Genomic DNA, 115,343 nt, shown 5'->3' on the forward strand with positions numbered 1-115,343 from the left:
GTAATATTTGGCAGAATGGTGATCGGCCAAACCCCTGCTGACCTGAATTTCATGCGCTCTTTTGCTGCCAATGATCTTCGTGTAAAAAAATTCTATTTAAGCACAGATGGCTACCGCTTCATAACAAGAGGTGCTACCGTATTCGTTCCACCCTCTGTTACGCCGGTTTTCTATTATGTGAATACCGGTACATCCGTTCAGGAGATGAAGCTGATCATTGCAGAAGCTGCTGCCCGTGCCGGAGAACTACCTACAGCCCTGCAGGCATTGGACGATATCCGCAAAAACAGGTTTCCCGCAGCCAGCTATGTGAAATACACATCCACTGACCCGGTTGCAACATTGAGCGAAGTTTTACTGGAAAGGATACATGAGCTGCCATTCAATGGCCTCCGCTGGCTGGATATGCGCCGGCTGGACAAGGAGAACAGGATGGGCACTGTAACAAGGCTAAACGCAGCAGGCAACGTGATCGCTACCCTCGAACCACACAGCCCACGTTACACCTTACAGATACCACTGCAGGTTACAGCTTACCATCCGGACATGCCACAGAATCCTTAACTAAAATCTTTTAAAATTATGCGTAACACATATATCGCTATATTTTGTTTACTGCTGGCAGCATGCAGCAAAGATGATAACAACACACCGGCTCCATTACGGGATGGCAGCATCTCGTTCAACCTGGATGCTGGTAAGGATACGATACAGATGCCACTTTCCATCCTGTCAGACTCTACTATTGTGCTCAGCATGAAAGCCGTATTATCCGGCAGTACTTCTGAAACAGACCACTGGGTGAACTTCTCAGTAGATACAACAAAGATCGCCGCGTTTCGCGCAGCTTATGGCAATGCACTGTTGTTGCCGGTATCATCATGGTTGTTTTATAAACCCATGACGAAAATTGCCGCGGGTGCTTCACTTTCGGATTCCGCACAACTCAACATCGGGCAACAGAAAACGCTAACGGAGTATTCTACTTATGTTTTACCCGTGGTGATCCAGTCTGTAGATGGCAACACCGAAGGCGCAGCTGTAAGGAGAACGATCTATTTTGTATTCAAGACCGGCAAGCCGCTGGTGATCAACAGAACAGGTTTTACGATCGCCGGCTCTTCTTCCACACAAGGCACATTTGTACCTGCTAACCTGATCGATAATAATGATCTCACTACTTACTGGGCCAGCAATATCACGTTGACAATGCCACAGTGGGTATCCATCAATTTCAACAGAAGCGTCACCTTCACGGGAGTGAATTATTTCGTGCCTACCTTGTTGAAATATCCTACACTGGGTGGCTATGCTACTTCTATCAAAATTGAAACAAGCGTGGATGGTACCACCTGGACAGACAGAGGAACTTATGCCGGCAATGTGAATGCAGCAACCAGCATGGGTACACTCGCAACCGGAGAAATAACCGCCCGTTACCTGCGCTTTACTTCACTTGCATGCGTGAAATACTCTAATGCATATGATGCCGTATTTATCGGTGGTATTTCACTGGTGCCATAACATTATCATTAAAAAACAAACACAGAAATGAAACATACAATTTTACTGGCAGCTGCCTGCTGCCTTCCGTTAAGCCTGCTGGCGCAAAAAGGATTTACAGTAAAAGGGAAAGTGGGTACACTGGATGCACCTGCCACAGCATACCTGAGCTATCGCAATGATGGCAAGGAAGTGGCTGATTCGGTTATATTGCGTAAAGGTGTTTTCACCTTTACCGGCACACTCAGCTCTCCTGCAATGGCATCGCTCACGGTGAAACATGATACCATTTCAAGGCCAAGGAACGTTCAGCCGGATGCCCTGTATTTTTATATAGAGAATTCCAGCATTACCGTAACAGCGAAAGATTCTGTGAAGCGCGCAGAAGTAAAAGGTTCTGCCAGCAATGATGATGACAGGGTACTTAAAGCCGTGCAGAAACCTTACCAAACCAGTGCGAGTGAAGTGACGGCCAGGTACTACGCGCTTACAAAGGAACAAAAGAAAGACAGCGTGTACCTGAAGCCTCTCCAGGTAATCATGCGTTCAACACAGGCTGGTTACGACAGTGTAAACCGCGCATTTATTGCTGCCCATCCAAACTCTTTTATTTCCCTGCTCACGTACCAGCAACTGGAACTGGGCTATAATTTCAATCCGGATACTGCTGCGGCAAAATTCGCAAAGTTCCCTGCCAGCCTGCGGGAATCTGCAGCCGGAAAGAAAATGCAGGAGATCATTGCCACTGGTAGAAAAACGCAGACCGGTGTAATGGCCATGGATTTTGCACAACAAGATTCCACGGGTAAGGCTGTGAAGTTATCCGATTTCCGCGGGCAATATGTACTGCTGGATTTCTGGGCTTCCTGGTGCGCTCCCTGCCGTGCAGAGAATCCAAATATGCTGGCAGCTTATAACAAATACAAAAGCAAAAACTTCACTATCCTGGGTGTTTCTCTTGATGAAGAGAATGGCAGAAGGGCATGGCTTGGTGCAGTGAAGAAGGACGGAATGCCCTGGACGCAGGTATCAGACCTGAAAGGATTTAAAAGTGATGCGGCTGTGATGTATGGTGTTTCCGCTATTCCCTCCAATTTCCTGGTAGATCCCAGTGGTAAAATTATCGCGAGGAATCTTCGTGGGGAAGAACTGGATAAAAAGTTGGGCGAGTTATTTAAGTAATGTAACGTCCCATTTTTCCTAACTAAAAGGGGCTGTATATTTTTTATACAGCCCCTTTCTAATTATTTCACCAAGGCGGCAATGGCCTTATGTACCTTCTCAAACGGAAACTGCTTTATAACCGCTTCCATTTGTGCTTTGATCTCCTCCGTGCACAAATTCCCAATACTCCCTTCATGCGTATGCTGAATGTCCGTATCCGGCTTAAAAGTCCCATTCTCAATATCATGCCCTACTTTCTTATAAGCTTCCCGGAAAGGTGTTCCTTCCAGTACTAACCTGTTCACTACTTCCACGCTGAAGAGATATTGATACTTCTCATCTTTCAGGATATCTTCCTTGATGCGGATATTCTCCAGCATCAGGCGGCTCATCTGTAAACAGTTGCGCAAAGTGGTAAATGCCGGGAAGAGGTTTTCTTTCAGCAGCTGCAGATCACGATGATAACCGGAAGGTAAGTTCACGATCATCATGGCGATCTCATTCGGCAGGGCTTGCAACTTGTTGGTATGCGAGCGGATCAGTTCCCATACATCCGGATTCTTTTTATGCGGCATGATGGAAGAACCTGTTGTCAGTTCATCCGGGAAACTGATGAAGCCGAAGTTCTGGTTCATGAACAAACAAGCATCCATCGCCATTTTAGAGAGCGTTGCAGCAATACCGGACAACGCAAAGGCTACCAGCTTTTCCGTTTTACCACGGCCCATCTGTGCATACACTACATTATAATTGAGGGATTCAAAACCCAGCAATTCCGTGGTCATCGTACGGTTCAGGGGAAAGGAAGAACCATAACCCGCAGCAGAACCCAGTGGGTTTTTATTCACGACAGTATATGCTCCATGCAACATGGTGAGATCATCTACCAGGCTTTCCGCATAAGCGCCGAACCACAATCCAAAAGAAGAAGGCATGGCAATCTGCAAATGTGTATAACCCGGTAAGAGATGTGTTTTATATTTTTCGCTTTGCTGTTGTAAGAGATCGAATAAAAGTTTGGTTTCTGTAACGATGGATTCCAGTTCGCTGCGTAAGAACAATTTCAGATCCACCAGCACCTGGTCGTTACGGGAACGGCCGCTGTGGATCTTTTTACCGGATTCACCCAGTCTGCGGGTGAGTAACAATTCTACCTGGGAATGAATATCTTCTACCCCATCTTCCAGTTTAAAATTCCCATCCAGTATCTCACGGTAGATGTTCTTCAATTCCTTTTGCAATACGCTGAGGTCTTCTTTTTCGAGCAGGCCAATAGATTCCAGCATGGCAATATGTGCCAGTGAACCCTGCACATCAAATGGCGCAAGGTATGCATCCATTTCCCTATCCTTGCCAACAGTGAATTGCTCCACTGATGCCAACGCCGCTTTATCTTTTTGCCATAGTTTCATACTGCAATAATTTAAAAATCATACTTACCAAAAACACGTTCTTTGATCTCCGGCCATTCTTCTTTCAGTATGCTGAATAATACAGAGTTCCGTAACCAGCCTGTCCAGGTGATCATATGGTGACGAAGGATACCTTCTTCCTTACAACCAATAGCCAGCATGGCATTCCGTGATTTTGAATTACGTTCATCCGTTTTCAGCTCCACCCGGTTAAGCTTCATCACTTCAAATGCGTAACGAAGCATTTCAAACTTCATCGCCCTGTTAAGGCCGGAACGCTGATAAGAAGGATGTATCCAGGTATACCCTATTTCCGCACGTTTATGTTGCATCATCAGTCCACAGAAACGGGTGCTGCCGGCTACTTTGCCTGTTGCTTTATCTATGACCACAAAAGGGATACTCGTCCCCTGCACCGCCTCTTTTAAAGCGATATCCATATAATTTGCCAATTCCTCCCGGTTACTCACCCGCGTAAGCCCCACTTCCCAAAGAGAAGGTTCCAGCGCCACTTCCAGCAAAGCATCCAGATCGGAAACCCGCAAAGGCCGCAGCAATACACGTTTATTTTCCAGTACGAGTGAGTATTCCATAATTTGCTAATTTACGCCATTCACGATGGATAGCAATTTAATGTAAGTATCAATACCCTGACGGATCTCGTCAAGATAGATGAACTCATCTGCTGTATGCGAACGGGCAGAATCACCAGGCCCTACCTTTACGGAAGTAGCCGGTATCAATGCCTGATCTGATGTAGTGGGAGAACCGTACAGCTGTTTGCCTAAAGACAATCCCGCTTTCACCAAAGCATGATCCCCTGGAATGAAGGAAGGCCGCATCCGCATAGAGCGGGGCGTTACATCGCATTTCACGTTCTGTTTGATCACATCCAGCATTTCCTCTAATGTATATTGATCAGTAGCACGGATGTCCACTACAAAGGAACATTCCGCAGGTACCACGTTATGTGCTTTATTGGAAGTCTGGATAACCGTCACGCTCATTTTCACAGGGCCCAGTGCTTCTGAGACTTTGGGAAAACGATAAGTGCGGAACCAGTTGATATCATCCATCGCATTGTACAAAGCATTCTCTCCTTCATCCCTAGCTGCGTGCCCTGCTTTCCCATGCGCTACACAATCCAGTACCATCAATCCTTTTTCAGCTACCGCCAGATCTGTTTTAGTAGGTTCACCTACAATAGCCAGATCTATCTTCGGTAATACGTTCAGGATGCTTTCAATACCGTTCACGCCGCTGATCTCTTCTTCCGCAGTGATGGCCACAAGAATGTTGTAAGGCAATCCTTCCTTTTCATAAAAATGCATGAAAGCAGACAACAGGCTCACCAAACATCCACCTGCATCATTACTGCCAAGACCATACAGTTTACCATCTTCCTCAATGGGAGCAAATGGATCGCGGGTATATTGCGGATTGGGTTTAACCGTGTCGTGATGAGAATTCAATAGGATACTGGGTTTGGACGGATCAAAATGTTTATTCACCGCCCAGATGTTGTTGAGGTGCTCGTTGTAAGCCACCCCTTTGTCTGTCATAAACTGGCCCAGGATTTTCGCAGTGCCCTGCTCTTCTTTACTAAAAGAAGGCGTGGCGATCAGTTGTTTTAAAAGCTGTACTGCATCTTCATAGTGCTTTTCGATACACATATAGTTAGCAAATTAAAGTACCCGCTACAGCATCGGTTGTATTTTTGCGCACATCATCAGCATGGCCGATCAGTACTTCCTTTACGCCACTTTCAATAGCGTTAAAAGCATTTTGCAGTTTCGGCAAGATACCGTCTGTTAATACGCCGGCTGCCAGTAGCGTTTGATAGATATCACGGTTGATAAGGTTGATCACGGAATCATCATCTGCCGCATCACGCAACACACCCTTCTTCTCGAAACAATAGATCAGGCGTACTTCGTAACTGCCTGATAAAGCGATAGCCAGTGAAGAGGCAATGGTATCTGCATTTGTATTTAGTATTTGTCCTTTCCCGTCATGCGTAAGCGGAGAGAATACAGGAGTAAGACCTGCATCCAGTAACAGCTTCACAGCCGAAACATTTAACTCACCCGCAACAACATCCCCCACAAACCCATAATCGATCTCTTTCACAGGACGTTTGGAAGCAGGAATGATATTCGCATCAGCACCTGTTAGTCCAATCGCATTACAACCTTTCGATTGCAACTTAGCAACGATCTGTTTATTCACCAGCCCGCCATACACCATGGTTACCACATCGATCGTTTCCGCATCTGTGATCCGTCGCCCATCCACATAGTTGGCCTTAATGCCCAACTTATCGCCGATACGTGTAGCAATCTTTCCGCCGCCATGGATCAATATCTTCTTGCCTTTTATCTGCGCAAAATCCGCGAGGAATTGCTCCAGCAAAACAGGATTATCAATCACATTACCGCCTACTTTGATTACATATACCATCGTTACTACGTTGTTTTTTATATTTGACTCCCTCCGCAAGCGGAGGGAGTCTGCTTTGTTTTTTTTTTAAATAGCCTATCTCTTTGCTTTTAAAATCTCACTTAACACCGCCTGCGCAGCCCAGGTACGGTTCCCCGCTTCCTGGATCACTATAGAATTAGGACCATCCAGCACCTCATCAGCAATCACCACATTCCTTCTCACCGGCAAACAATGCATCACAGCAGCGTTGTTCGTATTCTTCAATGTTTCATTCGTCACCATCCAGCTTTGATCCGTACAAGTGATCTTACCATAATCTTTGTAAGACGACCAGTTCTTCACATAGATGAAATCCGCTCCTTCCAATGCTTCTTTCTGATTATGAATGATCGGTGCATTACCACTGAACTTAGGATCCAGCTCATATCCTTCCGGATGTGTGATCGCAAAATCCACTTCTCCCCATGCATTCATCCATTGCGCAAAAGAGTTCGGCACCGCCTGTGGCAACGCTCTTACGTGAGGCGCCCAGGTCATCACCACTTTAGGTTTACGCGGTTGATTCCAGCGTTCCTTTATAGTGATCACATCTGTCAAACTCTGTAAAGGATGCAGCGTGGCACTTTCCAAACTCACGATAGGTTTGCCTGCATACTTAATGAACTGATTAATATATTTTTCCGTGTAATCTTCTTCTTTATCCTTCAACCCCGGAAATGTACGGATGGCCATGATATCAAAATACTGCCCCATCACTGCCGCCGCTTCTTTCACATGTTCAGTAGTACTACCGTTCATGATCACACCATCATTCATCTCCAGCGCCCAGCCTTCTTTATCGATATTAAATACCACCACTTCCATGCCCAGGTTCCGGGCAGCTACCTGCGTACTCAAACGTGTTCGCAAGCTGGGGTTCAGGAAGATCATTCCCAGGGTTTTGTTTTCACCCAGTCCTTTATCTTTAAAAGGATTTTTCTTGTAGTCCAGTGCTATATCCGCGATTTGCGGGACACCCGGGACATCTTCCACGGAAATAAATTGCTTCATTGTTTTGGCGACATTAGTTGTTTGCTAATTCTTTTTTAAATGCACTTAAGAAATGATCTGCCTGTTCCTTATTCAAGGCCAGTGAAGGCAATAACCTGATCACATTAGGTTTTGCTTCCCCGGTGAATATTTTATGTGAAAACAACAATTCCTTTTTAACGTGCGCCAGTTCATCCGGCAGGTCTATACCTATCATCAGCCCCATGCCTCTTACCTCTTTCACCTGTGGTATCTTCTTCAGTTCAGTGATCAGGTAATCACCAATAGCAGCAGCATTCGCGATCAGCCCTTCCTGCTCTATCACTTCCAGTACAGCCAGTGCAGCTGCACAAGCCAGGTGGTTACCACCGAAAGTAGTACCCAGCATACCATATACCGGTTTAAACTTTGGTGCGATGATGATACCACCGATAGGGAAACCATTCCCCATCCCTTTCGCCATCGTATAAATATCTGCATTCACACCCGCATGATCATGAGAGAAGAACTTACCGCTCCTGCCATAACCACACTGCACGCTATCTGCAATGTACACTGCATTATATTGATCACACAGGCTCCTGATCTTTTGCAGGAAAGCAGCAGACGCTACATTGATCCCGCCAACACCCTGGATACCTTCAATGATCACAGAAGAAATTTCATTCTCCTGGAAAGCCTTTTCCAATGCTGCCTGATCTTCCCAGGGCAAAAAGATCACATTATCCGTTTCATTCACCGGCGCTACGATCTTCGGATTATCCGTTGCCGCCACCGCCAGGGAAGTTCTGCCGTGAAATGCTTTCTTAAATGCAATGATCTTTTTCCTGCCGTTATAAAAAGACGCCAGCTTCAGCGCATTTTCATTGGCTTCCGCACCGGAATTCACGAGGAACAACTGGTAATCTTCCTTACCGGAGATCTTACCCAGCTTTGCCGCCAGTTCCTGTTGCAAAGGAATATGAATGGAATTGGAATAGAATCCAACTTTACTTAACTGTTCTGTTAACCGCTTAACGTAATGAGGATGGGTATGCCCAATAGAGATCACGGCGTGACCACCATAAAGGTCAAGATACTCCTGGCCTTTGTCGTCCCACACATTGGAACCTTGTGCTTTAGTAATAGTGATATCGTTAACCGGATATACGTCGAATAATTTCATACAAAGAGAAATGATAGAATGATAAAAAGAGGATTAGAACACGATGGATTTGAGCTTCAACCCGGCTGTTTCTTCCAGCCCCAGTATCAGGTTCATATTCTGTACTGCTTGTCCTGATGCACCTTTTATCAGATTGTCCTCAATAGAATGGATCACCAGTTTACCTTCCACCTTTTCCAGCTGGATGAGGCATTTGTTGGTATTCACCACCTGTTTGAGATCAATTTGTTTCCGGCTCACATGTGTGAAAGGATGGCCTTCGTAATACTTTTCATATAAAACGTAAGCCTCTTCCAATGTCAATGTGCAATCCAGGTAAGAAGTGATCCAGATACCCCGTGGAAAATCTCCACGAACAGGTATAAAGTTGAGCGCTCCTGTATAGGCAGGCTGGAGAGCCTGCAAGGTTCGTCGTATCTCCTTCAGATGCTGGTGCGTGAGCACTTTGTAAGTAGAAATATTATTCGCTCTCCAGGTAAAGTGAGAGGTAGATTGTAAACTTTGACCAGCCCCGGTAGAACCCGTAATGCCGGTAGTATGTACTTCATTCAGCAAACCCGCTTTCGCCAATGGCAGAAGACCTAATTGAATGCCTGTAGCAAAACAACCCGGGTTAGCAATGTTCGATGCCTTTTTTATTTCGTCCCTCTGCCACTCCGGCAAACCATATACAAATGTTCTGCCCTTCACGGTTTCACCCAAACGAAAATCCTGGCTGAGATCGATGATGCGAACAGCTGCAGGAATTTCTGTACTCTCGAGGAACTTCATTGATTCACCATGACCCAGGCAAAGGAAAATTACATCCACATCTCCCAGGATCTCTCCTGTAAACTGCAGATCCGTTTCACCCAACAGATCACCATGAACAGCATATAAAGGATTGCCTACATTACTGCGACTGTGCACAAATGCCAGTTCCACATCAGGGTGATTTAATAACAACCGGATCGTTTCTCCGCCTGTATAACCTGCCCCGCCAATAATGCCTGCCCTTTTCTTATTTGAAGTTCCCATTGTCTATTTATTTTCTTCGTTCACCTGGTTCCAGATCATCGTTTGATTGCCGAAGATCTTGCTGAACCCGCGTACATCATCTCCGCTCCAACCCTGGTTCATCTCTCCATATTTACCAAACTTGCTGCTCATCAGATCAAAAGCTGAAGAGATACCCGTTACCTGGAAGCGATATGGCATCAGCGTTACAAACACCTTACCGGTTACATGCTGCTGGCTGTTTTCCAGGAATGCTTCGATATCGCGCATTACAGGATCAAGGATCTGACCTTCATGCATCCAGTTACCATAGAACTGTGCCAGTTGATCTTTCCAGCTCAGCTGCCATTTTGTGAGCACATGTTTTTCTAAAGCATGGTGTGCTTTCAGGATCACCATCGGTGCTGCCGCTTCAAATCCAACCCGGCCTTTAATACCAATGATGGTATCGCCCACATGGATATCTCTGCCGATAGCGAAAGCACCAGCAATACTTTGCAGATACTGGATCGCCTCAGAAGGATGAGAGAATTTTTTATCGTTCACACCCAGCAGTTCTCCTTTCTCAAAAGAAAGTTCCACCTGCTCAGGGTCTTGTTTCGTTAATTGTGTAGGCCATGCGTGCTCTGGTAACATGCCATTGGACGTCAATGTTTCCTTACCACCTACGGAAGTACCCCAGATCCCTTTGTTGATAGAGTACATCGCCTTTTCAAAATTCACCTGTACTCCTTTGGCCTGGAGATAAGAGATCTCTTCTTCCCTGCTCAGTTTCAGATCACGGATCGGTGTGATGATCTCCACACCGGGGATCATGATATGAAAGATCATATCAAACCGTACCTGGTCGTTACCCGCACCGGTACTGCCATGTGCCACAGCATCCGCTCCTACTTCTTTCACATATTCTGCAATGGCCAGGGCCTGGCTCATCCGTTCAGCACTTACGCTCAGCGGATAAGTATTGTTCTTTAACACGTTTCCGAATATGAGGTACCGGATCACTTTATCATAATAAGAGCGAACCGCATCTACTGCCTTGTGACTTTTCACACCCAGACTGTAGGCACGTTTCTCGATCTCCTGCAATTCTTCTGCAGTAAAACCGCCCGTATTCACGATCACGGAATGCACTTCATACCCCTTCTCTTCAGAAAGATATTTCACACAATAAGAGGTATCAAGCCCACCGCTAAAACCCAGTACAACTTTTTTCATATTCGTTATTCGTAATTAATTCAGTTATTGATCACAACCATCCAAAGAAGAACCTTTTCTTGGAAGTACCGGCAGCGCCGCTTCCACCAGTTTTCCTGACAGCCTTTAACAGTACATATTTTTTGAACCGAAGCCATCTTTCAAACAGCGAAAAGTTCTCCTTAAATCTACGTTTCTTCCGTTGTTCGTGAATGTTACCATTTAGTGTAACAACGAGCTTGTTCTTCTCTGCATCTGCTTTCTGCTGTGCTTCTTTTTCCTTTTCCACGGGATCATACAGCATAGCCGTACAAAGACAGTTCGTACGTTTTTTGCTCGTGAGCACATCAAAGTTCACACAGCTCTGGCAGCCTTTCCAGAACTCTTCATCGTCCGTCAGTTCAGAGTAAGTAACCGGCTCGTAACCCAGATCCGAATTGATCTTCATCACAGCAAGCCCTGTAGTAAGACCAAAGATCTTGGCATCAGGATATTTCTTGCGGGAGAGTTCGAAGATCTTTTCCTTGATGGACTTGGCAACGCCATGACCACGGAAAGCAGGATTTACAATAAGTCCCGAGTTGGCCACAAACTTCTCATGACCCCAGGCTTCTATATAGCAAAATCCAACCCAGGCACCAGCTGTGGTGAGAGCTATTACTGCTTTACCTTCATCCATTTTCAACTGCACATATTCAGGAGAGCGTTTGGCAATACCCGTTCCACGGGCTTTTGCGGAAGCTTCCATTTCGTCAGTAATGGTTTTAGCATAATGCTTATCGTCGGCAGTGGCTGCCCTAACGATTATATCCGTTTTTTCCAACTTGTTAAAATTGAAAATTGTGATTCAATAAATTTGAGAAATTCCGTTTCCGGAAACTACCTATGATGGGGAATCATGGTTGCGATAGCGGGTCTGGGACGGCGCTATCAAATACGAGGTCGTCGGGAGAGATATCTAAGGACAGGAAACCCAATAGCATACACACCTTCTTCGAAAGAAGGATGATAAGCGGAGATGTTGGTATGGGTTGTGATATATTCCAACTTCAGTTCGTAGTTAAATTGTTATAAAATTTCAGACTTTAATCATTAAAGTATCTGCAAAGTTATAACATATTTATTTATGCGAATCGATTTTTTTTAATCTTAACGTAAAAGGGAGGACCCCGGCCGAGCCAGCGTTTCCTCCCTTCTATCAGAAGTGATTGTTATTCAGTTAAAATATGGCCCGGAGCTGTAGCTGCGTGGCTTTTGTTAAATTTTAAAACACCCCAACCTCAGCCACTACCACTCTGGTCTCCTTCTCATCAGCCGGCGCAACCGCCACCAGCTTAAAATACCTCGCTGAAGCCGATTGAGCCAACTTCACCCGCTGCTTCACCGGACTATTCAGGATATTAGCAAAACTCCCCTTAGCCACAGGACTCCCCCAACTCTTACCATCCTGGCTCAAATAAAACTCATAAGTATAAACAATCCCACCTCTTTCCCGAGGCGTATAACTAAACCCACTCACCTTAGTAGCAGACCCCATATCCACCACAACTTCCTGAGGATACCCGGTACCAGCAAAGAAGGTCCCAACATCCCCATCAATAGCTTTTGCAGCAGCAGCAGAAGTCCAGGAAGTCGGCGCCAGATCAAAAGTAGTACTCACAGTAGCACCAGATTTCTTCCCTCCATCAATAAAGGCCTTCGCCTTCACAACACCACTTTGCGGAAAAGAAAACGCCTTCGTAAATTTAGCAGAAGAAGCAGTAGGCTCACTACCATTCAAAGTATAGTAGAAAACAGGATCCGTAGAAGCACTGCTGATCGTCACCATCCCAGCTTTATCCCTCTTAATCACAGGATCCGCCAATAATTCCGGCGCCCTGAACAACTTCACCTCACTAATAACCGGACTCGCCTTAGCATCTAAAATACTGATACGAACATTTTTAGTAGTTGTATTCGGCAAACGCAGGATACGCTTATATCCAATGGTGGTCTCATTCGCAATCTCCCGATACTCCTTACCATCCAGCACACTCACGGAGAAAGCCTTCACCCTTTGCCCCAGCGGAATAAACTCCTGTATCTCCAGCCGGTTAAAAGTGATCGCCTTCTCAAAACTCAGGTTAATAGTGCCTTCCAGCTTACCTTCAGCAGTTGCCCAATAAGTATTGTAATTGTTATCCGTCAGGTAAGCCGCACTGGTCATAGGACTCAGCGGACGGGTATTCGTAGCAGCAGTACGAGCCTTCACAGCAAGATTCGTTTTAAAAGACTCATCCAGCACCTTCTTCAACTCCATCAAACGCAAAGAGTCATTTTTATGGATCAACCCACGGCGGTCCACAGGTACATTCAGCAACAAGTTAGAATTCCTGCCAACAGAGCCGTAATAGATATCCAGCAACCAGGGCAATGTTTTCACTTTATCATCCGTAGAAGGACTATAAAACCATCCCGGCCTGATAGAAACATCCGCTTCTCCCGGAACCCAGTCCGTTCCATCTTCCTGTCCTTTATTTAATTTAGCTTGTATGCCACTCATACCCGGCGCAAATTCTTTCCGGTTGATGGTACTCCACATAGTAGTACCGGAAAAACCATCCTCATTACCGATCCAGCGGCAACCAGGACCCGCATCACTAAAGAAGATCACGTTAGGATGAATGTTCGTAACAGTACCTTCAAAGAGCGGCCAGTCGTATACTTGTTTTTTGCCATTAGGCCCTTCACCATTGGCTCCATCAAACCATTGTTCAAAAACATCCCCGTATTTGGTATGCGCTTCTTTCAGTTGATTCGCGAAGATCTGGTTGTATTCAGGTGTACCATAAGCAGGGTGGTTACGATCCCAGGGAGAAAGATAAACCCCGAAGAGCAGTCCGTACTCCTTACAAGCAGCAGACAATTCAGCCAGCACATCCCCTTTCCCGTTTTTCCAGGCACTTTCTCTCACCGTATGTTTGCTGTATGCACTGGGCCAGAGGCAAAAACCATCATGGTGTTTAGCCGTGATAATGATCCCTTTCATACCGGCACTTTTAGCCGTACGGGCCCATTGACGGGCATCCAGTTCTGTAGGATTAAATACTTTCGGATCCTCATCCCCATGCCCCCACTCTTTATCCGTAAAGGTGTTCGGCCCAAAGTGAATGAACATATAGTATTCCAGTTTCTGCCATTTAACCTGGGCAGCGGACGGCAAAGCGCCATAGGGCTTGATCTCAGGCTGTGCCCATACTTTCGTGAAACTGCATAACAGCAGGAATAAAGCTACTTTTCTCATTTTACTGTATATGTGACGTGTGTTCATAAAAATAGGATACAGCCGTTTATTTATCAGCACTTTGGTAATATCGCGACAGAGAATGTTAAAATAATACCCATCTATCACGAAAATGTCAAAATTCATAAAAAGCCATTGCAGATAACGTTGTTAAAGCCCTACATTTAAAGACTCAATATTGTTATAGTATGAATAAGCACTTGCATCGTAGAAAGTTCATCAGGAACAGCGTAGCAGCAGGTGTAGGACTTTCTTTCATGAATGTGCCTGCCATGCTCTTTGCTGCTGAAAAAAAAGAAAAAGTAAAGGTTGGCCTTATCGGCGTCGGCGCACGCGGTATCGACCATCTCGATCTCTGTCTCCGCAGAAATGATGTAGACGTAGTAGCCATCGCGGATCCGGACGTTAATTACGCCATCCCCAAATGCCGCGATCTGATCCAGAAACATTACGGCGCCAAAAGAAAAGTAGCAGAGTACACCAACGGCCCCGAAGATTACAAGAACCTCCTGAAGCGTGACGACATCGACGCCGTGATCATTGCCTCTCCCTGGGAATGGCACAGCATCCAGGCCATCGCAGCCATGAAAGCAGGTAAAACGCCAGCCGTAGAAGTCTGCGGAGCAGCAGATGTCCAGGAATGCTGGGAGCTGGTGAACACTTCAGAAGCTACAGGTATTCCATTATTCGGCATGGAAAATGTGAATTACCGCAGGGATGTACTGGCCGTATTGAACATGGTCCGCCAGGGATTGTTTGGAGAATTGCTGCACCTGCAAGGTGGTTATCAGCATGATCTCCGTGCCGTGAAATTCAATGATGGCAAACAGTTGTACGGTGGTGGCGTGGAGTTTGGCGAAAAAGGCCTCTCAGAAGCCCACTGGCGCACTAACCATTCCGTTCACCGCAATGGCGATCTCTATCCTACACATGGTTTAGGCCCTGTAAGCAATATGATCAATGTAAACCGCGGTAACCGTTTACTGTCGCTCACTTCGGTAGCTACTAAGTCCCGCGGGTTGCATAAATATATTATAGAACACCCGCAGGGTGGCCCAAATCACCCGAACGCCAAAGTAGAATTCAAACTCGGCGATGTGGTGAGCACCCTGATCAAAACCAATAATGGCGAGAGCATTTTGCTTTCTCATGATACCAACCTCCCCCGCCCTTATTCCCTGAACTTCCGGGTACAAGGAACCAACGGCCTCTGGATGGATGATTTTGATTCCATTCATATTGAAGGGAAAAGCAAAGCCCACACCTGGGAAAAAGCCGGCGAACCAGAGGATGCCAACAGCTATATGGGCAAATACGATCACCCCCTCTGGAAAAAGTACGCCAACGATGCATCCGGAGCAGGCCATGGTGGCATGGATTGGTTCGTGATCAATTCCTTCATTGAATCCATCAAACGCGGCACCCCTTACCAGATGGATGTCTACGACCTGGCCACCTGGTACGCCATCACGCCTCTGAGTGAGCAATCCATCCAGGAAGGCGGCACCGTTCAATTTATTCCGGACTTCACCAGAGGCCGCTGGATCAACCGCAAACCCAATTTCGCGCTGGACGGAGAATACTAGTCCTCAAATAATAAGAAAAAAGGCCGTTCCGGAGTGATCCGGGACGGCTTTTTTTATGGCATTCCAATGTCTACTCCTTTCCCTTACTGGTACTATGTTTTGTTATATATGTCTTACCTAAGAGTTACCTCTGTCATACCTCAGTCTTACCTAAGAGCTACCTTCTAATAGGGGTAACTCTAAGGTAGTTATTAGGTAGTTCAATACTATCTTTTAGGTACCTTAAAGAAAACAAAATCCAGTCGTTAAGCACTTACTTGAATGGCACCTGGTAGTAAAATAAAAAAGCCGTCTCTTTCTTCAGAGACGGCTTCTTATGTATCAATACACAATTACTGCTTATGCTTCAATCCTCGTTCCATCCTCAATTGAGGTCACATACACCTCAGGGATTTTACCATACTCTTCCTGGTAACGCGTCTGAACAAAAGAAATAAATTCATCCACTTTATCCATCCTCACCAGGTTAATCGTACAACCCCCAAAACCACCACCCATCATCCGCGCGCCCGCAACTTCTTCCCGCTCCTTCGCCAATCCCGCTAAAAAATCCAACTCCGGACAGCTCACTTCATACAGTTTACTCAACCCTTCATGAGAAGCATACATCAAAGCCCCTGCTTCTTTCAATTCATTTTTTTGAAGATGCGCACAAGCCTGCACCACCCGCTCATTCTCCTGCGTTACATACAGGCAGCGGTCATATACTTTGGGAGATAATTTATCTTTATACTGTTCCACCTGCGCCGGTGTTACATTACGCAGGCTATTGATATCCGGGAAAAATTCCTGCAGGATCTTCACACCTTCCTCACATTGCGCGCGACGAACATTGTATTCTGAAGAAGCCAGGGAATGATGCACCATAGAATTCACCAGCACGATCTTATAATCCCGCGAAAACTCAAACGGAAAATACTGGAACTCCAAACTGCGACAATCCAATAACATCACCCGGTCCTTTTTACCATGCAGGTTCGCAAACTGATCCATGATCCCACATTTCACCCCAGGGAAATTATGCTCCGCCAGCTGACCCACCCGCGCCATTTCCATGCGGCCAATACCTAAACCCAGTAAATGATCAAGACCAACTACCAGGCCTCCTTCTACAGCAGCAGAACTACTCATGCCTGCCCCAATAGGAATATTCCCCGTGATCACACAGTCAAACCCCTTCACTTCATGCCCCAGCTGCTGGATCTGGTAAACAACCCCCAGGAGGTAATTGATCCAACCCTCAGTAGGTTTGATATCATGTATGGAAAAGGATACCTTTTCGTGATTGAAAAGAGCATAAGCATTACAGGTATCCGTGCCGTTCAGGGCAATGGCATACACGATCTTTTTATCAATAGCAGCGGGTAAAACGAAACCTTCATTATAGTCCGTGTGTTCACCGATCAGGTTGATCCTGCCGGGAGAGCTAACTATCAATGGTTCTTTCCCAAATAAGCGGTGGAATTCTTCTTTAACTTGCGCAATCATCTTTAAGCGTATGTTTTACACCTAAAAATAGGAAAAAGCCGGATTTTTTCCGAATTAATAAAAAAAGGTGCCCTTTTGAGGGGCACCTTTCCAAAAAGTTGTATGATGATTAAGCTGGTAATCCTTTCTTATGGCCGGAAGCAGCGAAATACAGAATGTACAGATAACAAGGGATCATAATAACATAAGCAATCTGGCGATCGCCCCCAATTGAATCCACAATAGCACCATATACCAGTGGAAGAATAGCACCACCCGCAATACCCATGATCATCAATGCAGATCCTATCTTGGTGAACTTACCTAATTTGTTAATGGCTAAAGGCCAGATGCCAGGCCACATCAGGGAATGTGCAAAGCTGAGCAGGATAATGAAGGCAATAGAGATGTTGCCTTTTGTAACCAATGCCCCTACAGTGAAGATCATACCCAATATAGCGCAAGTCATCAGGGCATGTTTTTGCTTGATATATTTAGGTACTGCCACCACACCTATCAGGTAACCTACCGTGAAAGCCACCAGGCACCAGATACTTAGCTTACCTGCAATATCTTTAGCAAGACCGGTATATTCACCATATAAAGCCAGTGTATCAATAGCTAATACTTCCACACCCACATACAGGAAAATACAAAGCACACCCAACATCAGGTAAGGTACCTGCAAAACAGAGTTCCTGTTATCCACTTCTGATGCTCCGGCTGTTACTTCTTCTTCCTGATTGATCTCAGGCAAATGTGCTTTACGCACCAGGAAAGCCAGTAATAACAATACTACTGTCATGATAGCATATGGCGTGATTAGCCTGGAGGCCAGCAGATCCAATTCTGCTTCTTTAGCCGCACCCGTTAGTGAATTGATCTTTTCTGATATGTGAAGCGTATCACTAAACAACAATTGCACCAGCACCAGGATACCGATCATACCAGCAATCTTATTACAGATGCCCATAATACTGATCCTTTTAGCGGCACTCTCAATTGGACCAAGGATAGTTACATATGGATTTGAAGCAGTTTGCAGTAAAGCAAGACCAGTTCCCTGTACAAACAATCCAAACAGAAATATAGGATAAGAACGCATTTGTGCAGCAGGAATAAAGATTGCAGACCCAATTGCAATCGTTAGCAATCCCAGGGACATCCCTTTAGGAAACCCTATCTTCTTGAGTATCATCGAAGAAGGGATAGCCATTACGAAGTACGAAATGTAAAATGCAAATGCTACCAGGTAAGCTGCCGTGTCAGTCAGTTCACAGGCTTGCTTCAGAAAAGGGATCAGTACAGAATTTAACCAGGTTACAAAGCCGAAAATAAAGAATAGCGTTGCAATGATAGCCATTGCCTGCGCGTAGCCTCCACGGGGAGCTGCTACTGTAGCGGTTTTATCAGTCATGAGCTGCAAAGGTTGATTTGTTCAGAAAGTCACGAACTTAATCAACAATTCTCATATTTTTTAAATATTTTAGCTAAAACGTTTGAGCAGTGAAAAAAATTGGGACATTTATTCCAATTTTTAACCTTTTGTCAAAAAATTAATTATACATTTAGAACCAAATTTTTACCAAAATTTAACAGGAATATGTCTCAGCAAACTAAGCAAGGCACCCATCCCACGTTTTTTGTACTCATTCTTGTATTCTTCTTCTGGGGATTTGTTGCAGCGTCTAACAGTATCTTAATTCCTTTCTGTAAAAAGCATTTCGACCTTACACAGATCCAATCCCAGCTGGTTGACTTTGCATTCTATGGTGCATATTTTGTTGGCTCCCTCATCCTCTATTTATTGTCTGCCTTCAAAGGTGTAGACATTCTGAACAGGATCGGTTTCAAAAAAGGTATCATCTATGGTCTCATCCTCTCTGGTGTTGGTGCAGCTATTACTATCGCTGCAGTGAATGTGGGTTTAGGAATGGAAAATAAAACCAGTGCGTTTTATCTTTTCCTCGGGGCATACTTTATTATTGCCTTAGGGTTTTCTTTACAGCAAACCGCCGCCAATCCTTTTGCTATTTTGCTCGGAGATCCCGCCAAAGGCTCTCACAGGTTGAATTTTGCAGGTGGTGTAAACTCCTTTGGAACCACCATCGGACCATTGGTGATCAGCATGCTGTTATTTGGCAGAGCTACGGATGCCGCTGCCAGCAGCGGTGATACGGACATCAGTAAGATCAACGTTCTTTATATTGTACTGGTATGTTTATTCCTCGCAGCTGCCGGAATATTTGCCATCACCAAAATGCCCAAAGGTACAGAGGACGATCATTTTGAAAACTCTTCAAAAGCAACCCGCTCCCTGATAGGTATTGCTGCCATGTTCATATTGATCACTGTAGGTATCTCTCAGCAAAAACCATTGCCTTACTTCATTGCAGGGATCATTGGTATCCTGGGTATCCTCTTCTTCTCTCAGATAGCTGCCCGTAAATCTTCCGGAGAAGGTTGGGGCGCCATGAAATACCCGCAGCTGATCATGGGTATGATTGCCATATTTGTATATGTAGGCGTAGAAGTAAGTGTAGGTAGTAATATGGGAGAATTGTTAAAGAGACCAGGTTTCCTTACACTGGAAGGTTTGAAAGAATCTGAAATAGATCCTTACATCGCACTCTTCTGGGGAGGTCTCATGGTGGGCAGATGGACAGGCGCCATCAGCGTTTTCAACATCTCTAAAAGTACCCGTCAGATCTTATCCGTGATAGTACCTTTTGTGGCATACGCCGTCATCCTCGGTGTGAATCACTTTAAAGGCAACGATATTTCCAAACTGTATCCCTTTGCTATCTGCATCGTGATCCAGATCCTGGGCTTCTTCTATGGTCAGGATAAACCTGCAAAAACCCTGATGACCTTTGGTATCATGGGAACCGCAGCGATGATCATCGGTTTGTTCACTGAAGGCCAGGTAGCCACTTTCGCCTTCATCAGCGGTGGTCTTTTCTGTTCTGTAATGTGGCCTTGTATCTTCTCCCTGTCTATTGCAGGTCTTGGAAAATACACTGGTCAGGCTTCTTCCTTCCTCATCATGATGATCCTTGGAGGTGCTTTAATTCCACCAGTTCAGGGTGGCTTCGCAGATATTAAGGAAATAGGCATTCATATGTCTTATATTGTGCCAGTTATCTGTTTTGCTTATTTAGCATTTTTTGCAATACGCGTAAAATCAATCTTAAAATCCCAAGGAATAGACTATGAGTCAGCAATTAGCGGTGGGCATTGATATTGGAGGTACTAATACAAAATTTGGAATTGTAGACCGTCGTGGTAATATATTATACCAGGACAGGATGTCGACCAAAGCTCACGAAGAAGTAACGATGTTCCTGGAAGAACTTCATCAGCGTTTATCAAAGCTGATCGACCAGGTAGGTGGAATATCGAACATCAAAGGAATAGGTGTAGGTGCGCCAAATGGCAACTTCTATACCGGGAACATTGAATACGCACCAAATCTGCGCTGGAAAGGTATTGTACCACTGGCACAGATGCTGCAGGACCTGTTTGGTATCCCGGCCGTATTAACCAATGATGCCAATGCAGCAGCTCTTGGTGAAATGACTTACGGCTCCGCACGTGGCATGAAAGATTTCATTACCATCACACTGGGAACAGGTGTAGGCAGTGGAATCGTCGCTAACGGTCAACTGATCTATGGTCACGACGGATTTGCAGGTGAACTTGGTCACGTGATTGTGATCCCTGGTGGTCGCTACCATCCTGGAACCGGTGCCCGTGGCTCACTGGAAGCTTATGCTTCTGCTACCGGCGTAACCAACACCGCCCTTGAATTACTGGAAGCCCGTCCGGATGAACCCAGTATGCTGCGTAATCATACCAGGGAAGAAATAGATTCTAAAATGATCTATGAAGCCGCTATCAAAGGAGATAAGCTAGCCATGGAAATTTATGAATACACCGGTAAAGTATTGGGAGAAGCACTGGCAAACTTTGTGATGTTCTCCAGCCCTGAAGCCATCGTATTATTTGGTGGCCTCACACAAGCTGGTGATCTCATCATGCGCCCAGTTAGGGAACATATGGAGCTGAACCTTTTACCCATCTTCCAGAATAAAGTTAAACTCGTTTTCTCTGAGCTGAAAGAAAGTGATGCCGCCATTTTAGGCGCCAGCGCAATGGCATGGGAAATGAAAGAATAGTTAATCTATCTGCAGATAGAAAAAGTCAATTACGAAGTACGAATGTAAAAATTGGTATCTTGTAATTGACTTTTTCTTTAAAACGTGAACAATGAACAGTAGACGCAATTTTCTTAGGACCGCAGCACTAGGTGCCGCCGTATTATCCCTGGACGGCCCATCTGCCATCGCACAATCCAAAAAAACATCCGGTAAAGTAAAGAAACCCATCGTATTATCCACCTGGGACTTTGGCATTGCAGCCAATAAAGCAGCCTGGGAAATACTGAAAAAAGGAGGCCGTGCTTTAGATGCAGTAGAAGCTGGTGTACATGTACCAGAATCTGATCCCGATAATCATACTGTAGGTTACAGCGGTTACCCGGATCGTGATGGCCGTGTTACGTTGGATGCCTGCATCATGGATGAATTCGGGAATTGCGGATCCGTAGCTGCACTGGAACATATCGTACATCCCATTTCCGTTGCACGTAAAGTAATGGAGAAAACACCACACGTGATGCTGGTAGGTGATGGTGCTTTACAGTTTGCACTGGAGAATGGTTTTAAGAAAGAAAACCTGCTCACACCAGAGTCAGAAAAAGCATGGAAAGAATGGCTGAAGAAAGCGGAATACAAACCCGTGATCAACATCGAAAATAAATCTTACGACAGCAAAGGCACTACCGCCTTTTCTCCTTTACAATTACCCGGAAACGTATATAATCATGACACCATCGGCATGATAGCCATGGATGCACAGGGAAATATTTCCGGCGCCTGCACCACCAGCGGCATGGCATTTAAACTGCATGGCCGTGTAGGGGACTCTCCTATTATTGGCGCAGGTTTATATGTTGATAATGAAATTGGCGGCGCCACCGCAACAGGTGTGGGAGAAGAAGTGATCCGTGTGGTAGGAAGTTTCCTCGTAGTGGAATTAATGCGCCAGGGCTATTCTCCCGAAGCTGCCTGCAAAGAAGCTGTGATGCGCATTGTAAAAAAGAAACCCGAAAAAGCAAAAGAGATCCAGATCGGTTTCCTGGCCATGAATAAAAAAGGCGAACATGGTGCCTATTGTTTACAACAAGGTTTCAGTTATGCCGTTACCACTGGCGACGCACCAGAGCAACAACAACTGATCAAAGGGAAACATTACTTCTGATAATGGAAAAGATCACACTGGAAATATGTGCTGCTTCCGTTGCTTCCTGCATCGCTGCGCAGGAAGGCGGAGCAGATAGAATAGAGTTATGTGATAACCTGCTGGAAGGTGGCACCACACCCAGTTATGCCACTATTGCACTCGCAAGGGAAAAAGTGAACATCGCATTATATCCCATCATCCGTCCAAGAGGTGGAGACTTTTTATATGATGAACTCGAATTTGAGATCATGAAAAAAGACATCCAGCTCTGTAAACAACTTGGCTGTGATGGAGTAGTGGTTGGCCTCCTCACTGCAGAAGGTAAAATAGACCTCCCCCGCACAAAAGAACTCGTAGACCTTGCATGGCCATTGGGCGTTACCTTTCACCGCGCTTTTGATATGACGGACGATCCCTTCCAGGCACTGGAAGATGTGATCGAAACAGGTTGTGAACGCATCCTCACTTCCGGGCAAAGGAACACTGCTGCAGAAGGAGCTTCTCTCATTGCAGAACTGGTAAATAAAGCCGAAGGGCGCATTGCCATCATGGCCGGATCTGGTGTAAGGGCCAATAATGTGGCAGATCTTGTAAACACGGCCCACGCAAAAGAATACCATACCACCGCAAAAGAATACATAGACAGCCACATGATATACCGCAATCCCAATGTGAGTATGGGTGGCATCCCCGGTGTTCCTGAATACGGCATTGCCGTCAGCCAGGCCGAACAGGTAAAGCTGATCCGCAACAATGCAGAAAAAGCATTAAATCCCGGTTAATTATTTAGGGATATTAAACTTTGTATAGTATTTATTTACTACTTTTATCCACACTGGATAAAAGGAAGGTTTCTTCCTGCTCTTTATATTAAATAATTTTTAAATTGGACAAGACATGAGAAAAGCAGGCATCATTGCCTTACTATTGTTATGCAATTTAACAGTGCGGGCACAAGTAAAAGGTGTTAAACATGTCATCCTCATTGGGATGGACGGATTGGGCGCTTATGCGATCCAAAAAGCAGACAATCCGAATATGAAACAATTGATGGCAGAGGGCTCCTGGACGTTGAAAGCACGCAGCGTATTACCCTCTTCCAGCGCAGTGAACTGGGCTTCCATGCTAATGGGCGCCGGATCTGAATTACATGGATTCACGGAATGGGGCAGCAAAACCCCCGAAGTAGAACCAAGAGAAGTAGATCAGTATGGTCTTTTCCCTTCGATCTTTACATTATTACGCCAGCAAAAACCTACAGCGGAAATTGGCGTTATATATAGTTGGGGAGGTATTGGTTACCTGTTCCCTAAAAAAGCAGTGAACAAAGATCAGGGCTGCCCTAACGATACGGCTACCACTGAAGCATCTATAATCTATATCAAAGAGAAGAAACCAGATTTCCTTTTCATACACTTTGATCAGCCGGATGGAGTAGGTCATAATATCGGGCACAATATTCCCGAATATTATGAACAAGTGCGCAAGAATGATGTTCTTTTAGGCGAAATCCTGCAGGCAATAAAAGATGCCGGCATGTGGGAAAACAGCGTGATCTTACTCAGTTCTGATCACGGAGGTATTAATAAAGGACATGGCGGCAAAACCATGGCAGAAATGGAAATTCCCTGGATCATCCGTGGAAAAGGTATCAAAAAAGGGCATGAAGTGAAAGAAAGTGTAGTGACGTATGATACCGCCGCAACCATAGCATGGATCTTTGGCCTGAAAATGCCACAGATCTGGACAGGCAAGCCGGTTAAAGAAGCGCTCGAAAAGTAATTGGATTTCCGGATTAGCAGCGTAGTGGCATTAAACTTGTAACTTTTTATAAAGACTATAATACATATAATCCGGAAATTTCAATTTGATACGTATGCATCGACCTATCTTTATTTTAATGCTAACCCTCATCGCTCAGGCACCTGTATTTGCGCAGGTTCAGGGGCAGGTGATCAAAGTGCTCAGTTACAATATTCATCACGCGGAGAATATGAAAGGCGAAGTGGATATCCAGGGCATCGCCAACATTATCCTCGCCACCAATCCCGATCTTGTTGCCTTACAGGAAGTAGACAGTTCTACTAACCGTGTTAAAAAAGCCAACCAGATGAAGGAACTGGCAGAAGCCACCGGCATGTACATCTATTTCGGAAAAGCGATGGATCATGATGGTGGTGGATTCGGCAACGGTGTACTCTCCCGCTTCCCTATCGAAAAAAGCTACAGCATTGCCCTACCCTCCAAAGGGCCTGGCAGTGAACCACGCAATGCTGCAGTGATAACAGTCAAACTACCAGGTGATAGCCTGTTACAATTTGCCAGCATCCACCTGGATCACTTAGAAGACCCAACTGACCGCCTCGCACAATCAGCGCTGCTCACCCAGCATTTCTCTGCACAACAAATACCGCTCATTATAGCCGGAGATTTCAACGCACAACCACCTTCCAAAGAGATCACCTCAGTCAAAAATATCTTCCTCGACGCCACCGAAAAACTAGGCCCCACCTGGCCTTCAGACAAACCAGCCCAAAAGCTGGATTACATTTTCCTGGCTAATAGAACACAATGGCATGTGATCAATGCTTTTGTACTGGAAGAAACAGTAGCCTCAGATCACCGGCCGGTGATTTGTGAGTTGTTGCTGAAATAGTGGATACGATTTTTATTGAAAGAAAGCTCCCTTAACGGGGGGCTTTTTTTATTAGCTGAAATCAAATAAAGCTTGCCACAAGTTTAATCAATAAAAGCCCCGATGGGGCTTTTATTGATTATCAGAAATATCAAACTAAACCTACGCAAGCCCCCTGCAGGGGCTTGCGCAATACCCTAAATAAAAAAAGCTTCCCCCCGAAGGGGTGTTCTTTTTGCCATAAGTTAAATCTACTAAAGCCCTAACACCGGGAGTTTTTATTTACCAGAAATATCAAATTAAATCTGCACAAGCCCCAATAGAAAGGTTTTTCATCTCTTAGAAAATATCAAATTAAACCTATTCATCCCTCAGGCAGAAGCTTGAATAGGCTTCCCCAATAATAAAAAACCTCACCCCCGAAGGGGTGTTCCTTTTGCCCTAAGTTAAATCTACTAAAGCCCTAACACCGGGAGTTTTTATTTACCAGAAATATCAAATTAAATCTGCACAAGCCCCCATGGCAAGGCTTTTTATCTCTCAAAAATATCAAACTAAACCTATTCAAGCCCTCATTACAAGGCTTTTCATCTCTCAGAAACATCAAACTAAACCTATTAAAGCCCCCGGCAGGGGCTTTAATAGATCACCCCAATAATAAAAAAATCTCACCCCGCAGGGGTGTTCCTTTTGCCCCGGTGTTATCTAAACAAAACCACATCGTTTCTTAACATCCAAACCCACCATTCATCAAAAAACCGCCACCCTAAAACGTTTTAGCCCCATTTTGCTTATTTTAGCTTTTCAGCGTCTAACGTAAAAAAACAGTGAATGAAAAATTGGTTGGTTGTACTAGCCTTGGGGCTAGTGTCTGCAACGCAGGCTCAGCAAGTGAATTATGCAGAAAAGGTAAATCCCTTTATTGGTACAGGCGGTCACGGACACACTTATCCCGGTCCAAGTTTGCCTTTCGGAATGGTACAATTAAGTCCTGATACAAGATTGAAAGGATGGGACGGATGCTCTGGTTATCATTATACAGACTCCATCATGTATGGCTTCTCCCACACCCACTTAAGCGGCACCGGTATTGAAGATTATTGTGATATCCTCCTCATGCCCGTAACCGGTAAACCCTCCTGGAACAATGAACAATACGCTTCTCCCTTCTCCCACAAGAACGAAAAAGCTTCCCCGGGTTTCTACAGCGTAAAGCTGGATAAATACGATATCCAGGCTTCCCTGACAGCAACGAAAAGAGTAGGCCTTCACAAATACGAATTCCCTAAGTCGGCAACAGAAGGTCACATATTACTGGACCTCTACCACCGGGATATCGTCATCAATTCCAGCCTTAAAGTAGTGAATGATAGCACCGTTATCGGTATGCGCCGCTCTACCTCCTGGGCAAAAGACCAGGTACTCTTCTTCGCCATGAAATTCTCCAAACCATTTAAGTCCCACAACGTGGCATTGATGGACATAGAGAAAGGAGCACTGCAAACAGCAGAAGGCCGTAACATCAAAGCCTATTTCACTTTCGATAATGTAAAAGATCCCGTGTATGTGAAAGTGGCCATCTCCGGCGTAAGCGAAGAAGGCGCCATGAAAAACCTCAACGCAGAAATGCCCGGCTTCAATTTCAATAAAACCGAAGCTGATGCAAAAGCCGCATGGAACAAGGAATTAAGCAAGATCGAAATAAAAGGCGGCACTGCAGATCAGCAGACAATCTTCTACAGTGCATTATACCATGCCTGTCTGAATCCAAATTTATACATGGATGTAGATGGTCAATATCGTGGTACTGATCAGAAGATCCACCAGGCAGAAGGTTTTGAGAACTATAGCGTATTCTCTCTATGGGACACCCATCGTGCATTACATCCGTTGATGACCATCATCAACCAGCAAAAAACAAACGACTGGATCAATACTTTCCTCGTACAATATAAATACGGCGGCATGCTGCCGGTATGGGAGCTCAGCGGAAATGAAACATTCTGCATGATCGGTTATCACTCCGTTCCCGTGATCGTAGATGCTTATCAGAAAGGCATCCGCGGATACGATGCAAAATATGCACTGGAAGCTATGCGCAGTTATGCCGAAGGAACACAATTCGGCATGCAGCATTACATCCGCCAGGGTTACCTTAGCATGGATACACAACCAGAATCCGTTTCCCGCACACTGGAATACTCTTATGACGACTGGTGTATTGCGCAAATGGGTAAAATGCTGGGCCAGGATGAAGTGTACAATCGCTATATGCGCAGGGCACAATCCTACAAGAACATATTTGATGCATCGACAGGTTTTATGCGTGGAAAAATAGGCGGCCGTTGGATGAGCCCCTTCGATCCTACAGAAGTGAATAACTTCTTTACAGAAGCAAATTCCTGGCAATACAGTTTTGCCGTACCACATGATGTAAGTGGGCTGGTAAAACTGCAAGGCGGCACCGCAAAATTCACAGATAAATTAAATCACTTATTCACTACAGAAGATAAATTATCCGGCCGTCATCAATCTGATATTACCGGCCTGATCGGTCAGTATGCACATGGTAATGAACCAAGCCATCACATTGCCTATCTGTTCAATTACATTGGCCAGCCATGGCGTACACAGGAACTGACACACCAGGTAATGACCACCCTGTATCACAATGCCCCCGATGGTTTGAGCGGAAATGAAGACTGCGGGCAAATGAGTGCCTGGTTTGTAATGAGCGCCATGGGCATTTACCCTGTAACACCCGGCGATGGAAAATATGCACTCGGCACTCCGTTATTTGATGAAGTAAAGATCAACCTGGAAAACGGAAAATCTTTCACCATTAAAGCAAAGAATCGCAGCGCGAAGAACTTCTATGTACAATCCGTAAAACTGGGTAATGCACCATTAGCCGTTTCCAGCATTCCGCATACCGCTATTATGGATGGTGGTGTACTGGAATTTGATATGGGTCCGGTTGCCAATAAAACCTGGGCCACCGGAACAAATGTACCGGTAAGCAGTGTTAAAGATGATATGATCGTGCCGGTGCCTTTTGCATTAGCAGATTCAGACAGGTTTAACAGTTCCATCAAAGTATCCCTGAAAGCAGTGGAGCCTAATACCGCTATTTATTACACACTGGATGGCTCCACGCCTACTAATAAGTCTGCTAAATACACCCAGCCATTTACGATCAGCAAGTCCACTACTTTAAAAGCGATTGCCTTCAAAAATGGCCAGTACAGCCAGTTGATGCAAACACCTTTCTTCCTGATCCCTACAGATAAAACCATCAAAGTAATATCCAAGATCAATCCGCAATTTACAGCTGGTGGTCCGGATGCATTGATAGATGGTATCCGCGGACAGGAAGATTTCCGCCTGGGCTTCTGGCAAAGTCATTATCCCGGAAACCTGGAAGCGATCGTAGATCTGAAAGCACCACGTGACCTGAAAAAACTGGGCCTAAGCGTATTGCAGGACCTTGCCGTATGGATCTGGTATCCTACACAGGTAGAGTTCTTTACTTCAAATGATGGGCAAAAATTCACATCAGTAGGTGTAGTAAAGAACACTTTCTCTGATAAAGAATATGGCAGTTTCACACAAGTACTTAGCCTGCCGTTGCAAACCAAAGTCCGCTACGTGAAAGTAGTAGCCCTTAACCATGGCCTAATTCCTGACTGGCATCCAGGCAAAGGAGAACCTTGTCATATTTTTGCGGATGAAATCATAATAGAATAGTATTTTCCAGCAGCTAATCATATAAGGACATGACCATAAAAAGATTATTACACATGGCTACATGCTGTGTTGCATTAGGCTTTGTTTCCTGTACAGGAACAGGAAACGACTCCACAGCACACAAAGCCGAAGTGAGCATCATCCCTTTACCGGTAAGGCTCACCACACTTCCGGATTCTTTCCTGCTGGACAAGCAGACGGCACTGGTAGCAGTTTCTCCGGAAGACAAACAGACCGCTGCACTCTTCAATGCTTTCTTTAAAGAATTAAGCGGATATGAATTAAAGATAGTGGGGAGCGGTACACCGAACGCTATCGTTTTCCAAACCCAGTTGCAAATCGACGCACCAGGCACACCGGAAGCCTATAGCCTGAAAGTGGGAAAAGATTTTATCAGGATCCATGGGGATGATGCTGCAGGTACCTTCTACGGCATGCAAACCCTCATCCAGTTATTGCCACAGCAAAAAGCCAAGGCCTTCTGGATAACAGGCGTAGATATTTTCGATCAGCCCCGCTTTCCCTATCGCGGGTTACATTTAGATGTGGGCAGGCACTTTTTCCCGGTAGAGTTTGTGAAGAAATACATCGACCTGCTGGCCATGCATAAGATGAACACTTTCCACTGGCATCTTACAGAAGACCAGGGCTGGCGGATAGAGATCAAGAAATATCCTAAGCTGCAGGAAGTAGCTTCCCGCCGCAAAGAAACCATGATGGGCCATTACAATGATCAGAAGTATGATGGCAAACCATACGGTGGTTTCTATACACAGGAGCAGATCAAGGAGGTGGTGAAATATGCTACAGAAAGACATGTAACTGTGATCCCTGAAATTGAATTACCCGGTCACTCACTGGCTGCACTCACTGCTTATCCTCATCTTGGTTGTACCGGTGGCCCTTATGAAGTGGGTACCCGCTGGGGCGTTTATGATGATGTGTATTGCGCCGGTAATGATTCCGTATTTACTTTCCTGCAGGATGTAATGGATGAAGTCATGATCCTCTTCCCCAGTAAATATATCCACATTGGTGGAGACGAAAGTCCGAAAGTACGTTGGGAGAAATGTCCTAAATGCCAGAAGCGCATGAAAGATGAAGGGCTGAAAGACGAACATGCTTTACAAAGTTATTTCATTCAGCGCATGGAAAAATACCTCAATAGCAAAGGCCGCGAGATCATTGGCTGGGATGAGATCCTCGAAGGAGGGCTTGCTCCGAATGCTACCGTGATGAGCTGGCGTGGAATTGAAGGAGGTATTGCTGCTGCCAAACAACATCACAATGTGATCATGACACCCGGCAATTATGTTTACCTCGATCATTATCAATCTCAGGGCAAAAATGAACCGCTGGCTATTGGTGGTTTTACACCGGTAAGTGAAGTATATTCTTACGAACCTATTCCCGATGAACTGACTGCAGACGAAGCAAAATACATCCGTGGTGCACAAGGCAATGTATGGACGGAATACATGAAGAACTCCGAACATGTGGAATACATGGTATACCCACGTGCCATTGCATTAGCAGAAGTATTATGGACGCCGAAAGAAAAGAAGAACTACGACAACTTCCTGGATCGTTTAAAAACACATCTGCCACTGTTGGCGATGAAGGGTGTGAATTATGCGAAACATGTATTTGAAGTACGTGGTGCAGTGGAAAGTGATGGTAAAGGCGGTGTACAGGTAAAACTGGATAGCAAACTGGATGGTGGCAAGATCACTTATACTACAGACAGCAGTGCGCCTACCCCTTCATCTGCTGCTTACACCAATCCCATCGCTGTTCAAAAAACAGGTGTGGTACGCGCAGTAGTTTTCCAGGATGGCAAACAATACGGAAATGAATTCTACCAGGCATTCGTTTTTCATAAAGCCGTAGGTAAAAATGTGACACTGGCTAAGCCTCCACATCAGAACTACAATCCGGGAAGCCCCTTTGCATTGGTGAATGGCATAGAAGGTGTGAAATCTTACAACGATAATCAATGGACCGGTTACAGCGGAGATAACCTGGAAGCGGTAGTAGACCTGGGTGATTCTACAGATATCACACAAGTGGGATTGAATACGCTGAGCTTTAAAGATCAGTGGATCTATCCTCCCAAGCAGGTAACTTTCCTCGTGTCAGCAGATGGTAAGAATTATAAAGAAGTGTATAAAGAAATTACCTTTGATGGCAGCGGCATACTCAAACTGCGTCATGCTTTAACAGATGTGAAAGCACGTTATGTAAAAGTAGTAGCTTTGAATGCGGGTAAGATACCAACAGGTGCACAGGGAGCCGGGAATCCTGCATGGTTGTTTGTGGATGAGATCATCATTAATTAGAAATTACTACCACCAGGTAATTGAATAAAGCAAAGGGCTGATCCAAAAGATCGGCCCTTTGTTATTGATGAGTTTGCCGCGCTGCAAAGGGCGGTTTTTTTCTTTTTTGGGGATGAGTTCCTTTCCTCTTTCTAATATTTGGGGAAGGTGTTCCTTTCCTCTTGCTAATATTGGGGAATGTGTTCCTTTCCTCTTGCTAATATTTGGGGAAGAAGTTCCTTTCCTCTCTCTAATAAATAACCGGTACGGAAGTACCGGTCGTTTATCTATATGCTATTCGTGACTCTTTGTTACACCCCGAGTCATTATTTTGCGTTGACCCATAAGGTCCATTTTGCATCAAATTTGTACCATTCACCTTTAGGCCCTTCCCATTTCCATTCCGGCACTTCGCTGAAATTTTTACCATTATCAGCCGTCCACCACAATTTCCCTTCCCCTATCTTGAGCCATTTGCCATCTTTATCAGCCCACATGCCACCTTCTACCGCTGCCCATTTCTTCCCGTCCGTACTCCACCATAACTGCGCATTCTTATCCAATTTGTACCAATACATTTTACCATCTTTCATACCTGCCCATGTACCCGTTTTTGATTTCGCAAAATCAAAGTAGTTTTCAGTTATGTGACCGGAAGGTGTAACTGCCTGGGTTACGGCAATACTCGTCGTCAACATCAGGAAAACACCTGACGCTACTAGTAACATCTTTTTCATCAGTAATTGGTTTTGATTAGCAGGATTGGTTATTAAGTTGCTGAATATAAGTACGCAAGCGAAAAGAATTTGGATTTAAATTAGTGTAGATTAACATTCGAGGATGCAATCCATTGCAAGAAGTTGCTAATATGTTAATTTTTCCCGTTAGCAGGGGCTTTCAAATAGTAAATCATAAATTTTTGACAACTTTCCCTACATTTTGACTAATTTTCGGGCTCGTTTTTAAAAACGCATTTAAAATACTTGAACAATGACCATTAATCACCAGGAAATTGAACTGATAGACAGTTTTGAGCAGATTTCCGTGGACATCCACCCTACAGCCAAGGACGGATCGAAAGCAGTGGCAAAAGAAATCGCCGCCCTCATCCGTGAGAAACAAGCAGCAAAAGAGCCAGCAGTGCTGGGTTTAGCTACAGGATCAACACCCAAATACCTGTATGCTGAACTGGTACGCCTCCACAAAGAAGAAGGCCTCAGTTTTAAGAACGTGGTAACCTTTAACCTGGATGAGTACTACCCCATTGAGCCGGATGCCTTACAGAGCTACAACCGGTTCATGAAAGAACAATTATTTAATCATATTGATATCCCAGAAGGGAATTACCATATTCCGGATGGCACTGTGCCCAAGGAAAAGATCAAAGCCTACGCAGAAGCTTACGAGCGCAAGATCGAAGAAGCTGGTGGCATAGATATCCAGATCCTGGGTATCGGCAACAACGGCCACATTGGTTTCAATGAACCAGGTGCCAACATCAACTCTCACACCCGCCTCGTTACGCTGGATAATTCCACCCGCCTGGCTAATGCATATGAGTTTTCTAACATGAGCGCGGTTCCCCGCCTGGCCGTAACAATGGGCATCAGCACCATTATGAAAGCCAAAAAGGTGGTCCTGCTGGCATGGGGTTCTCATAAAGCCAAGATCGTTTGCCGCTCTGTGGAAGGCCACAGCACTGACCAGGTGCCGGCTTCTCTCTTACAGCAACATCGCAATTGTGTATTCGTGGTAGACGAACAGGCTGCTGCAGAACTGACCCGTTATAAAGAGCCTTGGCTCACCGGAGATTGTGAATGGACGCCTAAACTGATCCGCAAAGCGGTAACCAGCCTGGCGCTCAAATTGAACAAGCCCATCCTGATGCTCACGGATAAGGACTATAACAATAATGGTCTGAACGACCTTATCGTACAATATGGTTCTGCCTATGAGCTGAATATCGAAGAATTCAACGCTATCCGGGATACCATTACCGGCTGGCCTGGCGGAAAACCAGGTACCCAGCTGCCTAATCATCCTGAACGTTCCGAACCGGAACATAAACGCGCCCTGATCTTCTCTCCCCACCCTGATGATGATATCATCTCCATGGGCGGCACTTTCATTCGCCTGCACGAACAAGGTCATGATGTACACGTAGCTTATCAGACATCCGGTAACATTGCTGTTACAGATGAATTCCTGCTGCGTTTCATCGATTTCGCCGTAGGTTTTGAAGGAATGTTTGACATAGACAGAAGCAAAAGCTCCCAGATCCTGGAAGATGCGAAAGCCTTCATCCAGATCAAAAAGCCCAGCCAGAAAGATACTGCTGAGATCCGTGCCATTAAAGGTCTGATCCGCCGTTGTGAAGCAAAAGCCACTTGCCGTTACGTGGGCATCAAGGAAGAAAATGCACACTTCCAGAACCTGCCTTTCTACGAAACCGGCCTGGTGGAAAAGAAACCCATGGGTGAAGAAGACGTACAACTCACAGTAGACCTGCTGCGTCAGCTGAAACCACAACAGATCTTCTGCGCAGGAGACCTCGCTGACCCACATGGTACCCACAAAGTTTGCCTCGATGTTATCTTCGAAGCCATCAACAGGCTGAAGAATGAAGACTGGATGAAGGATTGCTGGGTTTGGTTATATAAAGGCGCATGGCAGGAATGGGATATCCACGAAATTGAAATGGCAGTACCTATGAGTCCTGACCAGATCATGCAAAAACGCCTGGGTATCTTTATTCACCAGAGCCAGAAAGACGTTGTGCCATTCCAGGGTACGGATGCCCGTGAGTTCTGGCAACGTGCTGAAGAACGCAACGCCAATACTGCAGACCTGTATGACCGTTTGGGATTACAGAAATACGCAGCCATGGAAGCATTCGTTCGCTACCACTTCTAGTTCTAAGATTGTCATTTGCTATAAAAAAAGGGCTCAACATTAGTTGGGCCCTTTTTTATTAACTTTGCGAACTATGAATGTGACCCTTTTAGCCGGTTTGATCATCGGGCTGTTTTCCGGCGGCCTGCTAACCTGGCTCTTCTTCCGGAAACATTACATTCCCCGCCATCAGGCGATGACCCGTCAACAGGTGAATGAAGAATATGTGGTGCGGGATATGTTCGACAATCTTCAATACACGCTTGTGGAAAGGGAGAAAGAGATAGAACGCAAAGCAAAGGACATTATCAGCCTCAGCAGTCAGCTCTCCGCCCTTCAGGTAGAAAAGGATAAGCTCAACGAGAAACTCGCTGATTTTGGGCAGGAACTGCTCAAAATGCAGGAGAACAACCGGGAACAATTCCGGAACATGGCCACAGACATCCTCCGCGAAAAAAGCAAAGACTTCGAGGAAACCAACAAAACCTCCCTCGATCACATCCTTGCCCCACTCAAAACAGATATCGGCCAGTTTAAGAAAACCATAGAAGACACCCGTAAAGAAGATATCCAGGAATTCACTTCGCTCAAAAAAGAGATCGAATCCCTCTCCAAACTAAATGTACAACTCAGTGAAGATGCACAACGCCTCGCCGGCGCATTACGTTCTGATGTGAAAGTACAGGGGAATTGGGGAGAAGATAGATTAAAACTGATCCTGGAATCTGAAGGCCTTCAAAAATATATCGACTTCACCAGTGAAGAAGTATTACGTGATACAGAAGAAGATCGTAACCGCCGCCCTGATATTATCCTCAGGCTGCCGGATGGTAAACATCTGGTGATAGACAGCAAAGTATCATTGAATGCATATGTTGCTTATTTCAATGCCAGTGATCCGGAAGAAAAGAAAGCTTACATGAAACAACTGGTGCGGAACATCAATGAACATATTGATGAATTGTCCGCCAAGAACTATCATGCACTTAGTGGTCTCAATACACCGGATTTCGTTTTCATGTTCATGCATTTTGAATCTGCATTGACCCTGGCATTAAATGAAAACCCGGAGATCTTCAACCGTGCCCTGAAGAAAAAGATCGTGCTGATCACACCTTCTACCCTGGTGGCTACATTTAAGATCGTAAGGCTCCTGTGGCAGAATGAGAACCGCGTGCGGAATGTAGAAGAGATCTTCCGCCAATGCGGCCTGCTGTATGATAAGTTCATTTCGTTCCTGGATGAGATGAACAAGGTGGGCAACAATCTCCGCCAGGCCGGCAACGCTTATGATGATGCGATGAAGCGACTGAAAGATGGTAAACGCAAAGGCGATACGATCATCGGGAAATTTGAAATGATCAAAGACCTCGATGCAAAAACAACAAAACATTTACCGGACAACCTGATAACAGAAATTGACTTACTCTTTCCGGAAGAGAACATTAAAGCAGATTAACACCTATGCCTGAAAAATTCCTGACGGCCCAGTGGAGGAACTTACTCATGGCCAACTTTGAAATAGACGCATCAGTATTACGTAGTTATGTTCCTTATGGCACTGAATTGGATGAATGGAATGGTAAACATTATGTGAGTCTTGTAGGGTTCCTTTTCCAGGATACCCGTGTAATAGGGCTTTCTGTTCCCTTTCATAGAAACTTTGAAGAAGTGAACCTTCGTTTTTATGTGCGGTATAAACATGCAGAAGGCTGGAGAAGAGGCGTGGTATTTGTAAAAGAGTTCGTGCCCAAAAGAATGATCACGATGGTAGCGAACGCTTTGTATGGTGAAAAATATGCTACCCTCCCCATGCGTCATATCTGGGAGGACCAGGATCAGCAACGCATGAAGGTACGCTATGAATGGAAATCCGGAGAGCATTGGAATCATCTGGAAGCCATAGCAGATAAGGCTGCTACAATTGTTGTTCCTGGTACCAAAGAACATTTTATCACAGAACATTACTGGGGATATGCGCAATTGAAAGGACAACAAACTTTTCAATACCAGGTAACACATCCCAGCTGGCGTGTACATCTGGTACATGAATATTCTTTCAATTGTGATACAGAAGCCCTCTATGGCAGCAGGTTTGTAGACACCTTCTGCCAAACACCGGCATCCGTTTTCCTGGCAGAAGGATCAGACATTGAAGTCATGAAAGGAAAAGCATTGATATGATAACGATCAAACCATTTGAGCCTGCATTTACAGAAGCCTTGATCACATTCATACTGGACATCCAGCAGAATGAGTTCGGCCTGCCTATCAAAAGAGAAGATCAATCTGATCTCGCTAATATCCCCGAAGAATTTCAACAGGGCAAGAGCAATTTCTGGATAGCAGTGGATGTGGATCAATTGATCGGCACCATTGCGCTCTCAGACCTCGGCGCTGGCAAAGCAGCCCTGCGAAAAATGTTTGTGCATAAGGATTACAGAGGCGCTACACACGGCCTGGCAATGAAACTACTAAACACTTTGATCACCTGGGCCAAAGAACAACAATTGTCCGATCTCTATCTCGGCACAGCAGATAAACTACATGCCGCACATCGCTTTTATGAAAAGAACGGTTTTGTGCTTGTAACTCGAAATGAAGTACCGGATGGAAAATACATCATGGCCGTTGATACCAAATTTTATCATTTAGCTTTATAAAGATGCGTATCCATTATTTCCAACACGTAACATTTGAAGGCCTTGGTTATATCGCCAACTGGGCAACAGAAAAAGGCCATACCGTTACCGTAACAAAGTGGTATGAATCTCCCGCACTCCCTGCCCTCGAAGACTTCGACATGTTAATAGTAATGGGCGGTTCCATGGGCGTATACGAAGAAGACATCTATCCCTGGTTAAGCATAGAAAAAGAATTTATCCGCAAAGCCATTGCAGCCAATAAACCGGTATTGGGCATTTGCCTTGGCTCACAACTGATAGCCGCTGCACTGGGGGCTCGCGTGTATCCTAACAAACAAAAAGAGATCGGTTGGTTCCCTGTTCAGTTCCATGATGCCATAGCACCTTCGCCCACTACCGTATTACACTGGCATGGGGATACATTTGATCTGCCGGAAAATGCAGTACACCTGGCAGAAACTTCCATCTGTAAAAATCAGGCTTACCGCATCGGGGATCGGGTGATAGGATTACAGTTCCATTTTGAAATGACGCCCGAAGCACTGGATGTAATGATCAGTCATTGTGAAAAGGACTTAATACCAGACACCTATGTGCAAACAGCCGCAGAGATCCAGGCAAACGCACATTACGCACAAAACACAAATATCCTGTTAAGCAAGCTGCTGGACGGGTTGGAAAAATTGGCTTAAATTAGAGGAATGCATAAGTTACTGATCATCGGAGGAGGCCCAATAGGACTGGCTTGCGCGTTAGCTGCAAAAAAAGAAGGAATAGATTACCTCATCATTGAAAAAGGATGCCTGGTGAATTCATTGTACCGGTACCCCATCAATATGACCTTCTTCTCTACCAGCGAAAGACTGGAAATTGGCGGCATCCCGTTTGTATCCAATAATGCAAAACCCACACGGCCGGAATCCCTGGAGTATTACAGAAGGGTAACCTCCTCTCAGGAACTGAACATTAAGTTGTTTGAGAAAGTGGAAAGCATCCAGCCTGCCAATGGCGGTTATGAAGTAATCACTTCCAAACAGACCTATCATGCAGCGAATATCGTTATTGCCACCGGCTTCTATGATATCCCCAATCTGCTGGGCATTCCCGGAGAAGAACTACCGAAAGTAACACACTATTACAAAGACCCGCACTTTTATGCCACACAAAGAGTAGTGGTAGTAGGTGCGAATAATTCTTCTGTAGATGCAGCCCTGGAGACTTATCGCAAAGGTGCGGAAGTTACTATGGTGATCAGGGAAGATGGCATTGGCAAACGGGTGAAGTATTGGGTGAAACCTGATATAGAGAACCGGATCAGTGAAGGCAGTATTAAAGCTTATACCCATTCAACCCTAACCGCCATCCGTGAAACGGAAGTAGATATACAAACACCGGAAGGGCTTATCACCATCCCCAATGATTTTGTGATTGCGGCTACGGGATATCAACCTGATTTCAGTTTCCTGGAAAAAGCGAAGATCCGTTTATCTGAGGATGCCATCAGAGCACCTTTTTATAATCCTGATACCATGGAAACAAACTTAGCCGGTGTATATCTTGCGGGGGTAGTTTGCGGTGGCATGAACACACATGTATGGTTTATTGAGAATTCCCGGGACCATGCGGATAAGATCATCAAACACATCGTTTCTAAATAATATATTAGAAAAATAGTAAAATCCCTATATTACAACGCCACGCAATGAATTAATAAATTGATAATACCCTTCTTAAAACAGGGGTCTAATGCTTCGAGTACATTTGTTCCGTGCTTTTTCAAGCAATTCTTCGGTCTATGCATAACGAGCGTCTTCACGTTGATATTAGCGAATACTGGAAGCTCCTCAGAAACAACAGGAATGAGGGCATTATAGGACTGTATGATGTCTTGTGGGAAGAGTTGTACCTGTACGCCTCTAAAATGGTGAAAGATGAGGCCGCGGCTACGGATATAGTGCAGGAGCTTTTCATTCATCTCTGGGAAAAACGGGAAACCCTGCCGGATGTTCCGCAGGTGAAGGCCTATTTATATACTGCACTTAAAAACAGGATCCTCAATTACTTCGCCGCCAACGAAACCCGCGAACATCATATCAAGGCATGGCATGCCATCAAAGAACCGGACAGGGAAGCAACCCTGGAAAGCGTACTGGAGAAAGAACTTTACAGATCCGCGCTTACAGAGATCAGCCAACTGCCGCAACGCATGAAAGAAGTCTACAGGCTTGCCTTTGAGGAAGCTATGCCGGTAGCTGAAATAGCCCGTAACATGGGTATTTCCGAGCAAACTGTACGCAACCAGGTCAATCTCGCTGCCCGCCGCATACGTCAGTCCATCAAGCTGGGCATCTTCCTTTTTATTTTTTTTAGATGAGTATGGTTATTCTTATGCTGAGCGCTGTCTTATAACAAAGAACCGCTCAACAGATGAAAGAAATGAACACTGAACTGGCCCTTTTGCTGGAGAAATACCGGCAGGGACGCTGTACAGATGAAGAAAAAAAACGCCTGGAGGCCTGGCTGGAACAACTCGAACAGACGGAGGATCCATTACCATTACCTGCACCTGAAACCAGGGAGGCTTTACGCAGCGCATTCGTATCACGTGTTGCACCAGTACCAAAGTACCGTACGCTGATTGTTTCCTATAAACGATATATAGCCGCTGCGGTATGCGTGGCGGTTTGCCTTGGCGCAGCGTTCTTCCTTACCCGTCATAACAATACACCTACCCTGATGGCATCCGTTGCCTGGGATACCTTGTATTCAAAACCCAATGAAGTACGTAGTATCAGGCTGAACGATAACTCTGTCATCGCGCTGAATGCCAATACCAGTATAAGGATTAGCAGAGCCTTTGGCAAAACAGACAGGAAGGTGGAACTGATTGATGGAGAGGCCTGGTTTGATGTGCAGAAAAATGCGCAGTTGCCCTTCATCGTACAATGTCAGAAAGCGGAAACCCGCGTACTGGGTACCCGGTTTGTGATCAGCGCTTATCGTGAACTGCCGGAATTAGCCGTACAGGTGATAGAAGGAAAAGTATCTGTAGCACTTCCCAATAAAAAATATCCGCTTGTTTCGAAGGGGGAGGCTATTCACCTGCATAATGTTACCGGAGAAAGCACAGCAGATAATTTCGATCGTGCCGCCTTTGATCCCATCAATAAAAGAGCCTTCATCCGCAATGGTTCTTTCAGCGAACTGGCTTTGCGCATTAAAAATACGTTCGGATATACACTTATACCTAAAACGCCTGACGTTAGCCAGCGGCGCTTTACCGGCGAATTCCGTTACAACGAAAGCATACAGAACATCCTCCAGAAATTCAGCGAAATACACAATGGTGGTTTCCATATAGAAGGCGAAAAAGTTTTCATGGAATAACACACACCAACCTTACATAGCTCACATCATCAAACAAGTATATGCATACATTTTTATTTTCAAAAAAATGGCCGCTTCGGATCCTCGTGGCCGTTATTTTCCAAATGGGCCTGTTCAGCCACGCCATGGCCCAGGTTGCGCAGAAAAAGATCACGTTATCAGTCGGCGCCATTCCTTTAACGGAAGCAGTGGAAGAGATCAGAAAAGCAAGTGGTTTAAACTTCATGTATGATCCTGCGCTGCTGGCCGGTTATAAAGTGCAGCCACAACAGTTTAAAGATAAACCGGTGCTGGAGATCCTGCAGGAATTACTGCAAAATACAGACCTGCAATATAACAGTGATAACGAAGGAAGCATCCTCATCAAGAAGAATACAAAGCAGCAAACAGCTGTCAGCACTGGCGTTACACTGATGCAGGGAACTGTAACAGATACTACCGGCATGCCGCTTCCCGGTGTTACCATCATGGCAAACGGCAGAAGTAATATCGGCACAGTAACAGATGAGCACGGCAAGTTCTCACTGTCTGTTCCAAACGATGTGAAGTTTGTGAATATGTCACTGATCGGCTTCTACGATATGCAGGTATCAGTAAGGAGCAATGCAGGCAACCGTCCTTTTATGCTGAGGACCAACCGCAGCAGTCTTGATGAAGTAATTGTGGTAGGTTATGGTACTACGCAAAAGAAAGCCAGCATTGTGGGTGCAGTGCAAACGATTAAACCGGAAGACCTCGTAGCTACCTCAGCTAATCTGACCACAGCTTTTGCCGGAAAGGTAGCAGGTATGATCTCTGTGCAGCGTAATGGCACTCCCGGTGCTGATGGCGCCAACTTCTGGATCCGTGGTGTGTCTACTTTCGGTACCAATACCAGTCCACTGATCGTATTGGATGGTGTGGAGATCGTGAGCAACATGTTGAACTCCATCGCCCCGGAATCCATCGAAGCTTTCTCTATCCTGAAAGATGCTACGGCCACTGCTTTATATGGTAGCCGCGGTGCAAATGGTGTACTCATTATCACCACCAAATCCGGTGCTGGCAGTGAAAGGATGAATGTGAACGTACGGGTGCAAACAGGCATCTCTACCCCCACACGCATTCAGCCAATAGCGGATGGCCCCACCTATATGGAGGATTACAATGAAGCCCGCCGCAACAATGGTCAGGCAAATTATTACAGCCAGGAAAAGATTGATGGAACACGGAATGGGCTGAACCCTTATGTATTTCCGTATAACGATTGGTACAATACCCTCTTTAAGGATAAAACCTTCAACCAGAACGCGAACGTAAGTGTAACGGGTGGAGGAAAGAAAGTGAACTATTTTCTCAATGCCGCTTTTTATAATGAGAACGGCATGCTGAAAGATCAGCCCACCGGCGCTTACAACACTAACGTAGGTCTGAAACGTTATACGTTCCAGAGTAACGTGTCTGCCGCTATTACTCCTACCACCCGCATTGGTGTAAAAATGAATACGCAGCTGAACTACCGCAATCTGCCATCTGTAGATGTGAACGATCTGTTTGCTTATACCATGAAGATCAACCAGGTGGATTTCCCTGCTTTATATCCTAACTCGCTGATCCCGGATGGCGATCCCAACAATATCTACTATGGTAATGCACCTGGTTGGGATGGCGGCGTTACCCAGATCAATCCACTGGCTTATGTAAACAGGGGATATGCGGATACTTACCAGTCTTATCTGACTGCGGTATTTAATGTAGACCAGGATCTGAAATTCATCACCGAAGGTTTGAAATTAAAAGCGCTGGCTTCTTTTTACAATATGACATTTGCCAGCCAGACCCGCACCTACACTCCTTTCTATAAAACACTGACTGGTTATACGGTGGATGGTAGTGGAAATTACCTCCTGAACCTGAACGATATCGGCCCGGCCGGCACCACTTACCTGGCCTATACAGCTAACAGAGACGGAGAACGTGAATACGCTGTACAGGGTTCAATCGAATATAACAAGCAGTTCGGCGCAGGTAAAGCACACGATGTAAATGCTTTGCTACTCTATCATCATAAACAGAACGACAACAACGGTATCCTTCTCACGGAATCAGGCATTCTTCCGCACCGTGAACAAGGTTTGGCAGGACGTCTTACCTATGGTTACAAGAGCCGTTACCTGGCTGAAGTGAACTTTGGCTACAACGGTTCTGAGAACTTTATCACAGGTCAGCGTTTTGGTTTCTTTCCTTCTTTCGCTGCCGGATGGAATATCACCAACGAACCGTTCTTTAAAAAAATGGGCAACACCATCACTTTCCTGAAGATCAGGGCTTCCTGGGGTAAAGCTGGTAACGATGCATTGCCGATCCGCTTCCCTTACCTGAGTACTGTTACTACAGGTGCAGCTATCGGGAATTTATACCTGGGACCTGGCCGCACACAGCCTAAAGGTATCAGCCTGAGTGCAATTGGTAATCCGGATGCTACATGGGAAGAAAGTGAAAAAACCAACGTGGGCATCGAAGTAGGTTTGCTCAACAAACTGATGTTCATCGCGGATTTTTTCCGGGATAAGCGTACCGGCATCTTCATGCAGCGCCGTTCTATTCCAAACTCTGCAGGTTATGAGGGAACAACACCTTACGCCAACATCGGCGCCGTTATCAACAGAGGGGTAGATGCATCGCTGGAATACAACACCAAAATAAACAACAAGCTTTCTATTTCTGTCAGAGGTGCATTTACATATGCACATAACGAAGTGACTGCCCGTGACGAACCAGCACTGCTGTATCCATACATGTCTGTGATCGGTCATCCCATCAACACTATTTTCGGTCTGGTATCAGAAGGTTTGTTTGCTGATCAGGCAGACATCGACAGATCACCCCGCCAAACGTTTACGGCTATTGTAAAACCTGGTGATATCAAATACAAGGATATGAATGGTGATAATGTGATCGATGATAATGATGCAACAGCGGTTGGCATGCCTACCACACCAGAGATCGTATATGGTTTTGGTCCATCCATCAAATACCAGCGCTTTGATCTTTCTTTCTATTTCCAGGGAACCAGCAGGGTATCTATCCTGATGTCGTCTCAACATCCATTTACAGACGGCGTGAATTCCGGCTTCAACATTTCCAAATGGATAGCGGACGACCATTGGAGCGAAAGCAATCCTGATGTGAATGCTGCATATCCCCGCCTGTCGCATGTGATTAACCAGAACAATGTGAAGTCATCCAGCTTCTGGGTATACAACGGTTCATTCCTTCGTCTGAAAACGATGGAAGCGGGTTACAGCTATAAAGGTTTCCGGGCATACCTTTCAGCTTCCAATCTGTTTACGTTCAGCAAATTCAAATACTGGGATCCTGAACAGGGCAGTGGTAACGGCTTGTCTTATCCGCTGCAGAAAACCTACAACCTGGGCATACAATATAACTTTTAACGATGTTGATTATGAAACGGAATATATATCTTATAGTGATCCTTATCACTGCTATATCTTTTACGGCCTGCAACAAATTCCTGGATGTAGTGCCGGAGGGTACAGCGAGCCTGGATGATGTCTGGAAATCAGAACAGCAATGCCAGCTATTTGTGAATACGTTGTATTCCCAGATGCCTCCTACGTACTATCATACTTACCTGCCGGACTGGATGGCAGGTGGTGATCTGATAACCGGCCCTAAAGGAACTACCCGCTGGTTCCCTTATAAGAGCCTGCTGTATGGTGAAGAAAATGCCAACAACTCGTATTTTCAACTCATGGGCGCCAAGAGCGACCCCGTAGGAAGTACCAGCCATGCTATTTACCGCACTATCCGTTATTGCTATCTGTTGCTGGACAATGTTGAGAAAGTACCGAACCTCAGCAAACAGAACAGTGATTACTGGAGAGGTGAAGCCCTGTTCCTGATCGCGTTCTATCACCAGTTGCTGTTGCAGAATTATGGTCCCATCGTGTTGGAGAAAGGCAATATTTCGCTGAATGCTCCTGACGCAGAGATGTATCAGGCCCGTACCCCATACGATGAATGTATTGATTTTATTACGGCAAAATATGATGAATCTGCAGCATTGCTGCCAGCCAAAAGGCCTGATGCTGAACTGGGTTATGCTACCGCTACCATGGCAAGATCCTATAAATCCCGTTTGCTGCTGATGGCTGCCAGCCCGCAGTATAACGGTAACGCTGCCGATTATGCCAATTTCAAGAATAAAGATGGTAAGGCGCTGATGAACCTGACGTTCGACAAGAGCAAGTGGGAACGTGCACTCGTTGCTGCACGTGAGGCTATTACAATAGCAGAAGCGAACGGATACAGACTGTACATCAATCCTTCCGGCACACCCATCTCTACATTTGACCAGGGAGAACGCAACTATCACGATGCCTTTTGTGAACCTACGTTCAATACAGATGAGTTCATTCATGCATTCGGCAACTTCGGTAATATCCAAACTATTCAGCAGACCGGTGGCCCGCGTGTAGTGTTGCCTTATAATACCGCCAGCTTCAGGAACTATTACGTTCCTACTTTTGAATTGGTGGAAATGTATTATTCGAAGAATGGTCTTCCGCTGGATGTGGATCCTTTAACCAACAGTGTGAACCTGTATTCGGTAGCACCCGGCGACAGTACGGCACAACTCCATCGCAACAGGGAACCGCGCTTCTATGCGTCCATTGGTTTTGACAGAGGAAAGATGGCCTTTAATAATGACACACTCATACTCCGTTGCCGTAACGGTGAGCTGCAGGGTGATCTGAACAACGATAATTCCGAGTATCAATCCTGCACCGGTTATGTGATGAAGAAATTCATGCACAAAAGCTGCTACTGGAACAATACTACGAAAACAATGACCTACAAGCAGATGGTAATGCCAAACCTGCGACTGGCTGAATTGTATATGAACTATGCGGAAGCAGACTTTGAATTTAACGGATCATTGAGCGGAGAGAGCCTGAATTATCTCAACAAGATCAGGGTACGATCCGGCCTGCCTAACTTTGAAACGTCATGGGCTATTGTAGGAGGTATTCCTACAGGTGATGCATTACGTAAAGTACTACACCAGGAACGTTCCATTGAATTTGCCATGGAAGGCCGCCGCTACCAGGACATTCGCCGCTGGCAAGAAGCGAAGGAAGTGATGAGCAAAAAGCCTAACTCCTGGAACCTCAAAGGCAAAACACAGGCTGATTTTTACAAGGTAACACCTATGGTAGAATCAGGTGTGCGTGTTTTTGAACATCCTAAAACAATATGGTTGGCCATACCGATCAACGAGCTGAATGTTAACTATAACCTGGTGCAGAATCCGGGATATTAAAAAAAAGGGGATGTCTTTAATCAGACATCCCCTTTTTTATTTAAATAATATTCACTTCTCTTTCCAGCACAACCCCGAATTTCTCTTTCACACTTTCAATCACCTTCCAGGATAACTCAACCAACTCCTCTCCTGTTGCCTGGCCATAATTCACCAATACCAGCGCCTGTTTTGCATGTACACCCGCATCTCCATCCCGGTAACCTTTCCAGCCGGATTGTTCTATGAGCCAGCCAGCGGCCAGTTTATACTGATCATGGGGTAAAGGATATGCTACAATAGCAGGGAAGGCTTCTTTCAGTGCTTCGTATTTCTCTTTGCTGATCTCAGGGTTCTTGAAGAAACTCCCGGCATTGCCTATTTCAGCAGGATTCGGGAGTTTGGAAGAACGGATACTGATCACGGCATCACTGATAGCACGAATAGATAATTCTTTCACGCCCATCCGTTCCATTTCCTGTTCTATGGCGCCATAGCTGGTATTGAAATGCGGAGTTTTGCTCAGGCGGTAAGTTACCTGCAGGATTACGAACTGGTCTTTGTATTTACGTTTGAACACACTCTCCCGGTAACCGAATTCGCAGGCTTCTTTATTAAATTTTACGAGTTTTTGATCGCGAGTATGCCAGGCTTCCAGTTCATAAAATACATCCTTAATTTCTACACCATATGCACCAATATTCTGCATAGGACTTGCGCCTACATTCCCGGGGATTAAAGAAAGGTTCTCCAAACCTGCCAGGTTCTTATCTATGCAATACATCACAAACTGATGCCAGTTTTCACCAGCACCTGCCTGAACGTATACAAACTCGTTATCTTCCTTTATCACTTTGATCCCTTTCACCTCATTCTTCAGCACCAATCCATCATAATCCTTTGTGAGCAATATATTACTGCCACCACCCAGGATCATTTTGGGAACGGTTTGCCATTTCGGATCTTCCAGGATGGCCTGTAAGGCTTCGGGAGAATCGAAGGAGGCAAAATAACGGGCCGATGCATCAATGCCGAAGGTATTATATGGCCGGAGTGAAACATTTTCTGAAACGCTCATAGAAATCCTATCTTTAATAACGGAACAAATATAGTTAACTATAAAATGCAAAAAACAGCTATTGTGATCGGAGGATCCGGTCTTATCGGAAATTTGCTGGTGCAGGCCTTACTCCAGGATGAAGCCTATTCTTCCGTGAAAGCCCTTGTACGCAAACCTCTTGCGATCCAACACCCCAAACTGACAAACCTGGTATTACGGTTTGATGATGAAAACGCCCTTAACATAGCCCTCACCGGTGACGTGGTATTCTGCTGTGTGGGTACTACCATCAAAAAGGCCGGCAGCCAGGCTGCATTCCGGGCAGTAGACAAGGAAATCCCCTTGAAATGTGCCGCCATAGCCCACAAGAATGGGGTTCCGCAATTCCTGCTGGTATCCGCTGTTGGCGCAAAGGCATCTTCCTCTAATTTCTACCTGCGTACAAAAGGAGAAACAGAAGCAGGACTGCGCGAAATTGGCTTTAGCTCCCTGTATTTCCTTCGCCCTTCTTTTTTAATAGGCAGCCGTTCTGAAGTACGGATAGGAGAACAGATTGCGGCCATGCTTGCACCAGTTATGCGTTTTCTTTTACCAAAGAAGTATAGCCCTGTGAAAGCAGCAACTGTGGTGCGCACAATGATCTCGCTGGATAAAAGTCCAAAGCCGGGGGTTCATATCATTGAAGGATTTGAGGATTGAGGCTAAACATAGTTCACCCACATCATGAAGGGGTTACACGCAGTCTACATCCGGAATGATCACTACGGAGCGGAACTGTTTTTCTATTTGTAACTGAGAGAAGAACTCTTTTACCCTGTTCTTAATTTGTGTGATCTTCTTGCTGTCCCGCGGTAATTTGATCAGCATTTCCTGCAAATAAAATCCACGTACACGACTCACCATAGGAGCTGCAGGCCCTACCAGCTGATGGCCCAGCATGCCTCTTAACCAGTTCCCTAAGATCAATGCGGCCTGTTCTGTGGTTTGTTGTTTCTTATGTTTGATGGTCACTTTCAATAAACGGGAAAATGGCGGATAGCCAAATTGTTCCCGCTCTGCGATCTCCGTTTCAAACATCGCTTTATAATCATGTGTCATTACATACTGCAATACCGGATGTGTCGTATTGTTGGCCTGGATGATCACTTTACCCAAACCATCTTTTCGGCCGGAACGGCCACTCACCTGCTCCATCAACTGGAAGGCCCTTTCATTCACACGAAAATCAGGGTAACTTAATAAGCTGTCTGCACTGATGATACCTACCAGGTTTACGTTCTCAAAGTCCAATCCTTTTACTACCATCTGTGTACCCACCAGGATATCGATCTCTCTTTGCTCTAACAGCTGGATCATTTTATTGTGACTATCCTTACTGCGGATAGCATCCATATCCATCCTTGCAATACGTGCTTCGGGGAATAATAGTTGTAAGTCCTCCTCAATTTTTTCTGTACCAAAATTCTTTGGCACTAAAGTCTGGCTACCACATGCAGCGCAGGTATACACATAAGGATACCTTGTACCACAGTAATGGCAATGCAGGTTATCCTGGTGTTTATGATACGTGAGTGATACATCACATTGTTTGCAATTGGGTATCCAGCCACAGGTAGTGCATAACAGGAAAGGCGCATAACCTCTTCTGTTCTGGAAGAGGATCACCTGTTTGCCATCCTGTAAAGCTTGTGTGATACTTTGCCGTAATACGGACGTGAAATTACCTACCACTTCTTTCAAAGCAGTTTCCTTTTTGAGATCAACGATCTCTATTACCGGCATGGCAATACCACCAAAACGTTCATTCAATTCTACCAATCCGTACTTGCCTTGTTTGGCATTATGATAAGATTCAATAGCCGGTGTGGCAGAACCTAGTAATACTTTTGCTTTGAACAGACTGGCATAATAAATAGCGGCATCCCTGGCATGGTAACGTGGGGCAGGTTCCTGTTGTTTAAAAGAGGAATCATGTTCTTCATCCAGGATGATAAGTCCAATATCCCTGAAAGGCAATAACAGACTGGATCTTGCACCTAATACAATTCGGATCTCTCCGCTCTTCACTTTATTCCAGATCTCTACTCTTTCATTATTGGAAAAACGTGAATGATAAATGCCTATTTGTCCGCCGAAATGTTTTTTCAAACGACGGATGATCTGTGCGGTGAGGGCGATTTCAGGAAGAAGATATAAAACCTGTTTACCTGCAGCCAGGCAATCTTCCATGAGCTTTACATAGATCTGTGTTTTACCGCTGGAAGTAACACCATGCAGGAGTGTTACCTGTTTCTCTGTAAAACATTCCTTCACTTTAGCCAATGCAATTTCCTGTGCGGGGCTCAGATCAAAATCCAATTGGGCTTCCATCTTCCCCATGGGCACACGATCCACGGTACGTTTATCAACCTGCAGGATCTGTTTATCTACAAGCCCTTTCAGCTGTGCAGCGGAGGCTCCTGACTTTTTCAGTAATTCACTTTGGATCACTTCTCCCTGTGTTTTCAACAGGTGCAGGTAAGCCAGCAATAATTCCAGTTGTTTGGGTGCGCGTGCCAGTTCATCGAATAGCGGCGCCATTTGCTCATCACTTTCGTAATGCGGGTTGAGCAGTATATAGTTTTCTTTCTTTTCTTTATAAACTTCCTTTAACTCTTCATACACCAGGCATACCTGCTTTTCGATCAGTTTCTTGATCACTGCATACACATCTGGTTTATCCAGGATCATTTGCACCTCTCCGATGCGCAACTCCTTGCGGATGTTCAGCGCTTCTGCTACCAGGTATTCATGATCATTGAGCATGGTGAAATCATCTCCAAATGCATCATTGAAAAGCAAAACCGTTTCACTGGAAAGTTTCAGGTGTGCAGGCAATGCGGCATTGAGCACATCTCCTTCATTACACATGTAATACTGTGCTATCCATTCCCAAAAGGCAATCTGTGTGGGATATACCACCGGATCTTTATCCAGCAGGTCCATCAGCGGTTTGGTCTTATAAGCAGAAGGCGCCTGCTCATGAATGGATTTAACGATGCCGGTATATTTCTTTGCTTTACCTAATTGCACGGCAACACGACTCCCTACCTGGATAGAAGTTTCCATCTCAGGGGGCACGGCATACGTGTAATTCCTTGGCAAAGCCAGGGGTAATATGACATCTACATATTTCATATTGTCTGGAGGGACGGGTAACTGCGGTATTTACGTAATTCTTCATCCATCATCTGCCTCACCTGTTTTTTCAGCTGGGGTACATCTTCCATCGTTAAACCTTCTACGGGAACAACGGGTAAGAATACAACACGGCAGGGACCGGGCTTCAGGGACATGAATTTGATCTTGTCCAGCCGCGCACGATTATCAACATATAATACAGGGCGTATAGGCGTTTTCGTTTCAATGGCTATTCTGAAAGCACCGGTGTGAAAAGGCAGCAAAGGCTGATCTGTTTCATTGGTGGTACCTTCCGGAAATATCAGTAAGGACACGCGCTGTTGCAGCATGTACATCATATCTTTCATGCTCTGGGCCCTTCCGCGCGCTGTTTTTCTATCTACCGGAACAACTGATCTGCTGTAGATCAGTCCGAACAGGGGGATCTTTGACAACTCACTTTTACCCAGCGGGCGAAATGCCAGTGGCATCACTTTTACTGCCAGGGCAGCATCCAGGTAAGAGGAATGGTTAGCCAGGTAAATGCAGGGATCGTTTGTTTTGGGGCCTTTCCATTTTTTGGTCACAAAAATGCCCACGGCAGGAAACCATACATGTGCCCAAAAACGGAGAAAATAAAATACGATGTTTCCTCCCCTCACTTTTCCCAGGAAAGACACCAGGACAATGGGCGGCAGGATCAGGAACATGATGCCCAGCCAAACGATAAGGGCATAGAGGCTATAGAGAGCCTGCAAACATTTCAATAGCACACGCATAAAACCGGAAAGATACAGAATAATAGGATCAAGCGAAAGCGTTTTGGAATTCATAATAAATAATACATATATCTGCATGGCTGGAATCCTGATAATGTCGTACCTTTGCCCTCCTTATGACAGCGGTAAAATCAGTAGCATTTCATACACTCGGCTGTAAGCTGAACTTTTCCGAAACCTCTACTATCAGCAGGTTATTGGAAAAGGACGGTTTCGAAAAGAGGGATTTTGACGAAACAGCGGACGTGTACGTGATCAATACCTGCTCTGTAACGGATAACGCAGACAAAGAATGCCGCATGTTAGTGCGACGTATTCAACGCCGCGCTCCTGAGAGTTTTGTAGTGATCACGGGGTGTTATGCGCAGCTAAAACCAAAAGAAATAGCTGAAATTCCAGGTGTAGACCTGGTATTGGGCGCCGCTGAAAAATTCAATATTGTAGAACACATCCGTGAACTCTCTAAAGGAGACAGCGCAAAGATCTGCTCCTGTGATATTGAAGACGTACACACTTTCCATGCTTCTTATTCTTTAAACGACCGTACCCGTACTTTCCTGAAAGTACAGGATGGCTGTGATTACAACTGCTCTTTCTGCACCATTCCCATGGCACGCGGCATCAGCAGAAGTGATAGTGTGGCCAATGTGATTGGGCATGCACAAACCCTTGCTGCTACGGGTGTTAAAGAGATCGTACTCACCGGTGTGAACCTGGGTGATTTTGGAAAAGGATTTGAAGGCGGCAAGAAACGGGAAGAATCATTTTACGAACTGATCCAGGCATTGGATGATGTGGAAGGTATTGAACGGTACCGCATTTCTTCCATCGAACCGAACCTGCTCACCAATGATATTATAGAATTTGTGGCGGGCAGCAAGAAGATCATGCCGCATTTCCATATTCCTCTCCAAAGTGGCAGTAATGATATCCTGGCAGCTATGCGCCGCCGCTACCGCAGGGAATTATATGCTGAAAAAGTGGCCTGTATCAAACAATTCATGCCCAATTGCAGTATTGGCGTGGATGTGATCGTAGGATTTCCGGGCGAAAGTGACGCTCACTTTAAAGAAACCTATGATTTCCTGCATGAGCTGGATGTATCCTACCTGCACGTTTTCACTTATTCCGAAAGGTCCAATACCCATGCCCTGGAGATCAAACCTGTGGTGCCGGTTCATCTGCGGAATGAAAGAAATAAAGCATTGAGGAATCTCAGCCATAAAAAACAGCAGTATTTTACGGAACAGCATATCGGGCAAACCCGGAAGGTATTGTTTGAGCAGCATGGAAAAGATGGGATCATGGAAGGCTTCACGGATAATTATATCAAAGTAAGCACCCCTTTCCGGGACGAATGGAAGAACAAGATCGTGGACTGGGCGCTGAGATAAGAGAATTTTAAAAATATATTTGGCAGAATAAAAATAGTTTTTACCTTTGCAATCCCGTCAAACGAAAAAGCGTTGGGCGATAAAGGAAAAGGGAGTTTAGCTCAGTTGGTTCAGAGCATCTGCCTTACAAGCAGAGGGTCGGCGGTTCGACCCCGTCAACTCCCACTAAAGGTCTTCGTTTTACGAAGGCCTTTTTTTATGTACTATATTCACCCTATGCCCGGGAGAAGGAGTATCGAACCCATATCGAACCCGTGATATAGGATGGATCATTGAGGTATATGTTAAGATAATATCACTCTAGCATATATTTTAATAAATCATACTATCTTTAGCCCGGAAAAACCCACACCTATGAATTATCTGTCACCTCTCCAATTTAGAGTGCTTAAATACAGTGCCGTACCGGGACTGTTGATGTTGTATTACTTTTTTGTCTTAAGAGAACAATTCCCAAGTTCTAACCTGATGGGGCAATGCTTAAAAGCTGGTTTTATCGGCCTGATCATTGGCTGGGAGTTCCTGATCCGGAAAGATTTTAAACGGTTCGGGATCTTCATTATTGGTGCTGCGTTGTGGTACTTTCTTGTAATGCTGGCCTTCAACCGGCTGGAACTAGGGATCAGAGCCAGCTTCTTCAATCACTGGTACCAGATATTCTCGTTCCTTGCTTTCTGGGGCATGCTATTGATCAGAGGGATCCTGCTGAAGGACAAGTCCTTTATAAAAACCGGCTTGCTCGTGATGTTTATCTGGAATTATGGCATCGGTGCCTTGAATGGCCTTTACTTTATTATTGAAATAGTATTGAACGCAGCGACAGATAGTCCTTTTCCCATTTTTAATTACATCGGTAATTTTATCTCCGGCACCCATCAATTCCTGCTCCCCTGCTTTTATTATATCATCCTGTACTTTGTAGAAAATTACCTGAATGATGTGGATTCCTTCCGCCAGAAATTTCATTCAAAGATCCTTGTAATAGGAAAAGGTGAATATGTTTTTTTCTATGGCATACTCTTTATGTTCCTGATTGGAAGTGCTACAAGCATGGGCCAGCTGGTGGAAGCCTGGGAACATATCCGCTATGCGGGTGAGGATCAAATTTCATCCTACCTGGTGTTTATATTCTACCTGCTCTGCCCTATGCTTACCATAATCTTAAGCGGTTACCTGATAAGGAATATCATGGTTGCCCGGTCATTGACGATCAATCTTCATAATGGCTTCCTGTATTACCTGCATTGCCTGCCTTTTTTAAACCTGATCCCTGTATTGATCTACAGTTCTCAGAAAGCCGTTCATACTACCACCACTGAAAATGCTGTAGCATATATAAAAAGAGGTGATTCAAAAATGGCAAACTGGATCATTGTGGTGGGTGTTATTATGTCGCTCTATGGACTTTACCAGGGATACAACATGTATCAGCGCGTTTCTTATTACAAAGAAAGTCCGGTGTTCACTTTACTGGTTGCAACTGTTGCCATTTTTCAGTTCGTCCGGCTGATCAATTTTTTAATGGTGCGGAATTCAAGGAAGGCAGTATACGTATTGTTTACGATCAATCTGCTATCTGTGTGCGTACTGCTTTTCGGTTCGCTGGAATTGATCTCTCTGCGGGTGGGCATTTGTTATATGTCCTTGTACCTGTTGCTGGAGATATTCCATCCTACTTTATTTGGAGGAGATGCGGAAGCTATTCCGGCAGCTGCACATTCTGAAGAATAGGTTCAAAAAAAACGCAGCAAAATTTTTTTAAAATAAAAATCTCTCTATATTTGCACCCTCTTATAGAGAGAAAGGGAGTTTAGCTCAGTTGGTTCAGAGCATCTGCCTTACAAGCAGAGGGTCGGCGGTTCGACCCCGTCAACTCCCACAAAAAAAGGTCTTCGTAAAACGAAGACCTTTTTTTATTATTTCATTTCTACTTCCCAACTGTCTGTTCGGAACGGCGCAAGTGGCAATCCTTCTTTACTAAATACATTCCCCACCGCTGTATTGCGGAAACCGAAACGTACTGCCACAGGAGTCTTTACTTCTTTGCTGGAAACGGTCAGCGTATTATTTTTGATCGAAACGTCTGCCGGATAAAATACCTGGTCTTCTCCTGCAATTACAAATTCTGTTGCTGTCTTTCCTTTTACCTGCACTGCACTATCCAATGTTACGATCGCTTTATTCCCTTTTATGTTCAGACTTTTGAATGCAGGGCTTTTATAAGCAAATCCATTTTTGTGATACGTTTCTGCTAATGCCAGGTTAGCTAAACGCAAACCTACATCCTTCTTATTGGTAGGATGCACATTATTTGTATCTGCAACAAGGTCCGTGATCACTACCATGCCAGTATTGGGATGATGATCGGCAACTTGTGTTTCTGCTTCCCGCAACAAGGCTCCGCTGTTTTTAATTCCATATTTATAGGGCGCTATCTGTACTAAATAGAAAGGGAAATCTTTCTGCCAAAGTGTACGCCAGCTATCTATCATTGTAGCTAATAATTTGGCATAAGTCTTTGCAGTGCCTGTGTTATTCTCCCCCTGGTACCAGATAGTACCGGCAATAGCATAATTGGTAATGGGAGCGATCATACCGTTAAATGCATAACCTGGTATATAAGGACGGCCTCCGGGAATGGAGATCTTTGTTGCGGCTTGTTTTAAAACGGGATCTGCATTGATGATACTATCCGGCGTCCAGATCTCCGCAGCGGTGCCACCCCAGCTGGCATTCACTAAACCGATGGGGATGTTCAGATTGCTGTTTAATCTCTTTCCGAAAAAGTAACCCACAGCACTAAACGATTTCAAGGTACTGCTATCGCAGATAGTCCATTCTCCGGCACAGTTATCCTGTGGGTGAAGAGAAGTCGTTTTAGGGATATGGAAAAAACGGATATTGGGGTTACGGGATACAGGCAGTTCCTCTTTCATGCCCTCTACGCCCATACCATTCATTTCCATATTGCTCTGGCCGGAGCATACCCATACTTCACCAATGAGGATGTTATTCAGCACGATGGTGTTCTTTCCTTTTAATGTGATGGTAAAAGGTCCGCCGGCAGCGGGTGTTTCTACCAAAATTTCCCAACGCGCATTATTAGTGGCTATAACTTCATAGGCTTTGTTATCCCATGAAGTGGTAATAGCAATCTTTTCATTAGGGTCTGCAGCACCCCATAATTTCACTTTGCTTTGCTGCTGTAACACCATGTTGCTGCTGAGAATATTGGGCAGTCGGATATTACCGAAAGAAGAAAGGCTGGCACACAGGAGTGCCACAGTAAGTATTTTACGCATGTATATCATATTTGTTTCCGTAATAGGCTTCTTAACCGCCGGGAACAAATTTAATATTTAAAAAAAAGTTGTGGGAATTAAAAAAAGACACTAGTTTAGTAGAATAGTATAGTACAGAACAGATAGAGAAATACACGTTATTGACATGCAGGATATATATGAACAGATACATGAGTTGGAAGGGATACCTGGAATGTCCAAACATGAACAATTCGTTCAGGGGATCATTAATACGATCAATGCCAAATTACTTTCGAGGGGTGATGCCTTGCCTTCTGTGAACAAGCTGATCAATGAGCTGGGGTTTGCCAGGGAAACAATTGCCAAAGGATATAAAGAGCTGGTGGAAAGAGGTATTGTGACTTCCCAGAACAGGAAAGGATTTTTTGTAAGTACCTACGATACCGGCCAGCAACTGAAAGTAGCGTTATTGCTCTTTGCTTTTGACACCTTCCAGGAAACGTTCTATAAAACCTTCCGTGAAAATATCGGCGAGAACATTCAGCTGGATGTTTTCTTCCATCATAATAATATAGAGGTATTCGAATCCATTGTTTCCAGTATTAAAGGGCGATACGGCATGTATGTCGTAGCGCCTATCCCCCATCCTAAAACGGCAGAAATACTGAAGGTACTTCCCATGGACAAGTTCCTGATGATAGACCGGTACGAGCCCTTAGCCGCTGAATGCTCTTACATTGTACAGGAATTCGGGGAATCGTCTTATAAAGTATTCAGCGCCTTAACGGAAACGATCCGCCGTTTTGATGAAATGATCTTTTATTACCGCCCGGCTACGGATACGCCTATTGAGATCCTGAAAGCTTTTAAACGTTTTGTCAAAGACAATAAGATCAAAGGAGTGATCAAAACAGCATATCAGCCTGGCACCGTAACAAAAGGAAAGGTGTATTATACGATCAACAATACGGAGTTATGGGCCATCCTGAAAGACTGTGTGGAAAAGAACCTCACACCAGGAAAGGATGTTGGGCTCCTTTCTCACAATGATGATATAGTGAAAGAGATCATCTGCAACGGGATCACCACTTATTCCACTGACTTTAAACTAATGGCAGAGAAAGCCGCAGATTTTGTATTAAACCGGGAAAAGATACAGGAAGTAATACCCACTACCCTGATCAGAAGGAAATCATTGTAATTGACATCGCCTGGGCCTAAGTAAAATAAAATAATGAAAAGGAAACTACTGATCATCGTATTGTCTATGTTCTATCCGGCTGTGCAGTTGTTTGCACAGCAACAGATCGCCATTGAAACGGATCGCCTGCAATGGTTGCTGCAGGTAAATGAAAAAGGAAAGCTGTACCAAAGCTACCTGGGAGAAAAGCTGCTAACACCTGCAGAAGTAAAAGCAGGAAGGCATGAAGCATTTGTGGGAGCAGGGATGAATGACCTGTTTGAACCGGCTATCAGGGTCACGCATAAAGATGGTAATCCTTCTTTGGACCTGGTATTTGCCAGTGTGCAAACAAAAAAGGAAGATGCCAATACCAGCACTACCATCATTACTTTAAAAGATCCGCAGTACGCAATTGAAGTAAAGCTGTTTATCACTGCTTACTCCCGGGAGAATATTTTTTCCAGTTACACGGAGATCATACATAATGAGAAAGGAACTGTAACACTGCACAACTACGCTTCTGCGATGTTGCATTTTGATGCACCACATTATTGGCTCACGCAATTCCATGGAGACTGGGCCGAAGAAATGAAAATGCAGGAAACTGAATTAACCAGCGGGATCAAGATACTGGACAGCAAACTGGGTTCACGGGCGCATATGTACCAACCGCCCTTTTTCTTCCTTTCCTTAAACCAGCCGGCAGGAGAAAACAATGGAGAAGTACTGGCAGGCACACTGGCCTGGTCTGGTAATTTCCGTTTTGCATTTGAAGTGGATGAGCAGAATTCTCTCCGGATGATAGCAGGTATGAATAATTATGCTGCAGATTATCCGCTGGCGGCCGGCAAACCTTTTGTTACACCGGCATTTATATTTACCTATTCCAACACCGGAAAAGGTACTGCCAGTCGTAGTTTTCACAGCTGGGCAGGTAAATACGGAGTAATGGACGCAGATAGTTCCAGGATGGTATTGCTCAATAACTGGGAATCCACCGGTTTTGATTTTAATGAACAAAAACTAACGGCGCTTTTTGCAGATACCCGCAAACTGGGTGCGGACCTCTTCCTGCTGGACGATGGCTGGTTTGCCAATAAATATCCACGCAACAGTGATCATGCAGGGCTGGGTGACTGGGAAGAAAATAAAGCCAAACTGCCACATGGTATTGGCCACCTGGTAAAAGAAGCCACTGCCAACCAGGTAAAGTTTGGCATATGGCTGGAACCTGAAATGGTAAACCCTAAAAGCAAACTGTATGAAGATCATCCGGATTGGGTATTGAAATTACCCAACCGTGAAGAAAATTATTTCCGTAATCAGCTTGTGTTGGATCTAGTAAATCCGGCGGTGCAGGATTTTGTATATGATATAGTAGATAAACTGCTGACTAAAAATCCGGGCATCGCTTATATCAAATGGGATTGCAATCGCATGATGACGAATGCATGGTCTCCTTATCTGAAAGATCAACAATCCTCTTTATCGATAGCTTACACACAAAGCCTGTATAAAATACTGCAGAAGTTGCGGGTGAAATATCCGCATCTTCCCATGATGCTTTGCTCAGGTGGCGGTGGGCGTGTGGATTATGGTGCGCTGCGTTATTTTACGGAATTCTGGCCCAGCGATAATACGGATGGCCTGGAACGGGTATTTATGCAGTGGGGGTATTCTTACTTCTTCCCCTCCTTCACCATTTCCAGCCATGTTACCTCATGGGGTAAACAATCCCTGAAGTTCAGAACGGATGTTGCTATGATGGGACGGCTAGGGTATGATATAGATGTCAACAAGTTCACAGAGGAAGAATGGCATTTTAGCCAGGAAGCCATCAAAAATTATAACAGGCTAAAGAATGTGATCTCGCACGGGGAAATGTATCGGCTGATATCTCCTTATGAAGAACAAAGGGCTGTGCTCATGTATGTGAACAATAGCAAAACAAAGGCAGTATTGTTCGCGTACAATCTTCATACACATTATGGTGAACAGTTCCAGAAAGTGCGTTTAAGCGGGCTTGATCCGCAAAAGAGATATAAGGTGAAAGAGATCAACCTGGAAAAAGAGGCACAGGCAACTGAGTATTCCGGGGACTATTTAATGAAGGTTGGTTTATCTGTTTCTTCGAACAAAGAATTATCCAGTAAGGTATTAGAGATCCAAAGCTTATAAAATGAAGTGGTTTACTGTTATCGCTGCCATGTGCCTCTCATTCACTGTACAGGCACAGCATAAAACGATCCCTTTCGGGAAGAACGGCCGTATTGTATATAACCTGCAAAACGGTACTTATTCCGTATGGATGGAAGGGAAAGAAGTGATTAAGGATGCTTTTGCTTTTTATGATGAGGAACAACGGCCTGATACGGGACAGGCTGTTCGCAGCTTTGCTGTTTCTCCTGTTAAGAATGGCAAGCAGTATGTGATTAGTAGCGGTACCCAAAGGCAGCATGTATTTTATGTATATAATGGAACCGATGGTTTTTATACTGCGCTTATCCTTAAAGGGAAAGGTGCACGCTCCCGTTATATGAGTCCCTTAACAGGTAAAAGGAGTGGTTTCACCAGTGCAGTGGTTGTTCCTTTTGATAATGATGCATGGGTCAAATACAAAGTAGCGGATCTGCAGCAGCCTTCTTTTACCAGCTCTGAAGTAACGGCTTTGTATGACAGTGTTCGTAATAACGGACTGATCATCGGATCTGTGGAACATAACAACTGGAAAACAGGGATCAGCGTATCCGGGAATAATATCTCTGCTATTGCCGGATGGACAGATAGCACAGGTACACGCGACAGGATAAAACATGGCATTGTTACCCAGGGAGATTCTCTCTGTATCTCTCCCAAAATACTGGTGCTGGCAACCACAGACTGGCGTACAGGCATGGAACAGTATGGCAGTGCCAACCGTTTGGCAGAACCCCACTACATACATCAATGGACGGCGGCTAAACCTTTCGGATGGAATAGCTGGGGAAGCATACAAGCAAAACTATCACTTGCCAAAGCCAAAAAGGTGGTTGATTTCTTTGCTGATTCCTGCAAAACATTCCGCAGCAAAGATGGGCAGCTTTATATAGACCTGGATTCTTACTGGGATAATATGACGCAGGCTGAACTGGCTGCATTTGTAACCTATTGCAAAGAGAAGGGATTGAAAGCTGGCATCTACTGGGCGCCCTTTGTAGACTGGGGAAAACATGCTACCAGAAAAGTAGAGGGCAGTAACTACACTTACCAGGAAACATGGACAAAAGCAAAAGGGGAATACCACGATTTCGATGGCGCCCGTGCGATGGATCCAACACATCCTGCCACAAAGGAAAGAATAACCTACCGCATCAAACAGTTTAAAGACGCGGGGTTTGAAATGATCAAAATAGATTTTATCGGGCATGCTGCCATTGAAGCTGATACATTCTTTGATCCTGCTGTGCATACAGGCCTGCAGGCCTTCCGGAAAGGGATGGAGTTCCTCGTGGATCAGCTGGATGGAAAAATGCTGGTGTATGCTGCTATTTCACCTAATCTGGCTACGGGCAGATATGTACACATGCGCCGCATAGCTTGTGATGCTTACAAAAGTATCCAGGAAACGGCTTATACCCTCAATGGTACCAGCCTGGGCTGGTGGCAGAATAAAGTATATGATTTTGCAGATGCTGATCATGTTGTATTTGCAGATGAAACCCCCGGTGCTAACAGAGCAAGACTTACCTCTGCAATTGTTACGGGTACGCTCATTACAGGGGATGATTATTCTGTACATAGCAGCGCTTCTTCAGCTGCACAACAATTACTGCAAAATCCTGATCTGCTGAAAGTAGCACAACAGGAAGGCATCTTTCGTCCGATCGATCATCATACAGGAGAAACGCCTTCTAATATGTTTATGACCACAGGAGGTAAGTACACCTACCTCGCTGTTGTGAATTACAGCAATCAACCGGCAACATTTGTAGTGGATCTTCCATATAAAAGCAAGGAATTGTTCTCCGGCAAAACAGTCAGTCAGAAAGGGAAGATGAGTATTACTGTCAACCCCGCAGATGCAGTGATCTACAGATTATCGAAATAAATTAACAAGGGCAATTCTTTTCGGATTGCCCTTGTTAAATAAAGAAACAGGCATATAATTTGATCATTATCAACATAACTAAAGACCGATTTTCATAACATAAAGCTCATCAGACCAAGTCCACCTCAAGTACACGGTAAGTCCGGACTAAGTCCACACCATCTCCACGGATCTCCCCACTACCTTCCCACTACCCCCCGATCATCCCCCCGACTACCCTCCCATGCATCCCGATACATTAGGCCTTACTCCTTATTTCAATTTACCGATCTTCTGTACTATGATCTTTTTATCCGCAGTGGAGTTTGTAAGCCTCAAAGCCTGCTCCAGGCAAGCCTTTGCCTTATCATTGTCTACATCTGTATAAAGTTCACCCAAAAGCAGGTGATACACATGGAGATTAGCCAGCTGCAATTTTTCCGCTTCAATAATAGCCTCTGCCTTTCCGTTTGCTTTGGAGAGAGCATATGTTCTGTTCAGCGCAGCTATGGGGGAATACTCCAATAACAGCAGGTGATTATAATATTGCAGGATGTTCTCCCATTTTTCTTTTGTATCCTCTTTAATGGTGTGCCAATAAGCAATACCCGCCTCTAAATGATATTTCGTCAATTCATTCCCCTGTGCTGCGATATTTAAAAAAGCTTCTCCTTGCGTGATCAGCTCTTTATTCCATAGATTGGTATCCTGGTCATCGTATAAAATAACTTCTCCCTGCTGGTCCATCCTGGCTTCAAACCGGGATGACTGAAAGCTCATGAGTGCGAACAACGCATTCACAACAGGTTTATTTGTTTCTTCATTCTCCAGCAGCAAATGGGTTAATCTCATCGCTTCAAAGCAAAGGTCTTTACGCAATGCGCTATTGTTACTGGCAGAATAATATCCTTCGTTAAAAAGCAGGTAAAGTGTTGTCAGAACGGTTTCCAGCCTTTTGTTTATTTCTACTTTGCCGGGGAATTCAATTTTTATGTTCTCAGCCCTTAATTTATCCTTTGCCCTCAGTAATCTTTTGTTGATCGTTTCTTTATTCGTTAAAAAGGCATCTGCAATTTCACCGATACCAAAACCACAAAGTATGCGAAGAGCTAACCCGATCTGTGCTTCTGGCAGGATGGCGGGATGACAGATGGCAAACATCATTTGCAGCTGGCTATCCTTAATATTCCTGTCGGATAGATCAATATCAAATAGCTCCATGCTTTCTGTGGAATAGTTCAGATGCGTGGCCACTTTGCTATTGAAAACAGCCTCGTGTTTCAGGTGGTTCTTTGCTTTATTCTTTGCAACGGTGTAAAGCCATGCCACGGGGTTTTCCGGCAGGCCTTTCAATCCCCAGAGTTCTGAGGCAGACAGGAAAGTATCACTGGCAATGTCCTCTGCTATTTCAATATGTTCAAACCCAAAAAGCTTACACAATACAGCTGTTATTTTGCTGTATTCCGTTCTGAACAAATGTGGTATCAATTCATCTCCAACCATAAAGATAAAGCCTTTGTAATCTTGTAAATTACAAAGGCTTTGTGAATATTTTTACATCTTACCTATTTCCCGAATTTCTACATTACCGCCGAAAAGAAGACCAGGGCAACCCTTTGCCAGTTCCGTAGCTTCTTCCAGGGAATCAGCCTTTACGATGGAATAACCAGCCAGTGTTTCTTTGATCTCTGTATAAGGTCCATCGGTTATAACATTACCTGGTCTTAATACTTTGCCTGCGGACTCCAGCCTGTTTCCACGATCCACCAGTTTGTTCTGTGCCGCGATGCCGCTGATCCAGTCCATCCAAAGTTTCATTGTATCCTGCATTTGTTCCGGTGAAGGTTTAGGCATCTCAGTGTTTGCTCTAAATACGAATAAGAAATCTTTCATTGTTTTAAATTTTAATTGTTTTAAAACATCATAACAACTCAATGCTTAAGCCTTGGACAGGAATATTATATTTATTATTTAATACTATATAAATATGTTCTATTGAGCGTTTACCCGTAATATCCAGACACTATCTAACCCTTCGTTACGCGTGGCGGGATTGATGAATTGTCCATCTAACCTGGTTACGGGATAACTTGAAAATACGGCTTCTTCTTTATATTTCTTCCCTGCAAGATCCAATGCATCCATGCCTGCTTTACCGGTGAATATCAATGCCTGGTTATTGAAAGCGGTATCACTTCTTTCCACAGGTGCATCACAATAGAATTCAAAGGCCTGGGAATTACTTCTGTAAAAATGAACTTTCTCTCCCGGGAATTGATTGTTCTTCCATTTAGCGGCTACTGATCCTCCCTGGTAATCCAGCAGTGTCGGATAAAAGAACACATTGATGAAAATAGCTACGCACACACTACCCAGCAAACTCACTCTTACAACATCATTTGGAGAGCGGAGGAGCCACCAACCAATGAGTGCGGCCGCACTTACAATAATATAGGCTATCCAGTAATGAGGGCGGAATAACAGGGTGATGGCTAAAAGCAGGATCACCATGATCAATGAAATAACCCGCTGCGTGATCATTACTCTTTTTAATGAAACCAGGTTTATGAGCCATGCCGCTAGCAAAATACTGAAATAGGGAAACAAGATATTCAGGTAATGCGGTAACTGAAAACTTGACAGAGAAAAAACGAGCATGGTGAATAGCGCAGCCCCTAAAGTGATCCACTCCTCTCCTTTAGATAATTTCCGCAGCCGCTGGAAAATAGCGATGTATAATAACAGGCTCCAGGGCAGAAAAGCCCAGAGGAGTGTATGCAAAAAGAAGAAGGGATCACCATGTCCTTTAATGGGACCTGTGTTAAAGAAGCGGCCAAACTGGCTTTCCCAGAGGAAGAACCGGATACCGGAAACGCCCTGTTGCCCAAATATTACTTTCTCCGGATGTGCATCGAACTGAAGATAGAGACACCAGATCTCCGGTAAGGTAAAAATAACAGCCAGCAGCAAATACGCGTACCATTTCCATTGCAGGAACTGCGTCCAATCTTTTAAGATGATCCAATGAAGTATCAATCCGCTTCCGATAGTGATCAGCACAAACGGGCCTTTGGTCATTAATGCGCATGCCGTAAAAAGCGCAGCAGGCAAAATGTATCCTGCGGATTTCGCGGCCTTTACAAGATACCAGGAAGCTGCTATCAGGAAACAGGTAAGGTAAGGTTCAGCGCGAACATCATTACTGCTGATAATAGCATGAAGAGCGCCAAGATAGATGAGTGATGCTATTTGCGCAGCAGCTTCACCATAAAAATGCCGGGCAAAGAGATACGTAAATCTTGCACCTAAAAGCCAGCATAGGAAAGCAGGCAGTTTATAAGCAAATGTGCTGATGCCGAATATTTTAAAACTCAGGGCGCTGATCCAGAAAGGCAGGTGTGGTTTATCCAGCCAGTCCGTTCCATCTGCAAAGAGGTTCACCCAATCATTACGCCATACGATCTGTTTTGCAATACCGGCATACAGGGCTGCATCCGGTTCCATGAGTGTGGTAAATAATCCCGGAATGAGAGATAGTACTATAATCGCAATACACCAGGAGTACCTGGCTGTCAGAGGATAGGTTTGCATAATAATAAACTAAGATAATGCATCCGGATGAGGATGCTTGCGAAAGCTGCTGATACCAGATTCATTCCACCAGATAAAGAGGCGGGAAATAAGGAAGCCTACTATTAATCCAAAGATGGCCCCTCCTACTATGTCCAGCGGATAATGTTTACCCACGTACACCTGCGCATAACCGATCAGGAATGCCCAGATCCAAACCCAATACCAGTTACGGATACCCATATACCGGAAACTCCAGAACCAGAATGCTGCCAGGGCAAAGTGATTAGAGGCATGAGAAGATGGGAAACTATAACGCCCGCCACAGTCTATTAAACGGCGAAGGTGCCCTTCCAGGTCTTCATTATAACAGGGACGTACCCTTTGGAATAAAGGTTTTAATATACTCGCACTTCCGTAATCAGCAATGGCAAAAGTGATCAATGTGCCGATGAGAAAGAACAGGGCTTTGTTCCGCCGGTATTTAATGAGGTAGATCAGTACAAAGAGATACAATGGCACCCAGGTGAGTGCATTGCGTAACAGCAACATAAACGGGTCCAGGAGCTCATTTGTTCCTATCTCGTGAATATTGATGAAAAGGTTTTCATCGAAGTTTTGCAACCATTCTTTCCAGTTCATCCCCTGAAATTCCTAAAGGCATGTTTCCTTATTGTTAAGGGAAGCATTCCTTAACATGGAATTAATAAAAAGGCTTTACATTAGAAGTATGCAAACAGCCCTTATTGTTGTTATTGTTCTTGCAGCCATTGCATTAATCGCTTTCCTGATCAAAAGGAACAAGCGTGACAGGAAGGAATTATTTCCTCCCGGATCTACTGATCCGGTGGAAGAAGAAAAGAAAGAACAGGAAGGTAACGAAGACAGGTTATGAGATACGCAGGTTATAATTATCCTTCAGCATAACACCTGTAAGTTGCAGCCTCAGCGCTTCATGGATGAGATAGTACATTTTTTCCGCTGCCAGCTTATATGGTAATCCTTCAGGGCGGATATTGGAGATGCAATTCCTGGCTTCATCTGTTAAACCAGATCGTGGCTGCCAGGTAAGATAGGCGCCCAGACTATCTGGTGAAGTAAGGCCCGGCCGCTCTCCTATTAATACCAATATCAGTTTCACTTTTAGCAATTCTCCTATTTCATCTCCTATGGCAACACGCCCCTGTTCTACCAACTGCACTGGTGCAAGGGATATTTTCTTTGCCTGCAACATCGGATATAAGTAGTCAAGTACAGGAATGGCATGATGATTAATGGCGGTGGCGGACAAACCATCTACGAGGATAATGGCGAGATCTGCATTTACCGGTGTTAGTGATAACCGGGAATTTTCATTTAGCTGACGGCCTTTATCCGGGCGTTGCAGATATTCCGCCCGGTCAGCAGCTTTGCTGTGTAACAAGTTAACTTCTCCTAATGCATCGATATCTAAAGAAGAATACACAGCATCCCTTGCGTGGGCGTGTGCCAGTTTAAAACGAAGTACTTCCTGTAATGGCATAGCGCTGCCTGTACGCCCTAATGCAATACGTGCTGCCGTAAAGGCCTTTAATTCATGCCATGGATCATCGATGATCATTACAGGTAATTTTTCAGTAACAAGTGAGAGGATGTTACCGGCAGCGATCTGCCATTATCATCCATCAGGCCATATTTCATTAGCCATTGCTCAAACTCTGGAGCTGGTTTCAGTCCTAATACCTGCCTTATGTATAAAGCATCATGGAAAGAGGTGGATTGATAGTTCAGCATAATATCATCTGCCCCAGGCACGCCCATAATAAAGTTACAACCTGCTACACCCAGCAGGGTTAAAAGATTATCCATATCATCCTGATCTGCATTGGCGTGGTTTGTATAACAGACATCAACACCCATCGGTAATCCAAGGAGTTTACCACAAAAGTGATCTTCCAATGCTGCCCGGATGATCTGTTTGCCATCGAATAAATACTCGGGACCAATAAACCCTACTACCGTATTCACAAGCAGTGGATTGAAATGCCTTGCAACACCATACGCTCTTGCTTCACAGGTTTGCTGATCTACCCCTTCATGTGCATTGGCAGATAAACTGCTGCCCTGCCCTGTTTCAAAGTACATCACATTATTGCCGATGGTACCGCGTTGCAATGACAAAGCGGCTTCATAGGCTTCTTTCAACAATGAAAGCTGAATACCAAAACTGCTGTTTGTTTTTTCTGTACCGCCGATGGATTGAAACACCAGATCTACCGGTGCTTTGCCCATGATCTGCAAGGCAGTGGTAACATGGCATAATACGCAGGACTGTGTTGGGATATCAAACTGCTGCCTCAGTTGATCAATGAGTGTTAATAATCCTGTTACAGCTGCTGGACTGTCAGTAGCCGGATTGATACCGATCACTGCATCCCCACTGCCATACAGTAAACCGTCCATCATAGCGGCGGCGATCCCTTTGGGATCATCTGTATTATGATTGGGCTGTAACCGTACGGATAACCTTCCCTTCAAACCTATGGTGTTGCGGAAACGGGTGATCACTTCAATCTTTTTTGCCACACTGATCAGGTCCTGGTTGCGCATTAGTTTTGATACGGCTGCTACCATTTCAGGAGTTAATCCTTTTGATACAGTCAGATCAGCATAATCGCTCAGCAACCAATCGCGGAAATCACCTACGGTAAAATGGGATATGGGAGCAAAGGCGGTTGCATCATGTGTATCTATGATCAACCTGGTGATCTCATCTGTTTCATATGGAATAACCGCTTCCTGCAGAAAGGTCTTTAAGGGTACATCAGCCAGTGCCATTTGCGCCGCTACTCTTTCTTCATAAGTATCAGCTGCCAGGCCCGCCAGTGCATCTCCCGACCTATATGGCGAGGCTTTTGCCAGCAAGGTCTTCAGATCGCTGAAAGAGTAGGTATGTTGTTGTATGGTGGTTTTATAAGCCATACTTTACTTTTCGTTTTTGTACCAATGCATAAGAAATCCAGACAGCCAATAATCCCACAAAAAAAATAACACTAAGCCAGACATTATAATAAATGATCGCTACCAGGGAAATCAAAGATAAGCCCAATGCTATAATCGGGAACAAAGGATAAAAAGGCACTTTGAATGGTCTTTCTAATTGTGGTTCTTTCTTTCTCAATATAAAAAGACTGATCATACTGATCACATACATCACAATAGCCCCTAATACAGAGAGGATCACCAGCTGATCAGTTCGTCCGATCAACAATGCGATGATCCCTGCGAACGCACCAACGAGCAATGCCACATAAGGTGTTTGTCTTTTACTACTGATCATGGCCAGTATGGCGGGTAAATAACCTTCGCGGGCCAGGGCAAAGATCTGGCGGGAGTAACTGATGATAATGCCATTGAAAGAGGCTATCAATCCAAATAATCCGATGCCGGCAAATATTTTAGTAATGCTGTTATCTTTACCTAATACGATCCCGATGGCCTCCGGTAATGGATAATCAATAGCAGATAAACGTTGCCAGTTGGTAATGCCGCCGGTAAAGACCATCACGGCAATAGCCAAAAGTACCAGCGTTAATATTCCTGAAATATATCCAATAGGAATGTTACGCGCAGGGTTCTTCACTTCTTCTGCCACCATGGCAACACCCTCTATACATACATATAACCATATCGCAAAAGGCAAAGCAGCAAAAACGCCACTGTAACCAAAAGGCAATGCATCTTTCAGAAAATTCGCCATCTGAAAATGAGGTGCCACGATACCCAGGTATACCAATAATTCCACTACAGCCAGCAAGGTAAAGAGTAATGTGAAAGAGGCTGATTCTTTGATCCCCAACAGATTAACCCCAGTAAGTAAAATGTACACCGTTATTGCCGACCATAATACAGGAATAGCAGGATGCAGGAAATGCAGATAGTTCCCTAAGGCCAAAGCAATGGCTGGAGTGGCCAGCAAAAATTCAACCAGTGTGGCATAACCGGCAATCAATCCTCCTGTTGGACCAAGCGCTCTTTGGGCATATGAAAAAGGACCGCCTGCCTGTGGAATGGCGGTGGTTAATTCTGTAAAACTGAAAATGAAAGTGATGTATAAAACAGTGATGATGATGGTGGCGAGCAAGAATCCTATTGTTCCTGCTACTCCCCATCCGTAATTCCAGCCGAAGTATTCACCTGATATGACAAGGCCTACTGAAATGGCCCATAAATGGATGGGCCGGATAGCTTTCTTTAGGGAAGAGGCCATATTAATATTTTGGTTATATAATAGAAGCAGGTGACATTATTGATCTGCTTGAATAAAATACAACAAACTTTTAATTAATAGAGACTATTTGATATTAAATAATACAATTCTTTCGATTGTCCCATAAATACAAATAAATAACATTTATCTCATTCCGGATATTTAGTTACTTACCTTAGTAACATGAACTTCCCAGCAATACATGGCCTTATCGACCGTCGCATCCTGATCAATTTCACCGCAGATCCTGATGCTGTTCAGCAAATCCTTCCTGCCCCTTTCCGGCCTAAGATCTATAAGGGCAAAGCTATTGTGGGTGTTTGCCTCATCAGGCTGAAAAATATTAAGCCAAAAGGTTTCCCGGATCTTATGGGGATCGGATCTGAAAATGGCGCACACCGTATTGCAGTTGAATGGGATGAGGAAGGCGAAACGAAAGAAGGCGTTTACGTTCCGCGCAGGGATACTTCTTCCAGGTTAAATGCATTTGCCGGCGGGAGGATCTTTCCCGGTAAACATTATCTCGCGAAGTTCAATGTAAAAGAAGCAAACGGTAATTACCATGTGAATTTCACCAGTTCTGACAATACCAATATTTCCATAGATGCGAAAACAACGGACCAGTTTCCACCCGGTTCTATTTTCCAGACATTAGAAAGTGCCTCCGACTTCTTCAAAAAAGGATCGCTTGGTTATTCTCCTGATGGAAACAAATTTCAAGGGTTAAAACTTCATATCAATGAATGGAAAGTACAACCATTGGAGGTATTGGACGTACATTCCAGCTTCTTCGAAAATGAAACCCTCTTTAAAAAAGATACTGTTCATTTCGACAATGCGCTTTTAATGACGAAAATTGAACACGAGTGGCATAGCGCCGGCAGCAAATAAAAATACTTGTCAATTTTCCGGTTGTTCACCTGATTTGCCTGGCCTACTTTTGACAAAAGAATTGAAAATGCTGACGAACGATATCATGTATGATGCGCTGCTTAACAAGGATGTTTCCTATGAAGGAACGTTCATTGCTGCGGTCAAAACTACCGGAATATTCTGCCGGCCTACCTGCACAGCCAGGAAACCTAAAAAAGAGAATGTAGAATTTTTCAAGACAGCCAAGGAAGCTATCTTAAGAGGATACAGGCCCTGCAAAGTTTGCAGTCCATTAGAAAAAATGGGCGAAACCCCGGATGTGATAAAAGACATCCTGGATGAATTGAATGCAAACCCCTCCCTGAAATTTAAAGACTGGGACCTGCTTCAAAAAGGGATCGAGCCCAGCAAAATAAGAAGATGGTTCCTTAAAAATCACGGCGTCACCTTTCATGCTTATCAAAGGATGTTCCGGATCAATTCTGCTTTTTCTAAAATACAAAGCGGAGAAGCGATCACCTCTGTGGCTTATGATGCAGGGTATGAATCGCTAAGCGGTTTTTCAGACTCCTTCAAATCTGTATTTGGTGTATCTCCTGCAAATAGCAAGGATAAAAAGATCATCAATATCACCCGGATCGAAACACCGTTGGGTACTATGTTTGCCTGTGCTACGGAACAAGGCATCTGCCTGTTGGAATTTACAGACCGTAAAATGCTGGAGTCCCAATTGAAGATCCTGGCCAGAAGGATCAATGCCAATATTATCCAGGGCGCCAACAAACATTTTGATCAGTTAAAGCAAGAACTGGATGAATACTTTGAAGGGAAAAGAAAAGTATTCACTGTTCCCCTATTCACCCCTGGTACTGAATTTCAGCAGGCAGTATGGGAGAAATTACAAACCATTCCCTTCGGCACAACCCGCTCTTACTCGCAACAGGCTGTTATCCTGGGAAAACCGCAGGCAGTACGCGCAGTGGGTAATGCAAACGGTATGAACAGGATCTCCATCATCATCCCCTGCCACAGAGTAATTGGTGAAGACGGCAACCTCACTGGTTATGGTGGCGGTATATTCAGAAAGCAATGGCTGCTGGATTTTGAAAGATCAAATCAGTAAGCCAGAAGGTTGATCCTTTTAATATCTATCATCTTCATCGTAAGCAGGGCTGACTCATGGCCAACCCTGCTTGACTACATTTATTTCCCAAATGCTTTTTCCAGTTCAGCGATGTCCAGTTTCTTCATCTGGAATACTGCTTTGGTCACCTTCGCTACTTTAGTGGCATCAGGGTCTTGCATCATATCTGTGAGAACGGTGGGAACAATTTGCCATGATACGCCGAACTTATCTTTCAGCCATCCGCACATTTGTGCTTTTTCATCACCGCCTTCACCCAGTTTCTCCCAGTAGTAGTCTACTTCTTTTTGATCTTTGCAATTAACGATGAAGGAGATAGCCTCATTGAACTTGAAATGGGGTCCTCCATTCAGGGCCACGAACTCCTGTCCTTCGAGGATGAATTCCATCGTCAGTACAGTGCCTTCAGCCATACCATGAAATTCGAACCCTTCTGCAGTATAGTAAGTTTTACGGCCAATCTTTCCATCTTTGAAAATAGAGAGATAATAATTAACGGCTTCTTCTGCCTCTTTATTAAACCAAAGGTTTGAGGTGATCTTCTGATTTGAAAGTCTCTTTTCCATTGTTTACATTTTATACCACAAAAATAGGTTCCCCGTTTTACCTGGAAGGGGTGTAATAACGAATAAAATGGGGTGGTTTGCGACACTATTTCAAACGGGTATAAATGGCAATCAGGTGAGTACGGACGGAATCTGCCGTTGGGCTTGTTTCTCCGTTCGCTAATAAGGTAATAGCATTGGAAGGAAGGGCTGGCATATGGCAATCGATACAGTTATCCGTAAGAACGGCTGTTTTATGATTAGTTGTTTTATGGCAGTTCATGCAGCGTTGGGAAAACACCTGCAGGTCATTCTTTTCACTGGTATGGGGATTGTGACAGGAAGAGCAATCCATCATCCCTTTGCTTTTCATAAAACATTTGCTCGCCGTTAATAACTGGTATTGGTTACCATGTACATCCATTTCCTGTGGTCTGGCAGGGCGGCTGAGATCAGGGTAAATATAATCAGATAGTGCGTCTCCGGGTTTGAAGCCGAAAGGGTTCTTTTGAGGGGTCTTTAATCCGGAATGGCAGATAGCGCACATATCCAGTTGTTGCTGGTTGTTTAAATCCCTGATCCTTGTAATGTGCCGGCCCTCTTTTTCTTCCGGGTGTGCCATGTGGAATTGTACATGTTCTGCTGCGGGGCCATGGCATCGCTGGCAATCAATCCCAAACACCATTTTGTTCCGCTCAAACTCTTCGTCAATGTGCAGCCTTTCCATCTTCACTTCCTTCAGGGCCACCATGGAACTATGGCAGCCAAAGCAGGTGCTGGGGATCATCCTGTCGAATTTAGGATGTGTAGCAGGGAAGCCGGGGCTGTTTGCCCATTTTCCCGCTGGTACGAAATAGGATATGGGTAACTGGAAATAGCGGCCGTCTTTCCAATAGAGATAGGTTTGTGCTTTTCTTCCGGAACCGATGGTGATATCAAAGCGGTGCGTTTCCTGATCCCCTACCTGGAATAGCCCGCTATCGCGTTGTTCCATTAATACCTTTGATCCATTACTGTAATGGAACACATTATCCGGTGATATAAAGCTGCCTTTAACGTTTGAGGGACTGGAAGTAATGCTGTGAGCAGAAGATATATAAGTGTCGTAAATATTCTTGTGGCAGGTGGCGCAGCTGGTGGCTTCTGCAAACTGCTCTCCCCGCAGATATGTCTTTTCTCCAACGCATTGGGAAAGGATGATGATACAGGAGATAATAAAGCAGCAGACGATCAGCTGGCGTGGATGCATAACGTGGGATTATTACTAAATATACTAAAAAAGCCAGTGCATGATGCACTGGCTTTTTACTTTATCCCTTTACCGTTGCACGGATCCCTTCTTCATAAGTTGTTGGCGTAAATTGAAAGCGTTTGTTAAACTTGCTGCTGTCGAAAATATAGTCGCGATCGTATTGATAGAACATCTCTGCCAGTTCCTTCATGATAGGCACGAATAATCCTATGGCGCTGGCCATCCATTGCGGTAATGCGGAGAACTTTGGTGCTACGTTCATTTCTTTCGCGAAAAGTTCTATGAACTGCCGGCCGGTCAAAGCGTTAGGGTTCGTTGGCAAATGCCATACCTGGTTAAAGGCATCTGGTGTATTGCCGAGCAAAGCGGTTCCTTTGGCAGCATCAGGCCCATAAGTGTAAGTGTGTTTCTTCTCTGCGCTGGCAAACCAATTGGCTTTTTTGCCTTGCAGGAAGTTCTTATACACCACTTCATTCAGTACAGAGGTATTGCCTTTACCGGGACCATAAAAGTCCGCAGCACGGGCAATGACTGCGGTAAGCTGTTGTTGCTTTACTTCGTCCATCAGCATTTGTAGAATGGCTGCACGTACCTTTCCTTTTTTGCTGGGTGGGTTGATGGGAGATTCCTCCGTCATGTGCGGGATAGCTGTTTTATCGTACATGTACACATTGTCAAAGAAAACCAGTTTGGCTTTATATTCTTTGCAGGCATCGATCACATTCCGCATGAGGGCAGGCCATTCTTTGCGCCATACCTTAATACTGTATGGGAAACCGATCACGAGATACACTATTGCTGATCCCTCAATGGCTTTAAAAACCTGGCTCCGGTCTGTAAGGTCTGCCGGAAAGAGTTCATCTCCTTCATTCACTTTTACCGGCTTGCGGCTCACGAGGCGGATCTTGTTTGTATAGGCGGCCAGTTCTTTGGCTAAAGGTTGTCCTATAGTTCCGCCAGCACCGAGAATAGTTTGCATAGGATTCAATTTTGTTTTGCAATGTAAGGGAAATTCCTGCCAGAGAATTGTTATATTTGTACACCTTAGATCCTTAACAACAATGGCGGAAAAAATCACCTGTTTGCTTATAGACGATGACCTGGATGACCAGGAGATATTTAAACTGGCGCTGCAAGATGTAAATGATACGGTACAATTCCTTACTGCCAACGATGGCGCTGCCGGGCTGCAACTATTAAATGCCACGGAAAACCTTACACCGCATTACATTTTCCTGGACCTTAACATGCCCCGCATGGGTGGAAAAGATTGCCTCGCGGCCATCCGTAATATCCCCCACCTTTCAGAGATCCCCGTGATCATTTATTCTACCTCTTCAGATCCCAGGGATATACGGGAAACAAAATCACTGGGCGCCAGCGATTACATCGTAAAGCAATTCGACATCAATTCTTTAAAGGATATCCTCTCCCAGTATTTCTAATTGATCTTCTGCCAGATCCTTTGCCGTTGCGCGAACTGTTTATATCGGGGTGCAATAGTGGAGTATTTGAGACTTTCTTTCCCTCCCAACGCAATGAAACCTGAAGGTTCAAGGCTGTTATCCATCAGCTGAAGCGCTTTATTCTGTAGCTTTTTGGAAAAGTAGATCAGCACATTCCTGCAAATGATCAGTTGAAATTCATTGAATGAACCATCTGACACCAGGTTGTGCGGGGAAATAACAATGCGTTTCAGGAGCCCTTCGTCTAACTTGGCCCAATCATATTTGGCGGTGTAGTACCTGGAAAAATCCTGCGTACCACCGGATTGTATATAATTTTCAGAATACTGTTTCATGTACCGCAGAGGATAGATGCCTTTACGCAAAACTTCCAGTACAGCCGGGTTGATATCTGTAGCATATAACAACGAACGCTGCAGCAGGCCAGCCTCCTTAAGCAGGATAGCCATTGAATATACTTCCTCTCCGGTGGAACAACCTGCATGCCAGATACGAATAAACGGATGATGCGCCAGTTGCGGCAATACCTCTTCCCGCAAGCGTTGGAAGAATAACGGGTCCCGGAACATCTCTGTTACATTCACCGTCAGCTCTTCTACAAAATGCCGGAAATAAACAGCATCCTGCATCACCTTTTGGTGGAAGTCCCCGAAACGGCCGAATTTATCCAGCGTATATAACCTGTTCAATCTCCTTTTCATGGAAGGAAAGGCATAATCGCTGAAATCATAACCATACTCCTCCATCACATCCTTCAGCAGGATATCTATCTGCTCATCCGTCAATTCAAGATCACTCATTTGTTGCTATCATATAACCATACCCGTAATAAAGATATTAACTGGTCGATATCCACTGGTTTGCTGATGTAATCAGAAGCGCCGGCGGAGATACATTTCTCCCTGTCTCCTTTCATGGCCTTGGCCGTTACCGCTATTACCGGCAGTTTTTTAAACTGAGGGTCTGCTTTGATCTGGCGGGTAGATTCATATCCGTCCATTTCAGGCATCATCATATCCATCAGTACAATATCTACCTGCGGATTCTTTTTCAGTTGTTTCAGTGCTTCTTTTCCATCCATGGCAGAGATCACACGCATGTTGTAAGTTTCCAGTGCTTTGGTGAGCGCAAAGATGTTCCTCACATCATCATCTGCCAGCAGGACTGTTTTATCCTTCAGCACATCATGCAACATACCTAAACCATTACCATTCCGTTCACCTTCTTTTTTCGCCTGCATAAGGTGCAGGAATAAAGACACTTCATCCATGATGCGCTGATAGGAGTTAGCCACCTTTACGACGATGGAATCTGCATATTGTTTGATACGCTGCTCTTCTTCTCCGGAAATGTTCTTACCTGTAAAGATGATGATCGGTACATTCTCCAGGCCTGGATGTTTTTTCACTTCGTCCAGCATATCATACGATTGCTCTCCGGCGGCGCCCATATCCAGGATCACACAGTTCACTTCTTTCTTTTGCAGGGAATCGATGCTATCTGTGATATTATTCCTGATCTGTGTATGTACGGAAAAATTCTCCAGGTAATAGGCCAGTGCTTTGGCGTGTTTGATGTTCTCTTCCACGATCAGCACTTTGCGGGAATTGCTGCTCAGGATCTGTTCTATCTTTGCAAAAACATCATCCATCTTTCCATAGGACACCGGTTTGTCGATAAAATCCACGGCTCCTTTGGAAAGGCTTTTAAACCGGGCTTCGTAAGATGACATGATATGTACCGGAATATGGCGTGTAACGTTGTTATTCTTCAGCTCTTCCATTACTTCCCAGCCATCTTTCACCGGCAGCTGGATATCCAGCAGGATGCCCTTGGGCTGGTATTGCAGGGTGAGGGATAACGCTTCATCTCCTCTTACGGTTACAATCCCTTTGTATCCTTTCTGACGCGTGAAGTCCAGCAAGTATTGTGCAAATGTTCTGTCGTCTTCGATGATCAGGATCACCGGATCGCCAGGGTTCACGTCATTACGGTCATCCGGTACGTGTTCAGGGATCACGGCGCTTACAAAACGAGGTTCTCTTTTTGGGAGTAATGGTGTATCCTGTATCACAGAAGGAGTAACAGGTATGCGTACTTCAAATTCGCTGCCCGCCCCTTGTTCACTTCTCACATGGATGTTGCCGCCTAACAGTTTCACCAGTTCTTTGCTGATGGAAAGGCCCAGTCCTGTGCCACCAAATTTCCGGCGGGTGGAACCATCTTCCTGCTGGAAGGCTTCAAAGATCACCTGTTGTTTATCTTTTGAAATGCCGATACCGGTATCTTTTACTGTAAAGACCACTATACCGTGATCTTTTTCATCTTCTGCTATATTCAATGATACCGTTCCTTCTGTCGTAAATTTCAATGCGTTGGAAAGCAGGTTGCGAATGATCTGTTCCAGCCTTTGCCGGTCTGTTTCGATCATGGCGGGCATCCTTCCATCCGTATGCACCTCAAATGAAAGCCCTTTTTCTTTTGCCACCGGGCCAAACAAGGCATTCATTTCCTGCGCTATTTCCCGAAGGTTCACTTCGGAAAAGCTGAGGTCCATTTTGCCGGCTTCAATACGGGAGAGGTCTAATATTTCATCAATGAGGCTCAGCAAACCTTTCCCGGAATTCTGGATCACCTGGGCATATTCCAGTTGTTCTTCCGTGAGGTTCTCTTTATTGTTCTCTCCCATCAGGCGGGATAAGAGCAGGATGGAATTCAATGGTGTCCGCAATTCATGGCTCATATTGGCCAGGAACTCTGATTTATATTTTGAGCTCAGTGCCAGTTCAGACACCTTCTGCTGAATGTCCCTGTTCCGTTCAATGATGAGTTGATTCCGTTCTTCCAGTTCTTCGTTGGTCTGTACCAGTTCTTCCTGTTGCACGCGCAGTTCTTCTTCTGAAGCCTGCAGTTTTTCCGCCTGCAATTCCAGTTCGCTGTTGATGTTTTCCAGCTCGTTATGTTGTGCCTGTAATTCTTCTGCCTGGGATTGTGTTTCTTCCAGTAATTCCTGTAAGCGCTTGCGGCCTTCTACACTGAACAGTACGGTGCCGATGCTGTGGGATGCGGCTTCGAGGAATTCAAGTACCCGTTGCGGATAAGGATGCGCAGCTGCCAGTTCTACTACACCAACCACTTTACGTTCATGGAACATAGGTACTGCAATAATATTGGCAGGTTTTATTGCACCGGAGACATGATGTAAGATCAGCAGATCTTCCCTTACTTCTTTCAGGTGCAGGATACGTTTGCTTTCTGCAGCCTGGCCGGCTAAACCTTTTCCGTAAGAAATGTATTCACTTCCTTCTCCATCAAAAGCGAAACCTTTGATGAAACGTAGTGTGCTATCGTTCTCCGCCACATAGAATCCTGCAATGTGACTTTCTGTATAAGCAGTAAGGTGATCCACGATCTGGCCAGCCAGTACCCGCACATCATATTCACCCAGCATTTTATCGTTCAGCGTGGCAATACCTGTTTGCAACCATTCTTTATCTTTCAGCTGGTCAAATGAAAACTTCAGTGAACCGGCCATTTTATTCAACGATACAGAAAGAATGCCTAATCCGTCCTGCCCTTCATCCGCCACACGCACTTCATAATCTCCGTCAGACACTCTGCCGGCTACGCCCTGGATGATCCTGATCCTTCTGTCAATATCCGCATCTTTTACTTCTAATGCGAGTTGCATTTCCAAACGGCGTCTGAAATCTGCATTTACCCTTAAAAAGGAGATGACGGTAATGAGCAGGGCCAGTAAAGCGGCGATGATAATAAATGTAGGGGTGGATGCAGCGAATTCATTCAACTTGGCAGTACGCACGGCCAGTAGTTTTGTTTCCCGGTCTTTCATGACCGCCACCAACTCACGTGCCCGATCCATGAACAGTTTGCCTCTTTCCATGTCTGCCACTGTTACATCTTCACCCCGTTTGCTTTTATCTATATTAGCTTTTAGTACCGCCATCCTTTGCCCGGAAACTTCCAGCAGATGTTTGGCATCTGCTTGCTGTAAGGGATTATCTACTGTAAGGTCCTGGAAATTCCGGATGTTCTTCCGGATGGAATCTTCTGCCCCATTGTACGGCGCCAGAAAATCTGCATTATTGGTGATCAGGAATCCCCGTTGTGCTGTTTCCGCATCTTTCATTCCTGAGATAGATGCTTCCAGTTCATGCAACACCTGGTTGGTATGATCTACCATGTCTGCACTAAAGATCAGGTTCCGGATGCTTATATAAGAAGCAACGGAAGTGAAGATGAGCAGCACTAATGAAAAACCGAATCCTATCACGAGGTTCCGCTGGAAAGTTGACTTCATTTTCCTAAGCAAGTTATGATTGTTTTAAAGGGAGCATGATGTAAAAAGTACTGCCTTTGCCTTCTTCGCTGTGGGCAGTGATCAATCCGTTGTGTGTATCAATGATCTTTTTAACGATGGCCAGTCCTATTCCTGTGCCTTCATATTCTGCCCTGCCATGCAGGCGCTGGAAGATCACGAAGATCTTATTCAGATACACCTCATTAAATCCAATACCATTATCCTGTACGGCAATCCGGCAATAAGCGCCTTCTTTGTCTGGCGGGCTATTCAATGACAGATCACTTACTATCTCTGCGCTGATGTGAATATCCGGTGGTATACCTTCCCGGGAAAACTTGAGTGCATTACTGAGTATGTTCTGAAAAACCTGGCGGATCTGTGCGGCAATGGCATGTATAACAGGTATCTCTCCTACCCGGATCACTGCTTTCTTCTCTTCTATTAATAATTCCATATCATCCATGATCTCCAGGATGATGGTATTAAAGTTGGCAGGTTGAAAAACGTCTCCTATCGCTAATTTGGAATAGTCTAAAAGATCTGTGATCAGCTTGTTCATCCTGGCGGCGGAATGTACTACCCTGTTGAGGTATCCGTTGGCTTCCGGCTGTTCATGCCCGAATTTGCTGCTGATCATATTACTGAACACCTGGATCTTGCGAAGTGGTTCTTTGAGATCATGAGATGCCACGTAAGCAAATTGCTGTAATTCGTGGTTGCTGTTCTCCAGTTCCTTATTTGCTTCCTGCAAGGCTTTGGTGCGTTCATTCACTCTTTCTTCCAGTAATTGGGTGGTTTTCTTCTGTTCATGTATATCGGTGAACATACCTACCCACTTTACTACCTGGCCTTGTTTGCGTACAGGCGTTAATGTGAGTGAATGATACCTGTATTCGGGTGTGTCCAGCAATTTGAGCAGTACTTCTGTTACCTGTTGCTGACCACTTTCTACTGCTTTGGCTACGCTGTGGATGACGATATGGTCGTTATCAGGGAAATGTGATCTGTCTGGCGAAAACCGGTACCAATATTGGTTCACATATTCTATGTGGCCTTGTTCATTCAATGTAAATGCGATCTGTGGAATGGACTCCAGCACAGAGCGCAACTCTTCCAGGCTTTGCACAAGGGCATCCTGTGCGTTCTTACGTTCTGCTATTTCATCCTGTAATTCCTTCTGCATCTCATTCAGTTCTCTCGTCTGCTGATTGAGACGATAGAAAGTGCCTACTTTTAATAAGAGGATGTCCGGATCAAAAGGTTTAGTCACATAATCCAAACCGCCGGTGAGATAACCCTTTTCAATAAATTTCTTTTCCACGTTAACGGCGGAAAGAAAAATGATAGGGATATCTTTCGACTTACTATATCCTGTAATCGCTTCTGCTACTTCAAAACCATCCATGCCGGGCATTTGCACATCCAGGATGATCAGAAAGTAGGTGTTCTTCAAAATCTTCCGCAAAGCTTCTTCCCCCGAAGAAGCGGTATCCACCTTGTACCGGTTTAATTCCAGCAGCTTCTGTAGGGAATAGATATTTTCGGGACGGTCATCTACTATAAGAATCATAATGGGCACAGCTAAAGGGAGGCAATTTATTACATTTTACAGCCTTAAGGCTGTAGATTCTTCTCTACACTTAACACATTGTGTTACAGCTGTTTAATATTGGCATAGTATGTGAGGATCGGAAACCCCGTGATGGGGCGCGGGTTTCCGGGTTTGTCGAAAAGCACTTCTTTATTGTCGCTTTTCCCCCGTCTTAAAGTTGTTTTCTGCAGGTAGCTTTATATAAAATCTGAAACAAATGCAAAAGATCACTCCATTTTTATGGTTCGACAACAACCTGGAAGAAGCCATCAATTTTTATTCTACTGTTTTTAAAAATGCAAAGATCAGCAGTATCAATCCGATGTCTGCCACTTTTGAACTGGAAGGGCAGCAATTCATGGCATTGAATGGCGGGCCGCATTTTAAATTCAATGAAGCAGTTTCGTTTTTTGTAAATGTAGAAACACAGGAAGAGGTAGATTATTACTGGAATAAGTTAACTGCAGATGGAGGCGCTGAAAGCAGATGCGGATGGCTGAAGGATAAGTTTGGGTTGTCCTGGCAGATCATACCTTCTATCCTCGGGAAACTGATGGGGGATAAAGATCCGGTTAAAGCGAAGAAAGTGATAGATGCGATGCTTACGATGAATAAGATAGATGTGAAAGGATTACAGGAGGCGTATGAGTCATAATAAAACGGGGAGGTATTGCGCCTCCCCGCTTTCATAATTATTTCTCTACAGTATTGATCACACCTCTGAAATAACCGGTGGATTCAGCGATCCCGGGTAAAGGATCACTCATATCCTTTTCGTATTCTATGCTGCAAATACCCTGGTATTTTGCTTTATCCAGTGCAGCAATAAATGCGGGAAAATCTATCACACCTCTTCCGATCTCTGTTGCCTTTCCGTCTTTCGCGGCAAGGGTAACATCTTTAATGTGCAGATCAAAAATCCGGTTCTTGTAGGCCAGTACAGCTTTTCCTGGTTCTTCGCCGGCACGCATAGCGTGACCGATATCTAAACAGATACCCATACGTGCATCCCTGTTTTTGATCAGGTCATACACATTTTTAGGACCGGGATACAGTTTATCTTCTGGTCCGTGGTTATGGATAGCAATCTTGATGTTATACTGTTTTACTTTTTCTTCTGTATAATCCAGTAACTCGGGATTGGGAACACCTACGATCAGGGGAACGCCTACTTTCTTAGCATACTCAAATGCTTCATCTACCGCAGCTTTCGTTTTCATATAGATAACGCCTACTGCATACACATTGATACCGGCTGCGGAGAATTTGGCCAATACTTCCTGGATCTTCTCCGGGCTGCTGTTCAATGGTAAGTGGATATCCTTTATTGAAATATACTTAATGGCTACCCTGTTCATGATCCCAATGGCCTTATCCACATCGAATTTGGCAAAGGTGTAACCCGCCATGCCTACCGGCAGGTGGTCTTTCTTATCAATACTTTTCCTGGTACCACTGCTGGCGGATGCTACAAACGGAGCAACGGTGGTGGCTGCTACACCTAATGCGGCATGCAATAGAAAATCCCTTCTTGAAGACATGTTTGATGGATTAATTGTAAATGACTGATAGACCAAGTTCTTTAAAAAAACCGGCATTTGCAATGGATTGCAATTAAAATAGTCAGTTAGTTGATTTTCAATAGCTTATAAATTTGAATACTTGCTGGGAGCGACTTATATTTGGTATAAACAGTGCACGCATGAAACATATCATTCTACCCCTGCTCCTTATTTGCGGATCTTATTTCCACTCCTCCGCACAATCAGAAAATCCCAAATACGATAAAGCACTTGCAGACAGTCTTGGTGCTGATAAGTACGGCATGAAAATGTATTTCCTCGTGATCCTGAAAACAGGCAGTAACGCCGTTACGGACAAAGAAAAACTGGGAGAACTCTTTACAGGCCATATGGCCAACATCAACAAACTGGTGAAGGATGGCAAAATGGTTATTGCCGGGCCATTGGGGAAAAACGACAAACAATACCGTGGTATATTCGTCCTGAACGTTAAGACCAGGGAAGAAGTGGATGCATTACTGGAAGGCGATCCTGTTCTCAAAGAGAAAGTGATGGAAGCGGAAATATATCCCTGGTATGGCTCCGCGGCATTACCCAAATACCTGGAATACCATGAAAAGGTGGAACAAACAAAACATTAGTTAAAAGAAATCCATCCCTGTATTCATCAGTAAAAAATAACAGGCAAGGTATACTACCAAAAAGGAAAATGACCAGGCGAAGTAACGGATGATTCCGCGACTGCCTTTTTGGAAGGGTGCGAAGAAAAGCAGGTTGATGCCCCAAACCGGTAAAGCCACCACAAAATTGATCACCACCAGCAGACAAGTGAAGGTAATAGCAAATACGGCGGGTTGGATTACTATGCCTGAGGGAAGCCCATATAATGCCCCAATCGCAATACTGCTCAGCACTACCCAGAAAGCATAACGGAATCCCTTTTTCAGATTGAAGTAAAAATAATGCCATCTGTAACGGAAGGTGAGTGTGATCAGGTCTGTTATGGCTGCATTGCTATTTACTTTTTCCTTTTGCTTCCGGAAGCGTGGCCACCAGATAATAAATCCTGTTACAAATAAGACCAATGGCATGAGGCCTCCCAGTAATGCGAGGATCTTTGTAGGCATACCACCAAAGCTGCCATAGTGGATAGGTGTAAGCCAGCTCAGATAAGCATTGCCTGAATTGGGGAAATCTGAGCGGCTGTTCAATAATACTTTACCAGTGTATTGATCCAGGATGAGCATTTCCCGTTTGCCGCTTTTGGGCAACCCTGCTCCTATTACATCCAGGCGGTAATTTCCCGAACTGTCTAAAGGGAAAGCAACACCGGCAATTTGTACACCCGGCATGGCTTCATTTGCAATGGACACCACATCTTTCAAAGGCAATGTGCGCGCACCTTCCGTGTAAGTGGATTTTGCGCCTAACAATGAAGCTACTCCCTGTGGTGATTGTCCATTTAATACAAAGAGCAATGCGATCACCAATGGGGAGAAAGTGATGCAAACGCCTGTAAGTGCCAGCAATGTTACAACGGGGGCTGAATAAAAGCCCAGCACATTGTGCCAGTCGTAGTTCTGGCGTTTGAACCCAGCACTGAATTTTATGGTCAACACTGACTTTAACTGATTCCATTTGGCGGGGATCCATAAGCGGAGACCACTGATAGTAAGGGCCAGCAGGCACAATGTGGCTAAGCCAACAATATAACGGCCTGCTGTGGGCACAAGCAATGTACGATGCAGTTCTGTAACAATATGAATGAAAGAGCTTTCATGCAAGCGTTTTCCACTTAATTCTGCGGTATAGGGATTGATAAAGTATTCGTCTTCTGTTTTAAAATTAAATAAGCGGTAGGCGAGGTTAGGTTTATCTACCTCCATCAGCATATAACTGAATTGCAGCTGGGGGTGTTTCTGCCGGATGAGAGGTTCGATCTCAGCAAAGGACATCTTGTGCTGCTGCTCCGTAACTATAAATAATTCCGGGTTTAAAGCACGGTCTATTTCATCCTGGAAAACTAATATGCTGCCGGTAACTCCTACAAATGCCACGATGGCTCCTGCAATAATTCCCAGGTATACATGCCACTTTCCAAACCAGCGTTGCTGATGCTTTGCCCATTGAAGTTTCATAAGGGTGCAAATGTGGTGAAAAACAAGCTGGGTGGTTTACGCAAAAGGGAAAGAGATTTACGCAATAAGGAAAAAGAAAGGGGCAGGAAGCTACAGGATGCCCTACCGCCCCCTAAAAGTTATCTTAGTTATATGATGTTCTCCCAACTTTTTGTTTACATGCTATTGCTGCTGCCACCGGATAGTTTGAAATCCGGTTTCCTGCAACCGCCTCCTTCTGCAAGGCCCGGTGTTTACTGGTACTTCATGGATGGCAACCAATCTAAATCTTCCATGACGGCAGACCTGGAATCCATGAAACGTGCGGGGATCGGGAATCTTGTATTTCTTGAAGTGAATGTGGGCGTTCCGCGTGGCAAGGTGGATTTTTTGAGTGAGCAATGGCAGGAACTGTTTGCCCATGCGGTGCATGAAGCGGAAAGGTTAGGGATTGAGATCACATTGGGTGTGGGGCCTGGATGGAGTGGCAGTGGCGGGCCATGGGTAACTCCCGGTCAGTCCATGCAACATCTTGTAGCGAGTACTACCAAAGTTAGCGGGGGTGCTGAGGTTTTGAAACTTCCTGTGCCTCCACCACGCAAACCATTTTTTGGCGAAGGGGGATTAACTCCTATAATGAAAACACAGTGGAAAGATTTTTATGAAGATGTGGCGGTGCTGGCTTTCCCCACTCCTGCTGCTGAACATGCTATCACGGACGCAGATGAAAAGGCCTTGTATTACCGTGCACCTTTTAGTTCTGTAAAAGGAGTGAAACCTTATCTCACTGCTATGGTGAGTGATGGGCCTGCTATTCCAAAAAATCAGATCATTGTACTCACGGATAAACTGCAAAAGGATGGTACGCTCCTCTGGAAAGTGCCTCCCGGCAACTGGACCATTATGCGTTTTGTTAGCAGGAATAATGGTGCGGTGACCAGGCCTGCTCCTTTTCCGGGATTGGGATTTGAAGCAGATAAATTTGATACAGTGGCGATGAATGCTCACCTGGATGCCTATACGGGGAAATTATTGCGTAAGGTAGGACCACGGAAAACAACCGGTGGCGGATGGAAGAACCTGCATATGGATAGCTGGGAAATGGGTGCACAAAACTGGACGGCGGCATTCAGGCAGGAATTCATCAAACGGAGAGGATATGATCCGCAACCTTTTTATCCCGTTTACCTGGGGAACATTGTAGAAAGCGCAGCCATCAGCGAACGGTTCCTCTGGGACCTCCGGCAGACATCACAGGAACTGGTGCTGGATTTCCATGTACAACATTTAAAGAACTACAGCCACCGGAATGGATTTAAATTATCCATTGAACCTTATGATATGAATCCTACAGCAGACCTCGAACAGGGTGCGCTGGCGGATATCCCCATGTGTGAATTCTGGAGCAAAGGGTTTGGGTATAATACTTCTTTCAGTTGTATTGAAGCTACTTCCATCGGGCATATAAATGGTTCCTCCGTTATTGCGGCGGAAGCTTTTACAGCAGAGAACAATGAATCATGGAAACAACATCCGGGATCTATGAAGAACCAGGGGGATTGGGCTTTTGCGATGGGGATCAATCGTTTTTTCTATCATACTTTTATCAACCAGTCGCTCAACGATTCATTAAGGCCGGGCATGACGATGGGGCCTTATGGTGTGCATTGGGACAGAGGGCAAACCTGGTGGCCGATGGTGGATGCTTATCACCGCTACATTTCAAGATGCCAGTTCATCCTGCAACAGGGACGTGCGGTGGCAGATATCTTATACCTCACACCGGAAGGGGCCCCACATGTTTTCCGCCCGCCCCTTTCTGCATTAACGGGAGATGAATTTTTGCCGGACAGGAAGGGATTTAATTTTGATGGATGTGCGCCCAGTCAATTGTATAAAGCCCGTGTGCATAATAAACAGATTGTATTTCCCAGTGGTGCTAGTTACCGGGTACTAGTATTGCCTGCTTCGGAAACGATGACGATCCCTTTATTGGAAAAGATCCGCGCGCTCGTGAATGAGGGCGCATTGGTGGTGGGTTTGCCACCTGTGCGTACACCTGGTTTATCAGGTTATCCGGCTGCGGATCAGCAATTACAGGCCATTGCAAAGGAAACGAAATTATTTGCAGTGCCTTATGATTCGCTGTATCCTTCTTATGATGTGGTTGCCAAACTGCTGGATGTGAAAGAAGATTTTACTTCTACTGGTGCTATACGTTATACACATCGCGTTACGGAGAACAGGGATATTTATTTTGTGTCCAATCGTACTGACCAGGTTGTACAGGCGAACAATACTTTCCGTACAACACAAGGAGCACCGGAAATCTGGGACCCATTAACAGGTACAACCAGCTTGCTGCCTGAATTTGAAACTTTTCAAGGTTCTACTACCATTCCCATGCGGTTTGAGCCTTATCAGAGTTATTTTATTGTATTTGAAAAAGGTGTTGTTGGGAAGAAGAGCTTTCCGAAACAAACAATCGCAGATACTTTGCAAGGGCCATGGAAGGTTTCATTTGATCCAAAATGGGGAGGGCCTTCACAGATCGTATTTGATCAATTGCAGGACTGGACTACAAGGCCGGAAGAAGGTATTAAATATTATTCCGGTACTGCCACTTACCGTAAGCAGTTTTCCTTCGTGAAAAATAATAAACACTATTATTTAGATCTGGGAAATGTGAAGAACATGGCGCGTATAAAACTAAATGGTAAAGACCTTGGTGTGTTGTGGACAGCACCGTGGCGCGTGGAGATCACAGATGTTTTGCAAAAAAACAACCTGTTGGAAATAGAAGTAGTGAACCTCTGGCCCAACAGGTTGATCGGAGATGCCAAACTTCCGGATGATGGTGTTAAAAATGGACAATGGCCAGCGTGGTTACTGGAAGGCAAAAAGCGCACCAGCGGGCGGTATACTTTTACAACGTATAGTCCTTATAAACCGGATTCACCGTTGTTGCCATCAGGACTTACAGGGCCGGTGACTATTCTTCTTCGGTGATATTTCCTTTTGGTTTATTTCCTTTAAAGATCCGCCTAACGGCTTTGCGGATCCTGTTGAAGTTCACCAGTTGTTCCTGTATCGGCATTAAGGTGATATCACCATCCTGTATGCCGGGCTCACTGTTTTCTGTGGCTGTTTGTTCAGGATATACAAGTAATACGTTGTTATCTTTAAAATGCCTGCCCAGCCTGGCGGGTGTTCCTTCCAGGTAAGGCTGATAAGACAGTGTTCCTTTACGGGCAGAAACTACTACCAAAAGATCATCGCGGGAAATGCTGCGGGCCAGTACCAGGAAATCCTCTAAATTTTCCAGTTCGCGGAAAGTTAGGTCTACACTGGTTTTGGCCGCTATGATGAATCGTTGTACAGCCGCTTGTGTTTTGCGGCCTGCATATACTACCATCTTAGCACCAGCCTGTTTAGCCAGCAGTATGATCTTTTGCAGGTAATGCGCAAAACCAATTTCGTATTCTGTATTCTTTGGCATCACCAGTACCAGTTTCTTGGTGGTATTGAGCGGATGATTAAAATGACAGATGAATACGGTTTCCCAAACACTTTGCAGTACGTTATCTGTAGTAGTACCAAAGATATTTCCGAAGAGGCGGTCTGTGGCACTGTTCTTATCACTCCAGCCAAGGATCACATCTGAGATCAGCAATTCTTTTACGGTGCGGGAAATACCATCTGTAACGTTGAGGTCTACACGCGTTACTACCTGTACATTGCTTTCAGAAGCGGCAGCATGGATCACTGCTTTCTCCATCATCTTGTTACTGACAAATATTTTATCGCGGGCTTCCGCATCATCCTGTACTATTACAAGGGGATGAATAGGTTCCCGGCTTAAAGGATCTTTTATCATCAGCGCAAAATCTATCAGGGATTCCATGCGCTCGGGATTGGCAATGGGGATCAGGATCTTTTCCACGCCACCGGTGATCTCTGGTTTTTTCTCTGCTTCCCTGATGGCAAGTTTACGGCCGGCACTTTCTGTTACAAAAGAGCCCACCATACAGGTGACAAGGATAAGGATGATGGTACCATTGAGTACATTCTCATTGATGATGCCCATCTTAAAACCGATCAGGATAACGGCGATAGTAGCTGCAGCATGTGAACTGCTCAGGCCAAATATGATGTTCCGCTGTGTGGGAGAATAACCAAAAGAAAGCTGGGTGAAAAATGCAGCCAGCCATTTGCTGAATAGGGCCATTGCTGTTAAAGCACCAGCTATGATCAATGCTTCCGGGCCTTTCATCAATACACGCAGGTCTACGATCATACCTACGCTGATCAAAAAGAAAGGAATGAATAAAGCGCTGCCCACAAATTCCATCCTGTTCATCAGGGGAGAAGTATGCGGGATGAGCTGATTGAGGGCAAGGCCTGCCAGGAAAGCTCCGATGATAGCTTCCACACCAGCCAGTTCTGCGAGGAATCCTGCCAGGAATACCAGCGCGAGTACAAATATGAAGTGGGATGTTTTATCGTCTTTGATCTTTTTAAAGAACCATCTGCCGATGATGGGGAAACCCCACAACACGATTCCTGCAAAAATAGCGAGGGAAATACCCAGCCTTAACCAGAAGGCAGTGTTAAGATTTCCGGCTTCTGCCCCTGTAATAATAGCCAGGATCAATAATACAGCGGTGTCTGTAATAATGGTGCCCCCTACGGCCACGGTCACCGCTTCATTTTTGGTGATGCCCAGGCGGCTGGCCAGTGGATAAGCCACAAGGGTGTGGGTAGCGAACATGCTGGAGATCAGCAAAGTAGCCATCAGATTGAAGTGCAGCACATAAGTGCAAAGCACATATCCCATGATGAGGGGGATAAAAAAGGTGAAGGCGCCAAAAACCAGGCTGCGGTGACGGTTCTTCCTGAATTCCGTCATATCCAGTTCCAGGCCTGCCAGGAACATAATGTACAATAAACCGGCATTTCCAAACAGGTCGATACTTCCTTTCTCTATGATCTTGAAGCCATGGTCTCCAATGGTCATTCCCGCTAAGATGAGTCCTATGATGCTGGGGATGCGGAATTTCCGCAAAATGATGGGCGCCAGCAGAATAATGAACAAAACCAACGAGAATATAGGCACTGGATCCTTCAGCGGTAAGCTGAACTCCATTAATAAAACCAATCCTTTCATGGCTGTTAATTTACGATCATTCTGCCAAAACCATGGTCATTACCAAAAAAATGTAACTTTGTGAAAACATCTGACAGATCATGAGTTATATGGGCACGGGGACGTCCGTTCAGGAACAAGTGGAAGTGCTGGTTGAAACAGAGGAGCAATTCCCTTTCAGTCTGGTAGTTTGGAATGATGAAGTGAATACCTTCGACTGGGTGATACAGTCATTAGTGGACGTTTGCGGTCATACGGAAGAGCAGGCGGAACAATGTGCGCTCATTATTCATCACAATGGTAAATACGCCGTTAAAAAAGGCGAATACACGGATCTGAAACCAATGCTCGAAGCTTTGCTAGACAGAGGGATCAGCGCCACCCTGGAAGAAACAGTAGCTTCTTAAATGCCCCTTTTCCAAATACCTGATAATGAATTGATCTTCCCGCCACTTCATAAGGCGGAGCCGGATGGCCTGCTGGCCATCGGTGGCGATCTTAGTATGGAAAGGCTGCTCCTGGCCTACCGTTCCGGCATATTTCCCTGGTATAACCGTAAACCCATCCTCTGGTGGTCCCCCGATCCCCGTTTTGTTTTATTTCCGGCAGAATTAAAAGTATCCAACAGCATGAAACAGCTGTTGCGCAAATCGCCTTTCCGTATTTCCATTAATGAGAATTTTGCAGGCGTGATCAGTAATTGCAGCAGTATTGAAAGAGAGGGACAGGATGGTACCTGGATCACGAAAGATATGATGGCGGCTTATTTGCAGTTGCATGAGGCGGGGTATGCTTTATCAGTGGAGTGCTGGCAAAATGAAGAACTGGTGGGTGGTTTATATGGACTGAAAATAGGGCGGTGTTTCTTTGGGGAGAGTATGTTCGCAAAAGTGAGCAATGCTTCCAAAGCTGCGTTCATTACATTCATACAGCAATACGAAAACGAACTGGCCATGGTGGATTGCCAGGTGCATACACATCATTTAGCTTCACTGGGCGCACGCTTCATCAGCAGGATCACTTTTGCGGATATTGTACAGCGGAACTTATAATTTCTCATCCACCGGCTCCCACAATTCTATCTTATGGCCTTCAGGATCTATGATCCATGCAAACTTACCGTAGTCAAATTCCTGCATCGCTCCTACTACCTGCACACCTTCTTTTTCCAGTTCGGCCAGCAATTCCACCAGGTTTTCCACCCTGTAATTGATCATAAAAGGTTTCTCGCTGGGTTGCAGGTACTCCGTATCCTTTTTCATGGTGCTCCATTGTGTGGTGCCTTTTTTCTCCGGGTTATCCAGATCCCTCCATTCAAAACTGGCTCCCCATTGGGTAACAGGCACACCCAGGTGTTTACCATACCATTCGTTCATTTTTGCAGGATCTTCGCATTTAAAGAAGATGCCTCCGATACCGGTTACTCTTTTCATACGTTTTATTTTTTCTTTTTGATAAAAGTACCCTCAAAGAAACATTTGATACCACGATAAGCACCACAGCCCGTTTCTTTGATGGTCACCTTCCCGCTGCTGAATTTGAAATCCAGGATGCAGGAAGTGTTTTTATCTCTGAACTGACCTGTAGTAGCTGTTGTATAACGACCAACGCCATCTATCTCTCCCACACAATCCCCGTTATCCCGTGAAAAATGTATAAAAAATAAAAACTCTTTTGCTGTTTCCCCGTCGCGGATGGATACCAGGTTTTGTTCTCCGGAAGCGTAGTTGGCGGAGAACTTATGTTTGCGTGCGAGGGTATCTATCGGGTTGTATAAACCAGTGCTGGTGGGTTCGTTGGAATTGGTCATGATCAGTGCCAGGCTACCATCCGGGTTGGCTGCATATACATCTTCCCTGGTAGACAGCTGGCCGGGGGCTCTTTGGGTTTCTGTGGTCACTTTTAAATTCTGCCTGGTATCCAGTACAAAACCCACGCGGGTATTGTTAGCGGTTGTATTTTTTGCTACCAGGTGGCGTTGCAGGAATTTTCCTTCTTTATCATATATGCATAACCAGGCCACATTTCCTGCTTTGGTGGTGCCTTCCACTACAAAAAACTGTTGTTCTTCTGATTTAGTATAAGCACGGGGGAAAAACTTTGGTTTCTCCGCTGCTGTGAAAGTGCCTTTTGCCAGGGTATCCGGCAGAAATTGCTTCACTACTCTTGCTTTCAGGGCAAAAGTATCCGGAATGCGGCGTTTCAGGGAATCCGCGTTGAGCCTGTAGGCAGCGGTTATTTCAGGGAAAAATTCCTTGAAATCCTTAAAGGTGAGCACACGATCTTCATCATTGGCAGGTTTGGAAGTATTCGTACAGGCCGCAAACAGGCCAAACATTAGTGTCAGGAGTAGGATTCTGCTCATATCATGCTATAATTGAGCGAAAAGGTAAATATAATTCCATATATCTCCCAGAACTTCCTAATTTGAAAAATACTATTTAGATTTGTCTAAATTATATTTTAGATACCATGAATTTGACGAACGCGGAAGAGAACTACATCAAATCTATTTTCAAGCTGCAGGACGGTACTTCAGTGGTGAGTACCAATGCCATCGCTTATGACCTGGATACGAAACCGGCTTCGGTGACGGACATGGCCAAAAAGCTGAAGGAAAAGAAACTGATAGATTATGAAAAGTACCAGGGTATTACACTCACAGCGGAAGGACGCAGGTTTGCTTTGCAAATTGTACGCCGGCACCGGTTGTGGGAATGTTTCCTGGTGGATAAGTTGTCTTTCAGCTGGGATGAGGTACATGAGATAGCAGAAGAGCTGGAACATGTGAAGAGTGAAAAACTCGTGAACCGCCTCAGCGAATTCCTGGGCAATCCTACTACTGACCCGCATGGTGATCCTATTCCGGATGCACAGGGGAAAATGAGCAAATCCAAACAGCTCGTTTCCCTGGACAAAGCTACCTCCAAACGACTGGAAGTAGCCGGGGTTTCCGATCAGTCCTCCTCTTTGCTGGAATTCCTGAAGGCAAAGGGCATCAGGCTGGGTACACAGATAGAAGTTATTGAACGCTACGATTTTGATAACTCTGTTGAGATCAAGATAAAGAATCAATCTGCTTTTACCATCAGTGAGCAGGTATCGAAAACAATCATGGTGAAATCATTGTAAGCAGATCTTATGAAATTGCAGGACCACGCGGCATCTCTCAGCGAAGTACATCAAAGCATAGATACAACTGGCAAAAACACCAGCAAATGGCGCAGGATATTGGCTTTCTTTGGCCCCGCGTATTTAGTAAGTGTGGGTTATATGGACCCCGGAAACTGGGCCACAGACTTAGCAGGCGGTAGTAAATTCGGCTATACGCTCCTTTGGGTTTTAGTGATGAGTAACCTGATGGCTTTGCTGCTGCAAAGTCTCAGTGCCCGGCTTGGTATAGTTCGTGGGCGTGACCTTGCACAGGCCAACAGGGAAACTTATCCGGCGCCGGTGAACTTTGTATTGTATATCCTCGCAGAGATTGCCATTGCAGCGACGGACCTTGCAGAAGTATTAGGTATGGCCATCGGGATACAACTCTTAACGGGTATGCCTTTGATGTGGGGTGTTTCGCTGACGGTGTTAGATACTTTCCTGTTGTTATTATTACAACGTTATGGCATCCGTAAGATGGAAGCTTTTATCATTGCGCTGGTGGCCATTGTGGGCACCTCCTTCCTCATACAACTTTTACTGGCTAAACCGGATATGGCAGAAGTGGTAACGGGTTTCGTTCCTTCCCTTCCGGATGAAACGGCTTTATACATTGCCATTGGGATCATTGGCGCTACGGTGATGCCGCATAATTTATATCTCCATTCTGCTTTGGTGCAAACGCGGAAGATCAAAAAAACGGAAGAGGGCATTAAGCAGGCTATTAGAATTAATTTCTGGGATACTACCATTGCGCTGAACCTGGCCTTCTTTGTGAATGCAGCCATCCTCATACTGGCGGCCTCTGTTTTCTTTAAAGCGGGACATACAGAAATTGCGGATCTGCATGAAGCGCATCGGATGCTGGAACCTTTGCTGGGTGGAAAGTTGGCTCCTATCCTTTTTGCAGTGGCATTGATTGCAGCAGGGCAAAGTTCTACGGTAACGGGTACACTGGCAGGGCAAATTGTAATGGAAGGTTATCTGCGTTTGCGGATCAATCCCTGGTTGCGAAGATTGATCACCCGGCTGGTGGCTATTGTGCCTGCACTTATTGTGATATGGGTTTCAGGAGAAGAAAAGATAGGGCACTTGCTGGTGTTTAGCCAGGTGTTACTGAGTTTGCAATTAGGCTTTGCCGTTATTCCGCTGATCCACTTTGTAAGTGATAAACAAACGATGGGGCAGTTTGCCATCAGGTGGCATGTAAAAGTAGCGGCATGGCTGATTGCCACTGTTTTGGTGTATCTTAATATACGTATGGTATATTCCGAAGCCAGCACTTTTATCCGTGAGAATCAAAATATATGGATAGATCTACTGATCGTATTCATAGGGGTGATATTTGTTGCCCTGCTGGTGACTACTATTATCTATCCGTTCCTTAGCCGTTATCGTCAGAAAGGTTCTGCGCGTATGCATCCTACACAGGTAACATTGGGCAACCTGGAAGCGCCTAAGTATAAAAAGATCGCTTTGGCTTTGGACTTTTCCCAGTTCGATGAAAAGATCATTGCGAATGCATTGGCACAAGGGCAACCGGATACAGAATATGTGCTGATCCATATTGTGGAAAGTGCTTCTGCCCGTTACTTCGGGAAAGATGCAGATGACTTTGAAACGCGGAAAGACCAGGAACAGCTGGATACTTACCTTGCCCTGCTGCAAAGTAAGAACATCCGTGCGAAAGGGATCTTAGGGTACCGTCATCGTGCAAAAGAAATTGTGCGCATCGTTAAACAGGAGCAGGCGGATCTGCTGATCCTTGGCGGGCATGGGCATACGGGCATCAAGGATTGGATCTATGGCGAAACGGTGAACAATGTGCGGCATTATGTACATATTCCTGTATTAGTAGTACAATAAACATATTTCATGTTAGACATTTTTCAACCCGGTGATGTTAAAACTTTCCAACGCATAGTGCGGAAAGAAGACTGTGCTGCATTTGACAGTGGACTGGTGCATCCTGTGTATGCTACGTTTGCATTGGCACGGGATGCGGAATGGTGTTGCCGTTTGTTTGTGCTGGAGATGAAAGAAACAGATGAAGAAGGGATTGGAACGATGCTTAGTTTGCAGCATGTGTCTCCTGCTCTTGAAGGCAGTACAGTTGATTTCATAGCAACGGTGAAAGCGATCAATGGGCATGAGATTATCTGCACGTTGGAAATAAAGGTGGGTGATAGGGTTATTGCTACGGGGGAAAATGGGCAGAAGATCTTGAAGAAGGAAAAGCTGGAGGGGTTGTTTAAGAGATTGAATCCGTCTTCCTCTTAATAATCGGAGAAATTCTCCGAAACAGGCAATATTTTCGGCGGTTTAAATTGCGTTGAATCAAATGAAGGGTTGTATTTTTGCAACATATCAATCAAGCATAGAAATAACTGGATGATTGTTATTTATCAAAAAATGGCTACGAAACTAGATCTTATTTATGAAAGGGTGCCAGAACATACAAAGGTACTGGTATCAAAGTCCTTCGATATTTCGGAAAGGATACTTGATATATTAGAGGAGAAGCACTGGACACAAAAAGATCTTGGTGAAAGGCTCTCTAAAAAAGAATCAGAGATCAGTAAGTGGATGAAAGGAACTCATAATTTTACGTCCGAGATGATCGCTAAAATAGAAATTGCTTTAGGACAAATGATCCTTGATAGCAAATCAAAATAACATTGTCCTCCTTTGATGCATAAAAGCGTTGGGGCTAATAATTACAACCCCAACACTTCCTTCAACTTCGGATAACCCGTTTTGCTGACTAATATCTTACTACCATCCCGCAGGATAGCCAGATAAGTTTCTTTCTCATAAGGATCAATACGTGTGATCTGGCTTACATTTAAAATAAAAGAACGATGCACGCGGATGAATTGCTGCGGGTCCAGCATCTTTTCAAAGAAGGCCATGGTTTTATTCTTCAGGAATGATCCTTCCGTTGTCACGATCTTCACATAATCATCCGCTGCTTCCAGGTAATGGATATCTTGTACGGGGATGATCTTGATCTTACCATTGATCTTTACTACTACCCTGTTATGTTGCATGGGCACTTCCTGAGAAGCGCTTTCCAGTAAAGCAGGTGTTACTTCTGTTTTTCTTTCCAGCATTTTCTGCAGAGCTTTATCAAACCTGTCTTTCGAAAAAGGTTTGAGCAGATAATCGATGGCGTTCACTTCAAATGCGCGGATAGCGTATTCTTCAAAAGCGGTGGTGAAGATCACACAGGGGATCTTATCTACCAGTTCCAGCATTTCAAAGCCGTTGATCTTGGGCATTTGGATGTCCAGGAAGATCAGGTCTGGCTGGTGTTGCTGGATGGCTTTCAGTCCTTCAAAGCCATCATTACATTCCGCCACCACTTCTATCTGCGGGTGTGCCTGCAAAAACTCTTTCACTAATTCCCTTGCCAGCGGCTCATCGTCAATCAGAACTGTTTTTATCATGGAGTTGTGGTATTTTAATAAAGGTCGTAAATAAGTTATCGTTGATCTTTGTTTCCAGCAGCCCCTGCTGCGCAAATAACAGATATAATCTTCTGCGGATAGAGTTCAGGCCGAAACCTGTTCCCTGGTAGGGCTGCTGTTGCAAAGACGGATCAAAGGGATTGGAAACAGACACAACGAGCATGCCGTTCTCCTGCCAGGCTTTGATCTCTATGGTGATCGCGTCAATTGTATCGTACAGGCCGAATTTGATGGCGTTTTCAACTACGGGCTGTAACAACATCGGCGGAATTTGCATATTTGAAACATCGTCTGTATAACTCACGTTGGTGGTTAAACGGTGACGGAAGCGTACTTTTTCAATATCCAGGTATAGTTCAAGATATACCAGTTCTTCTTTCAGTGGTATCCAGAGCTGATCTTCTTTTTTGAGTGTGCCGCGCAGGAAATCACTTAGTTTCTGGATCATTACCCTGGCTTCTTCCGGGCGAATGGATACGAGCGCATTGATAGAGTTCAGACTGTTGAAGAGGAAGTGCGGTTGTAATTGCTGCCGCAGCTTGTATAACTCTGCTTCTTTGGATAATTTTTCCGCTGCTTCTTTCCGGGCCAGTACCTGCCGTTGTTCTTCTAATTCGTACATGAAAAAACTAACGAAACCTACACCGGTGATGAGCATCCAGCCCAGTACAAATCTTATGGGCATACTGTCTGCCAGCCATAACATGTAAGAAGGTTCATCTCCCACACAGGCTTTCAGAATGTAGTAAACTGCAGTTAACCATATTAGGCTGACAACGGTCGTTAAAAAAGCTACATATACATACCTGTTCTTTACCGGCCTGTAAGCTGCGAGCATTTGTGTGATAGCCGCTACAGCCATAAAAAGCAGGGTATTATGCACAACGCTTTCCGATACGGCTATCAGTATTTTCATGTGCAGCCAGTTATATAAAATAACGCGGTGCAGGTTGAGAAAAATAACGAAGCCAATGATGAACGTCCAGCGGTAAGGCTTTTCTTTTAGCAGATAGGTAGCCACAATTCTATACGTTTAGTTCAAAAGACTTCTGTGATTGTAACTGGGCTGCTTTCATCTGCAACAGGGCGATGTAGCTGCTGGCATTTTCTGGTTCTTCTACGCGGGAGTAAAGTTCCATACCGTCTTTCAGGTCATCCAGCGTGTATAGTTCCGGCACGTTGATGAAGCGCCATTCTACTAATTCTTCTCTTTGATTCTTAAATGCGTACTGCTCTTGTTCACCAATCTGCAGTGCTTTTTTCCAGGCCTCTTGTTTGTTTACGGCACTGATCAAACGCAACTGTTCGTCGAACTGCGGGAGGTGTTCTCCTTTTCCGCATATTATCTGGTAAACGATCTTTGCAACAAACCAATACATGTTATTATGGTTTAATGATGATAAGGATGGAAGGGTAAAAAAACAATGAATAAAAGGGATGGCGGAAGGAAAGTATTAAAAGCTTTTCAGGTCTACCCCACCGAATACGCAGGAACCTCTGATGATCAAAACCTTGCCCGAATTGGCCATCGGCGGCACGCTGCGTTTATCTTCCACTCCGCCGAAGATGGTATTCACATCCATTCTTACATCCCAGCTGGCAGGAACGGTGATCTCCACCCCACCAAATACTGTTTCCACATTCAGGATGGCTTCTCCATTGATGTCTGCCTGTACAAAGTTCAGTTCTGTGCTACCGAAAACGGTGGTTACATTACCTCCTTTAAAATCTTTGGACAGGACCACTTTATTGGTACCGCTGAAAATTACGGTAGACTCTAAAAGGTCGTTGCTGGTACTGCCTTCCTGCACATAATTATCATATCGCTGTTTACGGGTACCGGCTTTACCTATGAGGGCGATACCAATAATGATGATAATGGAAGGCCACATGAAACGATGGAAGTCCCAGGTAAAAGGAACAATTCTATTTACGAGGAATACACTACCTACCAGGATCATGATAAACCAACCGGCGCCCTGGAACTTACGTTTCAAAGCCATTCCAAAACCAATTACGATCAGTAACATGGGCCAGCTGATCACCCAATCCGGCATATTGAGGTTCATGCGGTCCAGGAAAAAGAATAAACCAATACACAGTACAACCACGCCGGCCCAGAGACCATGAGTACTATCTTGATGACGATTATATCTGCTCATTATTTTGTGTTTTTTAAATTTTATGATACAAATCTACTCCGGGGCTGTATTTGTATCAATACTGCTTAGGCAGGAATGGGGGTATTACCGGTAAAACCGGGGAAATGACCGGTGAAAATGTTTACATCTCTACAACGATGGATTTACCGCCTAATTTCTGAAGGGTGGATTGGATAGCAGCCACCATGGGATCGGGGCCACAGATATAGAAATGCTGGGAAAAGTCCTTCACTTTTGACCGGAGGTATACTTCATCTATCCGGTGGTTATCATAACCGGGGATGGCTTCATCGGTGAGGGTATTGATGAAATTGGGACCTAATATCCGGCGGAATTCATCTTCCAGGATAATGTCCTCGCGGGCTTTATTGGAAAAGATCAGTTTGTTATTGCCCACTTTGCCTTCCTTTTCCAGGTGGCGAAAAATGGCAATAAATGGGGTGACGCCGGCCCCTCCGGCAATAAATACCCCTTCCCCTTCATAATGAATAGCTCCCCAGACATCGTGGATCCGTAAGCTGTCGCCAACTTTCAGCTGGCCCAGTTTGTTGGTTACACTGGGATGGGGGTGGTCATTATAGATCTTGATGGTGAATTCCAGGAAATCCCAGTTATTGAGGGCGGTGAAAGTAAAAGGGCGGAGCTGGTCTTCCCAGCCGGGCATGTTGATGGACACATCTGTCGCCTGCCCGGGCACAAATTCGTAGCCGACGGGCTTTTCGATCCTGAATCTCTTAACGTTATGGGTTACAGGGGTTATATCCAATATTGCAACAATATGTTCTGTCATAGCGCACCCAATTGTACATCTAATTTAAGGTAATTATCACAATTGGGATACCGCTTCCGTGTGACAAATGTGTTACCTTTGCGGTCAATTATAAAACAATAACTCAGCAATATGCCGGCAGAAAAAATTCAGATGATTAACGGGCAGATCAAGGTCCCTGCCCATCCTATTATTCCGTTCATTATTGGTGATGGCATAGGGCCGGATATCTGGCGTGCCAGTGTCCGGGTGTTTGATGCAGCCATAGAAAAGGCTTATGGCAGCGAACGTAAGATTGAGTGGAAAGAAGTACTGGCTGGTGAAAAGGCTTTCCAGGAAACCGGCGAATGGCTTCCCAAAACCACGCTGGATGCACTGAAAGAGTACCTCGTATCTATCAAAGGCCCGCTGAGCACACCTGTAGGTGGCGGTATCCGTTCCCTGAACGTGGCAATGCGCCAGGAGCTTGACCTTTATGCATGCGTTCGTCCTGTACGCTGGTTCAACAAAGTGCCTTCTCCTGTAAAACATCCTGAGAAGGTAGACATGGTGATCTTCCGTGAAAACACAGAGGATATCTACGCTGGTATTGAATATATGTACGGTACGGAAGATGCCAACAAACTCCTGAAGTTCTTACAGGAAGAACTGGGCGTTAAGCAGATCCGCTTCCCGGAAACCTCTTCTTTTGGTATCAAACCGGTATCTAAAGAAGGTACGGAAAGACTGGTACGTGCTGCTATTTCCTATGCCATTGAACATAAAAAACCTTCTGTGACCATCGTGCACAAAGGGAATATCATGAAGTTCACGGAAGGTGGCTTCAAGAACTGGGGTTATGAACTGGCTGCCCGTGAGTTTGGTGAGCAGGTATATACCTGGGAACAATGGGAGAAAACCAAAGCAGAGAAAGGTGAAGATGAGGCCAACCGCGAAATCAAGGTAGCACAGGCACATAACAAGATCATCATTAATGATGTGATCGCTGATAACTTCCTGCAACAGATACTGCTGGCGCCACAGGATTTCTCCGTGATTGCCACACTCAACCTGAATGGTGACTATATCTCTGATGCCCTTGCCGCTGCGGTAGGTGGTATTGGTATTGCTCCGGGTGGTAACATCAACTATACTACCGGCCATGCTGTATTTGAAGCTACACACGGCACAGCTCCCCGTTTTGCCAACACAGATACCATGAACCCTTCTTCCGTGATCCTTTCCGGTGTAATGATGCTGGAATACATGGGCTGGAAGGAAGCGGCAGAGATCATTGTACATGGCCTCAGCACAGCTATCATGCGTAAAAGGGTAACGATAGATTTCTACAAACTCATGGATGATGCCACCCTGGTAAAATGCAGTGAATTTGGAGATGAGATCATCAAACACCTTTAAGCTTGTATATTATTCAGGCTATTTGTATATTTCGTGTTTACTATCGACACATATTTAAAAAAACATTAAACCAATGTCTCAAAAAATCAAAGTAGCAAACCCTGTGGTTGAGCTGGATGGCGACGAAATGACGCGGATCATCTGGAAGTTCATTAAAGACAAACTGATCCTCCCCTACCTGGAGTTAGATATAAAATATTATGACCTTGGCATGGAATACCGTGACGAGACGAATGACCAGGTTACGATCGATGCAGCAAATGCTATCAAACAGTACAATGTTGGTATCAAATGCGCTACCATTACACCGGATGAAGATCGCGTAAAGGAATTTAAGCTGAAACAAATGTGGAAATCACCAAACGGTACCATTCGTAACATTTTGGACGGTACGGTTTTCCGTGAGCCCATCGTGATGAAGAATGTTCCGCGTTTAGTTCCCAACTGGACTGCTCCAATCTGCATCGGCCGTCACGCTTTTGGTGATCAGTACCGTGCTACGGATTTCGTGGTAAAAGGTAAAGGTAAACTCACCATCAAATTTGAAGGTGAAAATGGTGAAGTGATCGAACATGAAGTATACCAGTTCAAAGGTGATGGCGTTGCGCTGGCGATGTACAACACAGATGAATCTATCCGTGGTTTTGCACGTGCTTGCTTCAACCAGGCCCTCATTAAAAAATGGCCTCTCTACCTGAGCACCAAGAACACCATCCTGAAAAAATATGATGGTCGCTTTAAAGATATCTTTGAAGAAACTTACCAACAGGAGTTCAAAGCTGAATTCGACAAAGCGGGCCTCACTTATGAGCATCGCCTGATCGATGACATGGTAGCCAGCGCATTGAAATGGCATGGTAACTTTGTATGGGCTTGTAAAAACTATGATGGTGACGTACAGTCCGATACCGTTGCTCAAGGTTTTGGTTCCCTGGGTCTGATGACCTCTACCCTGGTTACACCTGATGGTAAAACTATGGAAGCAGAAGCTGCACATGGTACTGTAACCCGTCACTATCGTGATCACCAGGCAGGCAAACCAACTTCCACTAACCCTATCGCTTCCATCTTTGCATGGACACGCGGTCTGGAATTCCGTGGTAAGCTGGATAACAACCAGGAGCTGATCAATTTCTGCCAGGCTTTGGAACAAGTATGTATCGAAGTGGTGGAAAGCGGTAAAATGACCAAAGACCTCGCGGTTTGTATCCATGGTAACAAAGTGGAACATGGTAAACATTACCTGTACACCGAAGAATTCCTGACGGAGTTAGATAACGCACTGAAATTGAAGCTGAACAAATAAGGCTTTGACCGATAGTCACAAAGTCCCGCATTTTCTGCGGGACTTTTTTTATTTTACATGGGCAAATCAAACCAACATTAAAATGAGATTATCTTCTATTTTACCCGGCTTACTGTTGTTACCCGCCCTGGCCGGAGCACAAACTAATTTTACCATTAAAGGCAAAGTGGGTCAGCTGAATGAACCTGTTAAAGCTTACCTGCGTTATGCTGTGGATGGTAAACAGGTAACGGATTCTGCTGTTCTGGCGCATGGTACCTTTGAGTTCAAAGGCACGGTGAAAGAACCCATGATGGCGATGGTGTCCTTATATTATGGTCCTGATGCTTCCCGTTTTGTGAACAGCACAGAAAGGGCCAAATTATACCTGGAAAATGGTACGATCTCCATTGAGAGCGCGGATTCTATCAAAAATGCTACTGTAAAAGGTGGTATTGTCAACACAGAAAATGCTGAGTTGAGTGCGATGATGAAACCATTGGAGAAACGTAATGCTGATCTGATGGCGCTCTGGATGAGCAAATCTGAATCAGAACGTAAGGATTCTGTATTCTATGCTGGTGTGATGGCTACTAACGATGCCATTATGAAAGATCAGAAAGAAATACTGCGGAAGTTCATTACCTCCAAACCTAAATCTGTTCTGGGCCTTGAGGCTTTGAAAGAATATGCTGGTTCCTTCCCTGATTACCAGGAAGTACAACCGCTCTTCAAATCCCTGGCGGCTGATGTTCAGAAAAGTGAGCAAGGTGTGAAATATGCTGACCGTTTAGAGAAAGTGAAAGCTGTGGCGATCGGAGCTGTGGCGCCTGATTTTACGCAGAATGATCCTGAAGGCAAACCTGTTTCCCTGGCTTCTTTCAGAGGTAAATATGTGCTGATCGATTTCTGGGCTTCCTGGTGTGGTCCTTGTCGTGCTGAGAACCCTGCAGTGGTGAAGGCTTATAATGAATATAAAGACAGGAACTTTACTATTCTCGGGGTTTCTCTGGATCAGGAAGGTGCGCATGCTAAATGGGTGGAGGCTATTAAAGCTGATAACCTGACATGGACGCAGGTGTCTGATCTGGCGTTCTGGAAGAATGCGGTGGCGCAGCAGTATGCGGTGAATTCTATTCCTCAGAATTTCCTGTTGGATCCTAATGGGAAGATCATTGCTAAGAACCTTCGTGGGAAGACCCTTGAAGCTAAGTTGGCTGAGGTGATTAAATAAATTTATTTTTTTATACTGAGATAAAGGGCGCCTGAGAGGGTGCCCTTTTTTTTGTGCTGGGGGTTTGCCGCGCAGCAAAGGGCGGGTTTCTTTCTTTTTTAGATGAAGCTTTTTGGGGAATGATGTTTTTGCTGAGAGTTTGCCGCGCAGCAGAGGGCGGATTTCTTTCTTTTTTAGATGAAGCTTTTTGGGCAAGAAGCTTTTCTTCTTTTTGAAAGGGGGGGCTTTTTAGGAAGAAGCTTTTTTGACAAGAAGTTTTTCTTCTTTTTGAAAGAGGATTTTTCCTTTTAGGAAGAAGGTTTTCTGAAGATGGAGAAGGATTCTTTGAGATGAGAACTGAGTTAAATAAAAAACTAACTGCTGAAGTGAGTGACACAACGGCGGCTGAGTAAAGAAGTAAAAGTTGGTTCCCCAATAACTTTTATAACTATATGCCTGGAGTTTGCCGCGCAGCAAAGGGCGGAAGTTTTTTATTTTTAGGTAGAGTTTCTTTTATGACGGAGTTTTTCCCTTTGGGAAAAGGAGGTTTTTCTCTCTTAGAGAGGAAGGAGTTTTTTTCTTTTGAAAAGAGATTTTTCTCTCTTAGAGAGGAGATTTTCTTTTTAGGGGCGGAAGTCTATCCTTTTAGTTCAAAAAAACTACACCTGTATCTCTATGATGCAGATGTTTCCTGCTACATCATAGACTTTTATAGTGAAGGGCTTTTCTATGAGGGGGAACTCCCATTGTTTGTTATTTAGTACGGCGTGGCCTGGGCCTACTTGCACTTTTACTATGGGGTGTTTGGCTTTTGCTTTGATGACTACCTTTTCTTTTACAATTACTTCTACTTCCGGTTTGTGGTAAGCATCCTGAAAAGCTGCGTTGAAGGCAGTTTGGTTGGGTTTCTTTATTGATTGATAGTAGGCCTTCTTCTCCGGGTCTTTGACGGCGGCTTTGGCGAAGTCGTTGGCTCTTTTGAAGCGTTCCTGGTTCGCTATCTGGGTAGCGGTTTTGGGCGGGTATTTGCAGGGACGGTTGCACATGACCGTTTTGCCGAACCGCTGACGGAAGACGATCTGCTTTGCGAAGGTACCTGTGGCCTTCCGGAGGATGACGTTATCGTTTGTTAGTGCCATAATACTAAGATAAGGCTTTTATCTTGCATTTCTTGTCGAATCTTAAGCCTATGTCGAACGTATCTGGGATATTAGAATGAGCTTCTAAGGGTATGATATTCCTGAACTGTTATGAAAATGATATCGTAGGAAGCTAATATGGTATTAACACGGATGAGATAATATTTATATTTTTTGGATATAAAATTCCACTTATGAAAAAATCTACCCTTACAAGGTTTTTGACGGGGCTCCTATTGCCCTTTATGCTAGCTGTTTGCCATCCGGCGCAAGCACAATTGATCTCCCTGGAGAACGGACATCTGGTGTATAAAAAGTATGCCAACCAGGGACAGACTGATACGGTTAACCAAATACCTGATTATTCCAATGCAGGTTATCGTGGTGGCGGTGTTAGTATCCCGGTTTGGGGCATCGCGGACAGCATCTCTCCTATTGAAGGAGATAACCGCGCGCACATTCAGGCCGCTATTGACCGGGTTTCTGCATTGCCCTTACAAGCCAATGGACATCGCGGTGTGTTACTCTTGAAAGCAGGTGTGTATCCTGTGGAAGGGTCCCTCATTGTTAGAGCCAGTGGTGTTGTATTGCGTGGTGCAGGAAATGGATTGAATGGTACCGTTCTTATTGCCACGCAAAAAACACAGCATGATTTCCTGAAGGTACAAGGCGCTGGTAGTGGGTATGGCGAAGTGAGCGGCAGTAAAGTGCGCATTACATCTCTTTATGTAGCTACGGGGAGTAAAACTTTTGATGTGGCTGCCAACCATACCTTCCACGTTGGTGATAAGGTTGTTGTGCAAAAAACACCGAACGATGCATGGATCGATACACTCGATATGCGTCAGTATGGATGGACTGCCTCGGGGTACAAAACTACTTATGAAAGAACTGTTACGACAGTCAGCGGTAGCTCCATCACGCTTGACATTCCTATCGTAGACCCCATCGACAATGTATTTGGTGGCGGTGAAGTTTACCGGTCTAATATCACAGGCAGGATCAGCGAATGCGGCCTGGAATTATTGCGCATCGAATCTTATTTTCAGAATGATGAAGATGAAAGCCATGGCTGGTATGCGATTGTTTTTACCCGCACGGAAAACAGCTGGGTAAAAGATGTAACCGGGAAGTATTTTGGGAACGGACTTGTGAGCCTCAGTAACATGAGTCGCTTTAATACAGTGCAGGATTGCGCTATGATAGATCCGAAATCTGTTACTACAGGTGGACGGAAATATTCATTCAACTTAGATGGCAATGCTACCAGTAACTTGTATCAGCGTTGCATCACATGGGGTGGGCGGCATGATTATGTTAGTGGGTCTAAGGTACCCGGGCCGAATGTGTTTTTGGATTGCAGTTCGGAAAATACGCGTGCCGATATTGGGCCACATCATAGATGGTCTACCGGGCAGTTGTATGATAATATATATGGTGGTCAGATCAGGGTGCAAAATCGCGGGGCATCGGGAACAGGGCATGGATGGTCCGGGGCGCAGACATTGTTCTGGAATCTTTATTCTTATACGAGTGATATATTAGTGTCCAGTCCTTTTGGGGCCAGGAACTGGGGTATCGGGAATATTGGTAAGAAGCAAAGTGGTAATGGTTACTGGGAAAGCTGGGGGACACATCAGTTGCCCAGAAGTCTTTATTTGCAACAGTTACGGGAACGCCTGAGTGATTCTGCTGTTCAGAATATCGTTATTCCTCAACAACTGGTGGGGCCTTTGTGGGATTCTCTCCGCGCGCGGGGACAAAGGATCCTTGCGGAACCACAGGTGCGATATGGTGCTGATACTGTCAGCGCTTCTTTTGACCTTACTGATAATGGTGGTGTTATTACAGGGCAATATCCTAATACCTCCAAACCTACGGAGAATTTCACGAGCCTTATAGATAACAATACGAGTACCAAATATTATATCGGTGGAAGAAAAGCATTGTGGGTGCAATATGCTTCTACGCAACCAGGGATACTTACACGTTATACTTTAACATCGGGTAATGACCTGCCAGAGCGGGATCCGAGGAACTGGAACCTTGTTGGTTCTAACGATGGTGTAACCTGGGCTTTGATCGATAGCCAGATCAATCAAACTTTTGCTTCCCGGAAACTTACCCGGTCGTTTTCAGTTGATAGTAATACGATTGCTTATCGTTATTTCCGGTTGAATGTGACTACTAATAACGGTCACACGGGTACGCAGTTTGCAGAGTGGGAATTGTTTGAACGCCGTTCTCAAAGTATTTCTTTTAGTGAAGTGCCTGAGATCACTTATGGTGATGAAGCTATCGAAGGGTTTAGTGCTTTCAGTACATCAGGGTTACCTGTTACGATGGAAGTAATTTCCGGGCCGGGGACTTTGACTGATTCGGCTTTACATTTTACGGGTGCAGGGACGATTGTTATCAGGGCTACACAGGCTGGGTCTTCATTGTATTTTCCGGCAACAGCGGAGGTTTCCATTTCAGTAGCTAAGGCAACGCAACAGATTAACTTTGAAACGGTGCCTGAGAAAATTTTCGGGGACAGTGCTTTTGTGTTACATGCTACTTCTGATGCGGGTTTACCAGTGACGTTTGAATTGGTGGGCGGGCCTGTTACGTTGACGGATTCATTGGTTGCAATCACAGGAGCAGGCATAGTAACTGTAAGAGCAAAACAAGCTGGGAATGAGAATTATGATTCTGCTTTTGTGGAACAATCTTTTGTTGTTCTTAAAGCACAGCAGTTAATTGATTTTGGTGCTATTTCTGCGGAGGTGAAAGGGCAAACTATGCATCTTACTGCTACAGCTACTTCCGGGCTTCCGGTTGGTTTCTCTATTGCAGCGGGGAATGGAAATCTCAACGGCAATGTGTTAAAGCTTAACTATGAAGGGCTGATCACTATACAGGCTGATCAGGCGGGGAATGATAATTATGAAGCTGCCGTTTCCGTTCCGCAAACGATACTGGTGTTAGGGCTTGGTACATTAATACCAGAGATCAAGGCGACGGTGTATCCGAATCCTACATCAGGACAGTTCAAAGTACGGTTGGAAAATGCAGTTGCAAGGCCGCATACTTTTATGGTGCTGGATCATCGTGGGAATGTTGTGACTTCAACTATAGCTACACCAAGTGGTGCTAAATTCTTTGAAGTGATCTTTAATATAAGTTCTTCGGTGGATGGGATCTATTATTTGCATGTATTTGAGGGGGCAAATAATAATGTGATGCGGATCATTGTGAAGTATTAATCCATTGGGGTGTAAAAGCCGTATAGATCGTAGGATCTATACGGCCTTTTTGTATCAGGCTTGTAAGATCAGGAAAGAAATGCTAATTTACAATCCATCATAATTTTTAATTAGTCCTTATACCTACTATGAAAAATGTACTTCCTCAATCGATGATTGTTTGCCTGCTATTTCTGGCATATTCCTGCTCAAAGTCAAATGATACAAACAAAGAAGAAGAGAAAGGCCTGGTAACCCAACCGGATGCAATTGCAGCAAATGACGGGAAGAGTGGAGGTGTATATAAAGGCGTGATCGTTGGATCCACCGGTACAGTAACGATCACACTACAGGGTGGTACAGTTTCAGCGGAGGTTACCATTGATGGTATCACAAAAGTGATGACGCCACAGAATCTGCCCGCAGGATGGACTTCAGGACAAGCATTGACAAATGTGATCTTTGCAGGTGATAGCTGGCAACTTACTTTTTCTGTAACAGGGAATGGCAATGATCCTTATATTTCTTCTATCTCCATACCAGGCCATACGGGTGTGGCTGTATAAATCGCCAAGGAAACATCAACTTCGCTCGCCAGAGCTTTTGAAGGAAATTACTACAGAACCTACCTTAATACTAATTTAGGAACGGTAAATTTTGTACTGACATCGACGGAAGATAGCGTAGGCGGTGTAATTCGTAAAAATACAGAAGCGAGCCAGCAAGTGCAGGGTAATTATCGTATTGGTCAGAAAGAAACCTTGTCAATCAGTGCTTATTCCAATGATGGGCTGAACGCCTGGGTTGGTTTGGGAGAAGTGAAAGGGGATAGTGCAACCGGGAGTTGGAAAACTTATAATGTTGGAGGATGGGCTACTGATTCTGGTTATTGGAAAGCAAAAAGGACTTTGTAAGACATTATTTATAACGAGCTACTATGTAAAATCCGCTAGCATTCTACATGTTAGCGGCTTTGGTTCTTTACATTGGCATTAAAGACCCTCTTTTTGGCACGGAATACCCTAAAAATATTTAATGCCTCGATTATTTTTGGCTTAACAAAAACTAATGAAATGAGAACTGTATCATTCACCATGAACATTAGCATAGATGGCTACTGCGATCACGCTATGGCTAGTCCAAGTGAAGAGCTGATGGATTATTTTACAGGAACGATGGACGGCGTTGACCTGCTCTTTTTTGGCCGGGTCATGTACCAGCTTATGTTTCCTTATTGGAGCGATGTTGCGAGAGATCAATCCGGCACAGCAGCTCAAAATAGATTTGCCGAAAGGTTTAGCGCTATTGATAGAGTTGTTGTTTCACGATCATTGGACAGCGATGACGTAGACACGCGGATTGTTCGTAGCAACCCTGCGGCGGAACTCCTGAAACTGAAACAGCAACCTGGTAAAAAAATTATGGTAGACAGTGTAAGCTTGCTTCCGGAGTTGATTTCAGCAGGCCTTATCGATGAATTTAACATGGTTGTTCATCCTGTGATCGTGGGAAAGGGAAGACCATTGCTGGATGCAGGAAGCCTTCAGGAAAACCTTGATCTTAAGCTGGTTGATACCATACATTTCAAATCCGGATGTGTGGCACTTCATTATTTGAAACAATGATTCATCGTGCTTTTCTCAACATGGGTCGTACAACAGGCGAACTGCCGGATTGAATTTCGCCCATAACCTCTGCTGGGCCTAAACCTACATTTTCTATCTGTATTGTGAGTAGAGGTTCGTTGGAACACATGGTAAGCATAGCTGATATCATTGGCATATTCCACTTAAGGATATAACTAGCTTATAATCAATAATATATGACGATTTACTAACTAGCAATCGAGTTGGTCTTATGACTGACTTTTGCTATATTTGTATAGTATTTTTGGTTACCATTTACAACATTCGTTTATGACTGTTTTAGAACAAGAAATATCCTTACAGGAGAAAAAGTTTGCTTTAACAATTGAAAGATTGAGGAAGAGGAATTTCAGCAAAAACCTGCCATTTTTGATCCTGTCTGATAAGTTACCTGAAGGTCAGGGTTTCTACGAATTTGCAGATGGTCATATTGAAATTCAAGAGGTCTATACTGTTGGGGCTGACATTGAAACGCGGTTTGTGCGCCGCTTGACAGATTTGGAGGCGGAACAAGTCAGACAGCAATTGAAGTAAGTAATGGATTACATTAAACCTACTCTCCTTGTTATTTCAGGACCTAATGGTGCTGGAAAATCTACCCACATCGAATCAATGTTGCCCGTTCTTTTTGAAGGAGTTTTACCCTTTGATAGAGATTTGACCCGAACAAATTTCGAAATGGAACTGAGGGAAAATGGATTATCCCCTGAGCAGATAACAGAACGTTCTGCCAAAATGATGGAAAATTTCCTGATTTCACAAATGGACAAGGCTATTGAACAGCAGCAACACTTTGTGCTGGAGACCCCATTATCACATCCTGATTATTGGAGATACATTGACCGTTTCGAGTCTAAGGGATATCAAATTCAGTTAAATTATTTATGCCTGGATAAAGTAAAGGATTGTGAGCAGAGGGTAAGGCAAAGGGTCAAGGAAGGTGGCCATGCTGTGGATGCGAGAACAATCAAAGGGGTTTATGAAAAGAATCTGGAGCATATAAATAATTACTTTGAGACATTCAAAGTGATATGTCTTTATGATGGTATGTTTAAACCAACATTGCTCGTTAAGCTGGAGGATAATCAGATTATAATGGCAAAAGAATCTTCCTTAAAAAAGAACTGGATAAAAGTCGGTTTACCATCAATAGCGAAGAAGATATCTGAATATATTTCTGCTCAGAATAAGGTTTCTAAGAGCAATTAAGGAAAAAGGGAAGCGTCAATAATAAGATGTATGATTGTTGTACTTACTGGTTCCATTGATTTCAAAATCCCGATAGGATATTCTCCTTTTTCTAGAAATAACTTTCCCTTGATCAGCGAACAAACCGTACAAGTGTGCGACGCAACGGCAGCTCCATTAATAACCTGCCGCCTGGCCCCAAAACCTACTTAGCCATAAAGTACTTCATCAACGTCTTATCCTCCCCATAAACATCCTCATAGAACTGCATCCTATGATTCCGCAACTCCGCTGTGAAATAACGGATGTAAATAGGAACCCTCACCGCTAAATTGTACTGCTTCTTTTCTTCGTGCTGCAACCAGGTGCGCACACTATCCCGCATATGGGGTTTGGGATCATTGCGGATCATGTACATAGCCAAACTATCCCATTGCTGTACACGAACGCATCCATGACTAAGTGCGCGGTTGGAATTGCTGAACAGACTACGGTTATTGGTATCGTGGAGATATACGCTGAACTTATTATTAAAGTTGAATTTCATGATGCCCAGGGAATTATCCAGACCATCCATCTGCCTTAACACATAGGGGAAATAATTACGGCCCAGCCTGGTCCAGTCGATAGAATCAGGGTCTAACACATTGCCCTGGTGATCTACTACTTCCAGGTTCTTTGCAATCAGGTAATTGGTATCTCTCTTGATCTGCGGCAGCATTTCCTTGAACACGATGCTGTAGGGTACCCGCCAGTAAGGGAACAGCACGAAATTCGTCATCACGGAATTTAATACGGGTGTGCGTGTTTTCGGATTACCTACTATCACACGGGATTCTACCATGGAATCACCATTTTCATACACGTTGAGACGGAAGGCGGGGATGTTTACCATCAGGTAACGTTGTGGCAAAGTATCCGGTAATTTCCGCCAGCGGTCTAAATTGAGGGCGGCTTGCAGGATCCAGTCTTCCGGCTTTTTATTGAGTACCTGGATGGTGCGCTTTCCGGCTACACCATCCGGGTACATATTGAATTCATTTTGAAATGCTTTGACGGCTTTTTTAATTGCGACGGAATCTGTTAAGCCTATACCGGTGGTATCCAGATGGCCGCTTTGAAATAAGCGCAAGCTGAGCTGGCGACGGAACTGGAGGGTATCTGTGTATACCTGCGGCAGTGTATCCCAGTGGCGCTTGCCGTATTGTTGTTTATATAACTGGATCCCTTCTTTCAGTGCAATGTACCCGGGATGGATAGGTTCCTGCTGTTGCAGGAGGGCGGTTACATTTCCTTTTTGCAGGGCTTCTTGCAGGAGGCCGGCCAGTACGGTGTCTGAGAGGAGGGAATCTTTTCTTAAAGTGATGCTGTCCCTTGGAGCAATGCCGTAATGTAACTGGTAAGCCATCCGGAGGAACGCATCTGTTAGGAATACATCCATTTTTGCCCAAAGGGCGGCATCGCGTTTTTCGCTTTTTAATCTTTCTGAGGAAGTGTGCAGCGGGGTGGAATGATAATGGGCTTTTACCAGGCCGTAATCATCAGCAGTACTGATGAGTTGCATCATGGAAGCCACGGCGGCATTCGCTTTACCGTCTTTGGACCATTTTGCGGCTCCATTGTTCTGCTGGTAGACATATTGCAGGGCGGACAGGCGGAAAACAGCTATACTGTCCTCCATGGCGCCATCGTTGCCGGCAATATATTCCAGTCGCTCTGCTATTTGCTCAGGTACCACTTCATCCAGCTGCCGGAGGTCTTTTACGATCTCCTGTTGCCTTGGTTGCCCTTTTTTACGACCACAGGCGGCGATTGCTATGATTATGAGTAATATCCAGCCCTTCGAAAGATACTTCATCCCTTTTATCACCTCTGGTTAGACAGCTAAAGTAGGATAAATTGCAAATACTGTGCTGAAATTAATGTGGGATTTTATATTAACTTATTTGTGTATGGCAGGGCTGATCCTTAGATATACCTGCGCACTCAGCGGGTTCTTTCCGTAAATACCATTCAATGCATTGTCTGCTACGTTTACTGTTCCTTGCGCACCCACTGCCAGATTGGTTTTCCAGACGGTAGCGAGGGTACGTGCATATCCTAACGTAAATGCGTGAACGCTGAATTTTGTTTCGCCAAATACATCTTCCAGCTGTAGTTCATGGGTGGATTTTTCTACAAATTCATATCGGCCATATATGGCATTTTTTTGTAGTTGGACGTTGGATTCTGCAAGGAAGGAATGTTCCTTGTGACCATGGTCCCTTGTGTTTAATCCCCATACGGCAGAAGAGGCGATGAAGCTGCCCTGTTTTCTTAAGGGCACTGTGTGAATGGCAGATGCTGTGGTGCGTGTTACATTTTCATCTGGTTCCAGTGATTCCGGGCTGTGGACGAAGGCTTGTGAGAATTGCAGTGCCCATGCTTTTGAGGGATTGTAGCTTACACGATAGGCGTAACTATCAAATAATGGTTTGTCGAAATTGTAACGGTCTTCGTCTGGCTCGCGGCCTGTGAAAGAAGAGAATTCTGCTTTTACCTGTTTGTATCTAAACCCTACGGTACCTACGCCAAACGTAATATGCGTGGCATCCTGCCAGTGATGGCCTAAGGGGGCATCGGGATTATTCATGGCAGATACGCGATGCATAAAAGCAGGAGCGCTGATACTGGGTTCTCCGGGATAACCGATATAACCGTATACATCTATATCCTTATTGATCGCATACGTGTAGCCGATACTGATAGCTGCAAACATATCGTGCGGATGCTGACGGTCTACCAAAGGTTTGCCCTGCCAGGTTTCGCCGGATTGGAATAACAGCGGGTAGCCCTGGCCGCCCATTACGGCACGATCGAAACTTAACATCACGGTGGCATTGAGTAATCCTTTCTTTCCTAACTGGTGGTTCATCATACCCATGAGCCAGTTGGGCGCATCGAACTTAGTGGCGCCGCGACTGCCTTTTGCTGTGAAATCTGTGGAGGTGTATCTTAAGAAGATGTTCCCGTGTAACATGAAGTTTGTTTTCCCTTTTTGCGCCATGTACATATACATGGGGCTGTTATCGGGGAGCCAGCTTGTTCCGGAGCCGTTGCGGTTCATGGGGAGATTTTTGGAATAAGCGTGGGTCATGGTGTGCATGTTGTGATGATCATGCATGGTGTCCTTTTTCTCTGCCATGTGATGATCATGCTGTGCCTGCGTACCCAAAGCAGCAGCCATTAATATAGTCAGGCCAATGATTCCTTTCATAAAAGATCAATTTTACTTACAACAATCCTTTTTAACGAAGAGTGATCCAATGAAGCGGAGCACTTTCATAACAATCTTTCCCATGGTACTGTTTGTTAACGACACAAAAGTACCCCCTCTCCCGCCCTGATTGTTACACAATTATGGTGTTCTGTTGTAAAATTTTGGAGAAAAAGAACTTTTCCAGTGAAAGAAGATGAAGAAATTGTAACATTTTTTAATTATTTTTAAATACCCGCTATTCCCGCTACAAATGAGCAACAATCAGCCAAATATTGACCAGGAGCTGCTGTTTATGGACATCTTCCGTAAACATGAAGGCCGGTTATATGCCCTGGCCTTAAAGCTCACTAAATCAGCTCCCCACGCGCAGGACATTATCCAGGAGGTATTCCTGAAACTCTGGGAACAGCGGGAAGACATCCGCCAGATCCGGAATATGGAAGCCTGGCTCTACCGCATCACGGAGAACAAAGTGATCGATTTCCTTCGCAAAGCCGCCGCAGATGACCGTTTAAGGGAAGCTATCTGGAATAACCTGCCCCAGAATTCCAACGCAACGGAAACGGTGGTGATTGCCCATGAATATGAACACATCCTTCAGAAAGCCATTTCCCTCCTGCCCCCTCAGCGGAAACTCATTTACTGCCTGAACCGGGAAGCAGGTATGAATTACCAGGAAATAGCTTCGGAGCTGCACATCTCCCGGCATACGGTTAAAAACCAGCTCTCTACTGCATTGCAGACCATCCGTAGTTTTGTTTCTAAAACTACCGGGCCGCTCACCATTTTTCTTTTAAACTTTTTTTGATCCGGAATAGGAACATTTGTTCGCTGCTTCGTCTTCCTTATATATGGAGGAACGGATAAAACATCTCTTCAGGTTATATATGGACAATAAGTGCTCCCGGAAGGAGTACGAAGAGTTCTTTGCCTATATCCGCCAATCTGAACATGATGAAACGATCCGTGAACTGGTGAAAGCTGCATATGCTCAGGCCGGGGACACTTCCTACATTGATGAAATGGGGAATCTCGTACTGCTGCCTCCAAAACGCCGCCGTCGTGTAATGATGATGCCGGCTATTGCTGCTGCTATTGTTGTACTGGCTGCTGCAGCGTGGTTTATGCAGGCCCCTGCGTTGACCCGGAAAATTACAGAACGCTCTGAATATAAATACCTCGTGCTGCCAGACAGTACCAAAGTTTGGCTGAATGCAGCCAGCACGCTGGAATTCCCAACAGACTTTGATAAAGACAAAAGAGAAGTGCGGCTTTCCGGGGAAGCATATTTTGATGTGCAACATGCGGAAAATGCCCCTTTCATTATTCATACCGGGAAAGTATCTACTACGGTATTAGGTACTGCCTTTAATATAAAGGCCTATCCGGGACAGGAAAATATCATCGTTTCCGTAAGCCATGGTAAAGTGCGTGTGAATTATGGCGGCGATAAAAAACCAACCCTCCTTACCCAGGGGCAACAGGTGAAAGTGAACGAAATAACGGAATCTGCCATCACCAAAAAAGCGGCGCTGGTAGAAACGGCTCCCTGGAAAGACGGCAGCCTGGCTTATGATGGAGAAACCATGGCTGAAATTGTTGCAGACCTTGAACGCGTATATAACGTAGCGATCAGGATAGATAACAAAGCCATCAGTGTGATAAATATTTCCACTTCATTCAGAAGGGACATCGGGATAAAAGAAGCGTTACATATACTATGCAAGCTGACGGACAGTCAACTACTGGCCACAGAAGGCGTGTATGTGATCAAATAAGTAATATTCAATCAACCAAAATCTAATCATTATGTATCTCCCTGCAATATCTGCACCGGGTTAGAAGTCATGTAAAGAGCCGTTCCTGTTGAGACCAGGAAACGGCTCTTCTTGTTCGTTTAAATAATCCCGTCATAGAATTACTAAACTTATCAAAGCTATGAATTTGTATGTAAAAACGTACAGCAGTATTGCTGCGCTGTTTTGTGTCATGTTACAACTTCTTAAGTTGTTCACAAACAAACGGTTACTTATGAGAATATCCATCCTGGCCATCCTTCTTACAGTAAACGGGCTACTGATGGCAGGTACCGGCGTCGGCCAGGACCTGAATAAGACGCTGTCTTTAGATGTAAAGAACGTTAGTCTGAAACAGGCTTTGCGCAAGATCGAGTCCCTGGCCAAATTCTCCTTTACGTATAAGACGGAAGACATTGCTGCTTATACCAGCATTACTTACCAGGCAAACGGTCAAACCGTTGCCCGGATACTGGATGACCTGTTGCGGCCGGCCAACCTGCAATATGAACTGGTGAATGAAAATATCATCATCAAAAAGATACGGCTTGTTGAAACGCCTGTTTATGACGGCGGAGTGAAAGGAAAGATCACTGACCAAACGGGTAACGCCATCCCCTTTGCTACGGTTTCCATTGTGGGCACCAGCCAGGGTACTGTTGCCAACGCACAGGGTGAGTTTTCCATCAATGCCATTAAAGCAGGTTTGTATCGTATGCAGGCTTCTGCTGTAGGTTTCAGCCCCCTTGTACAAAATGTAACGGTGCAGAACAATGAAGTGGTGGAAGTCACTTTTCAACTGGCCGAAGGGGATACGCGTTTATCTGAAGTGGTGGTTACGGCACTGGGGATTTCCCGGAACCAGCGTTCCCTGGGTTATTCCACACAGCAGGTAAAAGGAGAAAACCTCACACTCACCAAAGAGCAAAATGTAATAGGATCACTGGCAGGTAAAATTGCCGGTGTGCAGGTAACTGGGTCATCAGGCGCCAGTTTGGGTGGTACACAGAAGATCAAGATCCGTGGGGTGAATTCCATTGCGGGTGGTGATCAGCCATTGATCGTAGTGGATGGAACACCTATTTCCAATGCAAACTTTGCTTCCAGCGACAGGGCGGATTATGGTAACCTGGGGCAGGATATTAACCCGGAAGATATTGAAACAGTGAATGTGCTCAAAGGGCCCACTGCTTCGGCTTTATATGGTTTGCGTGGTCAATATGGTGTGATCATGATCACCACTAAAAAAGGAAAAAAAGGTCCGAAGAAAATAGATGTGCAACTGAACAGTGCTTACTCGGTTGAAAAAGCGGGCAACTTCCTTCCTTTGCAAAACCTCTATGGCGCAGGATCTCAACAAACCTGGCGCACTTTGAGCAATGGGCAGAAATTTGTGCAGCTGGATTATGATGAAAGCTGGGGACCTAAAATGGACGGTACACCTGTTCGCCAGG

96 protein-coding genes and 2 tRNA genes (2 of these 98 only partly in view) are annotated in these 115,343 nt (G+C 44.9%); 54 read left to right on the top strand and 44 right to left on the bottom strand.

Annotation, left to right across the window (positions count from 1 at the left end; all coding sequences use genetic code 11):
• The 3 genes in view from GFS24_RS18465 to GFS24_RS18475 are tightly spaced (at most 27 nt apart) and all read left to right on the top strand, a layout consistent with a single transcriptional unit that may run on beyond the window.
• Nucleotides 1–564, top strand: partial view of a RagB/SusD family nutrient uptake outer membrane protein gene (locus tag GFS24_RS18465; protein WP_153661922.1) — the 3' end only. 807 nt of this gene lie to the left of the window's left edge; only the last 564 of its 1,371 coding nucleotides appear in the window; its start codon lies beyond the left edge, outside the window; it ends in the stop codon at nucleotides 562–564.
• An 18-nt stretch (nucleotides 565–582) separates the two neighbouring features.
• Entirely contained in the window at nucleotides 583–1,524 is a 942-nt protein-coding gene (locus tag GFS24_RS18470) for a discoidin domain-containing protein (protein ID WP_153661924.1), read from the top strand.
• 27 nt (nucleotides 1,525–1,551) lie between these two features.
• Nucleotides 1,552–2,685 (top strand): TlpA disulfide reductase family protein, encoded by a 1,134-nt coding sequence (locus tag GFS24_RS18475; RefSeq protein WP_153661926.1) that lies wholly within the window; start codon nucleotides 1,552–1,554, stop codon nucleotides 2,683–2,685.
• Between the two features lie 62 nt (nucleotides 2,686–2,747).
• On the opposite strand, the gene argH is transcribed toward GFS24_RS18475, so the two are convergent.
• From argH to GFS24_RS18525, 10 genes are all read right to left on the bottom strand, one after another.
• Nucleotides 2,748–4,079 (bottom strand): argininosuccinate lyase, encoded by a 1,332-nt coding sequence (gene argH / locus GFS24_RS18480; protein ID WP_153661928.1) that lies wholly within the window; start codon nucleotides 4,077–4,079, stop codon nucleotides 2,748–2,750.
• Between the two features lie 11 nt (nucleotides 4,080–4,090).
• Nucleotides 4,091–4,672: a GNAT family N-acetyltransferase gene (locus tag GFS24_RS18485; RefSeq protein ID WP_153661930.1), complete on the bottom strand. Its 582-nt coding sequence runs from the start codon at nucleotides 4,670–4,672 to the stop codon at nucleotides 4,091–4,093.
• Between the two features lie 6 nt (nucleotides 4,673–4,678).
• On the bottom strand, nucleotides 4,679–5,752 hold the full coding sequence (locus GFS24_RS18490) for a M20 family metallo-hydrolase (RefSeq protein WP_153661932.1): 1,074 nt from the start codon (nucleotides 5,750–5,752) through the stop codon (nucleotides 4,679–4,681).
• 4 nt (nucleotides 5,753–5,756) lie between these two features.
• The gene (gene argB / locus GFS24_RS18495; RefSeq protein ID WP_153661934.1) at nucleotides 5,757–6,539 is read right to left on the bottom strand and encodes an acetylglutamate kinase; all 783 of its coding nucleotides are present in this window, start codon (nucleotides 6,537–6,539) and stop codon (nucleotides 5,757–5,759) included.
• A 75-nt stretch (nucleotides 6,540–6,614) separates the two neighbouring features.
• Nucleotides 6,615–7,571 (bottom strand): acetylornithine carbamoyltransferase, encoded by a 957-nt coding sequence (locus GFS24_RS18500; RefSeq protein WP_153661936.1) that lies wholly within the window; start codon nucleotides 7,569–7,571, stop codon nucleotides 6,615–6,617.
• Between the two features lie 13 nt (nucleotides 7,572–7,584).
• Nucleotides 7,585–8,715, bottom strand: coding sequence for an aspartate aminotransferase family protein (locus tag GFS24_RS18505; RefSeq protein ID WP_153661938.1), 1,131 nt, complete (start codon nucleotides 8,713–8,715; stop codon nucleotides 7,585–7,587).
• Between the two features lie 33 nt (nucleotides 8,716–8,748).
• Entirely contained in the window at nucleotides 8,749–9,732 is a 984-nt protein-coding gene (gene argC / locus GFS24_RS18510; protein WP_153661940.1) for an N-acetyl-gamma-glutamyl-phosphate reductase, read from the bottom strand.
• 3 nt (nucleotides 9,733–9,735) lie between these two features.
• Nucleotides 9,736–10,929, bottom strand: a complete 1,194-nt coding sequence (gene argG / locus GFS24_RS18515; RefSeq protein ID WP_153661942.1) for an argininosuccinate synthase — start codon at nucleotides 10,927–10,929, stop codon at nucleotides 9,736–9,738.
• Nucleotides 10,930–10,960: 31 nt separating this feature from the next.
• Entirely contained in the window at nucleotides 10,961–11,731 is a 771-nt protein-coding gene (locus GFS24_RS18520) for a GNAT family N-acetyltransferase (protein WP_153661944.1), read from the bottom strand.
• A gap of 441 nt (nucleotides 11,732–12,172) precedes the next feature.
• On the bottom strand, nucleotides 12,173–14,191 hold the full coding sequence (locus GFS24_RS18525; RefSeq protein WP_153661946.1) for an alpha-L-fucosidase: 2,019 nt from the start codon (nucleotides 14,189–14,191) through the stop codon (nucleotides 12,173–12,175).
• Nucleotides 14,192–14,379: 188 nt separating this feature from the next.
• Between GFS24_RS18525 and GFS24_RS18530 the strand changes: the two genes are divergently transcribed.
• Nucleotides 14,380–15,777, top strand: coding sequence for a Gfo/Idh/MocA family protein (locus GFS24_RS18530; protein WP_173003121.1), 1,398 nt, complete (start codon nucleotides 14,380–14,382; stop codon nucleotides 15,775–15,777).
• A gap of 339 nt (nucleotides 15,778–16,116) precedes the next feature.
• On the opposite strand, the gene galK is transcribed toward GFS24_RS18530, so the two are convergent.
• Nucleotides 16,117–17,265: a galactokinase gene (gene galK, locus GFS24_RS18535; protein ID WP_153661948.1), complete on the bottom strand. Its 1,149-nt coding sequence runs from the start codon at nucleotides 17,263–17,265 to the stop codon at nucleotides 16,117–16,119.
• Between the two features lie 109 nt (nucleotides 17,266–17,374).
• Nucleotides 17,375–18,661, bottom strand: a complete 1,287-nt coding sequence (locus GFS24_RS18540; RefSeq protein WP_153661950.1) for a sugar MFS transporter — start codon at nucleotides 18,659–18,661, stop codon at nucleotides 17,375–17,377.
• A gap of 186 nt (nucleotides 18,662–18,847) precedes the next feature.
• On the opposite strand from GFS24_RS18540, the gene GFS24_RS18545 reads away from it, so the two are divergent.
• The 8 genes from GFS24_RS18545 to GFS24_RS18580 all read left to right on the top strand — a co-directional run bounded on the left by GFS24_RS18545 (nucleotide 18,848) and on the right by GFS24_RS18580 (nucleotide 31,269).
• Nucleotides 18,848–20,485 carry an MFS transporter gene (locus GFS24_RS18545; protein ID WP_153661953.1) on the top strand — a complete coding sequence of 546 codons (1,638 nt, stop codon included), beginning with the start codon at nucleotides 18,848–18,850 and terminating at the stop codon, nucleotides 20,483–20,485.
• Nucleotides 20,457–21,422 (top strand): ROK family protein, encoded by a 966-nt coding sequence (locus GFS24_RS18550; RefSeq protein WP_153661955.1) that lies wholly within the window; start codon nucleotides 20,457–20,459, stop codon nucleotides 21,420–21,422. Before GFS24_RS18545 ends, GFS24_RS18550 begins: the two co-directional genes overlap by 29 nt.
• Nucleotides 21,423–21,513: 91 nt before the next feature.
• The gene (locus tag GFS24_RS18555; RefSeq protein ID WP_153661957.1) at nucleotides 21,514–22,566 is read left to right on the top strand and encodes a N(4)-(beta-N-acetylglucosaminyl)-L-asparaginase; all 1,053 of its coding nucleotides are present in this window, start codon (nucleotides 21,514–21,516) and stop codon (nucleotides 22,564–22,566) included.
• A gap of 2 nt (nucleotides 22,567–22,568) precedes the next feature.
• A complete protein-coding gene (locus GFS24_RS18560) occupies nucleotides 22,569–23,330 on the top strand; it encodes a copper homeostasis protein CutC (protein WP_153661959.1) in 762 nt (253 codons plus the stop codon).
• Nucleotides 23,331–23,445: 115 nt separating this feature from the next.
• Nucleotides 23,446–24,330: an alkaline phosphatase gene (locus tag GFS24_RS18565; RefSeq protein ID WP_153661961.1), complete on the top strand. Its 885-nt coding sequence runs from the start codon at nucleotides 23,446–23,448 to the stop codon at nucleotides 24,328–24,330.
• 94 nt (nucleotides 24,331–24,424) lie between these two features.
• On the top strand, nucleotides 24,425–25,204 hold the full coding sequence (locus GFS24_RS18570) for an endonuclease/exonuclease/phosphatase family protein (protein WP_153661963.1): 780 nt from the start codon (nucleotides 24,425–24,427) through the stop codon (nucleotides 25,202–25,204).
• Between the two features lie 810 nt (nucleotides 25,205–26,014).
• Entirely contained in the window at nucleotides 26,015–28,930 is a 2,916-nt protein-coding gene (locus GFS24_RS18575; protein WP_153661965.1) for a GH92 family glycosyl hydrolase, read from the top strand.
• Between the two features lie 29 nt (nucleotides 28,931–28,959).
• Nucleotides 28,960–31,269 carry a family 20 glycosylhydrolase gene (locus GFS24_RS18580; protein ID WP_216647447.1) on the top strand — a complete coding sequence of 770 codons (2,310 nt, stop codon included), beginning with the start codon at nucleotides 28,960–28,962 and terminating at the stop codon, nucleotides 31,267–31,269.
• 305 nt (nucleotides 31,270–31,574) lie between these two features.
• On the opposite strand, the gene GFS24_RS18585 is transcribed toward GFS24_RS18580, so the two are convergent.
• On the bottom strand, nucleotides 31,575–31,985 hold the full coding sequence (locus GFS24_RS18585) for a hypothetical protein (protein ID WP_153661967.1): 411 nt from the start codon (nucleotides 31,983–31,985) through the stop codon (nucleotides 31,575–31,577).
• 253 nt (nucleotides 31,986–32,238) lie between these two features.
• Between GFS24_RS18585 and nagB the strand changes: the two genes are divergently transcribed.
• The 10 genes from nagB (at nucleotide 32,239) to GFS24_RS18635 (ending at nucleotide 45,498) form a co-directional block, all read left to right on the top strand.
• Nucleotides 32,239–34,161: a glucosamine-6-phosphate deaminase gene (gene nagB, locus GFS24_RS18590; protein ID WP_153661969.1), complete on the top strand. Its 1,923-nt coding sequence runs from the start codon at nucleotides 32,239–32,241 to the stop codon at nucleotides 34,159–34,161.
• 73 nt (nucleotides 34,162–34,234) lie between these two features.
• Nucleotides 34,235–35,599 carry a DNA recombination protein RmuC gene (gene rmuC / locus GFS24_RS18595; RefSeq protein WP_153661971.1) on the top strand — a complete coding sequence of 455 codons (1,365 nt, stop codon included), beginning with the start codon at nucleotides 34,235–34,237 and terminating at the stop codon, nucleotides 35,597–35,599.
• A gap of 5 nt (nucleotides 35,600–35,604) precedes the next feature.
• Nucleotides 35,605–36,324: a YqjF family protein gene (locus GFS24_RS18600; RefSeq protein WP_153661973.1), complete on the top strand. Its 720-nt coding sequence runs from the start codon at nucleotides 35,605–35,607 to the stop codon at nucleotides 36,322–36,324.
• The gene (locus GFS24_RS18605; RefSeq protein WP_153661975.1) at nucleotides 36,321–36,803 is read left to right on the top strand and encodes a GNAT family N-acetyltransferase; all 483 of its coding nucleotides are present in this window, start codon (nucleotides 36,321–36,323) and stop codon (nucleotides 36,801–36,803) included. Before GFS24_RS18600 ends, GFS24_RS18605 begins: the two co-directional genes overlap by 4 nt.
• Before the next feature lie 2 nt (nucleotides 36,804–36,805).
• On the top strand, nucleotides 36,806–37,477 hold the full coding sequence (locus GFS24_RS18610) for a type 1 glutamine amidotransferase (RefSeq protein ID WP_153661977.1): 672 nt from the start codon (nucleotides 36,806–36,808) through the stop codon (nucleotides 37,475–37,477).
• Nucleotides 37,478–37,486: 9 nt separating this feature from the next.
• Nucleotides 37,487–38,443 carry a YpdA family putative bacillithiol disulfide reductase gene (locus GFS24_RS18615; RefSeq protein WP_153661979.1) on the top strand — a complete coding sequence of 319 codons (957 nt, stop codon included), beginning with the start codon at nucleotides 37,487–37,489 and terminating at the stop codon, nucleotides 38,441–38,443.
• A 137-nt stretch (nucleotides 38,444–38,580) separates the two neighbouring features.
• On the top strand, nucleotides 38,581–39,159 hold the full coding sequence (locus tag GFS24_RS18620) for an RNA polymerase sigma-70 factor (protein WP_153661981.1): 579 nt from the start codon (nucleotides 38,581–38,583) through the stop codon (nucleotides 39,157–39,159).
• A 53-nt stretch (nucleotides 39,160–39,212) separates the two neighbouring features.
• The gene (locus tag GFS24_RS18625; RefSeq protein WP_153661983.1) at nucleotides 39,213–40,172 is read left to right on the top strand and encodes a FecR family protein; all 960 of its coding nucleotides are present in this window, start codon (nucleotides 39,213–39,215) and stop codon (nucleotides 40,170–40,172) included.
• A 41-nt stretch (nucleotides 40,173–40,213) separates the two neighbouring features.
• Complete coding sequence (locus tag GFS24_RS18630) at nucleotides 40,214–43,606, top strand: SusC/RagA family TonB-linked outer membrane protein (protein ID WP_153661986.1); 3,393 nt, start codon at nucleotides 40,214–40,216, stop codon at nucleotides 43,604–43,606.
• 11 nt (nucleotides 43,607–43,617) lie between these two features.
• Nucleotides 43,618–45,498, top strand: coding sequence for a RagB/SusD family nutrient uptake outer membrane protein (locus GFS24_RS18635; RefSeq protein ID WP_216647448.1), 1,881 nt, complete (start codon nucleotides 43,618–43,620; stop codon nucleotides 45,496–45,498).
• Between the two features lie 40 nt (nucleotides 45,499–45,538).
• Here the strand turns inward: GFS24_RS18635 and murB are convergent, their stop codons facing one another.
• Nucleotides 45,539–46,555: a UDP-N-acetylmuramate dehydrogenase gene (murB, locus tag GFS24_RS18640; RefSeq protein WP_153661990.1), complete on the bottom strand. Its 1,017-nt coding sequence runs from the start codon at nucleotides 46,553–46,555 to the stop codon at nucleotides 45,539–45,541.
• A 45-nt stretch (nucleotides 46,556–46,600) separates the two neighbouring features.
• Here murB and GFS24_RS18645 point away from each other — a divergent pair, with 45 nt between their 5' ends.
• Nucleotides 46,601–47,236 carry an NAD(P)H-binding protein gene (locus GFS24_RS18645; RefSeq protein WP_153661992.1) on the top strand — a complete coding sequence of 212 codons (636 nt, stop codon included), beginning with the start codon at nucleotides 46,601–46,603 and terminating at the stop codon, nucleotides 47,234–47,236.
• Nucleotides 47,237–47,269: 33 nt separating this feature from the next.
• Here GFS24_RS18645 and priA read toward each other — a convergent pair whose 3' ends face one another.
• Nucleotides 47,270–49,714, bottom strand: coding sequence for a primosomal protein N' (priA, locus tag GFS24_RS18650; protein ID WP_153661994.1), 2,445 nt, complete (start codon nucleotides 49,712–49,714; stop codon nucleotides 47,270–47,272).
• A complete protein-coding gene (locus GFS24_RS18655) occupies nucleotides 49,711–50,529 on the bottom strand; it encodes a 1-acyl-sn-glycerol-3-phosphate acyltransferase (RefSeq protein ID WP_253906525.1) in 819 nt (272 codons plus the stop codon). Before GFS24_RS18655 ends, priA begins: the two co-directional genes overlap by 4 nt.
• A 62-nt stretch (nucleotides 50,530–50,591) precedes the next feature.
• On the opposite strand from GFS24_RS18655, the gene mtaB reads away from it, so the two are divergent.
• From mtaB to GFS24_RS18675, 4 genes are all read left to right on the top strand, one after another.
• Nucleotides 50,592–51,869 carry a tRNA (N(6)-L-threonylcarbamoyladenosine(37)-C(2))-methylthiotransferase MtaB gene (gene mtaB, locus GFS24_RS18660; RefSeq protein WP_153661996.1) on the top strand — a complete coding sequence of 426 codons (1,278 nt, stop codon included), beginning with the start codon at nucleotides 50,592–50,594 and terminating at the stop codon, nucleotides 51,867–51,869.
• Between the two features lie 90 nt (nucleotides 51,870–51,959).
• Nucleotides 51,960–52,034 (top strand) — tRNA-Val (locus GFS24_RS18665).
• Between the two features lie 189 nt (nucleotides 52,035–52,223).
• The gene (locus tag GFS24_RS18670; protein WP_153661998.1) at nucleotides 52,224–53,600 is read left to right on the top strand and encodes a hypothetical protein; all 1,377 of its coding nucleotides are present in this window, start codon (nucleotides 52,224–52,226) and stop codon (nucleotides 53,598–53,600) included.
• 73 nt (nucleotides 53,601–53,673) lie between these two features.
• A tRNA-Val gene (locus tag GFS24_RS18675) sits at nucleotides 53,674–53,748 on the top strand.
• Between the two features lie 37 nt (nucleotides 53,749–53,785).
• Here the strand turns inward: GFS24_RS18675 and GFS24_RS18680 are convergent.
• Nucleotides 53,786–55,171, bottom strand: coding sequence for a sialate O-acetylesterase (locus GFS24_RS18680; protein WP_153662000.1), 1,386 nt, complete (start codon nucleotides 55,169–55,171; stop codon nucleotides 53,786–53,788).
• Nucleotides 55,172–55,316: 145 nt separating this feature from the next.
• Between GFS24_RS18680 and GFS24_RS18685 the strand changes: the two genes are divergently transcribed.
• From GFS24_RS18685 to GFS24_RS18695, 3 genes are read left to right on the top strand one after another with little or no spacing between them, the layout of a single operon-like run.
• Nucleotides 55,317–56,333 carry a GntR family transcriptional regulator gene (locus GFS24_RS18685; RefSeq protein WP_153662002.1) on the top strand — a complete coding sequence of 339 codons (1,017 nt, stop codon included), beginning with the start codon at nucleotides 55,317–55,319 and terminating at the stop codon, nucleotides 56,331–56,333.
• A 33-nt stretch (nucleotides 56,334–56,366) separates the two neighbouring features.
• Entirely contained in the window at nucleotides 56,367–58,493 is a 2,127-nt protein-coding gene (locus GFS24_RS18690; RefSeq protein ID WP_153662004.1) for an alpha-galactosidase, read from the top strand.
• 1 nt (nucleotide 58,494) lies between these two features.
• On the top strand, nucleotides 58,495–60,402 hold the full coding sequence (locus GFS24_RS18695) for an alpha-galactosidase (RefSeq protein WP_153662006.1): 1,908 nt from the start codon (nucleotides 58,495–58,497) through the stop codon (nucleotides 60,400–60,402).
• A gap of 252 nt (nucleotides 60,403–60,654) precedes the next feature.
• Here the strand turns inward: GFS24_RS18695 and GFS24_RS18700 are convergent, their stop codons facing one another.
• From GFS24_RS18700 to GFS24_RS18715, 4 genes are all read right to left on the bottom strand, one after another.
• Nucleotides 60,655–61,857 (bottom strand): RNA polymerase sigma factor, encoded by a 1,203-nt coding sequence (locus GFS24_RS18700; RefSeq protein WP_253906526.1) that lies wholly within the window; start codon nucleotides 61,855–61,857, stop codon nucleotides 60,655–60,657.
• A gap of 78 nt (nucleotides 61,858–61,935) precedes the next feature.
• Complete coding sequence (locus GFS24_RS18705; RefSeq protein ID WP_153662011.1) at nucleotides 61,936–62,274, bottom strand: YciI family protein; 339 nt, start codon at nucleotides 62,272–62,274, stop codon at nucleotides 61,936–61,938.
• Nucleotides 62,275–62,373: 99 nt separating this feature from the next.
• Nucleotides 62,374–63,972, bottom strand: coding sequence for a glycosyltransferase family 39 protein (locus GFS24_RS18710; protein ID WP_153662013.1), 1,599 nt, complete (start codon nucleotides 63,970–63,972; stop codon nucleotides 62,374–62,376).
• Nucleotides 63,973–63,981: 9 nt separating this feature from the next.
• On the bottom strand, nucleotides 63,982–64,593 hold the full coding sequence (locus GFS24_RS18715) for a phosphatase PAP2 family protein (RefSeq protein ID WP_153662015.1): 612 nt from the start codon (nucleotides 64,591–64,593) through the stop codon (nucleotides 63,982–63,984).
• Between the two features lie 88 nt (nucleotides 64,594–64,681).
• Here GFS24_RS18715 and GFS24_RS18720 point away from each other — a divergent pair, with 88 nt between their 5' ends.
• The gene (locus tag GFS24_RS18720; protein WP_153662017.1) at nucleotides 64,682–64,846 is read left to right on the top strand and encodes a hypothetical protein; all 165 of its coding nucleotides are present in this window, start codon (nucleotides 64,682–64,684) and stop codon (nucleotides 64,844–64,846) included.
• Here the strand turns inward: GFS24_RS18720 and eutC are convergent.
• From eutC to eat, 3 genes are read right to left on the bottom strand one after another with little or no spacing between them, the layout of a single operon-like run.
• On the bottom strand, nucleotides 64,841–65,551 hold the full coding sequence (gene eutC, locus GFS24_RS18725; RefSeq protein WP_153662019.1) for an ethanolamine ammonia-lyase subunit EutC: 711 nt from the start codon (nucleotides 65,549–65,551) through the stop codon (nucleotides 64,841–64,843). The genes GFS24_RS18720 and eutC overlap by 6 nt on opposite strands.
• Nucleotides 65,551–66,912: an ethanolamine ammonia-lyase subunit EutB gene (locus GFS24_RS18730; RefSeq protein ID WP_153662021.1), complete on the bottom strand. Its 1,362-nt coding sequence runs from the start codon at nucleotides 66,910–66,912 to the stop codon at nucleotides 65,551–65,553. The genes eutC and GFS24_RS18730 overlap by 1 nt, the downstream gene beginning before the upstream one ends.
• A complete protein-coding gene (gene eat, locus GFS24_RS18735; RefSeq protein WP_153662022.1) occupies nucleotides 66,902–68,200 on the bottom strand; it encodes an ethanolamine permease in 1,299 nt (432 codons plus the stop codon). The genes GFS24_RS18730 and eat overlap by 11 nt, the downstream gene beginning before the upstream one ends.
• A 183-nt stretch (nucleotides 68,201–68,383) precedes the next feature.
• Between eat and GFS24_RS18740 the strand changes: the two genes are divergently transcribed.
• Together GFS24_RS18740 and GFS24_RS18745 are read left to right on the top strand one after the other, a co-directional pair.
• Nucleotides 68,384–69,091: a DUF2071 domain-containing protein gene (locus GFS24_RS18740; protein ID WP_153662024.1), complete on the top strand. Its 708-nt coding sequence runs from the start codon at nucleotides 68,384–68,386 to the stop codon at nucleotides 69,089–69,091.
• A gap of 67 nt (nucleotides 69,092–69,158) precedes the next feature.
• Nucleotides 69,159–70,196, top strand: a complete 1,038-nt coding sequence (locus GFS24_RS18745; protein ID WP_153662026.1) for a bifunctional transcriptional activator/DNA repair enzyme AdaA — start codon at nucleotides 69,159–69,161, stop codon at nucleotides 70,194–70,196.
• 80 nt (nucleotides 70,197–70,276) lie between these two features.
• Here GFS24_RS18745 and GFS24_RS18750 read toward each other — a convergent pair whose 3' ends face one another.
• From GFS24_RS18750 to GFS24_RS18760, 3 genes are all read right to left on the bottom strand, one after another.
• Nucleotides 70,277–70,783 (bottom strand): VOC family protein, encoded by a 507-nt coding sequence (locus GFS24_RS18750; protein WP_153662028.1) that lies wholly within the window; start codon nucleotides 70,781–70,783, stop codon nucleotides 70,277–70,279.
• An 85-nt stretch (nucleotides 70,784–70,868) separates the two neighbouring features.
• Nucleotides 70,869–72,011, bottom strand: a complete 1,143-nt coding sequence (locus GFS24_RS18755) for a cytochrome c3 family protein (protein ID WP_153662030.1) — start codon at nucleotides 72,009–72,011, stop codon at nucleotides 70,869–70,871.
• 61 nt (nucleotides 72,012–72,072) lie between these two features.
• Entirely contained in the window at nucleotides 72,073–72,993 is a 921-nt protein-coding gene (locus tag GFS24_RS18760) for an NAD-dependent epimerase/dehydratase family protein (protein WP_153662032.1), read from the bottom strand.
• Nucleotides 72,994–73,075: 82 nt separating this feature from the next.
• On the opposite strand from GFS24_RS18760, the gene GFS24_RS18765 reads away from it, so the two are divergent.
• Nucleotides 73,076–73,459 (top strand): response regulator, encoded by a 384-nt coding sequence (locus GFS24_RS18765; RefSeq protein ID WP_153662034.1) that lies wholly within the window; start codon nucleotides 73,076–73,078, stop codon nucleotides 73,457–73,459.
• Here GFS24_RS18765 and GFS24_RS18770 read toward each other — a convergent pair.
• Genes GFS24_RS18770 through GFS24_RS18780 form a run of 3 tightly spaced genes read right to left on the bottom strand, consistent with a single transcriptional unit; the run spans nucleotide 73,456 to nucleotide 79,374 of the window.
• Complete coding sequence (locus GFS24_RS18770) at nucleotides 73,456–74,280, bottom strand: protein-glutamate O-methyltransferase CheR (RefSeq protein ID WP_153662036.1); 825 nt, start codon at nucleotides 74,278–74,280, stop codon at nucleotides 73,456–73,458. The genes GFS24_RS18765 and GFS24_RS18770 overlap by 4 nt on opposite strands.
• A complete protein-coding gene (locus GFS24_RS18775) occupies nucleotides 74,277–77,801 on the bottom strand; it encodes a response regulator (protein WP_153662038.1) in 3,525 nt (1,174 codons plus the stop codon). Before GFS24_RS18775 ends, GFS24_RS18770 begins: the two co-directional genes overlap by 4 nt.
• A gap of 13 nt (nucleotides 77,802–77,814) precedes the next feature.
• Nucleotides 77,815–79,374 carry a response regulator gene (locus GFS24_RS18780; RefSeq protein ID WP_153662040.1) on the bottom strand — a complete coding sequence of 520 codons (1,560 nt, stop codon included), beginning with the start codon at nucleotides 79,372–79,374 and terminating at the stop codon, nucleotides 77,815–77,817.
• 238 nt (nucleotides 79,375–79,612) lie between these two features.
• On the opposite strand from GFS24_RS18780, the gene GFS24_RS18785 reads away from it, so the two are divergent.
• Complete coding sequence (locus GFS24_RS18785) at nucleotides 79,613–80,050, top strand: VOC family protein (protein WP_153662042.1); 438 nt, start codon at nucleotides 79,613–79,615, stop codon at nucleotides 80,048–80,050.
• Between the two features lie 37 nt (nucleotides 80,051–80,087).
• Here GFS24_RS18785 and GFS24_RS18790 read toward each other — a convergent pair whose 3' ends face one another.
• Nucleotides 80,088–80,936: a TIM barrel protein gene (locus GFS24_RS18790; RefSeq protein ID WP_153662044.1), complete on the bottom strand. Its 849-nt coding sequence runs from the start codon at nucleotides 80,934–80,936 to the stop codon at nucleotides 80,088–80,090.
• Between the two features lie 161 nt (nucleotides 80,937–81,097).
• Here GFS24_RS18790 and GFS24_RS18795 point away from each other — a divergent pair, with 161 nt between their 5' ends.
• A complete protein-coding gene (locus GFS24_RS18795; RefSeq protein WP_153662046.1) occupies nucleotides 81,098–81,559 on the top strand; it encodes a YciI family protein in 462 nt (153 codons plus the stop codon).
• On the opposite strand, the gene GFS24_RS18800 is transcribed toward GFS24_RS18795, so the two are convergent.
• The gene (locus GFS24_RS18800; protein ID WP_153662048.1) at nucleotides 81,560–83,056 is read right to left on the bottom strand and encodes a PepSY domain-containing protein; all 1,497 of its coding nucleotides are present in this window, start codon (nucleotides 83,054–83,056) and stop codon (nucleotides 81,560–81,562) included.
• Nucleotides 83,057–83,215: 159 nt separating this feature from the next.
• Between GFS24_RS18800 and GFS24_RS18805 the strand changes: the two genes are divergently transcribed.
• The gene (locus GFS24_RS18805) at nucleotides 83,216–86,044 is read left to right on the top strand and encodes a glycosyl hydrolase (protein ID WP_253906528.1); all 2,829 of its coding nucleotides are present in this window, start codon (nucleotides 83,216–83,218) and stop codon (nucleotides 86,042–86,044) included.
• On the opposite strand, the gene GFS24_RS18810 is transcribed toward GFS24_RS18805, so the two are convergent.
• The gene (locus GFS24_RS18810; RefSeq protein ID WP_153662051.1) at nucleotides 86,028–88,202 is read right to left on the bottom strand and encodes a cation:proton antiporter; all 2,175 of its coding nucleotides are present in this window, start codon (nucleotides 88,200–88,202) and stop codon (nucleotides 86,028–86,030) included. The genes GFS24_RS18805 and GFS24_RS18810 overlap by 17 nt on opposite strands.
• An 80-nt stretch (nucleotides 88,203–88,282) precedes the next feature.
• Between GFS24_RS18810 and GFS24_RS18815 the strand changes: the two genes are divergently transcribed.
• Together GFS24_RS18815 and aat are read left to right on the top strand one after the other, a co-directional pair.
• The gene (locus GFS24_RS18815) at nucleotides 88,283–88,588 is read left to right on the top strand and encodes an ATP-dependent Clp protease adaptor ClpS (RefSeq protein ID WP_253906529.1); all 306 of its coding nucleotides are present in this window, start codon (nucleotides 88,283–88,285) and stop codon (nucleotides 88,586–88,588) included.
• On the top strand, nucleotides 88,589–89,233 hold the full coding sequence (gene aat / locus GFS24_RS18820) for a leucyl/phenylalanyl-tRNA--protein transferase (protein ID WP_153662053.1): 645 nt from the start codon (nucleotides 88,589–88,591) through the stop codon (nucleotides 89,231–89,233).
• Here the strand turns inward: aat and GFS24_RS18825 are convergent.
• Nucleotides 89,228–89,614, bottom strand: a complete 387-nt coding sequence (locus GFS24_RS18825) for a VOC family protein (RefSeq protein WP_153662056.1) — start codon at nucleotides 89,612–89,614, stop codon at nucleotides 89,228–89,230. The genes aat and GFS24_RS18825 overlap by 6 nt on opposite strands.
• Before the next feature lie 5 nt (nucleotides 89,615–89,619).
• Entirely contained in the window at nucleotides 89,620–90,546 is a 927-nt protein-coding gene (locus tag GFS24_RS18830; RefSeq protein WP_153662058.1) for a hypothetical protein, read from the bottom strand.
• A 107-nt stretch (nucleotides 90,547–90,653) separates the two neighbouring features.
• Between GFS24_RS18830 and GFS24_RS18835 the strand changes: the two genes are divergently transcribed.
• The 4 genes from GFS24_RS18835 (at nucleotide 90,654) to GFS24_RS18850 (ending at nucleotide 94,013) form a co-directional block, all read left to right on the top strand.
• Nucleotides 90,654–91,313, top strand: a complete 660-nt coding sequence (locus tag GFS24_RS18835; protein ID WP_153662060.1) for a metal-dependent transcriptional regulator — start codon at nucleotides 90,654–90,656, stop codon at nucleotides 91,311–91,313.
• A gap of 9 nt (nucleotides 91,314–91,322) precedes the next feature.
• On the top strand, nucleotides 91,323–93,203 hold the full coding sequence (locus GFS24_RS18840; RefSeq protein WP_153662062.1) for an Nramp family divalent metal transporter: 1,881 nt from the start codon (nucleotides 91,323–91,325) through the stop codon (nucleotides 93,201–93,203).
• A 9-nt stretch (nucleotides 93,204–93,212) separates the two neighbouring features.
• On the top strand, nucleotides 93,213–93,617 hold the full coding sequence (locus GFS24_RS18845; RefSeq protein WP_153662064.1) for a thioesterase family protein: 405 nt from the start codon (nucleotides 93,213–93,215) through the stop codon (nucleotides 93,615–93,617).
• A 132-nt stretch (nucleotides 93,618–93,749) separates the two neighbouring features.
• Nucleotides 93,750–94,013, top strand: a complete 264-nt coding sequence (locus GFS24_RS18850) for a helix-turn-helix transcriptional regulator (protein ID WP_153662066.1) — start codon at nucleotides 93,750–93,752, stop codon at nucleotides 94,011–94,013.
• A 41-nt stretch (nucleotides 94,014–94,054) separates the two neighbouring features.
• On the opposite strand, the gene GFS24_RS18855 is transcribed toward GFS24_RS18850, so the two are convergent.
• From GFS24_RS18855 to GFS24_RS18875, 5 genes are all read right to left on the bottom strand, one after another.
• Complete coding sequence (locus GFS24_RS18855; RefSeq protein ID WP_153662068.1) at nucleotides 94,055–94,786, bottom strand: LytTR family DNA-binding domain-containing protein; 732 nt, start codon at nucleotides 94,784–94,786, stop codon at nucleotides 94,055–94,057.
• Complete coding sequence (locus GFS24_RS29475; RefSeq protein ID WP_153662070.1) at nucleotides 94,764–95,828, bottom strand: histidine kinase; 1,065 nt, start codon at nucleotides 95,826–95,828, stop codon at nucleotides 94,764–94,766. Before GFS24_RS29475 ends, GFS24_RS18855 begins: the two co-directional genes overlap by 23 nt.
• 4 nt (nucleotides 95,829–95,832) lie before the next feature.
• Complete coding sequence (locus GFS24_RS18865; protein ID WP_153662072.1) at nucleotides 95,833–96,186, bottom strand: DUF4288 domain-containing protein; 354 nt, start codon at nucleotides 96,184–96,186, stop codon at nucleotides 95,833–95,835.
• Nucleotides 96,187–96,261: 75 nt separating this feature from the next.
• The gene (locus GFS24_RS18870; RefSeq protein WP_153662074.1) at nucleotides 96,262–96,969 is read right to left on the bottom strand and encodes a LiaI-LiaF-like domain-containing protein; all 708 of its coding nucleotides are present in this window, start codon (nucleotides 96,967–96,969) and stop codon (nucleotides 96,262–96,264) included.
• A 121-nt stretch (nucleotides 96,970–97,090) separates the two neighbouring features.
• Entirely contained in the window at nucleotides 97,091–97,759 is a 669-nt protein-coding gene (locus tag GFS24_RS18875) for an FAD-binding oxidoreductase (RefSeq protein WP_153662076.1), read from the bottom strand.
• 111 nt (nucleotides 97,760–97,870) lie between these two features.
• Here GFS24_RS18875 and icd point away from each other — a divergent pair, with 111 nt between their 5' ends.
• The 3 genes from icd (at nucleotide 97,871) to GFS24_RS18890 (ending at nucleotide 101,655) form a co-directional block, all read left to right on the top strand.
• On the top strand, nucleotides 97,871–99,136 hold the full coding sequence (gene icd, locus GFS24_RS18880; RefSeq protein WP_153662078.1) for an NADP-dependent isocitrate dehydrogenase: 1,266 nt from the start codon (nucleotides 97,871–97,873) through the stop codon (nucleotides 99,134–99,136).
• A gap of 73 nt (nucleotides 99,137–99,209) precedes the next feature.
• Nucleotides 99,210–100,442, top strand: a complete 1,233-nt coding sequence (locus GFS24_RS18885) for an NADP-dependent isocitrate dehydrogenase (RefSeq protein ID WP_153662080.1) — start codon at nucleotides 99,210–99,212, stop codon at nucleotides 100,440–100,442.
• 82 nt (nucleotides 100,443–100,524) lie between these two features.
• Nucleotides 100,525–101,655: a TlpA disulfide reductase family protein gene (locus GFS24_RS18890; protein ID WP_153662082.1), complete on the top strand. Its 1,131-nt coding sequence runs from the start codon at nucleotides 100,525–100,527 to the stop codon at nucleotides 101,653–101,655.
• Between the two features lie 10 nt (nucleotides 101,656–101,665).
• Here the strand turns inward: GFS24_RS18890 and GFS24_RS18895 are convergent, their stop codons facing one another.
• Both GFS24_RS18895 and GFS24_RS18900 read right to left on the bottom strand, forming a co-directional pair.
• A complete protein-coding gene (locus GFS24_RS18895; protein WP_153662084.1) occupies nucleotides 101,666–102,031 on the bottom strand; it encodes a hypothetical protein in 366 nt (121 codons plus the stop codon).
• Nucleotides 102,032–102,293: 262 nt separating this feature from the next.
• A complete protein-coding gene (locus GFS24_RS18900; protein WP_153662086.1) occupies nucleotides 102,294–102,773 on the bottom strand; it encodes a hypothetical protein in 480 nt (159 codons plus the stop codon).
• Nucleotides 102,774–102,967: 194 nt separating this feature from the next.
• Here GFS24_RS18900 and GFS24_RS18905 point away from each other — a divergent pair, with 194 nt between their 5' ends.
• The 5 genes from GFS24_RS18905 to GFS24_RS18925 all read left to right on the top strand — a co-directional run bounded on the left by GFS24_RS18905 (nucleotide 102,968) and on the right by GFS24_RS18925 (nucleotide 108,855).
• Entirely contained in the window at nucleotides 102,968–106,021 is a 3,054-nt protein-coding gene (locus GFS24_RS18905; RefSeq protein ID WP_153662088.1) for a T9SS type A sorting domain-containing protein, read from the top strand.
• 128 nt (nucleotides 106,022–106,149) lie between these two features.
• Nucleotides 106,150–106,566: a hypothetical protein gene (locus tag GFS24_RS18910; protein ID WP_153662090.1), complete on the top strand. Its 417-nt coding sequence runs from the start codon at nucleotides 106,150–106,152 to the stop codon at nucleotides 106,564–106,566.
• Between the two features lie 441 nt (nucleotides 106,567–107,007).
• Nucleotides 107,008–107,625 (top strand): dihydrofolate reductase family protein, encoded by a 618-nt coding sequence (locus GFS24_RS18915; RefSeq protein ID WP_253906531.1) that lies wholly within the window; start codon nucleotides 107,008–107,010, stop codon nucleotides 107,623–107,625.
• 291 nt (nucleotides 107,626–107,916) lie between these two features.
• Nucleotides 107,917–108,180 carry a hypothetical protein gene (locus GFS24_RS18920; protein ID WP_153662092.1) on the top strand — a complete coding sequence of 88 codons (264 nt, stop codon included), beginning with the start codon at nucleotides 107,917–107,919 and terminating at the stop codon, nucleotides 108,178–108,180.
• Between the two features lie 3 nt (nucleotides 108,181–108,183).
• Nucleotides 108,184–108,855, top strand: a complete 672-nt coding sequence (locus GFS24_RS18925; RefSeq protein ID WP_153662094.1) for a zeta toxin family protein — start codon at nucleotides 108,184–108,186, stop codon at nucleotides 108,853–108,855.
• Between the two features lie 184 nt (nucleotides 108,856–109,039).
• On the opposite strand, the gene GFS24_RS18930 is transcribed toward GFS24_RS18925, so the two are convergent.
• The gene (locus GFS24_RS18930; protein WP_153662096.1) at nucleotides 109,040–110,692 is read right to left on the bottom strand and encodes a murein L,D-transpeptidase; all 1,653 of its coding nucleotides are present in this window, start codon (nucleotides 110,690–110,692) and stop codon (nucleotides 109,040–109,042) included.
• Between the two features lie 84 nt (nucleotides 110,693–110,776).
• Nucleotides 110,777–112,090 carry a hypothetical protein gene (locus tag GFS24_RS18935; RefSeq protein ID WP_153662098.1) on the bottom strand — a complete coding sequence of 438 codons (1,314 nt, stop codon included), beginning with the start codon at nucleotides 112,088–112,090 and terminating at the stop codon, nucleotides 110,777–110,779.
• A 253-nt stretch (nucleotides 112,091–112,343) separates the two neighbouring features.
• On the opposite strand from GFS24_RS18935, the gene GFS24_RS18940 reads away from it, so the two are divergent.
• The 3 genes from GFS24_RS18940 to GFS24_RS18950 form a co-directional block, all read left to right on the top strand.
• A complete protein-coding gene (locus tag GFS24_RS18940; RefSeq protein WP_153662100.1) occupies nucleotides 112,344–112,901 on the top strand; it encodes an RNA polymerase sigma factor in 558 nt (185 codons plus the stop codon).
• Between the two features lie 43 nt (nucleotides 112,902–112,944).
• On the top strand, nucleotides 112,945–113,871 hold the full coding sequence (locus GFS24_RS18945) for a FecR family protein (protein WP_153662102.1): 927 nt from the start codon (nucleotides 112,945–112,947) through the stop codon (nucleotides 113,869–113,871).
• A gap of 253 nt (nucleotides 113,872–114,124) precedes the next feature.
• A protein-coding gene (locus GFS24_RS18950; protein WP_216647449.1) for a SusC/RagA family TonB-linked outer membrane protein crosses the window boundary here: on the top strand, nucleotides 114,125–115,343 show its 5' end (the start). It continues 2,264 nt past the right edge of the window; only the first 1,219 of its 3,483 coding nucleotides appear in the window; its start codon is at nucleotides 114,125–114,127; its stop codon lies off the right edge, out of view.

It is taken from the genome of Chitinophaga sp. SYP-B3965 (genome assembly GCF_009647655.1).
Taxonomy (GTDB): Bacteria; Bacteroidota; Bacteroidia; order Chitinophagales; family Chitinophagaceae; genus Chitinophaga.

Excerpts from the sequence above, each read along its gene's own strand:
- argG (WP_153661942.1), bottom strand. The coding sequence starts at position 10,929 with ATGAAAAAAGTTGTACTGGGTTTTAGCGGTGGGCTTGATACCTCTTAT.
- GFS24_RS18815 (WP_253906529.1), top strand. The coding sequence starts at position 88,283 with ATGAGTTATATGGGCACGGGGACGTCCGTTCAGGAACAAGTGGAAGTG.
- GFS24_RS18540 (WP_153661950.1), bottom strand. The coding sequence starts at position 18,661 with ATGACTGATAAAACCGCTACAGTAGCAGCTCCCCGTGGAGGCTACGCG.
- GFS24_RS18920 (WP_153662092.1), top strand. The coding sequence starts at position 107,917 with ATGACTGTTTTAGAACAAGAAATATCCTTACAGGAGAAAAAGTTTGCT.
- GFS24_RS18635 (WP_216647448.1), top strand. The coding sequence starts at position 43,618 with ATGAAACGGAATATATATCTTATAGTGATCCTTATCACTGCTATATCT.
- GFS24_RS18810 (WP_153662051.1), bottom strand. The coding sequence starts at position 88,202 with ATGAAAGGATTGGTTTTATTAATGGAGTTCAGCTTACCGCTGAAGGAT.
- GFS24_RS18900 (WP_153662086.1), bottom strand. The coding sequence starts at position 102,773 with ATGGCACTAACAAACGATAACGTCATCCTCCGGAAGGCCACAGGTACC.
- GFS24_RS18585 (WP_153661967.1), bottom strand. The coding sequence starts at position 31,985 with ATGAAAAAGATGTTACTAGTAGCGTCAGGTGTTTTCCTGATGTTGACG.
- GFS24_RS18570 (WP_153661963.1), top strand. The coding sequence starts at position 24,425 with ATGCATCGACCTATCTTTATTTTAATGCTAACCCTCATCGCTCAGGCA.
- GFS24_RS18885 (WP_153662080.1), top strand. The coding sequence starts at position 99,210 with ATGTCTCAAAAAATCAAAGTAGCAAACCCTGTGGTTGAGCTGGATGGC.
- GFS24_RS18785 (WP_153662042.1), top strand. The coding sequence starts at position 79,613 with ATGCAAAAGATCACTCCATTTTTATGGTTCGACAACAACCTGGAAGAA.
- GFS24_RS18680 (WP_153662000.1), bottom strand. The coding sequence starts at position 55,171 with ATGCGTAAAATACTTACTGTGGCACTCCTGTGTGCCAGCCTTTCTTCT.
- GFS24_RS18870 (WP_153662074.1), bottom strand. The coding sequence starts at position 96,969 with ATGAGCAGATATAATCGTCATCAAGATAGTACTCATGGTCTCTGGGCC.
- GFS24_RS18755 (WP_153662030.1), bottom strand. The coding sequence starts at position 72,011 with ATGCATCCACGCCAGCTGATCGTCTGCTGCTTTATTATCTCCTGTATC.
- GFS24_RS18790 (WP_153662044.1), bottom strand. The coding sequence starts at position 80,936 with ATGTCTTCAAGAAGGGATTTTCTATTGCATGCCGCATTAGGTGTAGCA.
- icd (WP_153662078.1), top strand. The coding sequence starts at position 97,871 with ATGCCGGCAGAAAAAATTCAGATGATTAACGGGCAGATCAAGGTCCCT.
- GFS24_RS18745 (WP_153662026.1), top strand. The coding sequence starts at position 69,159 with ATGCTGACGAACGATATCATGTATGATGCGCTGCTTAACAAGGATGTT.
- GFS24_RS18830 (WP_153662058.1), bottom strand. The coding sequence starts at position 90,546 with ATGAGCAGAATCCTACTCCTGACACTAATGTTTGGCCTGTTTGCGGCC.
- GFS24_RS18670 (WP_153661998.1), top strand. The coding sequence starts at position 52,224 with ATGAATTATCTGTCACCTCTCCAATTTAGAGTGCTTAAATACAGTGCC.
- GFS24_RS18875 (WP_153662076.1), bottom strand. The coding sequence starts at position 97,759 with ATGACAGAACATATTGTTGCAATATTGGATATAACCCCTGTAACCCAT.
- GFS24_RS18945 (WP_153662102.1), top strand. The coding sequence starts at position 112,945 with ATGGAGGAACGGATAAAACATCTCTTCAGGTTATATATGGACAATAAG.
- GFS24_RS18490 (WP_153661932.1), bottom strand. The coding sequence starts at position 5,752 with ATGTGTATCGAAAAGCACTATGAAGATGCAGTACAGCTTTTAAAACAA.
- GFS24_RS18500 (WP_153661936.1), bottom strand. The coding sequence starts at position 7,571 with ATGAAGCAATTTATTTCCGTGGAAGATGTCCCGGGTGTCCCGCAAATC.
- GFS24_RS18695 (WP_153662006.1), top strand. The coding sequence starts at position 58,495 with ATGAAGTGGTTTACTGTTATCGCTGCCATGTGCCTCTCATTCACTGTA.
- GFS24_RS18835 (WP_153662060.1), top strand. The coding sequence starts at position 90,654 with ATGAATTTGACGAACGCGGAAGAGAACTACATCAAATCTATTTTCAAG.
- GFS24_RS18705 (WP_153662011.1), bottom strand. The coding sequence starts at position 62,274 with ATGAAAGATTTCTTATTCGTATTTAGAGCAAACACTGAGATGCCTAAA.
- GFS24_RS18780 (WP_153662040.1), bottom strand. The coding sequence starts at position 79,374 with ATGATTCTTATAGTAGATGACCGTCCCGAAAATATCTATTCCCTACAG.
- GFS24_RS18730 (WP_153662021.1), bottom strand. The coding sequence starts at position 66,912 with ATGGCTTATAAAACCACCATACAACAACATACCTACTCTTTCAGCGAT.
- GFS24_RS18760 (WP_153662032.1), bottom strand. The coding sequence starts at position 72,993 with ATGCAAACTATTCTCGGTGCTGGCGGAACTATAGGACAACCTTTAGCC.
- GFS24_RS18825 (WP_153662056.1), bottom strand. The coding sequence starts at position 89,614 with ATGAAAAGAGTAACCGGTATCGGAGGCATCTTCTTTAAATGCGAAGAT.
- GFS24_RS18630 (WP_153661986.1), top strand. The coding sequence starts at position 40,214 with ATGCATACATTTTTATTTTCAAAAAAATGGCCGCTTCGGATCCTCGTG.
- GFS24_RS18865 (WP_153662072.1), bottom strand. The coding sequence starts at position 96,186 with ATGTATTGGTTTGTTGCAAAGATCGTTTACCAGATAATATGCGGAAAA.
- GFS24_RS18575 (WP_153661965.1), top strand. The coding sequence starts at position 26,015 with ATGAAAAATTGGTTGGTTGTACTAGCCTTGGGGCTAGTGTCTGCAACG.
- GFS24_RS18615 (WP_153661979.1), top strand. The coding sequence starts at position 37,487 with ATGCATAAGTTACTGATCATCGGAGGAGGCCCAATAGGACTGGCTTGC.
- GFS24_RS18750 (WP_153662028.1), bottom strand. The coding sequence starts at position 70,783 with ATGGAAAAGAGACTTTCAAATCAGAAGATCACCTCAAACCTTTGGTTT.
- GFS24_RS18840 (WP_153662062.1), top strand. The coding sequence starts at position 91,323 with ATGAAATTGCAGGACCACGCGGCATCTCTCAGCGAAGTACATCAAAGC.
- GFS24_RS18610 (WP_153661977.1), top strand. The coding sequence starts at position 36,806 with ATGCGTATCCATTATTTCCAACACGTAACATTTGAAGGCCTTGGTTAT.
- GFS24_RS18935 (WP_153662098.1), bottom strand. The coding sequence starts at position 112,090 with ATGAAAGGAATCATTGGCCTGACTATATTAATGGCTGCTGCTTTGGGT.
- aat (WP_153662053.1), top strand. The coding sequence starts at position 88,589 with ATGCCCCTTTTCCAAATACCTGATAATGAATTGATCTTCCCGCCACTT.
- eutC (WP_153662019.1), bottom strand. The coding sequence starts at position 65,551 with ATGATCATCGATGATCCATGGCATGAATTAAAGGCCTTTACGGCAGCA.
- GFS24_RS18850 (WP_153662066.1), top strand. The coding sequence starts at position 93,750 with ATGGCTACGAAACTAGATCTTATTTATGAAAGGGTGCCAGAACATACA.
- GFS24_RS18545 (WP_153661953.1), top strand. The coding sequence starts at position 18,848 with ATGTCTCAGCAAACTAAGCAAGGCACCCATCCCACGTTTTTTGTACTC.
- GFS24_RS18890 (WP_153662082.1), top strand. The coding sequence starts at position 100,525 with ATGAGATTATCTTCTATTTTACCCGGCTTACTGTTGTTACCCGCCCTG.
- GFS24_RS18930 (WP_153662096.1), bottom strand. The coding sequence starts at position 110,692 with ATGAAGTATCTTTCGAAGGGCTGGATATTACTCATAATCATAGCAATC.
- GFS24_RS18645 (WP_153661992.1), top strand. The coding sequence starts at position 46,601 with ATGCAAAAAACAGCTATTGTGATCGGAGGATCCGGTCTTATCGGAAAT.
- GFS24_RS18620 (WP_153661981.1), top strand. The coding sequence starts at position 38,581 with ATGCATAACGAGCGTCTTCACGTTGATATTAGCGAATACTGGAAGCTC.
- GFS24_RS18485 (WP_153661930.1), bottom strand. The coding sequence starts at position 4,672 with ATGGAATACTCACTCGTACTGGAAAATAAACGTGTATTGCTGCGGCCT.
- rmuC (WP_153661971.1), top strand. The coding sequence starts at position 34,235 with ATGAATGTGACCCTTTTAGCCGGTTTGATCATCGGGCTGTTTTCCGGC.
- argB (WP_153661934.1), bottom strand. The coding sequence starts at position 6,539 with ATGGTATATGTAATCAAAGTAGGCGGTAATGTGATTGATAATCCTGTT.
- GFS24_RS18710 (WP_153662013.1), bottom strand. The coding sequence starts at position 63,972 with ATGCAAACCTATCCTCTGACAGCCAGGTACTCCTGGTGTATTGCGATT.
- GFS24_RS18855 (WP_153662068.1), bottom strand. The coding sequence starts at position 94,786 with ATGATAAAAACAGTTCTGATTGACGATGAGCCGCTGGCAAGGGAATTA.
- GFS24_RS18740 (WP_153662024.1), top strand. The coding sequence starts at position 68,384 with ATGAACTTCCCAGCAATACATGGCCTTATCGACCGTCGCATCCTGATC.
- GFS24_RS18690 (WP_153662004.1), top strand. The coding sequence starts at position 56,367 with ATGAAAAGGAAACTACTGATCATCGTATTGTCTATGTTCTATCCGGCT.
- GFS24_RS18770 (WP_153662036.1), bottom strand. The coding sequence starts at position 74,280 with ATGAGTGATCTTGAATTGACGGATGAGCAGATAGATATCCTGCTGAAG.
- GFS24_RS18905 (WP_153662088.1), top strand. The coding sequence starts at position 102,968 with ATGAAAAAATCTACCCTTACAAGGTTTTTGACGGGGCTCCTATTGCCC.
- GFS24_RS18940 (WP_153662100.1), top strand. The coding sequence starts at position 112,344 with ATGAGCAACAATCAGCCAAATATTGACCAGGAGCTGCTGTTTATGGAC.
- GFS24_RS18550 (WP_153661955.1), top strand. The coding sequence starts at position 20,457 with ATGAGTCAGCAATTAGCGGTGGGCATTGATATTGGAGGTACTAATACA.
- murB (WP_153661990.1), bottom strand. The coding sequence starts at position 46,555 with ATGAGCGTTTCAGAAAATGTTTCACTCCGGCCATATAATACCTTCGGC.
- mtaB (WP_153661996.1), top strand. The coding sequence starts at position 50,592 with ATGACAGCGGTAAAATCAGTAGCATTTCATACACTCGGCTGTAAGCTG.
- GFS24_RS18845 (WP_153662064.1), top strand. The coding sequence starts at position 93,213 with ATGTTAGACATTTTTCAACCCGGTGATGTTAAAACTTTCCAACGCATA.
- GFS24_RS18910 (WP_153662090.1), top strand. The coding sequence starts at position 106,150 with ATGAAAAATGTACTTCCTCAATCGATGATTGTTTGCCTGCTATTTCTG.
- GFS24_RS18505 (WP_153661938.1), bottom strand. The coding sequence starts at position 8,715 with ATGAAATTATTCGACGTATATCCGGTTAACGATATCACTATTACTAAA.
- eat (WP_153662022.1), bottom strand. The coding sequence starts at position 68,200 with ATGGCCTCTTCCCTAAAGAAAGCTATCCGGCCCATCCATTTATGGGCC.
- argC (WP_153661940.1), bottom strand. The coding sequence starts at position 9,732 with ATGGGAACTTCAAATAAGAAAAGGGCAGGCATTATTGGCGGGGCAGGT.
- GFS24_RS18775 (WP_153662038.1), bottom strand. The coding sequence starts at position 77,801 with ATGAAGTCAACTTTCCAGCGGAACCTCGTGATAGGATTCGGTTTTTCA.
- GFS24_RS18805 (WP_253906528.1), top strand. The coding sequence starts at position 83,216 with ATGCTATTGCTGCTGCCACCGGATAGTTTGAAATCCGGTTTCCTGCAA.
- GFS24_RS18765 (WP_153662034.1), top strand. The coding sequence starts at position 73,076 with ATGGCGGAAAAAATCACCTGTTTGCTTATAGACGATGACCTGGATGAC.
- GFS24_RS18795 (WP_153662046.1), top strand. The coding sequence starts at position 81,098 with ATGAAACATATCATTCTACCCCTGCTCCTTATTTGCGGATCTTATTTC.
- GFS24_RS18720 (WP_153662017.1), top strand. The coding sequence starts at position 64,682 with ATGCAAACAGCCCTTATTGTTGTTATTGTTCTTGCAGCCATTGCATTA.
- GFS24_RS18600 (WP_153661973.1), top strand. The coding sequence starts at position 35,605 with ATGCCTGAAAAATTCCTGACGGCCCAGTGGAGGAACTTACTCATGGCC.
- GFS24_RS18530 (WP_173003121.1), top strand. The coding sequence starts at position 14,380 with ATGAATAAGCACTTGCATCGTAGAAAGTTCATCAGGAACAGCGTAGCA.
- GFS24_RS18475 (WP_153661926.1), top strand. The coding sequence starts at position 1,552 with ATGAAACATACAATTTTACTGGCAGCTGCCTGCTGCCTTCCGTTAAGC.
- GFS24_RS18625 (WP_153661983.1), top strand. The coding sequence starts at position 39,213 with ATGAAAGAAATGAACACTGAACTGGCCCTTTTGCTGGAGAAATACCGG.
- GFS24_RS18715 (WP_153662015.1), bottom strand. The coding sequence starts at position 64,593 with ATGAACTGGAAAGAATGGTTGCAAAACTTCGATGAAAACCTTTTCATC.
- argH (WP_153661928.1), bottom strand. The coding sequence starts at position 4,079 with ATGAAACTATGGCAAAAAGATAAAGCGGCGTTGGCATCAGTGGAGCAA.
- GFS24_RS18605 (WP_153661975.1), top strand. The coding sequence starts at position 36,321 with ATGATAACGATCAAACCATTTGAGCCTGCATTTACAGAAGCCTTGATC.
- GFS24_RS18925 (WP_153662094.1), top strand. The coding sequence starts at position 108,184 with ATGGATTACATTAAACCTACTCTCCTTGTTATTTCAGGACCTAATGGT.
- GFS24_RS18525 (WP_153661946.1), bottom strand. The coding sequence starts at position 14,191 with ATGAGAAAAGTAGCTTTATTCCTGCTGTTATGCAGTTTCACGAAAGTA.
- galK (WP_153661948.1), bottom strand. The coding sequence starts at position 17,265 with ATGATTGCGCAAGTTAAAGAAGAATTCCACCGCTTATTTGGGAAAGAA.
- GFS24_RS18565 (WP_153661961.1), top strand. The coding sequence starts at position 23,446 with ATGAGAAAAGCAGGCATCATTGCCTTACTATTGTTATGCAATTTAACA.
- GFS24_RS18580 (WP_216647447.1), top strand. The coding sequence starts at position 28,960 with ATGACCATAAAAAGATTATTACACATGGCTACATGCTGTGTTGCATTA.
- GFS24_RS18560 (WP_153661959.1), top strand. The coding sequence starts at position 22,569 with ATGGAAAAGATCACACTGGAAATATGTGCTGCTTCCGTTGCTTCCTGC.
- GFS24_RS18685 (WP_153662002.1), top strand. The coding sequence starts at position 55,317 with ATGCAGGATATATATGAACAGATACATGAGTTGGAAGGGATACCTGGA.
- GFS24_RS18555 (WP_153661957.1), top strand. The coding sequence starts at position 21,514 with ATGAACAGTAGACGCAATTTTCTTAGGACCGCAGCACTAGGTGCCGCC.
- nagB (WP_153661969.1), top strand. The coding sequence starts at position 32,239 with ATGACCATTAATCACCAGGAAATTGAACTGATAGACAGTTTTGAGCAG.
- GFS24_RS18470 (WP_153661924.1), top strand. The coding sequence starts at position 583 with ATGCGTAACACATATATCGCTATATTTTGTTTACTGCTGGCAGCATGC.
- GFS24_RS18800 (WP_153662048.1), bottom strand. The coding sequence starts at position 83,056 with ATGAAACTTCAATGGGCAAAGCATCAGCAACGCTGGTTTGGAAAGTGG.
- priA (WP_153661994.1), bottom strand. The coding sequence starts at position 49,714 with ATGAAATATGTAGATGTCATATTACCCCTGGCTTTGCCAAGGAATTAC.
- GFS24_RS18655 (WP_253906525.1), bottom strand. The coding sequence starts at position 50,529 with ATGAATTCCAAAACGCTTTCGCTTGATCCTATTATTCTGTATCTTTCC.